The sequence below is a fragment of the Rhodococcus sp. NPDC059179 genome (assembly GCF_042754885.1).
In the GTDB taxonomy this organism is placed as follows: Bacteria; Actinomycetota; Actinomycetes; order Mycobacteriales; family Mycobacteriaceae; genus Rhodococcus_G.
In genome coordinates this window covers 137,635-248,605 of record NZ_JBHZBV010000001.1, presented here as the reverse complement: position 1 = coordinate 248,605, position 110,971 = coordinate 137,635, and the positions used below count along the sequence as shown (strand labels likewise).

The following is a 110,971-nucleotide window of genomic DNA, read 5'->3' as shown; positions in this document are numbered from 1 at the left end:
GGCTTCTCGTGGTCCCCGATCCCCACCGTCGGTGGCCTGACGGTGACCTCGACGTACTACAGCGCCATCCGTGTTCCGCAGGGTGACGTAATCGGCGAGGTCAACGGCGGCTGGCAGCTGATCGCCGCGCAGCTCAACCACGAGCGCATCGGTCTCGCCGCGATCGGTGGCCGCACCTACGGCCTGTGGCACCAGGTCCTGGCCTGGGCCAAGGAGAACGGCGCCATCGAGATCCCTTGGGTGCAGCAGGAATTCGCGCGCACTCACGCGAAGCTCGAGGCGATGCGCCTGTTGAACTGGAAGATGACGGCAGCCGTCGCGGCGGACACCCTGTCCGGCGCGGACGCAGGCGCCACCAAGGCGTACGGCACCGAGACGCACATCGACGTCTACCGCACGCTGCTCGCGATCCTCGGCGCTGCCGGACGCATCCGGCCCGAGTCGCCGGGTGCGCTGCTGGCCGGTCAGATCGAGCAGATCTCCCGTCAGGGCATGGTCAACACGTTCGGCGGTGGCGTCAACGAGGTCCTGCGCGACATGGTCGGCACCATGGGCCTTGGCCTGGTGCGGGAGAAGAGGGTCAAGTGAGCGACTTCCTCTCCACACTCAAGGAATTCGAGGGGCAGGTCCTGACCCCGACGATGTGGGGCCCGGACGCGGTCAACACCCCGATGATCCGGCACTGGGTCGAGACGATGGGCGACACCAGCCCCATCTACCTCGACGACGATGCCGCTCGGGCGACCGGACGCGACGGTGCCGTCGCGCCCGCGCTGATGGCGCAGGTGTGGACCATGCGCACGTTCAACGACAAGATGGCGAACAACGATCCGTCGCAGGTGTGGACCGATCTGATCGCCACGCTCGACGCCGAGGGCTTCACGTCCGTCGTCGCGACCGACTCGGACTTCGAGTTCTTCGTGGAACTGCGCCCCGGCGACCGGGTTTCGCTCACCGAGGTGATCGAATCGATCTCCGAGGAGAAGGCAACGGGCCTCGGTGTCGGGCACTTCGTCACGACCCTGAAGACGTACCGCCGCGGTGACGACGCGGTGGTCGCCACCCAGCGGTGGCGCACCCTCCGCTTCAAGCCGAAGGCCGCGGAAGAGCCCAAGGGCCTGCGTCCGCGTCCGGCGCTCAACGCCGACAACGCCTTCTGGTTCGAGGCAGCCAAGGAGCACCGACTGGTGATCCAGCGCTGCACGGCCTGCGGAACGCTGCGCCACCCCACGGGACCGATGTGCGGGGCGTGCCAGTCGCTCGACTGGGACACCGTCGACGCCTCGGGCCGTGGCACTGTTTACAGCTTTGTCGTCAACCACCACCCGCGGATCCCCGGATTCGAGTACCCGCTCGTCGTGGCGACGATCGAACTCGAAGAGGGCACCCGACTCATCGCGAACATGACCGGCGTGACGCCGGACGAGGTCGAGATCGACATGCCGGTGGTACTGGACTGGATCGACGCCGACCCGGATCTGACGCTGCCCGCGTTCCGGCCGGCCGCACGGGAGGACTCGTAATGGACTTCAAGTACAGCGAAGAGCAGGAAGCGATTCGCACCCTCGCCGGCGAGGTCTTCACCAGCAAGGCCGGCATCGACCGGGTCAAGCAGGTCGAGCTGAGCGCCGAGCGGATCGACCGCGACCTGTGGCGCGAGCTCGCGACCACCGGCCTGCTCGGCATCGCGCTGCCCGAGGACCTCGGCGGCGGCGGACTCGGCCTCGCCGAGCTGTACGTGCTCCTCGAGCAGCAGGGCCGCCACGTCGCGCCGGTGCCGATCTGGCAGTCCGCCCTCGCGGCCCTCGCGGTCGCCGAGTTCGGCACCGACGAGCAGGCCGCCGCGTTGGTCCCCGGCGTCGCCGAGGGCACCAGCTTCCTGACGATCGGGCTCGAGGAGTTCGGACCGTACGCCGCGGGCGACCCGCTGACCACGGCCACCGAGGCCGCCGGCCGGTGGACGCTGACCGGAGCCAAGGCCGTCGTCCCGATCACCCACGTCGCGGACCGCGCGATCGTCTCGGCGACCACGCCGACCGGTGCCGCACTGTTCGTCGTCGACCTGGCCGCCGCGGGCGTCTCGGTCGAGCAGACCCAGTCCACGAACTGGGAGATCTGCGGCAACGTCACGTTCGAGTCCGCTCCGGCCGAACTGCTCGGACCCGCCGACGGCAGCACCGCGCAGTGGCTGGTCGACCGCGTCGAGCTCGCACTCGCCGCGATCCAGTTGGGCGTCGGTTCCGCGGCGGTGGAGCAGACGGTCACCTACCTCAACGGCAGGCACCAGTTCGGGCGCCCGCTCGCGACGTTCCAGGCCGTCAACCATCAGCTGGCGGACTGCTACATCGACCTCCAGGCGATGAGCGTGACGCTGTGGCAGGCCGCGCAGAACCTCGGCGACGGTGTCGACCCGGGCACCTCCGTGCTCGTCGCGAAGTGGTGGGCCACCGACGGTGGCCAGCGCATCGTGCACCGCACCACCCACCTGCACGGCGGCATGGGTGTCGACACCGACTACCCGGTGCACCGGCACCTGTTGTGGGGCAAGCAGATCGGCGCCACCCTCGGTGGCTCCGCGTCCGATCTCGCACGCCTCGGTGCCCAGCTCGCCGCCGGTGTCGAGGTGGTCGGATGACCGCCGCCGCACCCGCCCTGACCGGCCGCGCCTACGACGACATCACGGTCGGCGAGGTGCTCCCGGAACTGGCGATCCCGTTGACCCGCACGCTGATCGTCTCCACCGCGATCGCGACCCGCGACTTCCAGGACGTCCACCACGACCCCGAGTTGGCGCGCGAGCGCGGCTCGAAGGACGTGTTCATGAACATCCTCACCAGCAACGGCCTGGCGGGGCGGTTCGTGACGGACTGGGCCGGCCCGCACGCCGCGCTGCGCCGGGTGAAGATCCGTCTCGGTGCCCCGAACTACCCCGGCGACACCATGACCATGACCGGCGAGGTCGTCTCCAAGGAGAACGGACTCGTCGAGCTGAAGGTGCAGGGCGCGAACAGCATGGGTAACCACCTCTCCGGCACCGTCACCGTTGCATTCGCAGAAGGGACCCGATGATGGCGATCAGCCCCCTGTCCGGCGCCGCCGCCATCGTCGGCATCGGCGCCACCGAGTTCTCGAAGAACTCCGGCCGCAGCGAGCTGCAGCTCGCCTGCGAGGCGGTCGTCGCCGCGCTCGCGGACGCAGGCATCGACCCGTCCGAGGTGGACGGCCTGTCCACCTTCACCGCCGAGACCAACAGCGAGATTCACGTGGCCCGCAACTGCGGCCTCGGCGAGCTGAAGTTCTTCTCCCGCATCGGCTACGGCGGCGGTGCGGCATGCGGGCCGGTGCAGCAGGCCGCGATGGCGGTCGCGACCGGTGTCGCCGACGTGGTGGTCTGCTACCGCGCGTTCAACGAACGCTCCGGGGTGCGCTACGGACTCGGTCAGCACGACCGGCCGATGGACAGCACCACCGATCGCGCCGCGTACGCGTGGATGACCCCACAGGGCCTGTCGACTCCCGCCCAGTGGGTCGCGATGTTCGCCCGGCGCTACATGCACCAGTACGGTGCGACGAGTGAGGACTTCGGACGCGTCGCGGTGGTCGCGCGCAAGCACGCCGCGAACAACCCGAAGGCCTGGTTCTACGAGCGTCCGATCACGCTCGAGGACCACCAGAGCTCGCGCTGGATCGCGGAGCCGCTGCACCTGCTGGACTGCTGCCAGGAGACCGACGGCGGGCAGGCCCTCGTCATCGTCTCCGCGGAGCGGGCAAAGACGCTGGCCCACAAGCCCGTCGTCATCAAGGGTGCCGCGCAGGGCAGCGCCAAGGACCAGCACATGATGACCAGCTACTACCGTCCCGACATCACCGGCATCCCGGAGATGGGGCTGGTCGGCCGGCAGCTGTACGGACAGTCCGGGTTGACCCCCGACGACATCCAGGCCGCCGTCCTCTACGACCACTTCACCCCGCTGGTGCTCCCGCAGCTCGAGGAACTCGGCTTCTGCAGGCAGGGCGAGGCCAAGGACTTCATCCGCGACGGCAATCTGGAGATCGGTGGCCGACTGCCCACCAACACCCACGGTGGCCAGGTCGGCGAGGCCTACCTGCACGGCGTCAACGGAGTCGCCGAGGCCGTCCGCGTGATCCGCGGAACCTCGACCAACCAGCCGGGCGAAGTGGAGAACATACTGGTGACCGCGGGCACTGCCGTGCCGACCAGCGGACTGATTCTGGGAGCTGCATGATGACCGACACCGTCGTGGAGAACGCGGGCCGCTGGCGCGGGGTGGATCTGGGTACGCGGACGGTGAGCTACACCGAGCGCGACGCGATCATCTACGCGCTCGCGGTCGGGGCCAAGGCCACCGAACTGGACCTGGTCTTCGAGGAGAAGCTGCGGGTGCTGCCGACGTTCGCGCTTACGCTGGCGCAGTGGGCGCCCGACGAGCTCGGCTCGCGGGGTGCCTTCGACACCAAGACCGCGCTGCACGGCTCCCAGGAACTGCGGGTGCTGGCGCCGCTGCCGCGCTCCGGAGAGGTGACCCTGACGGCCTCGGTCGGCGAGGTCTGGGACAAGGGCGGCGCTGCGGTCTTCGAGGTGCTCGTCGAGTGCGAGTACTTCGTGGCGACCTGGTCGCTCTTCGCGCCCGGCTACGGCGGATTCGGCGGCGAACGCGGCCCGTCGAAGCCCGCTGCGCCCGTCGGCGAGCCCGGGCTGACGGTCGACCTGGTGACGTCCGAGAACCAGACCGCGCTGTACCGCCTTCTCGGCGACATGCACCACATCCACATCGACCCCGAGGCGGCAGCCCGCATCGGCCAGCCCCGGCCGATCATGCACGGGCTGTGCACCCTCGCCGCGAGCACGCTGCCGATCGCGCGCGAGCTCGGCGTGCATCCCGCTGACCTGGTGGAACTGTCGGGTCGCTTTGCGGCGCCGGTGTTTCCGGGGCAGAGTCTGCCGGTCCGAGGTTGGCAGATCGACGGCGCCGTCGACTTCGCGGTGGGCGATGCAATCTCCGGCGCCCGCGTGAAGTTCGCGGGCTGAGCGCCGTGGCCATCGCGAACCCCGCCGATTTCACCGGCAAGTCGGTCCTGATCACGGGCGGTACCAAGGGGATCGGCCGCGTCACCGCGGAGACCTTCCTCGCCGCAGGCGCGCAGGTGACCGTCTGCGCGCGCAGCGAGCCGGAGACGCTGCCCGAGGCCGACGGTCGCCGGGCGGCGTTCCTGCCCGTGGACGTCCGCGACGCCGACGCGGTACGGCTCATGGTCGAGGCCGCGCACGCCGCGATGGGCGGGCTCGACGTGCTGATCAACAACGCGGGCGGCTCGCCCGACGCCGACGCCGCGGAGGTCTCGCCGCGGTTCGTGGAGAAGATCGTCGCGCTGAACCTGTTGGCGCCCTTCTACGTTGCGCAGGCAGCGAACCGGCTGATGCAGCAAGGCGCAGGCGGCTCGATCGTCAACATCGGGTCGGTCTCCGGACAGGACCCGCAGCCTGGCACCGCGGCCTACTCCGCGGCCAAGGGTGGACTGCTGGTGCTCACCAAGGCGCTAGCACTCGAATGGGCGCCGAAGGTGCGGGTCAACCACATCACCACGGGGCTGATCCGGACCGAGGCCGCGGCAGCGGTCTACGGCGCGGACGGCGGCGCCGCCGTCACCAAGACGCTGCCGATGGCGCGGATGGCGGTGCCCTCGGACATCGCGGGCGCCTGCCTGTTCCTGGCCGGGCCGCTGTCGTCGTATGTCAACGGTGCGGACATCGCGGTGCACGGTGGCGGCGAGTACCCGGCGCGCTATCTCGCCACCCACCCGGAAATCGGCTGAATCACTTCATGATCGGAGCATAGGTATGGGAACCCTGGACGGAAAGGTCGCGCTCGTCACCGGTGCGGGGCAGGGCATCGGACGAGGCATCTCGCTGGCCCTCGCCAAGGAAGGCGTCGCGATCGCGGTGGCCGGCCGTACTGAGTCCAAGCTGCACAAGACCGTCGCGGAGATCGAGGAGTTCGGCGGCCGCGCGATCCCGGTCCGCTGCGACGTCTCGGTCGCCGAGGACATCACCGGCGCCGTCGAGCGGACCGTCAGCGAGTTCGGCGGCATCGACATCATGGTGAACAACGCCAACGACTCCAAGCCGGGCAAGCTGCTCGACGTCGTCGACGCGGACTTCGAGCGGGCGTTCGCGTCGGGTCCGCTTGCGACCCTGCGGTTCATGCGGGCATGCCACCCGCACATGGTCGCCCGCGGCGGCGGCTCGGTGATCAACCTGGTGACCTCCGCTTCGGTGCGGTGGGACGCGAGCAACTACGGCGTCTACGGCTCCATCAAGGAGGGCACCCGGGTGCTCACCCGCGCCGCCGCCGCCGAGTGGGGCCGCGACGGCATCCGTGTGAACAACGTTGCCCCGCATGCGCTCACGCCGGCGCTGGAGTGGTGGATGGACAAGAACCCGGAGGAGGCCGCCGAGTTCGTCGCAGGAATCCCGCTCGGACGCGTCGGCGACCCGGAGGCCGACATCGGCCGCGCGGTGGTGTTCCTCTGTTCCGAGGACTCCCGTTACCTCACCGGCGCGACCATCCCGCTCGACGGCGGCCAGTCCCGCTGGGGATAGGCGGCTCCGCCACCTGTGCGTGGTTTTGGTAGCGAGCGCTACCAAAACCACGCACAGGTGCGTCAGCGCTTGATCAGCGGCAACCGTCGACGGATCTTGGCCACGCCGAGCATCTCGTCCACGTCGGTGAGCTTGACGCGAGGGCGACCGGACGCGGCGCCGGCCGCGCGCTCGGCGGCGTCGATCGCCTGCCAGCCGCGGTGGTCGATCCGGGCGGGCTGTCGCTGCGTGACCAGCTTCGTCAGGTCCTTGCGGCTGCCGACCGGTCGGCTGAGGCCGCCGGACTGGAAGTCCTCGATCAGTCGCCGCACGGTCTCCTTGGCGCAGGCCTTGTTGGTGCCGATGACGCCCGACGGCCCGCGCTTGATCCAACCGGTGACGTAGACGCCCCGGACGGGCGCGCCGTCGGCGGCCTCGAGCACCCGGCCGCCGTCATTGGGGATGGTGCCGCGGCGGTCGTCGAACGGGACGCCCGCGAGTGGACGCCCCCGGTAGCCGATCGAGCGCAGCACCAGGGAGGCCGACAGCGTCTCGGAGTCCGCGGTCGGCCTGGCGCTCAGCGAGCCGTCGGCCCCGGCGACGAGTTCGTTGTGCACGACGGTGACGGCCTCGACGTGGTCGGCGCCGAGTACTGCCGTGGGCGAGGTCAGGTAGCGGAAGACGATCCGCTTGCTACCGGGAGTGCCTGTGCGCTCGGCGAACTCGCGGGCGAGCTGAACCTTGAACGCGGTGGACGGTTCGTATTCGCCGCTCTCGAGCAGGCGGGCGCTTGCCTCGTCCAGTTCGAGCTCGGCCGGGTCGATCACCACCTCGACGCCGTTCAGGTCGCCGAGCGCGAGGAACTCCGGGGTGGAGTAGGCGGCCTGGGCGGGCCCGCGCCTGCCGAGCAGTACGACCTCGCGGATGTTGCTGTGGCGCAGCGCCTCCAGCGCGTGATCGGCGATGTCGGTCCTGGCGAGCTCGTCGATGTCCATCGTGAGGATGCGGGCCACGTCGATCGCGACGTTGCCGTTGCCGACGATGACCGCGCGCTCACCGGACAGGTCGAAGCTGCGGTCGGCGTAGTCCGGATGGCCGTTGTACCAGGCCACGAACTCGGTGGCCGCGTGGCTGCCGGGCAGGTCCTCGCCGGGGATGTCGAGTTTGCGATCGCTGGACGCGCCGACGGCGTAGATCACCGCGTGGTGGTTGGCCATCAGCTCGTCGTGGCTCAGGTGCTTGCCCACCTCGACGCCCAGGTGGAACTGGAAGCCGTCCTTGGCCGCGGTCCACTCGAAGGCGTCGGTGATGACCTTGGTGCCGGGATGGTCGGGCGCGACACCTGCGCGGATCAGACCCCAAGGGGTGGGCAGCTTCTCGAACATCTCGACCTCGACGTCCGAGTGCACCAGGAGCTGCTCGGCGGCGTACGAGGCGGCCGGACCCGCGCCGACGATGGCGACACGAAGGGTGCCGAGGTCGCGGCGCTTGGCTTCCACGGGCTCGAGCGTCCGCCAGCCCTCCTGCAGCGGGTACTTCTCGTAGTAGTTCGCGTTGATCTCCGCGTACCGGGCGTCCGCCTCGGACAGTTGGTCTTCCGGGAAGATCGCGGCGACGGGGCAGGCGTCGACACAAGCCCCGCAGTCGATGCAGGTGTCGGGCTCGATGTACAGCATCTCGGTGGTCGTGAACTGCGCTTCGTCCGGCGTCGGATGAATGCAGTTCACCGGACAGGTCGCGACGCAGGAGGCGTCGTTGCAGCACGCCTGGGTGATCACGTATGCCATGGGGAGTCGTTCCTCGGTGCGGGAGCTGGGAATGCGGGGCCGATCGGCCTACACGCGTCGGGTCAGAGCAGGTTGACCTTCTTGTAGAGGCGCTTGGACGGGCCGCCGACGAGGCCGGAGTTGTCGAGGAACTGCATCAGCTTGGCGCCGGAGGTGCGGACCTTGTCCTTGTAATGCGAGTTCGCCCTGGCCTCGGCGAGGGCGCGCTCGGCGTCGAGGCCCGCGTTCGCGTAGACGTCCTTGCTGATCATCGACTTCATCACGAAATAGACGACGATCGCGGTGCTGAGCCGCTCGATCTGCAGGCGGGCCCGGCTCGCGCCCTGAAGGCGGCGGCCGACCTCCTCGCGTGCGAAGCGGATGTGCCGGGCCTCCTCGAGGACGTGGATCTTGCTGACCGTGCGGGTGATCGGCTGCACGCGCTCGTCCTTCATGAAGTCGCGCTGCATCATGTCGAGGATCTCCTCGGCGGCCATCACGCTGGCGTAGGCGTTGGCGCCCTTGAAGAAGCCGCCCCAGATCCGGGCCAGCTTGTGGATGACCGGGTGCGGTCCGTAGCCGGGCATGCCGAAGCGCTCGCCTGCCCGGGCGAACATCACCGAGTGGCGGCATTCGTCCGCGACCTCGGTGAGGGCGAACTGGACGTGCCGCGAATGCTTGTCGCGGCCGTAGACGTCGCGCAGCAGCATCTGCATGAGCAGGATCTCGAACCACAGGCCGACGCTGGAGACGCTGGCGGCCTCGTGCTTGGTCAGCTCGACCTTCTGCTCGAGGGTCATCTCGTCCCACAGCGTGGTGCCGTAGAGCGTGCTCCACTCGGGGGTGAGCCCGTACTTGTCGGCGGGGATGGGCGCCTCCCAGTCGACCTCGATCATCGGGTCGTAGGACTTGCGCGCGGAGGACGCCAGCAACCGCCTTGCCGTTTCTTCGCGATCGGAGACCGCGGGGCGCTGCAGCGGGGTTGCGGTTGTCATCTGCGGGTCCTCCATTTATGTGACAACGAGTAACAGGTACCGCGACTGTACCGCCGCCGCAGGCGTGTGACAACTGTCACCGGCGGCCGTTCCGTAACAGCTGAAGTTTGGGTGCCCGAACATAGTGATATGGTTTCTCGAACTCTGGTGGGGTGAAGGTAGCGACGGGGAGACGGCTGTGTCAGTGGAGGATCTGAGCGTCGCTGCGCCGAAGCGTGCGCCCAGGGAAGCCGGCTCGGCCAAGGGGCGCCTGATCGGACTGGCCGGTCCCGCGTTCGTCGCCGCGATCGCGTACGTCGATCCGGGCAACGTCGCCTCGAACCTGACCGCGGGCGCCAAGTACGGCTATCTGCTGGTGTGGGTCCTGGTGCTGGCCAACGCGATGGCGGTGCTCGTTCAATACCTCTCCGCGAAGCTCGGCCTTGTGACCGGGCGCTCGCTGCCGGAGCTGCTCGGCGATCGTCTCCGGCCGGTCCAGCGCAGGGCGTTCTGGGTGCAGGCCGAACTCGCTGCGGTCGCGACCGACCTCGCCGAGGTGATCGGCGGCGCGATCGCGCTCAACCTGTTGTTCGGGGTACCGCTGCCGCTCGGCGGGCTGATCACCGGCGCCGTGTCGATGGCCATCCTCGCCACCCAGCGCCGCGGCCAGCGGACCTTCGAGTTCGTCGTGATCAGCATGCTCGCGATCATCACGCTCGGCTTCGTCAGCGGGTTGGCGTTCACCGACGTCTCGGGCGGCGAGGCGCTGGCCGGTCTGATGCCGCGCTTCGAGGGCACCGAGACGGTGCTGCTGGCGGCGAGCATGCTCGGCGCCACCGTGATGCCGCACGCCATCTATCTGCACTCGTCGCTCGCCAGGGACCGGCACGGCCGCGACATCGAGCCGGGCCTGCTGCCCCGGTTGCTCAAGGCCACCAAGGTCGACGTCGTCGGTGCGCTGATCGTCGCGGGCTCGGTGAACATCGCGATGCTGCTGCTGGCCGCGTCCGCGTTGCGCGGGATCGAGGGCACCGACACCATTGCCGGCGCGCACGCGGCCATCTCCAGCGCCCTCGGCCCGGCGGTGGCGGTGATCTTCGCGATCGGCCTGCTGGCCTCCGGCCTCGCTTCCACATCGGTGGGCTGCGCGGCGGGTGCCGAGATCATGTCGGGCCTGCTGCACTTCCGGATCCCGATGCTGCTGCGCCGGATCCTGGTGCTCATCCCGGCGTTGGTCGTGCTCGCGATGGGCGCCGATCCGACGACGTCGCTTGTGATCAGTCAGGTGGTGTTGAGCTTCTGTATCCCGTTCGCGTTGGTGCCGCTGGTGCGGATGACCTCAGAGCGAGGGCTGATGGGCGAGCACCTCAACCGGCGCGGCACCACCGTCGCGGCCTGGGTGGCGACGGCCGTGATCATCGCCCTGAACGTCGCGCTGCTGGTGCTCACCGTCGTTGGCGCCTGACCGGTCGGACGCTCACTCGGTCTCTGAGGTCACCAGATCGGTGTTGTCGGCGTTGCGCTCGACCGTCGCGGTGCGCGCCCGTCCTGGTGCCCAGATGCCGACGAGCACCGCGGACACCAGCATCACCCCGGCCAGCACGTAGGACGCGTCCGACATCCCGCCCATGAACGCGCCGCGGGCGAACTCGGCGAGCTGCTCTCCCTGTGGGCCACCTCCTATCCGGGCCACCTCGAGCGCCGCGGCCAGTGAACTGCCCACGTACTCCTTCGCGATCTCCGGCGCCGCGGCGACCGCGGGCGCGATGTTGTGGCTGTAGCTGGCCGCGAGCAGGCTGCCCGCGAGCGCGGTCCCGACGGCCGCGCCGATCTCGCGGGTCGTGTCGTTGACCGCTGATGCGACGCCCTGCTTGCCGTCCGGGGTGTTCTCGACGATGCCTGTGGTCGCGGGCGCGGTGCAGAGGCCGAGGCCGAGGCTGAAGATCAGCAATGCGACGACGGCCGGTCCGTATCCGCCGTCGGCCTCCAGCCTGCCGAGCAGAATCAGGCTGAACCCGGCAAGCGCGAGCCCGGAGGCGGTGAGCGCACGCATCCCGAGCCGGGGGATCAGCCAGGGGGTGAGCACGGAGACGGCGATCATCGGCACGGCCATCGGTGCCAGCGCGAGCGCGGACTGCAGCGCGGTGTAGTCGAGCACCAGCTGCATGTACTGGATGATCAGGAAGAACAGGCCGAAGGTCGCGACGAACTGCAGGGTCAGCGAGGCCGCGCCGGCGCCGAACCCGCGGACCCCGAACAGGCGCACGTCCAGCAGCGGATGTTCGCGGCGGAGCTCGACGGCGGCGAACGCCACCCCGGCCGCGATGCCGACGATCAGCGCGACGGCCACCACGGGATCGGTCCAGCCGCGGATCGGGCCCTCGAGCAGGCCCAACACGAACAGGCCGATCGACGCCATGGAAAGCAGCGCCCCGGGGATGTCGAAGGCAGGCGGGTCCTGGTCCCGGGATGACGGCAGGGTCCAGGCAAGGGCGAACAACGCGAGCCCGGCGACGACGAAGCCGACGAAGATCGATTGCCATTGCCATCGCTCGAGCAGCAATCCGGACACCAGGAGGCCGGCGATCCCGCCGACCGCGGCGACCCCGGCCCAGATGGCCACGCCCCGCGCTCGCTGCGCAGGCGGGAAGCTCACGGTCAGCAGCGACAGCGTTGCGGGCATCACCAGGGCGGCGCCGATGCCTGCGGCGGCGCGCGACCCGATCAGCCACAGCGGCGAGTCGAGGAAGATCGGGACCGCGGACGCCGCGGCAAACACCAGCAGCCCGATGGTCAGCACACCGCGGCGGCCGTACCGGTCGCCGAGCGCGCCGGCGGGCAGCAGCAGGGCCGCAAGGGTGAGGGTGTAGCCGTCCACGATCCACGTCAGCTGACTCTGGGTTGCCCCGGTGTCGAGGGCGAGTCCCGGCAGCGCAGAGTAGAGCGCCGCGGCCGCGGCCATGACCATCGCCACGGCCGAGCACACCACCGTGAGCGTCCATACTTCTCGGGCGGACATCTTGATTTTGGCGGACTCGGTCGGACCGTTCATCAGCGCCTCCGGGGAAGAAAACAAGACTGTCAGTATCGTTTGGAGACCGATAGTTCCACAACCCCAGCATTCCCACAGTCACTGGAGGTGGCATGGGCGACCAGCAGCCCGCCGCGGCGGCCGAAGCCGATTCTCGCGAGGACCCCCGCAAGGTCCGCTCCCGCGCACGCCTGCTCGACGCGGCGACCGCGCTGCTGGCCAAGGGCGGCACCGAGGCCGTCACCATCGATGCGGTGACCAGGGCGGCGAGGGTGGCCCGCGCGACGCTGTACCGGCACTTCGACAGCGGGACCGAACTGGTCGCGGCCGCGTTCGGGCGGCTGATTCCGCCGGCGGCGACGCTGCCGGAGGGCGGTGACCTGCGGGAACAGCTCGTCGCGGTGCTCACCGACCAGGCGAAGCTGATCGAGGCCGCGCCGATGCAGCTGACCGCGCTGTGCTGGCTCGGTATGGGGCCGGGCCTCGTCGAACGTGCCGCCGTGCCTGGGGCGGGCGGCGCCGATCGCCCCGAGTTGAGGTCGTTGCGCCGTCAGATCGCGGAGCAGTACCGAACGCCCTTCGACCGAATCTTCGCGAGTGAGGGGGCCAGGGCGCTGCTCGGTGACATGGACTACGAGCTGGCGCTGGCGCAGCTGCTCGGGCCGGTGGTGTTCACCAAGCTCGCGACGCTGCGGCCCCTCGGCCCGGAGGCCTGCGCGCGGATCGTCGACGACTTCCTGGCCGCCCGTACCGTGCGGGGTGAATCCTCACCCGGCTAAAGGCTGGGTACCGACGCCGCTACGGATCTATGATCGAGGGCACCCCACGGTTCGATCGTGAGGCCCAGCCGACAAGGCAGTCGATCATCAAAGGTGAGATGGGGCCGAGACATGACGACGACAGACGTCCGGAGGGGACAGACGATGTTGAAAAGACTCGCAATTCTATTCGCCATGGCGGCGGCCATGGTCTCCCTCGTCGGTGTCGGTCCCGCCGCGGCCGCAGGCCCAGCGGTGCTGGGTGGTGGCTCCGGGATCATCGTCGGCGGCGAGGCGATGTGCACGCTGACCACCATCGGGCATGACGGCGCCGGTCGCCTCGTCGGCATCACGGCAGGGCACTGCGGTGAACCGGGCGCGGCAATTGCGTCCTCGCACAACGAAGAAGCGGGCATCCTCGGCCACATGGTCAGCAAGAGCACCCAGTGGGATTACGCGGTCATCGAGTTCACCCCGGGCAAGGTCGTCCCGGTCAATCGGGTCGGCAACGTCACCATCACCGGCTTGGGCGCGCCTGCCAACTTCCCGGATATCGTGTGCAAGGAAGGCCTTCGGACCGGCAACACCTGCGGCATCACCTGGGGAGACCTGGTGCAGACCCACGAGACGTGGACCCAGATGTGCGTCATCGAGGGTGACTCCGGAAGCCCGGTCGTGCGTGGCACTACCCTGGTCGGCATGGTGAACGCTTACGTGGGATTCGCATGCATCGGACCGGAACTCGGCACAAATATCGACGTGATCATGGCTGACATCAACGCCGGCGGCGGCGTTGGCGCGGGCTTCCGCCCCATCTAGCCCCGGAATGCCACCACGCAAGCGAAGCGGCGACAGCCTCACCGCGCAGAATCTGACCGAGCTGACCGAGGCACTCGCCGCGGGTAAGCGCGCCACCGTCTACCTGATCGAACCCACACCGAGCCTGGGCCTTGCCGCCGGATGTTCCGCGCGGGTGCTCTCCGTGCAGGGCAGCACGCTGATGCTGCGACCGAAGGGCGTCAACGACGAGCTGCCGTTCGAGGCCGACGAGCTCCGGCTGACCAGGAACCCGACCACGGGGCAGGCAAAGGCCAAGGGTGCCAAGGCCGCTCCCGCGAAGGCCGCGGCTCCGGCGAAGGCCGCGGCTCCCGCCAAGGCCGCTCCCGCCAAGGCCGCTCCCGCGAAGGCCGCGGCTCCCGCGAAGGCCGCCGCTCCCGCAATCCCCCCGACCCGACCGAAGGCATCCGTGACCGCACCGAAGGCCCCCGCATCGATGACGCTCGCACCGAGGCCGGAGACGCCCCCAACGGACGGCCCGGCCACCGCGCCGCTGAAACGCGCGCGCAGGCCCAAGGATCCGGCCAGCGTGAGCGTCACCCTGCACGCCGAGGCGGGCAACGAGTGGACGGTCACGGTGACCCACGGCGAACGTCGCCCAGGTCGCGCGGCCCCGGTGTCCGCCGACGCCGTGGAACGCGCGGTGCGCGAGCTCGGTGATCCCGCCGCCGAACAGGCGGTCGCCTCCGTGCTCACCGCCGCCCGCGACGCCGCGGCCAAGCGGGTCGAGGAACTGAGCAGGCAACTCGCCGAGGCACAGAACACCCTTGCTTCGCTCGGCGCCGACGGCGTCTGACCCGAATCGGAGGAGCCCGATGTCCGTGCCGCAGAGCGTCTCCCAGCTGTTCTCGCTCGACTCGCTGCTCGACGAGGAGGAGCTGGCGATCCGCGACACCGTTCGCGGGTTCGCCGCGGAGCGGATCCGGCCGCATGTCGCGGAGTGGTTCGAGGCGGGCACGCTGCCCGCGCGCGAGCTCGCGGTCGAGCTCGGTCGAATGGGACTGCTCGGCATGCACCTCGAGGGGTACGGCTGCGCCGGGACGAGCGCGACGGCGTACGGGCTGGCCTGCCAGGAGCTCGAGGCGGTCGACTCGGGAATCCGGAGTCTGGTGTCGGTGCAGGGGTCGCTGGCGATGTTCGCCATCCACCGTTTCGGCTCGGAGGAGCAGAAGCAGCAGTGGCTGCCGCGGATGGCAACCGGAGAGGCCCTCGGCTGCTTCGGGTTGACCGAACCCGACTTCGGCTCCAACCCCGCGGGGATGCGCACCGCCGCCAGGCGCGATGGCGGCGATTGGGTGCTGCGCGGCACCAAGATGTGGATCACCAACGGCTCGGTCGCCGACGTCGCCGTGGTGTGGGCGCGCACCGACGACGGCATCCGCGGGTTCCTGGTCCCCACCGACAGCCCCGGCTTCTCGGCGCCCGCGATCAAACACAAGCTGTCCCTGCGGGCCTCGGTCACCTCGGAACTGGTGCTCGACGACGTGCGACTTCCCGCCTCGGCAATGCTGCCCGAGGCGAGCGGGCTGTCCGGGCCGCTGAGCTGCCTCGGCGAGGCTCGGTTCGGCATCGTGTTCGGTGCGCTCGGCGCCGCCCGCGACTGCCTGGAGGCCGCGATCGACTACGCGGGCAGCCGCGAGGTGTTCGACAAGCCGCTGGCCGCGTTCCAGCTGACCCAGGCGAAGCTGGCGGACATGGCGCTCGAGCTCGGTAAGGGGCAGCTCCTTGCGCTGCATCTGGGGCGGCTCAAGGACCGTTACGAGTTGCGCGCGGAGCAGGTGAGCCTCGGCAAGCTGAACAGCGTCCGTGAGGCGATCGCCATCGCCCGCGAATGCCGGACCATCCTCGGCGCCAACGGCATCACCCTCGAGTACCCGGTGCTGCGGCACGCCAACAACCTGGAGTCGGTGCTCACCTACGAGGGCACCTCCGAGATGCACCAACTGGTGATCGGACAGGCGCTCACCGGTTCGTCGGCGTTCCGGTAGTCGACTGGTCTTGTGCTCGCCATCGTCGGCGAGCAGGCTGTTTCAGGGGGCCGTGAGGTGAGCGGAGCCGGAAATGGACACAGAAACGACCGAGATCGCATCGGACATCTACCGATTCTCGACCTACGTCAGTGACGCCAATCTGGTGGTGAACCAGTACCTCATCGACGGCGAGGAACCCCTGCTGTTCCACATGGGCCAGCGGGCGCTGTTCCCCCTCGCCTCCGAGGCGGTGAGCCGGGTGATCCCGCTCGCCCGGCTGCGGTGGCTCACATTTGGACACGTCGAGGCCGATGAGTGCGGGTCGATGAACTCGTGGCTTGCCGCCGCACCCAACGCGGAAGTCGCCCACGGTGCGCTGAGTTGCTTCGTCCAGGTCGACGACCTGGCGGACCGGAAGCCCCGGCCGCTGCAGGACGGCGAGGTGATAGACGTGGGCGGCAGGCGGGTGCGGCACATCGACACCCCGCACGTGCCGCACGGGTGGGATGCCTGCCTGGTGTACGAGGAGACGACGTCGACGCTGCTGTGCGGCGACCTGTTCACGGCGTTCGGCCGGCCCCCCGCCGTCACCGAAAGCGAGATCGTCGGCCCCGCCATGGCGGGGGAGGAGATGGGCCGTGCGACGGCGCTGACTCCCGCCCTCGGGCCGACCATCCGGGGGCTGGCGGACCTCGCGCCCGCGACCCTCGGGCTCATGCACGGGCCCGCGTTCACCGGGGACTGCCCGGGGGCGCTCCGCGACCTGGCCGCGGCCTACGAGGAGCGATTCGAGGCCGAGGGGCAGCGGCTGCGCGGGCCGGGGTGATCAGGCGTCGCGTGCCCGCCGCAGTGCGTGCGCCTTGAGTCGGCTGAACCCGCGCACCCGCAGTGACCGCAGCGACCTGAGCCGGAGTTCGTGGTCGCCTTCCAGCGCGGACGCGAGCGCGCTGTCGACGAGCACCGCCCCCGGCCGCGCCGAACTGGTCAGGCGCGCAGCGATGTTCACCACGGAGCCGTAGACGTCGCCGAACCGCAGCAGGACCGGGCCCTGGGCCATGCCGACGCGGAGGGCGGGCAGGTCCACCGTGGCGAGGGCCGCATCCTGCAGCGCCAGCGCGATCTGGGCGGCGTCGGCCGGTTCCTCGACCGCGAACATCACCTCGTCGCCGAGGTTCTTGATCACCCAACCGCGGCCCTGGCTGATGACCGTCGTTGCGGTCGACTCGAAGTCCTCGAGCAGACGGGTCAGTTCGTCGATGTCGATGCGCCGGGTCAGGCTGGTGTAGCCGACCATGTCCGCGAACCCGATCACCAGGGTGCGGCTGTCGGAGCCCTTGCCTCCGCTGTCCAGGAAGCGCGCCGCGTTGGAGGCCAGGTGTCTGCGCCACACATACGACTGCAGGCTCTGCAGCGTGGGCAGCATCTGCTCGGCGACCAGGGTCGCCTGTGCGGCGACGGCGAGCACGTCGGCCTCGCCTGCGCCGCCGGTTCGCCGAACTCGTTCCAGGATATGGCTGTTGAGCAGGCCGAGCTGCCATTCCGCCAGCCGGGCGAAGGACTGTCCCAGCGCACGGGTCACCGGGACCTCGAGCTCGGCGTCGATGATCCCGGCGTCCACGAGCGAGGTGATGCTGCGGAGCGCCGCGACGTCGGCGTCGGTGAACATCGGAGCGTCCGGGTTCGTATCCATGGCGAAACCCATTGCCACCCAGAGACGTTGCGCACGCTCGAGGGGTACCCCGGAGACCTCGGCGACCTGGTCGCGGGTGTACTTCATCTCGCCGCCGAGCAGATTCCGCTCCACCTCGGCCTGGATCAGCGCGAACTCCGGCGCGGCCTGCTGCTCGGCTGCCGCGTCCTCATCCACACACGGCTCCGCGCGACGCCGAACCGACCAGCTTCGAGTACTTGGCGAGCACACCCCTGGTGTAGCGGGGCGGCAACGGCGCCCAGCCCTCCGCCCGCTTGGTCAGCTCGGTCTCCTCGAGCAGCACATCCAGTCGGCCCGACGCGACGTCGAGCCGGACCTGGTCGCCGTCCCGTACGTGTGCGATCGGGCCGCCGTCGACGGCCTCGGGTGCCACGTGTCCGACGCAGAGCCCGGTGGTGCCGCCGGAGAACCGCCCGTCGGTCAGCAGCAGCACGTCCTTGCCGAGCCCGGCGCCCTTGATCGCCGCGGTGATCGCGAGCATCTCGCGCATCCCGGGCCCACCCTTGGGGCCCTCGTAACGGATCACCACGGCGTCGCCCGCGGTGATGGTGCCGTCCTCAAGGGCGTCGAGAGCGGCGCGCTCCCGGTCGAAAACCCTTGCCGTGCCGGTGAACACGTCGGACTCGAAGCCTGCGGACTTGACCACGGCGCCACCGGGCGCGAGCGACCCGGACAGGATGGTGATGCCGCCGGTCGGGTGGATCGGCGTGCTCATCGCCCGGATCACCTTCCCGTCGGGGTCGGGCGGGGCGATGTCGGCGAGGTTCTCCGCCACGGTGCGACCGGTGACGGTGAGGCAGTCGCCGTGCAGCAGGCCCGCGTCCAGTAGCGCCTTCATCATCACCGGTACGCCGCCGATGCGGTCGATGTCCGTCATCACGTGCTTGCCAAAGGGTTTGACGTCGGCCAGGTGCGGGACGCGGGTACCGACACGGGCGAAGTCGTCCAGGGTCAGCTCGACGTTCGCCTCGTGTGCGATCGCGAGCAGGTGCAGCACCGCGTTGGTGGACCCGCCGAAGGCCATCACCACCGCGATCGCGTTCTCCAGCGACTCCTTCGTGATGATGTCCGAGGTGGTGATGCCGCGCCGGAGCAGTTCGACCACCGCCTCACCGCTGCGCCGGGCGTAGCCGTCGCGGCGCCGGTCGGTGGCGGGGGGTGCCGCGCTGCCGGGCAGCGACATGCCCATCGCCTCGGCCGCGCTGGCCATCGTGTTGGCCGTGTACATCCCGCCGCACGCGCCCTCTCCCGGGCAGATGGCCCGCTCGATGGCGTCCACGTCCTCGCGGCTCATCAGTCCGCGCGAGCACGCGCCGACGGCCTCGAACGCGTCGATGATCGTCACCTCGCGCTCGCTGCCGTCGGACAGCTTCGCGATCCCGGGCAGGATCGACCCGGCGTAGAGGAACACGCTGGCCAGGTCGAGCCGGGCCGCGGCCATCAGCATGCCCGGCAGCGACTTGTCGCAGCCGGCGAGCAGCACCGAGCCGTCGAGCCGTTCGGCCTGCATCACCGTCTCGACGCTGTCGGCGATGACCTCGCGGGAGACCAGCGAGAAGTGCATGCCCTCGTGCCCCATCGAGATGCCGTCGGAGACCGAGATGGTGCCGAACTCGAGGGGGTAGCCGCCGCCCGCGAACACGCCGTCCTTGCAGGCCTTCGCGAGCCGGTCGAGCGAGAGGTTGCACGGGGTGATCTCGTTCCACGAGGACGCCACCCCGATCTGGGACTTGCCCCAGTCGGCGTCGCCCATGCCGACCGCGCGGAGCATGCCGCGGGCGGCGGTCTTCTCGAGGCCGTCGGTGACGTCGCGGCTGCGGGGCTTGATGTCGGGGACGTTCGGGTCGTCGGACACGGGCATCATCATCCTCCGGTCGGGTCAGGTGTGGACGCGGAACGGGCATCGCGTCCCGTCACGGCCAGCAGGCGCACCTGCAGCGGGGCGTCGTCCGGTACGGAAACAGGGCTTGCGAATAGTCCGGTGGCGCTCAGCATCTCGCGCTGTGCGTCCGCCTCCTCCCAGACCGCGGCGACCAGGTCGGCGTCGAGGCTTTCCTCGAGCCCGGCGGCCCGGGCGAGGTCCCAACTGTGCACGGTCACGTCGAAGACCTGCTCGCGCAGGTACCGCTCGATCGGCACAGCGCCGTACGAGAGGTGCACCAGCGTCGCGGGCGGCGCGACCTCCCAGGCCGCGGACGCGAGCCCGGAATAGCGGTGCCACTCCGCGACGAGGTCGTCGCCGAGCGGGTGCACGTGCTTTTCGGCCTCGGCGACGGTGAGCCCACCGACCAGCGGTGGCACCCACTGCTGCTCGACGATCACGTGCCGCACCAATTGCGCGGTGTCCCAGTCGGTGTCGGGCGTGGGGGCGGACCAATCGGTGACCGCCTCGACCCTGGTTCCGAACTCACGGTGGGAGCGGCGTTGCAGCTCCAGCCAGCCCAGCGCCATGTCAGGCTCCCCGTCGTCTCACTGTCCGGCCGGTGGTTGGATCACGCTGAAGACGGCGCCCTGCGGGTCCGCGACCACCGACATCCGGCCGACCTCGGGCACGTCGAACGGCTCGGCCAGCACCCGGCCACCGGCGGCCTTGAGCCTCGCGACGGTCTCGTCGGCGTTGTCGGTGGCGAAGTACACCTGCCAGTGGGCGGGGATCTCCGGCATTCGGGGCGGGGCGCAGCCGCCGACCTGGTCGTCGCCGACCTGGAGCACCGTGTACTGCCCGCCCTCCATCTCCGTGGTGGTCCCGGTGAGACCGAGCACGGCCTCGTAGAACGGGAGCGCCTTTTCCGGTGCGGCGGTGATCAGCTCGTTCCAGATCAGCGTGCCCGCCTCGTTGACCAGGCCCGCCCCGATGTGGGTCCCGGCCTGCCACAGCCCGACCGCGGCGCCGGAGGGGTCGACGACGTACGCCATCCGGCCGGAGGGGTCGATGTCGAAGGGACCCACCAGCACCTGCCCGCCCGCAGGTGCCACCTTCGCGGCGGCCGCGTCGACGTCGTCGACCGCCAGGTAGGTGTTCCACACCGGCGGCAGGTCCTCGGGGACGTCCGGCGGCATCGCGGAGGCAGCGGCGACGTACTGGCCGCGCAGCTTCGCCATCGAATAGATGCCGCTGCCGTCCGGCGCGGGCATGTCCTCGAATTCCCAGCCGAAGAGCCCGGCGTAGAACGACTTCGCGGCCTCGGGATCGGTGGTGGACAGGTCGACCCAGTTCGGGGTCCCCTGCTTGTAGCTCGAACGGGTGGGCATTGCTGCTCCTCTCGGTCGGTGCGGGCGTGACGCCCCATCGACCACGGTTCCAGCACCCGCGACGTTTGGGAAGGGGAAACCCGACCCGATTCGGTCCGCCGTCAGATGGCCCGGCACGCCTCCCGCAGGTTCGCCACCACGGTCTGGTTCGTGTCGACGCCGCCGTTGACCAGGGCCACCGTCAGCCGGGCCACCGAGGACACCGCGGGATCGGCGTCGGCGGCGTAGCGCTCGAGCTGCGTGGTCAGGGCCGGTGCGAGCGCGGACCGCACGTCGGCCTGCAGCCCCTCCCAGCCCGCGTAGAGCTGGCAGGCCGCGGCGGCGGTGGCGATCCCGCTGTCCGCGTTCAGGAGGTCGCGGGCGGCGGCGGAGTCGTCCAACGCCTGCTGCGCGCTCGCCGACAGCTGCGACACCGCGCCCTCGACGTCCTGAGCGCTGCACGCGGACAACGTGATTGCGCAGGCGGACGCGCTCAGACCTGCGATCAGGATTCGACGCTTTCTGGACGCTCCGCGGGCTCCGCGTCGATGGGACCGAGACATCGGCACTCTCTCACTCTCTGCTGGCGGACGGACGGCCGGGGACGGCCGGTAGACATCCAAGCACGCGCACCCGGGAGGTCCTGACGGATTCCGCTCGCGAGGCATCGGGAATCCCTCAGGATTCGTGCGCCCGCTCCGGCTGCACGGCCGGGGCCGAAATGTCACAGTGCGGTTGGCAGGCCACCGACTCCTCGTCGACCACCGCTGGCACCGCCACCGGGATCATCGAGACGGCCAGGACCGCACCGAGCACCAGCAGGACCGCACAGATCAGCATCGCGACGTCGAATCCGTGGGAGAAGGCCGCCGGATCGGAGAAGTCCGAACCGACGATCCCGGCCAGCCCAGGCAGCGCCGCGACGGCGAGCAGCTGGCTGCTCCGCGCGATCGCGTTGTTCACCCCGGACGCGATACCGGCACGGTCGGTCGACACCGAGGTGAGCACCGCCGCCGTCAGGGGCGCCACCAGTGCCGACAGTCCGAGTCCGAACACCAGGACACCGGGCAGCACGTCGGTCAGGTAGGAGGCGCCCGGGCCGATCCGCAGCATCAGCAGCAGGCCTGCCGCGGCGAGCAGCGGCCCGGCCGTCATCGGCAGTCGTGGACCTCGGTGCTGCGCGAAGCGTCCGGCTCGCGACGAGAACACCAGCATCAGGACGGTGATGGGCAGGGTGGCGACGCCGGAGGCCAGCGGTGAGTACCCGGCCGCGAGCTGCAGCTGCAGCACCAGCAGGAAGAACACCCCGCCGAGCGCGGTGTACACGGCCAGGGTCACCAGGTTCGCGGCGACGAACACCCGCGAACGGAACAGCGCGGGCGGGACCAGCGGATTTGCGGAGCGCCGCTCGACGATGACGAACGCCGCGAACAGCAGCACCCCGACCGCCCCCGGCAGCCACCGCGTGCCGATCAGGCCGAGGGTCAGCGAGCCGAGGGCGAGGGCGGCGAGGGCGGCGCCGAGCACGTCGAGCCGGCCGTGGGCGTGCGGGTCGCGGCTCTCGGGGACGTGCCGGGCGGCCACCCACACCACCGCGGCCGCGAGCGGGAGGTTGATCAGGAACACCACCCGCCAGCTCGACACCTCGACGATCCAGCCGCCGAGCATCGGGCCGATCGCGGCGGCCACCCCGCCGAGGCCGGACCACAGCCCGATCGCCGCGCCCCGGTCGTCGGGGTCGATGGCGGCGGACAGCAGCGCCAGGCTGCCGGGGGTCAGCAGGGCGGCGCCGACGCCCTGCAGGATCCGGGCGAGCACCAACAGTTCGATGCTGGGGGCGAGCCCGCACAGCAGCGAGGCGACGGCGAACCAGACCGTCCCCCAGACGAAGACCTTGCGCCTGCCGAGGCGGTCACCGAGCGCGCCGGCCAGCAGGATCAGCGAGGCCAGGGTGAGGGTGTATCCGCTCAGCACCCACTGCAGCCCCGCGACGTCGGTGTCGAGGTCCTCGCGGATCCGAGGCAGCGCGATGTTGACGACGGTCGCGTCGAGCATGGCCAGCGACGAGCCGAGGACCGTCGCCAGCACCACCCAGCGTCCGGACGACGAACGCAGGCGGACCGTCGCACCGGGCGCGTCCATGCGCCAACCGTACCCACACGCAATCCGCACCCGGGTTGTACGCGTCGCGGGCGCAATCGCCGGCGCGACGGGCTAAGGCGGGGTGCGGATCCACGGGGGCTAGCAGATCTCGAACCCGCGTCGGATTCGCCGTGCGACGACGTCAGGGGTGCTGAGCTCGCGCCAGACCCACCGGACAACCATGAACCCCTCCGCGCGGAGCAGGTCCTCGCGCGCCTTCTCGGCGATCACCGCGTCGTCCGCATCTTGATCGGGTGCACGATCCTTCTTGTACTTGCCGAGTCCATCGAACTCGCCGACCAAGCCGCACTCCCAGAAGAAGTCGACCCGCCCAATGGTTCCGTCGGATCCCGACATCCACCGTTGCAGATCGGGTTTCGGCAACCGTAGGCGGTGCATGAGTACCCGGCTTCGGGACTCGCCGACACTCTCGCTACGCCCGTCCATGAAGGCGACCGCGCGTGCCGCAGCGTTGACGCCGGACCGATGGTGCGCCGACGCGACGGCAACGGCGAGCTCATCGGGTGTGACGAGCTTGTTGTGCAGGGCGCAATCGCCGACGACGACGGCCTGCTCGAACGGCACGGTGCGGGCCAGGTCGACGACCGTTCGCGCGGCGGATGTACAGCGCACGCCTGCGCGGACCGTCACCTCGTCGTCTCGGAACGGCGTCGCGTGCAGGTGTCGCCGTCGACCGCGTTTGCCGCCCTGTCTACGGTCGACGGTCTGGTGTACCCGGTCCAGCGGAATGGCCCACACGTCGATCCCGTGCAGGACCGCGGCGGATACGTGGCTCACCACCGCATCGGGATTCGATGCGGTGGCGGTGGCGATTGTCAGTGCCCTGTGTTGCCCGGCAGTGTCGAGTGCGGCGAAGTCGGCGGCGCGCAGGTACGAGCCCGGGCGGATCGGGACCAGATCGCCGGTGGTGCGGGCGCGCCGCAGTTCGCGATCGGTGTTCCCGTCGCCCAGCGCCTCGGCGCGGCGGATGGCGCCGTCTCGGAAGGAGTCCACGGGTCGACGCTGTCAGCAGGTGACCGTGGATACCAGACCCGGTCCGGCGCCCTGTGGATAGAACTCAATCCGCACCCCGGTTGCACGCGTCGCGGGCGCAATTGCGGGCGCGACGGGTGCAACCGGGGTGCGGATCGGCGGAGCTGCCTAGCTGTAGTCGTAGAAGCCGCGGCCGGACTTCTTGCCGAGGCGACCGGCCTCGACCATCCGGCGCAACAGGGCGGGCGGGGCGTAGTGCGGCTCGGCGAACTCGCCGTACAGCGACTCCGACGCGGCCAGCGCGATGTCGAGGCCGACGGTGTCGAGCAGCGTCAGCGGGCCCATCGGGTAGCCGCAGCCGCCCTTCATGGCCGCGTCGATGTCCTCGGCGGTGGCGTAGCCGGACTCGAGCATCCGGATCGCGGACGTGAGGTACGGGATCAGCAGCGCGTTGACGATGAAGCCCGAGCGGTCCCCTGCCTGCACGGTGGTCTTGCGCAGGGTGTTCTTGGCGTAGTCGGTGACGGCCTTGGCGGCCTCGGGGGAGGTCACCAGCGTCGAGATGATCTCGACCAGCGGCATCACCGGCACCGGGTTGAAGAAGTGCACGCCCACGACCTGCTCGGGACGCGACGTGGCGCCCGCGACCTTGATGACGGGGATCGAGGAGGTGTTGGTCGCCAGGATGCCGGACGGCTTCACGATCTTGTCGAGCTTGCCGAAGATCTCGTACTTGAGCGCCTCGATCTCCGGCGCGGCCTCGATGACCAGGTCGCGGTCGGCGAACTCCTCGATGTCGAGGGTCACGCGCACCCGCGCGATCGCGGCGTCCGCCTCTTCCTGGGTGATCTTGCCCTTGGCGACGCCACGGGTGATCGACTTCGCGATCCGGTCCTGCGCGGCGTCCGCGAACTCCTGCTTGGTCTCGAGCACCAGGACCGAGCTCCCGGACTTGGCGCACACCTCTGCGATGCCGGCACCCATCGTGCCGCCACCGATCACTCCGACTAGCTCCACTGTCATTTCTCCAAACCCGTCTAGGTCGTCTTGTCTCGGGGAGTCATTGTGCTACCCGTGGGTAACGGTGTCCTCGCCCGCCCGCAACTCGTTCTTGCGGATCTTCCCCGTCGGGGTCCGCGGCAGGTCCGTCGCGAAGGCGATCTCGCGCGGCACCTTGTAGCCGGCGAGCAGGCCGCGGGCGTGCGCGATCAGCTCCTCCGCGGTGACGGCGGCGCCGGGCCGCAGCAGCACGAAGGCCTTCGGGCGCTCGCCCCACTTGTCGTCCGGGACGCCGACCACCGCGACATCGGCGACCGCGGGATGCGAGGCGAGCGACTGCTCCACTTCGACGGTGGAGATGTTCTCGCCGCCGGAGATGATGATGTCCTTGGCCCGGTCCTTGAGCTGGATGTACCCGTCCGGGTGCATGACGCCGAGGTCGCCGGTGTGGAACCAGCCACCGTCGAACGCCTCCTCGGTGGCCTTCTCGTCCCGGTAGTAGCCGAGCATCACGTTGTTTCCGCGCAGCACGATCTCGCCCATCGTCTCGCCGTCGGCGGGGACGTCGCGCATCTGCGGATCGACGACGCGCGCCGTCTCGGCCTGCAGCATGCCCACGCCCTGCCGCGAGATCAGCACCGCGCGCTCGGCCGGGTCGAGCGCCGCCCACGACTCCTGTGGCTCGCAGATCGTGTACGGCCCGTACACCTCGGTGAGGCCGTAGACGTGCACGACGGTCGCGCCAAGCGACTCGAGCCGACCGATGATCGCCGGGGACGGGGGAGCGCCCGCCGTGGTGATCCGCAGCGGCGTGGTGAGCGGGTGCGCCTGCTCCGCGTCGGCGATCGTGGAGCAGACGGTGGGGGCGCCGCACAGGTTGGTGATGCCAAGGGTGTCGATGGCGTCCCAGATGGCGTCGGCGCGGACCGCCCGCAGGCACACGTGGGTACCACCGGCGGCGGTGACGGCCCAGGGCGTGCACCAGCCGTTGCAGTGGAACATCGGCAGCGTCCACAAGTACTTGGTGTCGCCGGTGAACCCGTTATGGAAGGTCTCGCCGAAGGAGTTCAGGTAGGCCCCGCGATGGGAATACATGACGCCCTTGGGTTTTCCGGTGGTTCCGGAGGTGTAGTTGATCGCGATGGTCTGCTGCTCGTCGTCGACGCCCCACACCAGCGGCTCCGCGTTCGCCGCGTCGACGCTGCGCAGGAAGTCCCCGTAGACGGCGGTCGCGACGCCGGTCACCGGGTCCGGGAGGACGATCGTCGAGTCGGGGATCTCGACGATCTCCCGCACCGACGGCACCCCGTCGCGGACGGTCGTGACCGAGCCGAGGAACTCCGAGTCGACGAACAGGATGCGGGTGCCGGAGTGGTCGAGGATGTACTCGAGCTCGGGTCCGGCCAGCCGCGAATTCAGCGCGATCAGCACGCCACCGGCCAGCGGCACCGCGAAGTGCGCCATCAACAGTTCGGGCGTGTTCGGCGAGAGGAAGGCGACCCGGTCGCCGGGTTCGATCCGCTCACGCAACACGTGCGCGAGCTGCTCGACCTCGGCCGCGAACCCCCGGTAGGTGTAGTGCCGGTGGCCGTGGATGATCGCGGTGCGGTCGGGGAAGACCGAGGCCGAGCGTTCCAGGAAGCGCAGGGGACTGAGCTCGGAGTGATTGGCGGTCGGGGTGGTGGGCATGCGGCTACCTCGTGTGACGGGGCTTACAGGTGGTTGCCACGACGTTAGGACCCACTCGGACGAGGTCGCTACCCTACGAAGTGGGTATGTGCTGATGAACGACATGATGAGACCGAGCGACGAGGACGCGCTGCGCGGCGAGCTGCGACTCCTGCGCGGTCGGACGCCGTTCACCGTCCTGTTCGCGGGCGCCGTCGAGAACGGCCGGATGCGGCTGTCCGGGTTCGCGGGCACGAGGAGCGCGATCCTGCGGGGCCTGGTCATCGACGCGCGCTGCGGGCTGGGCGGTCGCGCGATCGCCGAGCAGCGCCCCGAGTCGGCCCCCGACTACTTCAACTCCCGTCACATCACCCACGACTACGACGTCCATGTCGCCAGGGAGGGCATCGAGTCCCTGCTCGCGGTCCCGGTCGTGGTGCGGGGCGCCACCCGAGCGGCGATCTACGGGGGGCTGCGATCGCGGCAGCCGATCGGCGACGCGATGGCCGACGAGGTGATGCGGTCCGCGAACCGCCTGGCCAGGGAGATCGAGATCCGCGACGAGGTGGACCGCCGCGTCGCCATGATCGCCAACGCCGGAGCCGAACCCGGTTCGCCCCTGCACGGCGCGGCGGTGTCCGAGCGGATCACCGAGAGCTACCTCGCGCTGCGCAGTCTCGCCGGGGTGGTCGGCGACGAGGCCGTCGCCGACCAGCTGCGCGCGGTCGAGGACACGTTGCGGTCGTTGACCGCAGGCGGCGTCCCGGACCCGACGGTGACGCTGTCCCCGCGCGAGTTCGACGTGCTCTGCCACGTCGCGCTCGGCTGCCGCAACGCGGAGATCGCCGACCGGCTGACGCTCAGCGTGGAGACCGTGAAGACCTACATGCGCAACCTGACGGCCAAGCTCGGGGTGAGCAGCAGGAACGAGGCGGTGTTCGAGGCCAGGAAGCGGGGGCTGTTGCCCTGATGCCCTGCGGCCTCAGGCGCCGCGGGCCGCGCCCGCATGCAGGTTCTTCGCGGTCGGCGAGGTCGGCACCTGCTTGACGTCCGGGTAGGTGTGCAGGACCCGGTCGGCGGTGCCTGCGGTGGTCACGGTGAACCAGTAGTGCTCGTTCTTGTAGTGGTGCTGCCGGTGGTTGAGCCAGATCGCATGGTACATCCGGGATTTCGGGCGGTAGTCGCTGTGGATCAGGTAGTGCGTCCACTCGTAGGCGAGTCCGATCGCGCCGATCACGATGAGGAAGGTCAGCGCGAGTCCCGGCCGGGGGAAGGCGAGCAGCGCGCCCACGATCAGGGTCGGGATCAGCAGGACCAGCGTCTGCCAGGGGATGAAGATCAGCGGCACGTCCCGGGGGTCGGCGTGGTGCTCGCGGTGGCTGCGGGCCAGGTGCGAGTCGAGGGTCAACCCGGCGAAACGCTTTGGCCGCCAGTGCAGGATGCATACGTGGATGGCCCATTCGAGGAGCGGGAACGCGGCCAGCATGACAATCGGCAGCCAGGCGTCGCTCACCTGCCAGTCCCCGACGAGGAGGCGGCCGACCAGGGCCGCTGCCAGCATTGCGGAGATCATCCACGGGGACGGATGTCGAACGAACTCCGCGGCGCTGGTGCGCAGGGTCACCGACTGCCTGCGCGCCGACCGTGCGGACGTGCTCATGTCGCCGCCTCCAGGTTGTCGATGACTGTGCTGATCGCCGTGGTGCCCAGGTCCAGGAGCTCGACCGCCAGGCGCTGCGCGGCGTTCTCGTCTCGTGCGGCGATGGCTTCGGCGAGACGGGCGTACGCATCTGTTTGTCCCACTTCGGCTTTCATCACCTCGCCGAGGGCGGCCATCGTGGGCTCGTAGGCCTGCCGCAGGCTGTTGAAGATCAGCCGGAACGCGATGGAATCTGCGCCGTCGACGACGATCTCCCAGAAGGCCAGCGCGTGCCGTTGCAGGGCAACGGGATCGTCGTCCCCGCCGAGCGCGTGAACCGTCGCCCGCAACTGTGCGGTGAGTTCGGGCCCCGACCGGGTGGCCGCCAGCCGTGCCACCTGGGATCCGATCATCATCCGGGCCTCGAGGACGCTGCGAACCACGGCCCAGTCGGGCTGCCCGGCGCGGAGGAGAAGCCCCGGCAGCAGCTCGGGGCCGCCGTGGCGCCGGAAGTCCTTGACGGACGTCGAATCTCCCTGCCGCACCTCCACGAGGCCGGCGTGCGAGAGCTTCTGCAACGCCTCCCGGACGGCGGGCCGGGAGACCCCGAGCGCCTCGGCCAGGTGACGCTCGCTCGGTAGCGAGTCGCCCGCGGCGAGCTCGCCGCCGAGGACGCGGGCGGAGATCTGCTCGAACACTGCGCCTGATGCGGATTGCCGCACGATCGGGTCGAAGACCATGCATCGACGCTAGGCCCATAGTGGTCAGTGGTCAAGTGGTCAGACCAGTGCCGGGGTGGCGTCGTTGTCGCCGATGATTGACTATTCTCATACCGCAGCCGCAAACTAAGCGCGCGCTTAGCTTTGTCCAGAGGTACGTGGTGAGAAGGTCGGCCGCCGTGCCGAGAACTTCCGCACCAAAGGAGAAAATGATGGGGATACTCGACCGGTTCCGTCTGGACAACAAGGTCGTCGTCGTGACCGGGGCCTCGTCGGGGCTCGGGGTCGCCTTCGCGGTCGCCTGCGCGGAGGCGGGGGCCGATGTCGTGCTCGCGGCCCGTCGCGTCGAAAAGCTGGAGCGGACAGCCGAACTGGTGCGGAACGCGGGCCGGGAGGCACTGTGCGTGGCGACCGACGTCGCCGATCCGGACCAGGCTCAGCAGATGATTGATGCCGCGATGGAGCGTTTCGGTCGGGTGGACGTGCTGGTCAACAATGCCGGGATCGGCACGGCGCACCCCGCGACGCGGGAGACGCCGGAGCAGTTCCGTCAGGTGATCGATGTCAACCTCAACGGCGCCTACTGGGCGGCGCAGGCCTGCGGTCGCGTCATGCAGCCCGGCTCGGCGATCGTCAACATCTCCAGCATCCTCGGCCTGACCACCGCCGGTTTGCCGCAGGCCGCCTACGCCGCCAGCAAGGCCGGGCTGATCGGGCTGACCCGTGACCTGGCCCAGCAGTGGGGTACCCGCAAGGGCATTCGGGTGAACGCGATCGCGCCCGGCTTCTTCAAGTCGGAGATGACCGACTCCTACCAGGACGGGTACCTCGACAGCATGGCGCCGCGGTTGGTCCTCGGCCGGATCGGCGACCCGGAGGAGCTCGCGGCCACCCTGGTCTGGCTCGCCTCGGACGCGGCCGGCTACGTCACCGGCCAGACCATTCCGGTCGACGGCGGACTCACCATCACCTGATCGGCCTGCCGCACGAGACCGGGTCTGGCACAAACTCTTTGGCGCCGTCACAAAACCATTGGGCTCCGAATGGGTGTGTGACGGCGCGAGAAGGCGTGTGCTGCCGCGTGAAGCCATACGGGCTCAGGCGATTACGAGCCGAAGATGCTGCCCAGATCGCCGAGCGAGCCGGAGGAGGATCCGGCGGAGCCGGAGCCGGAGCCGGTGCCGGGCTCGACCGGCGTGGTGGTGACGGTGACGATGAGGGCCTCGGAGGTGGAGGCGATGAAGCCGTCAGCGCCGTTGTAGACGGCAGTGATGCTGTGTGCGCCCGCGGTGGAGAGGATCTGCGACAGCTTCGCGACGCCGTCGGTCAGCGGCACGGCGTTCCCGATGTTGGCGCCGTTGTCCTTGAACTGGACGGTGCCGGTGGCGCCTGCCGGGGCGACGGTCGCGGTCAGCTCGAACGCGGTGGTGGAGTTGGCGGTGGCCGGGCCGGTCAGCGTGGTGGTGGTCGCGACGGCGGCGGCGTCGAGCTCGAAGTCGAGGGCGAAGTCCGGGCTGACCGTCTGGCCCTGCGACTCGTTACCGGCATCGTCGGGCATGCCGACCACGAGCATCACCTTGGCGGTCTGGCCGGGGCCGACGTGGGTCGCCTTGAGCTCGGTGCCCGGCGCGGCCAGGTTATTGGTCAGGTCCACGATGTCGCCGGCGGCGTCGTTGATCTCGACCCGCACGTACGCCTGCATGTCCGGCGCGGACTTCGTCCAGTTGCCGAGGTACACCTGGAGGGTGCCGCCCTGGCTGGTCGAGTTCTTGGCGTAGAAGGTGGTCGTGAGCTCGCCGCCCGGGATCAGCTCGCCCTGGAAGTCGGGAATCTGGGACATGTCGCCCCAGGTCGAGTTGTCCGCGGAGTACTCAAGGGCGTTGGCATCGGCATGGGCCGCGGCCGGCATCATCACTGCGGCGAAGGCCGCCAGGAACAGAGCCGCGACTGCGCCGCCGATCGCAGTGGCAAGCCGCTTGAAGCCGCCCTGCGCGTTGATGAGTGAGGTCATGGCGGCAGCGTAAAACGAAAAAGTAGTCCAAGCGTCCAGTTTGCTGAAACTCGTGGCGGTGCCGGCGACGGTCAAAAACAAGCTACCGGAACCCTCGGTGTCCGCTGTTTGACTGGACTTTCGGCGTGTCCGTACCGACGCGCAGGGCAGGCGTGCGCCCGCGCCCTCGAGCCTTGCCCCGCGCGCCGGGGTGCGCCGGGCGCGGCATTCCCACATCGTGGGGCGGCCGCGCGCTTGGCGGGCAACTGACCAGGGGAGTAAGGTGTCGAGGTCCGACAGAGTCGAGGGAAGAGGAGGTGTGGCTTGCCGTGAAGAGCCAACCTCCGAGTACCTACCGAAATCGCCGTTAGTCGCGCGGGGCGCACCGCACCCGGGTCAGGCGATTTCTCCGATCACACCCGTGCCGCTCTCGTTCGCGGCGCGCGCCCGTGCATCCGACTCATGCGAAAGCCGCCCTCATGCGTGAAAAGCGAACCTTCCGTCCGCTGCTGCCCAGCCGATCCGCCAATCCCTCGAGCGACCTGATCGTCCCCGAGCACTCGATGGCCCCGCACCCGACGCCGCCCGCTCCACCGGTCGCGCCGGTGGAGGCCAGCGTGGTCAACAGCGCGGTCTACCGGGACGGCGCCCGGATCGAGACCCCGTCCAGCCTGGCCGAGGCGCTACGCAGCCTGCCGGACGAAACGTCGATGGCGTGGATCGGCATGTACCGCCCCGACGAGGAGCAGCTGCAGGCCGCCGCGAAGCAGTTCGGCCTGCACGAGCTCGCGGTCGAGGACGCCATCGTCGCGCACCAGCGGCCCAAGCTCGAGCGCTACGGCGACACCCTGTTCGTGGTGCTGCGCGCGGCCCGCTACCTGGACGAGACCGAGCGGGTCGACTTCGGCGAGCTGCACGTGTTCTGCGGGCCGACGTTCGTGATCACGGTGCGGCACAGCGAATCCCCGGACCTGTCCGCGGTGCGGACCCGCATGGAGAACGACCCGGAGCTGCTCAAGCTCGGCCCGGAGGCGGTGCTCTACGCGATCCTCGACGCGGTGGTCGACGGGTACGCGCCGGTCGTCGCCGGACTGCAGAACGACATCGACGAGATCGAGACCGAGGTCTTCAGCGGCGACCCGAAGGTGTCGCGGCGCATCTACGAACTCTCCCGCGAGGTCATCGAGTTCCAGCGCGCCACCAAGCCGCTGCTCGACATGCTGCGGGGGCTGTCCGCCGGCTTCGAGAAGTACAACACCGACGAGGAACTGCAGAAGTACCTGCGCGACGTCACCGACCACGCCACCACCGTGGTCGAGCGCGCGGACGGGTTCCGGCAGCTGCTGGGCAACATCCTCACCGTGAACGCGACCCTGGTGTCGCAGACCCAGAACGAGGAGATGTCGGCGCTCACCCAGGCCAGCTACGCGCAGAACGAGGAGATCAAGAAGGTCTCGTCCTGGGCCGCGATCCTGTTCGCGCCCACGCTGATCGGCACCGTCTACGGCATGAACTTCGACACCATGCCCGAGCTGCACTGGGTGGGCGGCTATCCGATGGCGCTGCTCATGATGGCCCTGACCTGTATCACCCTGTACACTATCTTCAAGCGGAAGGGCTGGCTGTAGGAACCGGCTACAAATCGTCCGTGCAGACCGCGAACCGGCGCTCGTCGTAGACGTATCCGCTTGGGGTGGAGCACTTCTCGACGTCGGTGACGTCGGTGATGATCTCCGCGACCCGGACGCCCTCGCGTGCGGGTGTCGCGCAGTCGATGTGCGTCGGCTGATCCCCCGCCAGTTCCATGCACCCGCCGACGACCCAGTCGATGTCGAGGCAGAGTGCGCCCTGCTCGTCGCCCATCAGGGTCTCGTAGTAGTAGGAGTCGGCGTCGCTCACGCACTGCGCATTCGTCGGCGCCTTCCCGATCACCTTGTAGTTCGCCGGCGGGCCGCCGCACGGGACCTTCACCACGGTCGCATCGTCGACCGTGCCGGTCAGCTCGACGCACTCGCCGATCTCGACGTCGATGTCGACGGTGCCCCCGGTGTCCGTCTCCGGCTCATCCGGCAACAGGGTGTCGGCCGCGACGCCGCTCTCGGGCAACGCCCGGCCGGTGATCTCGCTGCCGCAGGCGCCGAGCGCGAGGGTGGCGAGCGCCAGGCTGACGGCGGCGGTTCCGCGCCCAAGGCGGTTGAGCGTCATCTGGTAATTAGAGCACCCTGCGGCCGCGAGAACCGACCCGCCGAGTGCGGGGCCGCCATACGCTGGTCGGGGAGTTTCCGTCACCAGGAGTGAGGAAGACCGATGAGCGATCACGTCTACAGCGTCACCGAGGTCGTGGGTTCCTCGAGCAAGGGGATCGACGATGCCATCGCGAACGCGGTGGCCAGGGCGAATTCGACCGTGCGCAATCTCGAGTGGTTCGAGGTGGTGGGCACCAGAGGGCACATCGAGAACGGTGCCGTCGCGCACGTCCAGGTGACCCTGAAGCTGGGGTTCCGGCTCGACGTCGAGTAGCGGCCGTCGCGCGCCGACCGATGAGTTCGGGCTCCCCGCGCGGTCATAGTTACGGCAGTGCCGTTGACGGCGACGCCACGGCGGTGCCGTAACCATGACGCAGAGGGAGGCCGGCGGTGGGCTATGTGCGGCTGGGGGACCTGAACACCTGGTACGACGAGCACGGCGAGGGTGAGCCGCTGGTGCTGCTGCACCCGGGCGGCGTCGACGCGCGGGCCTTCGGGCCGAACATCGACGGGCTCGCCCGCCGGTTTCGGCTGTTCACCCCCGAGCGACGGGGCCACGGCCACACCGCCGACGTGCCCGGTCCGATCACCTATGAGCTGATGGCCATGGACACCATCGCGTTCCTGGAGTCGGTCCCGCGCGGGCCTGTGCGGCTGCTCGGCTACAGCGACGGCGCGACCGTGGCCCTGCTGGTCGCGCTGCGCAGGCCGGACCTGGTCCGGCGGCTCGTCTGCGTCGCGGGAGTCTTTCATCGGGACGGCTGGGCGCCGGGTGTCGTGGATGCGGACCAGGAGCCGCCCGCGTTCCTCGCGGAGCTGTACGCCGAGGTGTCACCGGACGGCGCGGGACACTACCCGGCAGTGACCCGGAAGCTGAACCGGATGCACCTCGAGGACCCCGCGCTGACCGAGCGGGACCTGCGCGGGGTCACCCGCCGGACGCTGGTGATGGTCGGCGACGACGACGAGGTGACCCTCGAACACGCGCTCGCGCTGTACCGCGGCCTGCCGGTCGCAGAGCTGGCGGTGGTTCCGGGCACCTCGCACGGGCTGCTGGTGGAGAAGCCCGATCTCTGCAACCGGATCATCCTGGACTTCCTGACCACCGAGCCGGTGCCGACGATGGCTCCGATCCGACGGGCGCGCGGAGAATGACCGCGGCGTCGCGGCAATCGTCGGCGGTCGGGGCGCGTTCCCTCGCGAATACCGGCCCGGTGCGCGAGTATGGGTGCGTGGATCTGCCACTGACCCCGCCCCTGCAGCCGATGCTGGCGAAGGCCGCCCCGACGGTCCCGCCGCAGCCCGACGGGGAGGAGCCGGTGTGGTCGTATGAGCCCAAGTGGGACGGATTCCGCGCCATCGTCTTTCGCGACGGTGACGACGTGGTGCTCAGCTCGCGCAGCGGAAAGGACCTGGGCCGCTACTTTCCCGAGATGATCGCGGCGGTCCGGGCCGAGCTGCCCGTCCGCTGTGTGCTCGACGGGGAACTGGTTGTGCCGCGCGAGGTCGACGGCCGCACCCGGCTGGACTGGGAGGCGCTGTCGGAGCGGATCCACCCGGCCGCCAGTCGAATAACCCTGCTGGCCGAGCAGACGCCGTCACAGCTGGTCGGATTCGACATGCTCGCGCTGGGCGACGAGGACCTGACGAAGCGGCCGTTCGTGGAGCGCCGCGAGATCCTGCTCGACTACGTCGGCGGCGGGCCGTCCTGCCACGTCACCACCGCCACCACCGACGCCACGCTCGCCCAGGAGTGGTTCCATGCCTTCGAGGGCGCCGGACTCGACGGCGTCGTCGCGAAGAAGCTTGCGGGGCATTATCTTCCGAACAAGCGCGAGATGATCAAGGTCAAGCACGCGCGGACCGCGGACTGCGTGGTGATCGGGTACCGGCCGCACAAGAGCCAGCCCGGCATCGGCTCGATGCTGCTGGGGCTCTACGACGGCGACGACATGCGCTTCATAGGTGGCGCTTCGGCATTCACCGCCGCCCGACGCGTCGAACTGCAGGAGATCCTCGATCCGCTCCGGCTGGGCGAGGACGTCGTGCACGACGGCGAGGCCAGCCGGTGGGCGGCGGGCAAGGACCGTCAATGGGTGCCGATCCGACCGGAACTGGTGGTGGAGGTGGCCTACGACCAGATGGAGGGCGACCGGCTGCGGCACGTTGCCCGGTTCCTGCGCTGGCGGCCCGACCGCGAGGCGCGCGAATGCACCTACGAGCAGCTGGAGGTCCCGGTGCGATACGACCTGTCCGACGTGTTGGCGGGGGAGGACTGATGGCAGCACCCGATGGAGCGGAGCGACCGACGAAAAAGCGCTCGCAGGCGCCGGCCGTGGAGCTCGACGTGGACGGCATCGCGGTCCGGCTCTCGAGCCCCGACAAGATCTACTTCCCGCAGCTCGGCGCCGACGGCGGCAGCAAGCGCGACCTCGTCGAGTACTACCGGACCATCGCACTTTTCGACGGCGGCAACTCCGGAATCATGACCGCGCTGCGGGACCGGCCCACCCACCTGCAGCGCTTCCCGGACGGCATCGAGGGTGAGGAGATCTACCAGAAGCGGCTGCCGGCCAAGCGCCCCGAGTACCTCGCCACCTGCACGGTGACCAACCCCAACGGCCGCACCGCCGATGCGCTGAAGGTGCGGCACGCCGCCGACATCGTCTGGTCCGCGCAGATGGGCAACGTCACCTTCCATCCGTGGCCGGTGCGGTGTGCCGACCCGGACCGGCCCGACGAGCTGCGCATCGACCTGGATCCGCAGCCGGGCACCGGATTTGCGGAGGCGAGGGCGGTCGCGGTGGACATCGTCGCGCCCCTGCTCGACGAGCTGGGTCTGGTCGGGTTCCCGAAAACCTCCGGCGGGCGCGGAATCCACGTCTACGTCCGGATCGAACCGCGCTGGGACTTCATCGAGGTGCGCCGCGCGGCCATTGCGGTGGCCAGGGAGATCGAGCGCCGCGACCCGGCGAGGGTGACCACCGCGTGGTGGAAAGAGGAACGCGGGCAGCGGATCTTCATCGACTTCAACCAGACGGCCAGGGACAAGACCGTCGCCTCGGCCTACTCGGTGCGCAAGACCCCGCGGGCGACGGTGTCGACCCCGGTCACCTGGGCGGAGCTGCCGGACGTCGAGCCGGACGACTTCACCATTGCCACCGTGCCCGAGCTGGTGAGCAGGCGCGGCGACCCGGCCGCCCGGATCGACGACGTCGCGCACTCGCTGGACGCAATACTCGAGATGGCGGAGCGGGACGAGGCGAACGGGTTGGGCGACATGCCGTATCCGCCGCAGTACCCGAAGATGCCGGGCGAGCCGAAGCGGGTGCAGCCGAGCAAGGACAGGGACCGGAAGTAGCGTTTTCACCGCGCCGCGCGTGGCCGCTGACAGTAGGCTCCGATTCAGCTGTTCGGGCACGCACGAGCATCGGAGGATGCAATGACCGAGAACCCCATCGTCGACAGCAATGAGGCCATGCTGCGGATCGGCAAGGACGTGTGGTGGTCGCTATTGCTGCGCGGCGTCGTCGCGATCGTGTTCGGCATCGTCGCCATCGCGTGGCCGGACGTGACCGTCAAGGCGTTGATCGTGGTGGTGGGCGTCTTCTGGATCGTCGATGGGCTCATCTCGGCGGTCCGGGCGGTCCAGGCCCGCAGGTTCGTGCAGAGTTGGGTGTGGTGGCTGGCCGCGGGCATCGTCTCGGTGGTGGCGGGCATCGTCCTGTTCGCCTGGCCGGGGCTCACAGCCCTGGCGTTCGCCTACCTGATGGGGTTCTGGGCGATCCTCGTCGGCATCCTCGAGGTGATCGGCGCGTTCCAGGTGATGGCGAACGGCGGGCAGTGGGCCGGGTCGATGGTCGCCGGTGTCGTGGCGTTGCTGTTCGGCCTGGCCTTGGTGATCTGGCCGGGCTCTGGCATCACCGGCCTGATGTGGCTCGTCGGCGGGTTTGCCATCGTGTTCGGAATCATGTTGTTGGCCGGGGCATTCCAGCTCCGCTCCGCCGCCAAGCGCGCGGGAGTGGTCTGACCGGCATGAGCAGTCGCGGCGGTCGCTCCCGTCCGCTCGCGGGCGGCGGGAGCGCGCCGACCGAGATGCACGTCGACGCCCGCTTTCTGCCGCTGGCCGATCGGTTCTTCGCGATGTACCGGCGGCCGCACAACGGTGGCGGCGCCCTGACCGCCTACGTGAACGGCGAACTGGTGCTCGACGTCTGGGCCGGGTGGGCGGATCGCGACCGGCGCTGGCGGCGGGACACCGTCGCCTTGTCCTTCTCGACCGGCAAGGGGGTGGCCAGCACGGTCCTGCACCGGTTGGCCGATCGCGGCGTCGTCGACTACGACGAGCCGGTGGCCACCTACTGGCCCGAGTTCGCGTCGGCGGGCAAGGAGCGGATCACGATCCGCGACGTGCTCACCCATCGCGGCGGCCTGCACCGGATTCGGGGGCTTGTCCCCGGCAAGACTGGGCTTCTCGACTACGACGCGGTGGTGGCCGCGCTCGCCGCGGCACGACCGGACCCGCGGCGGCTGAGTGGACCCGGGTACCACGCGGTCACGTTCGGGTGGATCGTCGCGGAGACGGTGGCGAGGGTGACCGGACGCAGCTTCACCGAGGTGGTGCGCGCCGAGATCGCGCAGCCGCTCGGCGTCGAGGAGTTCTGGTACCGGGTGCCTGCCGAGCAGCGGTACCGGATCGCGAAGCTGTTCCCGCACCTGAGCCCAGGCCCGGTGCCCTGGGGCGCGGCCTCCTCGGTGATGTCGCGGCTGCGACCGTTCAACGGCCTGGCGGAGGCGGGCATGCCGGAGGGCTTCGACGAGCTGGTGCGTGACCCGATCGTGCACGACGCGGTGATGCCCGGCTGGAACGGCGTGTTCACCTCGCGGGCGCTGGCGAAGATGTACGCGGCGATCGCGAACGACGGCGTCATCGACGGCAGCCGGTTCCTCTCGTCCGACACCATCGACCAGATGGGCGAGGTGCAGACCTACGGGCGGGACTACGTGCTCGGTGCCAGGGTGAACTGGCGGCTCGGATATCACCCGGTGTTCGTCGCGAACCGCTCCCAGCCCAGGGCCGCGTTCGGCCACTACGGCGTCGGAGGGTCGGGCGCGTACGCGGACCCGGAGACGGGCCTGGCGCTCGGTTTCGTGACCAATCGGATGGGCAACGCGGTGACGGCGCTCGGCGATCTGCGGCTCGCGCGTTTGGGGGCGAAGGCGCAGGACATCGTGCGTCACGGTGCGTGATCCGCCCCGCGCGAAGAAGAGACGAAGCCCACTTCCAGCGGATTTCGCCGCACGTCCGCCGGTACGATGGGTCGACGTGGCCGAACGGCCATGGTTGCCCCGTGTGTCCCCCCGGGGCGTGGCGGTTCAGGCGCACAACGCCTGCCGCGATGCACACGAAGAAATGCAGTCGAAAGATTGGACGAGTATGCGCAAGTTCGAGACCGGAACCACCAGCGGCCGGCGGTGGTCGAGTCGGGTCGCGATGGCCCTGATCGGCGTCGCCGCCGCGGGCACGGCGCTGGCCGTTCCCGGGCAGGCCGTGCCGCTGTTCCCCGGCGGTCCCGACATCGCGCTGCCGACGCTCCCCGGCCAACCTGCCCCGGCGCCCCTGGTGCCGTTGCCCCCGGCCGAGCCGCAGGTCGGGCCCGCCAACTTCTCCGCGCCCAGCCTCAACCCGTCCGAGGGTGAGGTGGTCGGCGTCGCGCAGCCGATCATCATCCGGTTCGACGAGGCAGTCGACGACCGCGCGACCGCGGAGCGGGCCATCAAGATCACCACCAGCACGGAGGTGGACGGCGCCTTCTACTGGATCAACAACAGCCAGGTGCGGTGGAAGCCGACCGAGTTCTGGCCTGCGGGCACCGAGGTGGTCGTCGAGGCGGGCGGGGCGCGTTCCGCGTTCCAGATCGGCGACGCGCTGGTGGCCACCGCCGACGACAGCACCAAGCTGATCACGATCACCCGCAACGGTGAGGTGGTCAAGACGATGCCGACCTCGATGGGCAAGACCGACCACGAGACCCCGAACGGCACCTACATCGTCGGCGAGCAGCTCCGCGACATGTACATGGACTCCTCCACCTACGGCGTTCCCATCGATTCGCCGGAGGGCTACCGCACCTACGTCGAGTACGCGACCCGGATCTCCAACAGCGGCATCTTCGTGCACGCCGCGCCGTGGTCGGTCAGCGAGCAGGGGAACACCAACGTCAGCCACGGCTGCCTGAACGTGAGCACCGAGGACGGTAAGTGGTTCTTCGAGAATGCGAAGAAGGGCGACCCGGTGATCGTGACGAACACCAGCGGCGGGACGCTCAGCGGCGCCGACGGACTCGGCGACTGGAACCGATAGGCGGCTTCGCCACCCGTGCGCGGTGGACGGGTCCCTGGACCCGTTAACCGCGCACGGGCGCGCAGCGCCTAGCTGGTGATGCGGGCGACCGTGGTGTCGATGGCCTCGATCGCCTCGGTGCGCGAGTAACCCTCGCTGTTGAAGCTCTCCCATCCGGTGAGCAGGCACCACCAGAGCATCCGGCGGATCCAGCGGACCTTGAGCGCAGCGGTGAAGGTGCCGTCGGCCTGGCCGCGCTCGATCAGGGCGAGCAGTGGCGCGTCGACCGCGCCCAGGCCCTCCCAGAACGCCGCGTTCGAGAGGGCCTGCGGATCGCCGAACATCAGCGACAGCAGGGGCCCGAGGTCGAAGCACTCATGGCTCATCCGGCGCAGCGCCGCGTCCGCGGGGCCCTCGTCGGGCCGGGCCCGCTCCAGCGCCGAGCCGAGCTTGTCGAGGGCGTCCTCGCCGAGTGCCTGGATCAGGTCGACGCGCTCGGGGTAGTAACGGTGCAGGGTGCTGCGGCCGACCTCCGCCTCGGCAGCGATCTCGCTGAGCGAGGCGCCCGCGTTCTTGCCGAGCACGTCGACGGCCGCGTCCAGGATGGCGCGGCGGGTACGCGCCTTGGTGCCCGATTCGGGGACGGTCTCGGTGGACATACGCCCACGGTAGCAGTCGATCGTTCCGAAATAGAACGTTCATTGACAAAAATGGGACGGTGATGTTCCACTGATGGACATGAGTGATTCCCCGGCACGTGTGAGCTGGCCGAACGTGCGGCTGCTGTGGTCCTTCATCCGCCCGCACCGGTGGGTGCTGGTGCGCGGGATCGTCTTCGGTCTCGTCGTCACGGCCGCGGCGCTGGCCACCCCGCTGGTGATCAAGGACATCCTCGACTCGCTCGACTCCGGCCGCTCGATGGTGTGGCCGGTGTCCGTGCTCGTCGGGCTCCTCGTGATCGGCGGGGTCATCGGGTTCTTCCAGTTCCGGCTGCTCGGTTCCCTCGCGGCTCAGGTCGTTTTCGACGCCCGCGAGTCGATGGTGCGTCGATACTTCCGGGCCACGGTCGGGAGCCTGACGAAGCGTCCGTCCGGGGAGTTGGTCACCCGGGTCACCTCGGACACCGTCCTGCTCCGGGAGGCCGCCTCGTCGAGCCTGGTCGAACTGTCGAACAGCTTTGTCGCCATCGTCGGGACCCTGGTGCTGATGGCCGTGATCGACCCCCTGCTCTTCGGAGCCACCGTGCTCGCGCTGGTCCTGGTCGGGTCGGCATCCGGTGCCCTGCTGCCGCTCATCGGGAAGGCGAACCGGAAGGCGCAGGAGTCGGTCGGCCGCCTCGGCGGGGTGCTCGAGGGCGCGCTCCGGGCGATCCGCACGGTCAAGTCGAGCGGGGCTGAGACGCGCGAGGCGGATCGGATCATCGTCGACGCGCGCGACTCGCAGGAACACACGGTGCGTGCCGTCCGCATCGCCGCCTTCGTCTGGACGATCACCGGGGGCGGAATGCAGCTCGCCATCGTCGCGATCCTCGCCATCGGCGCGTGGCGGGTGAACACCGACGCGCTGGCGGTGTCCGCACTGATCGCCTTCCTGCTCTACGCCTTCCAGCTGATGCAGCCCGTCTCGTTGCTGTCGCAGAACCTGACCGCCATCCAGGCCGGCATCGCCGCGGCCGCCCGCATCCGGGAGGTGCAGGGCATGGAGATCGAGCATCGCGACGAGGTCGAGGTCCGCGCGCTGCTGCCCGCGCCGGACGTGCCGGTGCTCGAACTCGTCGACGTCACCGCGCGCTACGCCCCGGGAACGGATCCGTCCCTGCGCGGGGTCAGCGCCCGGATCCCCGCGCGCGGTCACACCGCGATCGTCGGGCCGTCGGGGGCGGGCAAGACCACCGTATTCTCGTTGCTGCTGCGGTTCCTGCACCCCGAGACCGGACAGGTACTGCTCGACGGCGTCCCGTACTCGGAGCTCTCCTTCGAGCAGGTCCGGTCCCGGTTGGCCTACGTGGAGCAGGAGACGCCGATCGTGCCCGGCACGGTCCGCTCGAACCTGCTGTTCACCCATCAGGAGGCGACAGAGGAGGAGGTGTGGGCTGCGCTGCGCGCGGTGCACCTCGACGAGGCCATCGGCGCGCTCGAGGACGGACTCGACAGCGAACTCACCGGGTCGACCATCTCAGGTGGTCAACGGCAGCGAATCGCGTTGGCCCGGGCCATCGTTCAGCGACCGGATGTGTTGTTGCTCGATGAGGCCACGGCCCAGGTCGACGGCCGGACCGAGGCCGCCATCCACGACGTGATCCGGGAGCTGTCGCAGACCGGTGCGGTGGTGACCATCGCGCACCGGCTGTCGACGGTCATCGATGCCGACACCATCCTGGTGATGGAGCACGGGCAGGTCAGGGCGCGCGGCACCCACCTCGAGCTGATGGAATCGGACGAGCTCTACCGGGAACTGGTCACCGCGCTGCGGATCGGAGTCGACCTCCGGGTCGCCGGTTAGGCGCTTCGCGCCCGTGAGTCCTTCTGGCCCCTGTGTGGACCGGAAGGACTCACGGGCGGCAGAGCCGCTGACGGTAGGCTCGGGCGATGGCCGTCGCTGCCTTCGACCCGCCCGAGCCCGCAGCCGAACGCCGGCGACGCGGCAAGCACCTGCGTGCCCGGATCCCGCGCCGGTCGCACGGTTCGTGGACGCCGTCCTCACACCGGCCCGATCCGGTGTCGATCCTGGACCGGCAGAACGCGGCCCGGGTGCCCGAGCTGGTTCCACTGAGATTTGAGCGAATGCTGGTCTCGCCGTTCACCTTCCTGCGGGGCTCGGCGGCCATCATGGCGTGGGACCTGGCGCACTGCGCGCGAACGGACCTGACGGTGATGGCGAATGGGGACGCCCACCTCGCGAACTTCGGGTTGTTCGCGGGGCCGGACCGGCGGCTGGTCTTCGACCTCAACGATTTCGACGAGGTGCACCGCGGTCCGTTCGAATGGGATGTGAAGCGGCTCGCGACCTCGATCCTGGTGGCCTCCACCGCGAACGGCCACAGCGCGTCGGCCGCGCGCGCCGCGGCGCGGATCGCCGCCGCCGCGTACCGGGAGACGATCCAACTCGCGGCGCAGATGCCCGCACTCGATGTCTGGTACGCCCGGATCGAGGGGGACGCGGTGCTGGCGGGGCTGCGCGATCGGATCACCGCGCGCCAGCTCGGGGAGGCCGAGGCAGTGATGGCCAAGGCGGAGCGGCGAACCCAGCTCGGCTCGCTCAAGCGGTTCGCCCGGTACGAGAACGGCAGGTTCCTGATCAAGGAGGAGCCGCCCCTGATCACCCGGCTTCCGTACGAGCGGCAGGCAGAGGTGACGGACCTGCTGCGGGGCTCCTTCGAGCGTTACCTCAGCACACTGGCGGCGGATCGGCGGGAACTGGTGGCCCGGTACCGCTTCCAGGACATCGCCAGCAAGGTCGTCGGGGTCGGGTCGGTCGGCATGCTCGGCTTCATGGCGCTGTTCGTCGGCGAGAGCGCGCAGGACCCGTTGTTCCTGCAGATCAAGGAGGCGCAACCGTCGGTGCTCGCACCGTATGTCACCGGTTCGACGCCCCGGGACCAGGGCAGGCGGGTGGTCGAGGGGCAGCGGCTGATCCAGAGCGCGAGCGATCCGTTCCTCGGCTGGTTCAGCGGCCCTGGCCCGCTCGGCCGCGACTTCTACGTCCGGCAGTTGCGGGACAAGAAGGGGTCCTTCGACATCGCCTCGATGGCGAAGCCGTCCGGGCTGCAGGCCTACGCGCGGTTGTGCGCGATCGCGCTGGGCCGAGCCCACGCCCGCACCGGTGATCCGGCCGCGATCGCCGGATACCTCGGCGGCGGAACTGTTTTCGACGAGGCCATCGCGGACTTCGCAGTGGCCTACGGCGAGCAGAACCGGCTGGACTACGAGAAGGTGCGGCGCTGCCGCAGTGGTGCGGTCACGGAGTCCTGAGGCTCCGTGACCGCACCACTGCGCCGCAGAGCGTCACCAGATGCGGACGCGGCGCTCGGGCTCGAGATAGAGCGCGTCGCCGGGGGTGACGTCGAACGCGTCGTGGAAGCTGTCCAGGTTGCGCACCACCCCGTTGCAGCGGAACTCCGGCGGCGAGTGCGGGTCGACCGCGAGCCGGCGGATGGCCTCCTCGTTGCGGGCCTTGGTCCGCCACACCTGTGCCCACCCGAAGAAGACGCGCTGCAGGCCCGTCAGCCCGTCCAGTTCCGGTGCCGTCTGACCGTCGAGGGCAATCTTGTACGCCTCCAGGGCAATTGACAGCCCACCCAGGTCGCCGATGTTCTCGCCGATGGTGAACTCCCCGTTGACCGTGTGGCCGGGCAGCGCCTTGGGCTCGAACTCGTTGTACTGCTCGATCAAGGCGGTGGTGCGCTTGCCGAACTCGGTGCGGTCGTCGTCGGTCCACCAGTCGACCATGTTGCCGTCGCCGTCGTACTTGGCTCCCTGGTCGTCGAAGCCGTGCCCGATCTCGTGCCCGATGACCGCGCCGATGCCGCCATAGTTCGCGGCGTCGTCCGCGTTGGCGTCGAAGAACGGCGGCTGCAGAATCGCTGCGGGGAAGACGATCTCGTTCATGCCCGGGTTGTAGTAGGCGTTGACGGTCTGCGGGGTCATGAACCATTCGTCGCGGTCCACCGGCCCGCCGAGCTTGGCGAGGTCGCGGTCGTGGTCGGCGGCATACCCGCGTCGGTAGTTGCCGACGAGGTCGTCCGCGGCGATGACCAGGCCGGTGTAGTCCCGCCACTTGTCCGGGTAGCCGATCTTGGGGGTGAACTTCTCCAGCTTGGCCAGCGCGGCCTGCCGGGTCTCGGTGCCCATCCACTCCAGCTCGGAGATGTTGCGGCGGTACGCCTCCTGCAGGTTCGCGACCAACTCCTGCATTCGCGCCTTGGCCTCCGGAGGGAAGTGCCGCTGCACGTACAGCTTGCCGACGGACTCGCCGAGCAGGTCCTGGACCAGCGACACCCCGCGCTTCCATCGCTCCCGGTTCTCCTCGGTACCCGACAGGGTCTTGCCGTAGAACGCGAAGTCCTCCGCGACCGGTGCCTCGCTGAGATACGGTGCGCGCGAGTGGATCACTTTCCACGCCGCCCACTCCTGCCAGTCGGAGAGCGGCCGCTGCGTCCACAATGCGGTCAGCGTGGTGACGAAGGTCGGCTGGCGCACGACCAGTTCGGCAAAGGTGTCCGCGGACCCGCCGAGACCGGACACCCAGGCGTCCCAGTCGAATCCGGGGTTCTGTGCGGCCAGGTCGGGCAGCGTCACCAGGTTGTAGCTCAGTTCGGCGTCCCGCCGTTTCACCACGTCCCAGTGACCGGCGGCGACGGCCGTCTCCAGGTCGAGGATGCGGCGCGCGGCGCCTGCCGGGTCGGGTCGACCGGCCAGCGTGAGCATGGCCTCGACGTGCGCGAGGTAGGCGTCGCGGGTCTGTGCGTAGGAGTCCTCGCGGTAGTAGGACTCGTCGGGCAGCCCGATCCCCGACTGGGTCAGGTGCACCAGGTAGCGCGACGAGTTCTTGGCGTCGGTGTCGACGTAGTTGCCGATCGCCCCGGAGACGCCGGTGCGCTGCAGCTCGCCGAGCAGGCGCGCCAGCGCGGACAGGTCGGTCACCGCGTCGATCGCGGCGAGCTCGGCCGCGATCGGCTCGAGCCCCGCCCGCTCGGCGGCGTCGGCATCCATGAACGAGCTGTACAGGTCGCCGATGCGCTGCGAGTCGGTGCCCTCCGCGTCGCGGGCGTCCGCCGCCTCGGTGATGATCGCCCGCACGTCGACCTCGGCCTGGTCGTACAGCGTTCGGAAGGCGCCGTCCACCGCACGGTCGGCGGGGATGACGTAGTCGTCCAGCCACTTGCCGTTGACGTGGACGAACAGGTCGTCCTGCGCGCGGATGCCCTGGTCGAGGTGGGTGAGGTCGATTCCGGAGTCGGGCGTTGTCATGCCTCTATTTCTACCGGCCCCGCGCGGACCGTGCGCGTGTTGTACCCCAGTTGGGGTGCAACACGCGCACAGGCGGCGCAGCCGCGTCAGACTCCGATGTTGATGGCGCCCAGGTAGCCGTCGCCGGTCTTGACGGCGGTGACCATGCCGGACGCGTCGAAGATGCCGTCGGTGGCGTTATTGGCGTTGTTCTCGCGGCCGGTGTGCTCGCTGTACGGGGCGGACGCGTACACCTCGTCGATGAGCGCCTCGTCGAAGTACAGCTGCGAGGTGAGCACGGTGACCTTGTTCATGTGCACCTTCAGGTGGATGTGCGTGGTGCGGCCCTGGTACCAGCCGGGGAAGATCGTGGTGAACGTCGCGATGCCATTTGCGTCGGTGGTCTGCGCGCCGCGCAGGTAGGTGCCGTCGTCGGTGGTGGCGGATTCGCCGTCCCCCCGGCTGTACGAGCCGTCGGAGTACTCCATCGACCCGCCGGCGCCGCCGGTCGGGGGCTCCCCGCCGGGTCCACCCGGACCGCCGCCGGGGCCGCCTTGTCCGCCCGGGCCGCCGGGACCGCCCTCGGGGGGTCCGCCATTCGCGGCCCGCGAACCCGATTCGAAGCCGGAGTACACGCCGCCCGCGTCGCAGTGCCAGATCTCCACCACGGCGTTGGCGACCCCGCCCGTCGCGCCGTCGGGGGTGCACTTCTGCATGTCCTGCACCCGGATCGCCAGCTCGAGGGTGGTGCCGGGCCGGTCCTCGCGGAGGTCGTTGCGGATCGAGTCGACGTCGAACCAGTACGGGCCCTGGGTCTCCTCGGTGGTCATGATGCACTGCGGCGCCCTGGCCAAAAGGGCCAGCACGTCGCCGTCGGCCACGGCGGCTGCCGACGTGGTGGTGGCGGCGGTCGCCGTGCTCGTCGCGGTCCCGCCGGAGCCGTTGCCTGTGCAGGCCGCGATCAGGCCGCTGAGCCCGACCGTCCCGCCCAGGGCAAGCGCCCGCCGTCGGCTGACGCGGGCGCGGCTGCGCTCGATGTCCTCGTTCACACTGGCTCTCCGCTCGATGTCGATGGTCTTTCGTGACCATCATTGACTGTGTGGCTGTGAGAACCCTGGCAGCGGGCCGGCCGTCAACTGTCCGTACTTCGGGGCCCGGACGGCTGTCATAGGCTCGGGTGATGCTGGAGAAGCGTGAAATCCGGTTTCTTCACCTTGGCGATCGCCGAGTGGCGTACGAGATGCGTGGGACCGGTCCACCACTTGTCGCTCCGGCGTGGTGGGTGAGCCACCTCGAACTCGACTGGCAGAGCGAAGGCTTTCGGCGGTTCTGGGAAGGCGTCGCGGAAGGTTACACGCTGATCCGCTACGACCGGCTCGGGGTCGGCATGTCGGACCGCACGGTGCGAGAGTCGGATATGACCCTCGACGGGGAAGTGGCGACGCTGCGTGCGCTCCTCGACGAGCTCGAGCTCGAGCGCGTGTCGCTCCTGGGCGGCTCGTGTGGGAGCTGCACCGCAATCGCCTTTGCCGCAGCGTTTCCGGAGCGCGTGGAGCGCGTGGTGCTGTACGGGTCGTACCCCGATGGCGCGGCGATTACGGCTCCGGGTGTGGCGGACGCGATTCTCGCCGCGGTGCGCGCGCATTGGGGACTCGGCTCGGGTCTGCTCAGCGGCATCTTCCTCGGTGGTGCCGACTCCGCGGAGCACGAGCGCTTCGCTCGGTTCCAGCGCGAGGCGGCGACCGCCGAGACCGCTGCGGCGTTGTTGGAGCTCGTCTATCGCCATGACGTACGCGCGAGCCTTCCCCTCGTCCGCTCGCCTGCGCTGGTCGTGCATCGTCGCGACGACCGCGCCGTGCCGTATCGGCTAGGGCGTGAGGTGGCCGCTGCGATTCCGGGCGCGACGCTTATCCCGCTGCAGGGAAGCGCTCATTTCCCGTGGCACGGCGATGTCGATTCCGTTGTCCACGCGTGCCGTGAAGCCCTTGCACCGGGGCAGTCGTCGCCACACGCATCAAGCGAGCCGGAGCGGGCCCTGCTGTCCAGTCGTGAGCGTGAAGTCCTGGCCTGCGTCGCGCGGGGTCTGAGCGATCACGAGATCGCAGAGCAGCTGGTGTTGAGCCCGCATACCGTTCACCGCCATGTCGCGAACATTCGCCGCAAACTGGGTCGCACCTCGCGGACGGCCGCCGTCGCGGAAGCCGCGCGTCTCGGACTCTTGTGAGATAGCCGGAAGCGGCCATCTGCATGAGATGGCCGCTTCGAGCGATGCGCGCACGATGCGGCCGCTCGTAGCGTTCTCGGCATGACAAACATCGCCAACACCGAAGTTCAGGCGAGCCCACCATCTGGGGCGTGGCTGCGGATTTTCGCCCTGTTGTACGACCCGTTTCTCTGGCTGGGTGAGATCGCGGGCATGCGCAGCCGCCGAAGCCTGCTCCTGGGCAACGCCCGCGGGCGAGTCGTCGAGATCGGTGCGGGGACAGGGCTGAACGTCGCGCACTATCCCGACGAGATCACCGAGCTCGTGCTCACCGAGCCCGAAGCGGCGATGCGGAAAAGCCTCACGCGTCGCCTGGAGCGGCATGGGCGGGTCGCGCGGATCGTCGACGCGCCTGCCGAGCGACTACCGCTGCCCGATGCGTCAGTGGACACCGTCGTCTCGACGCTCGTCCTGTGCACGGTCGCCGACCCAGAACGCACCCTGAGTGAGATCGCACGGGTGCTCCGCCCCGGTGGGCAGTTGCTGTTCGTCGAACACGTGCGCTCGGACTCGCGGTTCCTCGCGGCGTGCCAGGACAACCTGCTCCAACCGTGGCGCCGCTTCGCGGGCGGCTGCCGCTGCAATCGCCCGACCGTGGAGCTGATGCGCGCCTGCGGATTCGCGATCGCCGCCGACGAAGCCGTGTGGCGGGGGATGCCGGCGATCGTCCGTCCGCTCATCGTCGGGCGGGCGACTCGGTGAGCGGGAGTCGTCGGCACCGCCGGATCCACCCGGAGATGTGACGGTGTCAGCGAGTCATGAGCGTCGATCCCGCGACGGGGCCGTCGGTGTGGGCGCGGGGTCCGGTCAGCGGGGCGGGGCCACCGTCGGCTGATCGAATGTCACCGAGAACTTGTCCTCGATGTTGCTGCGGAACTCGTCCTCGCACCGTTGCTGGGCCGCCGTGTTGCTGCCGGCGTCGACGAGGCACTCCGCGAAGTCCTTGCCGCCGACCTTGTTGAACAGTCCGACCCCGACCACGATCAGCACGATCGAGATGATCAGCCCGGCGAGCCCGAGCAGAATGCCTGCCAGCGACATCCCGCCGTTGGTGGCCTGCTGCTTCTTGTACAGCGATCGGCCGACGATGCCCACGATGATCGCGACGACGCCGAGCAGGATGCCGCCGATGATGGTCCAGACGCTGAGCACCGAGAAGATGCCGAGGACGAGCGCGGCGATGCCCGCGCCGTTGCGGGGCGCCTGCGGCGGCGCGGCGTAGGACGGGTACTGCTGGCCCGGGTACTGCTGGCCCGGGTACTGCGGTTGCCCGTACTGCTGCTGCCCGTACTGGGGTGGACCGCCATACGGAGACTGGGGGTTGGGCGGCTGCCACTCCGGGGGAGTGGGCCCGTCCGGCGGGGTGGGCGGTGTCGTCATCGTCTACTCCTCGGATCGAAGCCGTGGATACTGACCAACGCGTGTCCGCAGACTAGCCCTATCCGTGTGCGCCGCACCCGGGATCGACACACCAGCACCGGGATCCCGGTCAGAGCAGCTGGACACTGGCCGACGTGCGGGCCAGCAGCGCTCCTGTCGCGTCGACCGTCCGGGTGTCGACCAGGGCGAGCCGACGTCCGGCCCGCACGACGTCCGCCTCGACCCTGATCGGTCCGCCGTCCAGTGCGGGCGACCGGACGAAGTCGATCTTCAGGTCCAGTGCGCGATAGTCCTGGCCCGGGTCGGTCAGGGACTGCGCCGCCAGGCCCGTCAGCAGGTCGGCGGCGGAAATCAGGATGCCGCCCTGGATCGAGCCCACGTAGTTGGCCATCCAGTCGCGGGGCGCGAACTCGCCGACCACGCGACCGCGCTCGGCCGCCCGCAACTCGACACCGAGCAGGCCGGCGAGCGGGCCGCGGGCCACCGTGCCGGACGCGAGCGCGCCGACCACGTCGAGCCCGGACCGTTCCACGATCTCCGCCGAGGCGGAGACGGGTTCGGGGTCCGGGACCGGCAGCGGCTCGCCGCTGAACACCGACTCGGCGTGGGTGGCCCCGCGGGTCACGACGACCGAGCGGGAGGCCAGCACCGCGAACGTCCGACCGTCCGGGCCGCTGACGTCGCCGTCGGACAGACCGATGCCCGACTCGAGGTCCAGGTGCGCGACCTGCCCGTGGGCCCGCACCAGGCCGTGTTCGGGCAGCGGCGCGGCGAGGGTGGCCGTGATCTGGGACAGCACCGTCTGCGTCCCCGCCGGCACCGAGCGTCCCGCAGCGCCGCCCGGCACCGCGTCGACCAGGACGCCGATCGAGCCGAGGATGGTGCGGCCGCGGTGGTCGTGGAACCGCGGGCCGAGTTCCTGGGAGTAGTCGGTGTGGCCGGGCTCGGACTCGCCGCGGCGCGCGCCCATCAGGGTCATCAGTCGGTCGGTACGGGGCGTGGCGGTGGCGGTCATGTCCCCTTCTCTATCACCAGTGCCAGGGGTGTCCGGCCGGTGGGTGATCGGTGCAGGCGGCGGGTGCCGGGTCCCGGAGCGTGAGCTAGGACCGGCCCAGCTGCGCACTCGAACCGGATCGGGCGAGCAGCGCACCGTCGGCGCCGACCAGTCGGGTCTCTATCAGCGCGATCCGGCGACCGGCCCGCACCACCTCGGCCTCGACCCGGATCGGCGGGCCGTCGACGGCGGGGGAGCGGACGAAGTCGATCTTCAGGTCCAGCAGTCGGTACGACTGCCCGACGGCGGTCAGCGTCTGGGCGGCGAGCCCGGTGGTCAGCGCCGCGGCGGCGAAGAGCATGCCGCCCTGCACCGAGCCGACCTGATTGCTCATCCACGGTGCCGGGGTGAACCGGGCGGAAAGGGTTGTGTCAACGGCGGATTCGAGGTTCAGTCCGATCAGCCCGGCGAGCGGGCCGCGCGCGAGGGTTCCGGCGGCGATCCCGTTCACGACGGTGCGCCCGTCGAGCCCGGCCAGGGACTCCGGGTCCGCCGGCTCCGGGTCCGGTACCGACAGGGTGGCGGCGGGTCCGAGGTGGACCTCGTCCTGGGCGGCGCGGGTGACGACGACGCTGCGGGCCAGCAGGCTCACCGCGGTGGTGCCGTCCTCGGTGGCGACCCGCCCGGTGGACAGCCCGGTACCCGCGTCGAGGTCGAGGTGTTCGGTGCGGGCCCGCGCGGTGATCGCCGCCGCCTCGGGGAGTGGCGCGGCGACGACGGCGGTCAGCTGCGAGACGACGGTCCGGTTGCCCGGGGGAACCGAGGCGAAGAACGCGCCCGCGACCGCGGAGTCGGCGAGCACGCCGACCGAGGCGAGGCAGGACCGTCCGCGGTGGTCGTGAAACCGTGGGCCGGTCTCGCCTTCGAGGTCGGTGCCGGCCGGGGACATGGCGAGCACGCGCACGCCCATCATCGTGTTCAGCGGGTCGACACCGAGCGGCCGCGTTGCGGAGGTGGTCATGGGTGTAATCGGTAGCAGTCGCGGGGCCGGAGGGGTAGCCCCACTACCGGCTGCCGGGACCGCGGTCAGCCGCCGAGCCGGGTGTGCATCTCCCAGACCAGTACCTCGGCCGGTGCGTCGGCGGATAGTCGCTGACCTCCGGACGCGGTGAGGCGGACCGCGTCGCCCTCGGACAGGATGCCGGCCCCCTCCAGCGACACCTCGCCCTGCGCGACGAACAGGTGCAGGTAGGGGGCATCGGGGAGCTGCACGTCGACCCCCGGCTGCAGACGCGCCACGTGCAGCGCCGCGCCCGAGTTCGCGATGGTGATGGCCGACTGGTTCCGGTGCGCGGGCATCCCGGAGGCGACGGGCACCAGCCCGCCGCGCATCAGCTCGTCGTCGATCTCGAGCTGCTCGTATCCGGGGCTGATGCCGGGCTCGTCGGGCAGCACCCACATCTGGATGAACCGAACCGGCTCGGTGTGCTCGTCGTGCTCGGACCCGGCCAGGCGCCAGGAGTCGTTCTTCTCCGAGTGCAGGATGCCGGTGCCCGCGCTCATCCGCTGGGCCAGGCCCGGGTAGATGACGCCGGAGTGCCCGATGGAGTCCTGATGCACCAGCGACCCGCGCAGCACCCAGGTGACGATCTCCATGTCCCGGTGCGGATGGGTGTCGAAGCCCTGACCCGGCAGCACGATGTCGTCGTTGTTCACCATCAGCACCCCGTGATGCGTGTTGTCCGGGTCGTAGTGCTGCCCGAAGGAGAAGGAGTGCTTCGAATCGAGCCAGGAGATCCGGGTTTTCATCCGATCGCCTGCGCGGTGGATGTCGACGTGCGGGGTCGTCGGTGCCGTCATGGATCCTCCTTCGTGGTGCTTGACGTTCAACAGTACGTAGCTCCCCGCGTGACGCCCGCGGCGTGACCGCTCTGATGCGGGACCGTTGCCAACCGCAGGCTCGGCCGCACACGGGCAACCGGCCGCCGGACGGTCCGTCGCCCGCCCGTCGGCCATCCGAAAATGGTTGCCGGCGAATCGGATTCGCCCTGGTGAGGCGATGCAACTGGCGGGTGGGGAGGTGTCCGGGTCTCGGGCGATCGCAGTCCCGGGTGTTGACACCGCACGGTGGTGCGCCCACGCTCAGAAAGGTCCCGGACCCGTGTCCACCCGCGAGGGGGTATCGACATGTCGGCAAGCAGGTCGGAGCGGGTGCCGGAGGACACCCCGGACTCGGTCAGGGCGCGTGTTGCCGAGGGTCCACGAGAGCCGGAACCCGACCCGACCCTGCGGACGGTGGTCCGACCGAGACACAAGGGCGCCCCGCCACACCGGTTGGTGACGATCGGCGACTCGCTGACGCACGGGATGCAGAGCGGGGCGGTGTTCAACACCGACCTCTCCTACCCCGCGATCATCGCGTACGAACTCGGATGGCTCGACCGGTTCCGCTTTCCACGCTACGGCGGTCCAGGCGGCCTGCCGCTCAACCTCGAGCTGTTGCTCCGACGGATCGAGAAGGATTTCGGCCCGGACCCGAAGGTGTGGGACACGCCGCTGGCGTTGTTCGCGGCCAGGTCCTTTATGGACGAGGTCGAGGACTACTGGGAGCGCGGTCCGGGCCGGACGGTGCCCGCGCTGTCGACCTACGTCCACGACCTGGCCGTCTACGGGTGGGACCTGCGGGACGCGCTGAGCAAGACCGCCGCCACCTGCGCGGACGCGATCGCGGCCCCGAACGACAACCTGATCGACCAGCAGGTGCAGAACGGCAGTGAGCGGGCGGCGCTGCGGGTCTACCCGGGGTGGTCGCACGCGCAGCGGCAGATGACCTTGTTTCAGGCGGCGGCCGCGCTGGGCGAGGACCACGACGATTCGACCGAGTGCGGCATCGAGACGCTCGTGGTGTTCCTCGGTGCCAACAACGCGCTCCGATCGGTCACCGACCTCCGCGTCGTGTGGAGCGGGAATGGCTACCGGGACCTGAAGGCGAAGAACGCGTACACGGTGTGGACGCCGGAGCACTTCGCGGCGGAGTTCGCGGAGGTGGTCGCCGCCGTCAAGGCGGTCAAGGCGCGTCACGTCATCTGGTGCACCGTTCCGCACGTCACCATCGCCCCGATCGCCCGCGGCATCGGCGACAAGGTCGAGCCGGGCTCGCGCTACTTCCCCTACTACGTCCGTCCGTGGGTGTCGGAATCCGAGTTCAGTCCCGAGGAGGACGCGCACATCACCGGGGGTCAGGCGCGCGTCGTCGATGCCGCGATCGACCTGTACAACGACACCATCGCGCGGACGGTCCTGCGGGCGCGGAAGGGAACGGACGGCCGGAAGCGGGACTGGTACCTGCTCGACACCGCCTGCCTGCTCGACCGGCTCGCCTCGCGCCGGTACATCGCCGACCGGCACATGCGGCTGGACCCGGAGCTGCGGCCGACCTGGTGGTCGGAGTACCGGCTGCCGGGGCCGCTGCTGGCGCTCGACCCGGTTCCGAACTCGCGGTTCCTGACCGGCGACGGCAAGGGCGGGCGGGCCACCGGCGGGCTGTTCTCCCTGGACGGGGTCCATCCGACGACCATCGGCTACGGGATCATCGCGCAGGAGATCATCGACGTGATGCGGCTCGCGGGCGTCGAGTTCCGGCACGTCACCGGCGCGGTCCGGGCGGACCCGGTCGCCGTGGACTTCGCCCGGCTGATCCTGCGCGACACCCTGGTCCGGCACCCGCCGCAGAACATCACCTCCACCCTGGAGATCCTCGGATGGCTGGACCGGACGATGGACTGGGTCAAGCGGACGCTGAGTGTGAAGGTGTAACGCAGGGTCGTCAGGCGTGAGCGGATGTCATTACAGCCCGGCGTGCAGGCCCGCGTGCCGGTTCCGCAACCCGATGGCCGCGTCGCCACGGTGCCGCGGCAGGCCGGACGCCACGACCACCACCAGTGCCCCCGTGTCGAGTTCGTCGGCGATCGGCAGTTCCTGGTAGCTCGGCTCGATGCCGAACTCGTCCGGCGGAACCCACATCTGCACCCAGGTGACGATCTCCGCGTCCCGGTGCTGGTAGCCGTCGAATCCCTCGCCTCCTAAACGGTCTCGGGTTGCATTGGCTAGCTCAGGGTCTCGTGGGCGGCGGGGATCGAGCCGAGCCGGCCTGCCTGGAAATCCTCGAACGCCTGGATGACCTCAGCCTTGGTGTTCATGACGAACGGTCCGGCCATCGCGACGGGCTCGCGGATCGGCTTGCCCCCGAGGATGAAGACCTCGAGGGACTCGGTCCGGGAATCCTGGGTGTCCGACGCGGAGATCGTGACGGTGTCTCCGCGGTGAAATCCCCCGTCGCTTCGCTCGCCCCGTCCGAAGACGGTGGTCTGCCCCATCCGCACCGGCCTGCGCTCGGCGCCGACCGTGCCCTCGCCCGCGAGGACGTACGCGAGCGCGTTGAACTCGGGGTTCCACGGCAGGGTCAGGGAAGCCCCCGGCGCGATGGTGGCGTGCACCAGGCTGATCGGGGTGTAGGTGGAGCCGGGGCCCTGGTGGCCGTCGACCTCGCCCGCGATGACGCGGACCAGGGCGCCGCCGTCGGGGGAGGACAGCAGCGCGACCTTGTTCCCGGTGATGTCCTGGTAGCGCGGCGCAGCCATCTTGTTGTCGCGGGGCAGGTTCACCCACAGTTGCACGCCGTGGAACAGGCCGCCGCTGACCACCAGGTGCTCGGGCGGGGTCTCGATGTGCAGGATGCCGCCGCCTGCGGTCATCCACTGGGTGTCGCCGCCGCCGATGGTGCCGCCGCCACCGTTGGAATCCTGGTGCTCCATGATCCCGTCGATCATGTAGGTGACGGTCTCGAAGCCGCGGTGCGGGTGCCACGGGGTGCCCTTGGGCTCACCGGGCGCGTAGTCGACCTCGCCCATCTGGTCCATGTGGATGAACGGGTCGAGGTACTTCATGTCGACGCCCGCGAACGCGCGGCGCACCGGGAAGCCCTCGCCCTCGTAGCCCACCGGCGCGGTGGTTACGGCCAGGACCGGCCGGGATGCGGCATCGGGTGCGGTCTCGGCGATGCGGGGCAGGGCGAGGATGTTGTCGACGGTCACGGCGGGCATGGGACGCTCCCTCGGGTCAACTAATTGATTGTTCAACTAGTTCTGCTGTTCTCAACGCCGGAGTTCGCGAGGTATTCCCGCGTGCCGCCGAACGGGCGGTTATCGGGGCATTCGCCGAGTGCGCCGCCCGGAAACCGCCCGTTCGCGGGTGACGGTCGGGGTGAACGGGAGATAGTGGAGACCGTGGCCACCAAACGAACATCCACCCTGGCAATGAGCGGTGCGGCACTGGCGGCGGTGGGTCTGCTCGCCGCGGGCTGCGGCGACGGCACCGACGCGGCTCCCGACTCGTCCGCCCCGCCGGGGATCAGCACCCAGGGCACCGGGAAGGTCAGCGGGACGCCCGACACCCTGACGGTCATGCTCGGCGTGCAGACGCAGGCGCGGGACGCGGCCGGCGCCCTGGCGGAGAACGCGGAGAAGGCGAACGCCCTCATCGACACCCTCAAGGGAAAGGGGGTGCGGGCGGAGGACATCCAGACCAGCGGACTGTCCGTGCAGCCGACGTACGACCCGAACTCGTCGACGATCACCGGTTATCAGGTGACGAACCAGGTGACGGCGACGGTGCACGACGTGGGCGCGGCGGGCGGGCTGATCGACGCCGCCGCGGCCGCAGCGGGCGATGCGGTGCGGGTCCAGCAGACCTCCTTCTCCATCGCCGACGACAGCGACCTGCGCGAGCAGGCGAGGGCCGACGCGGTGCGGCAGGCTCAGGCGCAGGCGAGCCAGATCGCCGAGGCCGCCGGGGTCGAGCTCGGCAAGGTGCGCTCGATCACCGAGGTGCCCGCCGCCGGGCCGACCCCGTACCCGTACCCGGGCGCGGCGCTGGACCGCGCCCCCACGCCGATCGAGCCGGGCGGCCAGGAGCTGACCGTGACGGTCGCGGTGGTCTACGACATCGACTGATCACTCGAAGGCTGCTTCCTCACAGTCTTCTCACACTCGCGCCACCCTGATGCCAGAGATCGCCAGTACGGTCCGGCACATGGTTGCCGCACATGCGAGTTCGAGACGCGGGCCGTGGGTGATCGCCGCGGTCGCGGCGCTCCTCGCCGCCGTCGTCGGGGTCTACTTTCTGGTCGCCACGGAGGGCGCATCGACCAGGACCGTCGCGATCGTCAACGAGGACGCGGGCGCGGTGGTCGACGGCAAGCCGATGAACGCGGGGGAGCAGGTCGTCGCGGCGCTGCAGGAATCGAGTGACTTCGCCTGGGAGACGGTGTCGGCCGATGAGGGGTCGGCCGACGCATACCTGGCCTCCGTGACGATCCCGGCGGGCTTCTCCGACGCGGTGAACTCGCTCTCCACCAACGCGCCCCGGCAGGCGGAACTGGCGGTGCACTACAACGGCGACGGCTCGGCCGCGGACGCGGAGACGATGGCCGCGCTGATGACGACCGTCTCGGATCAGACCGGGGCGCAGGGGATCAAGGACGTGCTGGCCGGGATCGCCTCGGCGCGGGCGCAATTGCAGCAGACGCTGCTGCCGTCCCAGCTGCTGACGGCGGCGACGAACGCCGCGGACGCCCAGGCCCAGCAGCTGCTCGGCCAGGCCGATCAGGTGCTGCCGCTACTCGCGACGGCGAACGACGGCGCGAACCAGCTCGTCGACGTCGCCGGGCAGGTGTCGGCGATGGTGGACGGCGCGGCCGGCCCGGTGACCGAGGTGTCCGGGCGGTTGACCGAGCTCGGCGTCACCCTCGGCGACGTCACCCGCTCCACCGAGCAGCTGCAGGGCGGTCTCGACGCCGCGGCCGCGGCCCTGCGTGCCATCGGGCTCCAGGCCGACACGGTGCGGATGCTCGAGCAGACCCGAGCCGATCTCGCGCTGGTGTCCGGTCAGCTCACCTCGATCACCGGGTTGCTCGGCACCGACGCCGGCCCCGACACCGACCTGGGCGGCGCGCTGCGCGGCGGGCTCGGCCAGCTACAGGACGTGTCCGCGCAGCTCACCGACGCCGGCAACCAGCTCCAGGCCGGGATCGGGCCGATCGCCGAGCAGGCGCCCGCGCTGCTCGGCACCACCAAGGACCAGATCCTCACCGGCGTCAGCCAGCTCAAGTCCGTGTCCACGCAGCTCGGGGAGCAGCTGACCAAGGGGGTCAACACGATTCCCGCCCGCAACGCCGCCCAGCAGGATCGGATCTCGTCCGTGCTCAGCGCGCCGGTGGCGGTGATCCAGAGCGGCGGCACCGACGCCGGGTCGGAGGTGCTGACCGCGCGAAACCTCGCGATCGTGTTCGCGGCGACCACCGCGGCGCTCGCCGCCGCGCTGGTGTGGACGGTGCGGCGGCGGGCTTGAGCGTGCAGCACCGGATCCTGGAAACTTCGCATCCCATACTGGTACCGTTTTGGTATGAGCAAGCAGATCGCGGTTCGTCTGCCCGACGAAATCATGGAGTTCGTCGATGCCGAGGTGAACGAGCACCGGGCACCCAGCCGAGCCTCCGTGGTGATCCGTGCGCTCGAGCGTGAGCGTCGGCGCCAGGTCGCGGCCCGGGATGCGGCGATCCTCGCCCACGCGGGTGCCGACCCGGATCTGGATTCGCTCGCCGACTACGCCGCGAACCTGATGATGGATCTCGACTGATGCGACCGATCGCCATGGCCAAGCTCGACAAGGCCCGGCCCGTGCTGATCCTCACCCGCGAACTGGTCCGTCCGCACCTGACTCGGGTCACGGTGGCGCCCATCAACAGCACTATCCGTGGTCTGTCCAGCGAGGTTGCGGTTGGGCCGGGGAACGGGCTTGAACACGAGTCAGTCGTCAGCTGCGACAACATCGTCACCATCCCCGTCGGTGCGCTGGGCCGGCACCTCGGCTATCTGCTGCCCTCGCAGGAGCAAGCGCTGTCGGAGGCGATCCGGGCGGCCTTCGACCTCGACTGATCAGCCGGGAATGTCCGGGTTCAGAACCCGTCGAGTGCGACCCGGCACAGTTCGGCGGGGCGGTCCGGGTCGTCCGGGTCGGTGATCAGCCAGCCGCCGCGCAGGTCGTCGTCCACGGCCAGGCCCTCCACCTTGCGCCGGCTGGGCCTGCCGTCGGACTCCAGCAGACGGGTCCAACGGACGGCGAGCGGACCGTTCGCGCCCTCGATCAGGCCGACCGCCGCGCCCGCGACCGGGCCGTCGGCGATGGCGTCGTCCGTCTGCTCGGCCGCTGCGAGGAACACCGCGCGATCATGGCCGAGGATCGCGGCGTCGGTGATCCCCAAGCCGACGCCGTCCAGCGTTCCCAGGTCAAACCGGTTGAACCCGAGCACCTCCGGACGATCGCCGTCGAGGACGCCCACCGGCAGGTCCACGCTCGCGCTCGGTGCGGAGCCGGCGCCGCGATGGAACAGCCGTAGCCGCGAGCCGTCCACCCCTGCCCCCTCGATGTTGGGCCGATCGCCGAGATCCAGTGCCCGCCGCACGCTTTCGTAGATCTCCGGCATCTCACGCAGGGTCACGGCGGCGCCATCGGGGTCGATCCGCGCGAGCGTGCACCGGTTCTCCAGTGACCCGGAGCCCAGGAGGTGGACGCTGCCGTCCGGGGCGCGCAGGGCCGCCTCGAAGTCGGGTTTGTCCTTCTTGGCCAGCGCCGCACCGTCGCCCTTGAGCGGCAGCGGGGTGACGCCGAGACCGGGCAGGTCGATCCAGGCGGCGCAGAAGGCATCGTCCTGGACCGCAAGCAGCCGGGCGCCGACGCGCACCAGCGCCGAGCCCGCACGCACGCCGGGCAGGGGATTCACCGCGACGAGGCGGGCACTGAGTTCCGATCGCACCGTCAACACACTAGGGGAGCGCTGTTCAGTTCTGCCGGTCCCAGCGGGCGGGGTCGGCTTCGAGCGCGGAACGGTCCCAGTTCCCCAGCGCGGCGGCGGCGTCGTAGGTGCTCTGCAGGAACTCCATCAGCGTCGCGTCCGGGTCGGCGGCGGTGCGCACGGCCTCGTAGGGCAGCACGAACTCGCCGAGTTCGGCGCTGTAGTGCGCCTGCGCCGGGCCGATCGGGTGGTCGGCGAAGCCGTCCGGCGCCGGGTACGCGTAGGAGTAGAAGCCGCCCTCCTCGCCGCCGCCCGGCCAGAACCCGCAGCTGCTCAGCTCGCGTGAATAGCCCTCGACCATCACCCAGTCCGCACAGTTCGGGGCTCCACCGGGGTGGGTGGGGGCGCCGCGCCCGGAGAATCGGGTGCAGGCGAGATCCATGGCGCCCCAGAAGAAGTGCACGGGCGAGCACTTGCCGATGAAGTGCGACCGGAACCGGGTCAGCACCCGGTCCGCCTGCACCAGCTGACGCCAGAAGAGGTTCGCAGCCGTGGCGTCGTACGAGGCGTGGACCTCGTCCTCGGCGAACGGGATCGCCGTGGCGACCTCGTTGGGACTGGCCTGAATCCGCACCTCGACGCCCAGCTCCCCGAGCGCCGCCACCGTCTGGGCGTAGAACTCGGCCACCGACTTCGGCTCGAGGGAGATCCGCCGCGCGCCGCCGTCGCTGGTCCGCATGCGCAGCTCGTGGTCGCAGAAGTCGAACTCGATCTCGAGGATCCCGGAACCGCACGGGATCGCCGAGGTGGTCAGCCCGCGGGCGGTGACGTACAGCGTCACCTGCCACCAGTGGTTGAGCAGCGGCGCGTGCACCAGCCGGATCTTTCCGATGATCTGCGTCCACATGTGCAGGGTGTCGCGGGTGGCGGTCCAGTCGTCGAGGCGCAGCGCGGGCCACGCGTCGGTCGCCGTCGTCTCGGTCATCGTGTCTCCCTCCGTGAATGCTCCCCGGAATCGTCGATGCGTACCCGAGTCTGCCACCTACACTCGGATCCGTGGCCCACACCGAGTCCTCGTTCACCGGCAAGTACGGCACCCGGATCGACTACGACGTCTGGACGCCGGACGGGGAGCCGACCGCGGTGCTGGTGCTCGCGCACGGCTTCGGCGAGCACGCCCGCCGCTACGACCACGTCGTGGCGCGGCTGCTCGGGTTGGGCCTGGTGGTGTACGCGCCCGACCACCGCGGTCACGGCCGCTCGGGCGGCAAGCGCGTCGAGCTCAAGGACTGGTCGGACTTCACCGACGACCTGCGACGGCTGTTCGGGATCGCGACCGCAGAGCATCCGGGGCTCGACAAGTACCTGCTCGGGCACAGCATGGGCGGGGCCATGTCGCTGTCCTACGCGCTCGACCACCCCGGCGACCTGGCCGGGCTGATCCTGTCCGCCCCCGCCGTGGACGTGACGATCGGGGTGCCGCGGGTGGTGGTCGAGGTGGGAAAGGTTCTCGGCAGGTTCGCGCCGCGGGTGCCCGTCGAGTCGCTGGACGCCGCGTTGGTCTCCCGCGACCCGGCCGTGGTCGCCGCCTACAACGCCGACCCGCTGGTGCACCACGGCAAGGTCCCCGCAGGCATCGCCCGCGGGATGATCGTCAACGCCGAGTCGCTGCCCGACAGGCTGCCGACGCTCCGGGTTCCTCTGCTGCTGCTGCACGGCAGCGAGGACGGGCTGGCGAACGTGAACGGCAGCCGGATGATCGCCGACATCGCCGGCTCGGAGGACCTGACGTACACGGAGTACGAGGGCCTGTACCACGAGGTTTTCAACGAGCCCGAGCGTGACCAGGTGCTCGACGACGTGGTCGAGTGGCTGGAGCCGCGCCTGCGGTCCTGAGCGGACCCGAAGTTCGTGGCGGCGCCCGTCTCGGGGGTCGCAGCTCCCGTCTCCGCAGCACTTCGACGTCTCCGGTTCGGCCTCCACCGCCGTCGCCGTCCCGGGGGACCGGTACTCGCTGACCGCGCTCGGCCCCAACGGGTTCCGGCGTGAATTCGAGGGCAGTCTGGCCGGGGCCGCCGCGGCACTGGCGGTCCGCACCGGCGTCGACGCAGGCGGCCACCAGCGGCGCCGGATGCGTAGTTCGGGAATCGGGACGCGCGCCTGCTGGTCCTAGTCTGGTGGGGTGGAAGCGGTGAGTGCGGTGGAGCGACAGTACGGCGGGAGACCGGTGACGGCCCGCAGGGCAGAACGGCGAACTCAGTTCATCGCTGCGGCGCTCGCCGTGTTCACCGAAAAGGGCTACGCGCGAAGCTCGGTCGCCGATGTCTGCGCCGCCGCGGGGCTTGCGCGGAGCCAGTTCTACGCCGAGTTCGCCAGCCGCGAGGATCTCCTTCTCGCGCTTTACGACCAGATCCAGGCCGATGCCAGGGAGGCGATGGTCGCGGCGCTCGCCGAGGTGGCCTCGCCGGAGCTGCGCGATCTCGTCGCGGCCGCGATGGCGGCCTTCGTCGAATCGATCGGCGCGGACCCCCGGCGAGCGCAGATCTCGTACGTCGACATCGTCGGCGTCAGCCCCCGCGTCGAGCAGCATCGACTCGACCAGCGGGTGGTCTGGGCCGGGTTCTTCGAGTCGACACTGAGGGGTGTCGTCGGCGAGGGTTTCGAACCGCCGGGCGGGTACCAGTTGGCCGCGACGGCCTTCATCGGCGCGCTCACCGCGCTGGTGCACCAGTGGAGCACCACCGATCCGCGGCCCCCCGTCGCCGGTCTCGTCGAGGTGATGACGACATTGCTGAGTGCGCTGGCGCGCGACGCCTCCGAGACCTAGGTCATTTCACTCCGGCCATTGTCATTTGGCACACAGCGCTCTACAGTCGTGCGAGCAAAGTTAGACACATGTATCTAACTTCACGTGGTTCGCTTGCGAGACCCGGGCCGGGGCGCGGACCACGATCATGGACACCGGCACGGGGAGGGCGCCGTCATGGCAGGGGACAGGATGTTCGGGCGGGGGCTGCGCCGGGTGTGCGTGGTGGCCACGGTGGCGGCGTTGGGGCTGGTCGCGTTCTCCGCTCCAGCGCTCGGTGCGCCGGCAAGTGAAGGTGTCCCTGGGGTATCGCCACAGGTCGCCGTGCAACCGCCCCTGCCCTTTCCGGTACCGCCGAAGATCCCCGAGTTCGACGCGGAGTTCTACAGCCCGCCCGCCGAGGTGGTGGCGTCGAAGGCGCCTGGCGAGATCATCGCCGCCCGCCAGGTCCATCTGGCGAACCTCAGTGTGATTCCGCTGAATGTCGATGCCTGGCAGGTCTCGTACCGGTCGAACAATGGTCGGGACGAGGCGATCCCCGCGGTGGCCACGGTCATCAAGCCCCGCGGCGGAACCAAGGACGGGGCGCCGCGCCCGCTGCTGTCGTTTCAGATGGCCGAGGACTCGCTCGGGCGCTACTGCGCTCCGTCGTACGTGATGCAACAAGCGTCGGTGCCGTGGCTGCTGACCGGTGCCGTCACCTCGGGCGCGCAGTTCCTGGAGGTGCAGGCCGCGCTGGCGCAGGGCTGGGCCGTCGTCGTTCCCGACCATCAGGGACCGAACTCGTCCTTCGCCGCCGGTCCCGTGGCGGGGCGGATCACCCTCGACGGTATCCGGGCCGCGGAGAACTTTGCGCCGATGCAGCTGAACGGCCCGTCGACGAAGGTGGGGATGGTCGGCTACTCGGGCGGGTCGATCCCGACCGGACACGCGGCCGAGCTCCGCCAGTCCTATGCACCCGAACTCGACATCGTGGGCGCCGCGGAGGGTGGCGTCGCCGCGGACCTCGGCGCGCTGGTCGAGAACGCGAACAATGCGCTCGGCGCCGGCATCGTCGCCTCGGGCGTGATCGGTGTCAGTCGCGAGGACCCCGAGCTGGCGGCGTTCGTCGATGAGCGCATCAACCCGGTCGGCCGCGCGCTCTTCGCGGCGAAGGACAACCTCTGCGTGGCGTGGAACTCGTCGCTGGCGCCGTTCCTCAATCTGAAGGGATTCTTCGACGGCGGCGATCCGTTGCAGAATCCGGTCGCGAAGAAGGCCCTCGCGCGGACGGCGATGGGGACGTCGGTGCCCGACATGCCCATGTACATCTATCAGTCGAACCCGGACTGGCTCGTTCCGGTCGGCCCGGTGAACAAGCTGGTCGAGACCTACTGCCAGGACCCGTCGGCGAGCGTGACCTACACACGCGACCATTTCAGCGAGCACCTGAGCCTTGAGGTGGCCGCCGTCCCGAGCGTCATCCTGTGGCTGCGGGACCGGTTCGCCGGTGTGCCTGCCCAGCAGGGGTGCAGCACCACCGACGTCGGATCGATCGCGCTTGACCAGAAGACGTGGCCGGTGTGGGTGCAGGTCGTGGGCGAGGCGGTCGCCGGTCTGTTCGGAAAGCCGATCGGGGCCTGAGGAGTTCGGCCCGCTAGTAGGGTGGCGAACTGCCGATAGCGGCGACGATCCACGGCAGCGGCGTGCTGCCCGTTGCCTGCGAGGAGGAATGAGCATGGGGCAGCCTACGCACCGGACCGTCGCGGTCAACGGGATCGAGATGCAATTCGCTGATCAGGGCGAGGGCGATCCGGTGGTGCTCTGCCACGGCTTCCCGGGGCTCTGGTTCAGCTGGCGCCACCAGATCGAGGCGCTCTCCGCCGCCGGCTACCGCGTCATCGCCCCGGACATGCGCGGCTACGGACGGACCAGCGCGCCGGCGGTTGCGTCCGCCTACGACCGGCCGCACACCGTCGGCGACATGGTCGGCCTGCTCGACGCACTGGGCATCGAGCGGGCGGTGTTCGCCGGCCACGACTTTGGTGCGCACCTGACCTGGGACCTGCCGGCCTGGGCGCCGGACCGGGTATCCGCGCTGATGCAGCTGAGCGTCCCGCGGGCGCCGCGACTGCCGGTGCAGCCCAGCGTCGGGTTCAAGTACCTGGCGTCCAAGCACTTTGCGCACGTGCACTACTTCCAGGAGCCGGGCGTCGCGGACCGGGAGCTCGGGGACAACGCCCGGGCGTTCCTGGCCAAGATCTTCCACGCGCTCAGCGGAGCGAACCGCTACCTCGACTGCTGGGAGTTCCCGTCCGAGGGCAACGGCTATCTGGACGTGCTTCCCGAGCCGCCCGCGCTGCCCTGGTCCTGGCTCGACGAGAACGAATTCGACTACTACGTACAGGAATTCGAGCGGACCGGGTTCACGGGCGGCCTGAACTGGTACCGCGCGGAGGACGCCGTCTGGGCGCAGAACGAGTCGCTGCACGAGCGGCCGGTGGAGGTGCCGGTGACCTTCATTGCCGGGGCCAAGGATCCGGTGCTCGAGATGATGGGCAGCGATCCGTTCGCGACCATGAGCAGGCTGGTGCCCGGCCTGGTCTCCACCCACGTGATCCCGGACGCCGGGCACTTCGTGCAGATGGAAAAGCCCGCCGAGGTGAACTCGGCGATGCTCGAGTTCCTGGGCGGGTTATCCGACTGAACCGGTCCCCCGACCTCCCCAATGTCACACCGGTTCGCATGACGCGAACGAGTGTGACATTGGGGAGGTGCGGGTCGGGAGGTGCGGGTGCGGGCTACTTGATCGCGTCCAGCGAGGACAGGGTGAGGGAGCAGGCCTGCGCGACCTCCGCGCCCTTCTTGTCGAAGTGGTTCGCGAAGAAGGCGGTGTGGTCCTCGGTCTCGTGGAAGTGGTGCGGGGTGAGCACGGCGGAGAAGACCGGGACGTCGGTGTCGAGTTGGACCCGCATCAGCCCGTCGATCACTGCGGACGCGACGAACTCGTGCCGGTAGATGCCGCCGTCGACGACCAGTCCGGCGGCCACGATGGCCCGGAACCGGCCGGTGCGGGCGAGCCGCAGGGCGTGCAGCGGGATCTCGAAGGCCCCGGGGGTCTCGAAGAACTCGATCTCGCCGGACGTGTGGCCCAGCGTCCGCCATTGCGTGACGAAGGCGTCTCGTGCTCGGTCGACGATGGGTCGGTGCCACGTGGACTGAACGAAGGCGATGCTCATTCCATGATGCTAGTTCGGCCCACCCAGGCGTGGCTATCCGGACACGCGTTCAGTTTCGATCGTAGGCGGTGTGGGATGAAATTGCTTGTCACGCAAGGGAATTACCGTGACCGGCGCGGTTCGCGTTCTCTCCGTACAGTGTGGACATGGACAAGCCCGAGGTAGCGCTGGACAACTGCGACGAGGTGTACGACTTTTACCTGCGGCACCAGCAGAATCGGCTGGCCGCCAGGGCCGCCTACGGGCTGCTCGCACTGAAGTTCCGGCCCCGGGTGACCTATGCGGATGGGGCGAAGGAGCAGGTCCGGGCCCTGGTGCGGTCGGACTCCCGGCTGGTTCTGGCGGTCAACCACCTGAGCCAGAGCGATCCGTATACGGTGGCCGCCGCCGCGTGGGCCAGCGCGCTGCGCCCGGCGATCGGCCGGACCCGGGTGTTGGCGAAGGACGAGCTGTTCCTCGAGCCGAAGCGCCGCGAGCGGGTGGACCTGATGGGCGGCATCCCGGTGTTCCGGGGCAAGAACCACGGCATGCGCGCGGTCAACGCGGCCGGTCAGCGGATGATGGACGTGTGCGCCGAGCGGATGCGGCGCGGCGACGACCTGGCCATCTTCCCGGAAGGCACCTGCAACGAGGAAGACCCCACCCGGCTGCAGAGGGTCGGCAGCGGGATCGGCCACATCATGAGCCGGGCGGTGAAGCTCGGGGTCCGGCCGGTCCTGGTCTACATGGGCATCAGCTATGGGCCGGTGTCCGGGAAGGTGACGCGGGCGAGCGTCTACCTCGACACCCCGGTCGCCGACGTCCCGGAGAAGCCGGCAGACATTGCGCGCCTGGTGGCCGACGGGCTGCAGGGTGCGGTGGACGGCGCTGTCGCACGTTACTGAGCCTCGCGCTAGTGAGCGCTGCGTCACGGAGCCGACCCCTGTGATACCCCCTTGGGTATGATCGGCGCATTCGACGAGGAGAGGAACCTCATGCAGGAAGTGGATCTGGCAGCGCTCGACGCCGCCCTGGCCGCCGGCGCGCCGGTGATCGACGTGCGCGAAGCCGACGAGTACGCCCGCGGGCACGTGCCGGGGGTCCGGCTGATCCCGCTCGGTGAGCTCGTCGCCCGCATCGACGAGGTGCCCGCAGCGCCGACCGTCTTCGTGATCTGCGCGATGGGCGGCCGCAGCGCGCAGGGCGCCTCGCTGCTCGGGGCGGCGGGCATCAACGCGGTGAACGTCGCGGGCGGCACGGACGCCTGGATCAGCTCCGGCCGGTCGGTCGCCTCGGGCGCGTAGCCCGACGGACGCCTACCGCGCCGCCCATAGGCGGCGGTAGGCGTCCTCCTCCGCCTCCCGGGCGGCCCGGCGCCGGGGGTTGTCCAGGTCGACGGGCAGGCCGTTCTTCTGCAGTCGCCGCGCCCGGTTTTGGTGCATGTAGACCACCGAATAAAACAGGGCCAGCAGGACGCCGAGCAGCACCATGGACGCCCGCAGCCACAGCGGCCCCGGGAACAGCATGAAGATCGCGAAAAGCGGGATGAACGGCACCATCGCCCGCACCAGGTGCCGGACGACGTAGTGGTCGCCGGTGATGTCGTTGCGGACCCAGTCGTTCATCGACGCCGGCAGCTTGGCGCCGCACGCGTAGGCGATCCATTGCAGCGGGTTCGGTCGGGTGGCGGTCATTTAGTCCAGTGCTCCTGCCGTGAGTGCGGCCCGGTTGATCCGGGTGAGAACGTCGTGCAGCTCCTCGAGCTCGGGCAGCCCGACGCCGAGGCGGGCCATCACCGCGGCCGGGATCAGCTCGGCCTGGGATCGCAGCGCCCGCCCTGGCTCGGTCAGCTCGACGACCAGCTGCCGCTCGTCCTCGCTGCTGCGGGTCCTGGTGATCAGGCCCGACGCCTCGAGCCGCTTGAGCAGCGGCGAGAGGGTCGGCGAGTCGAGCTGCAGGGCGCTGCCGATGGCCTTCACCGACATCGGCGCCTCGCCCCAGAGCGCCAGCATCACCAGGTACTGCGGATGCGTCAGGCCCATCGGCTCGAGCAGCGGCCGGTACACAGAGAGCACCGCGCGGTTGGCGACGGCCAGCGCGAAGCAGACCTGGCGGTCGAGGGCGAGCGGGTCGACATCCTGTGACTGTTCGACGGCGGACATGCAGTAGATCGTACCCGAATAGATCGTGCACTAACTAGTTGGTCGAGCGTGCGATGTCCTGTTCACACGAGCATCCTCCTCGAACGGGCCGCCTCGTGATCACGACGCGCATCGGTGTGTGACGCTTCACGAACACGGCAATCGCCGAGAACAGCAATGCGCCCGACGCCGACGCCCCCTAGCTACCATCGGGCCGTGGTCATTCAAAGGTTGGAGACCCTCGGACTCGTTGTTGGACCGGCGATTTTCGCTCTGTCGCCGCTGTTCTGGGTCGACGGTCACTACGGTGTCACCGGCGGAATCCTCATCGCCGTGGCGACAGTGCCATGGGTGTACGGACTGATCGGCCAGTACCTCCGTCTCCGCCCGCATCTGCCGGTCGTATCGGGACTGTGGATGCTGCTCGTGTTGATCGGAATGTTCGGCACCGTCGCATTCGGACTGCAGGGCTTCTTCGAGAGTGTGTTCGGCGTGAACGACTCGTCGTCCCTCGCAGCGTTCGACAGTTATCCGTTGGCAGGGACGATCATGTTCTTGATCGCCGGTCCGACATTTCCCTTCGCCTTGCTCATTCTCGGCGCGATGCTGTGGCGGACGAGGCTGACGCCCGAGTGGTGCGCCGCGCTCGTGTGTGCCGCGGCAGTCGCGTTTCCCGTGGCCCGCGTCACCCGGTCGACGCCGATCGCGTTCGTCGCCGACCTGGTCATGCTGGCCGCCTTCTGCGGCGTCGCCTGGTACTCGTGGCCCAGAAGATCGACAGACGGCTGATCAAACCCGTCGAGGTGGTCGTTGCGCGAGGTGTGCGCCGAGCGTGCATCTACCGTCCCGTCCTCTCGCGCGATGCCCCGATAGGTGCACTCTCGGCGGGAGTCAGCCGCCGCGCGGGACCTCGAACCCCCACGGCAGCTCCAGCCGATGCCGGGCCAGCAACTCCGCGTCCGCGAGCAGTTCGAGGACCGGGCCGTCCGCGACCAGCCTGCCGTCGTCGATGATCACCGCGCGGGCGCACAGCTGCGCGGCGTAGGGCAGGTCGTGGGTGACCAGCATCAGGGTGGTGTCCAGGCCGAGCAGCACCTCGGCCAGCTCCCGCCGGGCCACCGGGTCGAGGTTCGCGGACGGCTCGTCGAGCACCAGCACGTCGGGCCTGCACGCCAGCACCGTGGCCAGCGCGACCCGCCGACGTTGCCCGCCGGACAGGTGCGACGGAGACCGCTCGGCGTGCTCGCGCATGCCGACCGCGGCCAGCGCCTCAGACACCCGCCCGCGCAGCTCGTCGCCGGTGACGCCGAAGTTCGCCGGACCGAACGCGACGTCCTGCGCGACGGTCGGCATGAACAGCTGGTCGTCCGGATCCTGGAAGACGATGCCGACCCGGCGCCGGGCCTCGCGCAGGGTGCGCCGCTCGACCGGGGTGCCGCCGATCTCGACGACGCCCTCGGTGGGGGAGAGCACCCCGTTCAGCTGCAGCATCAGCGTGGTCTTGCCCGCGCCGTTGGGGCCGAGCAGCGCGACCCGCTCGCCGACGCCGACCTCCAGGTCGACCCCGCGCAGCGCGACGCGGCCGTCGGGGTAGGCGTAGCCGAGGCCGGTGACGCGCACCGCGGCGGTCACCGCTGTGTCAAAGCTCATCCCGCCATCACCGCAGCCAGGCAGACGGCGACCGCGCCGAGAGCGGGGGCGAGGCCGACCAGCCAGCCGCGCGCGGTGGCGGCGGGTGTGCCGAGGTCCGGCATTGCGCCGGTGAAACCACGCGACGCCATCGCCAGGTGCACCCGCTCGCCGCGCTCGTAGGTGCGCAGGAACAGCCCGCCCACCCCGCGCGCGGTGGCGCCGAGCTGACGCAGGGTGCGCGGGTCGTCGCCGCGGGAGATTCGGGCGATCCGCATCCGGTTCGCTTCCGCGGCAAGCAGATCCACGTAGCGCAACATCAGCACGACCACGGTGGTGACGAGAGCGGGCACCCGCAGCCGGGTCAGGCCCAGCGGCAGGTCGGCGGCCGGGGTGGTGGCCGCGAGGGTCAGCGACGTTAGCACGCCGAGCGTGCCCTTTATGAGGATGCCCCACGCCGCGTACAGGCCCGCGACGGAGAGGGAGAGTCCGGCCCAGTGCACGCGCTCACCGCCCTCGCTGAACGGGAGCAGCACCGCGAGGACCACGAACGGAACCTCGATCAGCATCCGCGGCGCGATCCAGCGCAACGGGATCCGGGCGACCTGCCACACCGCAAGCAGGACAACGGCATACAGGCCGAAGGCCCACATCTGCTCGCGGGGGGTCGCGACCACCGCGAACACCCCGACCGTCGCAGCGACGATCTTCACCTCGACGGGTAACCGGTGCACCGGGGAGTCGCCCGCGCGGTACAGCGGGTGGGCGTGGCCTGCGCCCATCGTCAGGTCTTGCGGGTGTGGTTCGAACGCGCGATCAGCCAGAACAGGCCACCCGCGACCGCGAACGTCGCTGCCGCGCCGATGATTCCGGCGATCCCGGACAGGCTGTCGTTGCCGGCGAGGGCGTAGTCCGCGAGCGGGCCGCCGGCGAGGTGGTGCTCGCCGGCGCTCTGTGCGATGCAGTTGCCGGTCAGTTCCTCGCCCGCCTCCGTCGAGGTGATCGTGCAGCCGCGCAGGGTCGTCGAGTCCAGCCCGTCGGGGCTCGAGCTGGCGAGATAGCTGACCACACCCGCGATGAACAGGGCGACGACGGCGAAACCGGCGAGGAACCAGGACCTTCGGGATGTCATGCCGGCATCTCCGCGAGCCGTCGGGGTGCGGTGCGCAGCAGGTACACCAGGTCGGGCCGAGCCCTCGCGACGGCCACGACGGTGAGCGCGGTGATCAACCCCTCGCCGACGCCGATCAGGGTGTGGGTGCCGAGCATGTACCAGGCGACCGTGTCGAGTGAGGTGTGGCCGACGCCGCCGAGCGCGTATTCGAGCAGGAATCCGGACGCGGCAGCCAGTGTGTTCGCCAGCGCGGCAACGAAAGCCAGCGCGGCAAGGCCTGCATCGCCGAACCTGCGTCGCAGGGGTCGCAGCGCGACGGCCACCGCGTAGCCGACCCCGACGCCGATCAGGGCCATGTTGGTGATGTTGGTGCCGAGCGCCGTGAGGCCACCGTCCGCGAAGAGCAGCGCCTGCACGACGAGCACGATGGCCACGCACAGCGCGCCGGTGTAGGGGCCGACCAGGATCGCGGCGAGGGCACCGCCGAGCAGGTGGCCGCTGGCGCCGGGCAGGATCGGGAAGTTCACCATCTGCACCGCGAAGATGAACGCGGCCACCAGTCCCGCCATCGGTGCGGTCCGCTCGTCCAATTCGGCGCGGGCCTTCCATCCGGCCAGTGCGACGCCCGCCACCGCGACGACGCCGAACAGCAACGAGATCGGCGCGTCTACCAGGCCGTCGCTCATGTGCATGGCGAGGAACGCGTCGTTGGGGCTGTTCACCCGGGCAGCATATCGGCTCGCCTCAACACTTGCTCAGTTGTTCAAATGAAGCGAGGGCGCGTCAGGTCAGGTCGCTGAGGCGGGTCGAGGGACCGATGGTGACCCCGATCTTCTTCAGGTTGCCGTCGAGCACCTGCCAGATCGAGACGCTGAGAAAGTCCGCCAGCTGCTCGACGGTCAGTGCCGACTGCGGGTTGCTCAGCCAGCGGTTGACGCTCACGTCGACGAGGCCGATCAGGCCGAACGCCAGCGATTCCGCGAGGTCGGAGTCCTTGCCGAGGGATCGGAGCACCGACTCGAGTAGCCCGGTCAGCTGCACCGCGATGGCCGTCTTCGTCCCCGTGACCACCCGCGACCCGGTGGTGCGGTGGCTCGGCGAGCCGGTGCCGAGGAACTGGTGCAGCCGCGGCGCTTCGACGATCCAGCGCAGGTAATTGTCGACGGCGCTGGTGATCGCCTCCTCGATCGTGCCCGCAGGCGTGAGGCCAGGCGTGACGTGCTCCATCAGGCGTTCGAGGATTCGGGCGCGCAGCTGTTCGTCGAGGTCGCCGCGGTCCTTGAAGATTCGGTACACGACCGACCGGGGCACGCCTGCCCGCTCGGCGATCTGCTGCACCCCCACGTCGGAGCCGCCCTCGTTGATGGCGTCCATGGCGGCCTCGAGGATCCGGTCCCTGCGCTCCGCCTTGTGGTCGTCCCACCGGGTGGCGCGCCCGTCGGTCGGGGCGCGTCGCGCGGTTTCGGCTGGCATCGGGGTCATGTTACCGACCTTGTCATTGACGGGACACTCTGTCTCACTTACTTTAGTGGGACAGCGTGTCGCAGACAGATTTGTCTCTCATTCAGGAGTGGAAATGGGCAACAGGGTTTTCGTCGTCGGGGTCGGCATGACGAAGTTCGAGAAGCCGGGGGCCCGCGAGTGGGACTACCCGGACATGGCGCGCGAGGCCGGGACCAAGGCGCTCGAGGACGCGGGCATCGACTACCGCCAGGTCGAGCAGGCCTACGTCGGCTACGTCTACGGCGAGTCCACCTCCGGCCAGCGCGCCGTCTACGAGCTGGGCCTGACCGGCATTCCCATCATCAACGTCAACAACAACTGCTCGACCGGCTCGACGGCGCTGTACCTGGCGACCCAGGCAGTCAAGAGCGGCCAGGCGGACTGCACCCTCGCGCTCGGCTTCGAGAAGATGCAGGCCGGCTCGCTCGGCACCACCTACGACGACCGCGAGCAGCCGATGATGCGGCACCTGCTCGCGCTCGCCGAGCTGCAGGAGTTCGCGATGCCGCCCGCGCCGTACATGTTCGGTGCGGCCGGCAAGGAGCACATGGAGCGGTACGGCACCACCGAGGAGCAGTTCGCCAAGATCGGCGTCAAGAACCACAAGCACTCGGTCAACAACCCGTACGCCCAGTTCCAGGACGAGTACACGCTCGAGGAGATCCTCGCCTCCAAGCGGATCTACGGCCCGCTCACCAAGCTGCAGTGCTCGCCCACCTCGGACGGCTCCGGCGCGGTGATCGTGGCCAGCGAGGCCTTCGTCGACAAGCACGGCCTCGCAGGCCAGGCCGTCGAGATCGTCGGCCAGGCGATGGTCACCGACATGGAGTCGACCTTCGCCGACAAGAGCGCGATCAGCCTGGTCGGCGCCGACATGACCCGCGTCGCCACCCGGAAGGTCTACGAGCAGGCAGGCATCAGCGCCACCGACATCGACGTCATCGAGCTGCACGACTGCTTCTCCGCCAACGAGCTGCTCACCTACGAGGCGCTCGGCCTGTGCCCCGAGGGCGACGGCGGCAAGCTGGTCGACGCCGGTGCCACCACCTACGGCGGCCAGTGGGTCGTCAACCCGTCCGGCGGCCTGATCTCCAAGGGGCACCCGCTCGGCGCCACCGGCCTGGCCCAGTGCAGCGAGCTGACCTGGCAGCTGCGCGGCACCGCCGACAAGCGCCAGGTGGCGTCCGCCGCCACCAAGTCCGGGGTCGCGCTGCAGCACAACATCGGCCTCGGCGGCGCGGTCGTCGTGACCGCGTACAAGCCGGCCGACCGCTGACCCAGTTCCGAAATCCCCCTCAGGAATAGCAAACCTACTCACCCGCAAGGAGTTTCATCATGGCTTCCGTTTCCGTCTCCGCCAGCCTGCCCGCCGCCCCCGAGAAGACCTGGGAGGCCCTCTCCGACCTGTCCCGCTGGGAGGAGTGGCTGACCATCCACCAGGGCTGGAAGAGCGAGCTGCCCACCGAGGTCAAGCTGGGTGCCAACTTCACCGAGGTCGTCTCGGTGATGGGCATGGCCAACAAGATCGAGTGGACCGTCACCGAGGTCGACGCGCCGAACCTCGTCAGGATCGCCGGCACCGGCATGGCGGGCGTCACCGTCGAGTTCACCCTCAAGGTCGAACCGGAGGGCGCGGGATCCAAGGCGATCATCGACGCCAGCTTCAAGGGCACCATGATCGTCGGCCCCATCGGCAAGGCCGTCGCCAAGAACGCCGCCGCGGACCTCGAGGCCTCCCTCGCGAAGTTCGCCGAACTGGTCGGCTAAGCGGCATGACTACCCCCACAGTCGAATTCGACACCTCGGGGCTGGGCGAGTGGACCGACGAGGAGCGCTTCGAGGTCACGGCCGAGCGGATCGCCGAGTACGCGGCGGCCACCAACGACCCGATCGAGCGGCACCTGCGCGGCGAGATCGCCCCGCCGGTGTTCGCGGTGGTGCCCGCGTTCTTCTCGATGGCCCCCGCGGCGCTGTCGGTGGCCCCGGTGGAGCTGCTGATGAAGCTGGTGCACGGCGAGCAGGACTTCCACTTCCACCGCCCGATCTACCCCGGCGACACCCTGGTGGTGCGGGCCAAGCCGATCGGGTTCGAGGGCATGGAAAACGGCTCGACCGTGGTCGTGTACGTCGAGACCCGCACGGACAAGGGCGAACTCGTCAACGAGCAGTGGATGACGGCGTTCTTCCGGAAGGTCGACGCGGGTTCCGGCCTCGGCGACAAGGCGCCCGGCCACCGGTTCGACGAGGCGCTGCGTTCTGCCGCTCCCGCAGCCAAGGTCCTCCAGCACATCGACAAGGACCAGACGTTCCGGTACTCGCCTGCCTCCGGTGACCCGATGCCGATCCACCTGGACGACGAGATCGCCCGGATGTCCGGACTGCCCGGGATCATCAACCACGGCCTGTGCACGATGGCGTTCACCTCGTGGGGCGCGCTGACCGAGCTGGCAGGCGGAAAAACCGAGCGGCTCAAGCGGCTCGCGGTCCGGTTCGCCAAGCCGGTGCTGCCCGAGCAGGACATCGCGACCCGGTTCTGGGCTGTGAGTCCTTCTGGCCCCGTGTCGGACTACAAGGACTCACGGGCGTATGCCTTCGAGACCACTGTCGGCGACGAACTGGTGATCAAGGACGGCCTGGCCGTCATCTCCGACAACTGAGTCGGCACAGAAACTTTCGATGACTGAGGAGAAGATGTAATGGGAACCCTGGACGGACGGGTGGCGATCGTCACCGGTGCGGGACGCGGCATCGGCCGTGAGCACGCGCTGCTCTTCGCGCGCGAGGGCGCGAGCGTCGTGGTCAACGACCTCGGCGGTGCCAACGACGGCTCCGGCTCCGATGCCGGTCCCGCGCAGCAGGTCGTCGACGAGATCGTCGCGGCAGGCGGCAAGGCCGTCGCGAACACCGACAACATCGCCACCTGGGACGGCGCCAAGGCGCTCGTCGAGCAGGCCGTGAGCGAATTCGGCGGCCTCGACGTGCTGGTGAACAACGCGGGCATCCTGCGTGACGCGTTCATCGCGGGCATGGAGGAGAGTCAGTGGGACGCGGTGATCGCCGTGCACCTCAAGGGCCACGCCGCCACCCTGCACCACGCCGCGGCGTACTGGAAGGCGCAGACCAAGGCCGGCGAAACGGTCAACGCTTCGGTCATCAACACCTCGTCCGCGTCCGGCACGTTCATGCCGAACGCCGGTCAGGGCAACTACGGTGCGGCCAAGGCCGGCATCGCCGCGCTGACGCTGGTCGCCGCGGACGAGCTCGAGCGCTACGGCGTGCGGGTCAACGCGATCGCCCCGATCGCCCGCACCCGGCTGACCCTCGCGACCCCCGGCATGGGCGCCCTGTTCGCCGCCGAGGTCCCCGAGGGCGAGTTCGACGCGTTCGCCCCGGCAAACATCTCGCCGCTGGTGGCGCGCCTGGCGTCGGCCGAGTGCAAGCTCACCGGCAAGGTGTACGCGGTCCAGGGCGGCGGCATCACCGAGCTCGCCGGCTGGCACGACGTGAACACCATCGAGTCCGAGGGGCCTTGGACCATCGACGACCTCGCGAACCGACTGGGCTGAGGGCGGGAACGTCATGGCACGCAACAGTTATGAGCTCGGACTCGGGCTGAGTGAGGAGCATGCGGCGCTGGCCGACTCGGTGAGCGCGTTCGCCGAGCGGACCATCACCACCGAGCAGGTCCGCGCCGCGGTCGAGGCGAAGTCCGAGGCCAAGTTCCCGGAGTTCTGGCAGGCCCTGGTCGGTCAGGACCTGCTGGGGCTCGCGGTTCCGGAGGAGAAGGGTGGCCACGGCGCCGGCCTGCTCACCCTGGCGGTGGCGCTGGAGGCGTTGGGCCGAACCATTTCTCCGGGCCCGTTCGTGCCGACCGCGCTCGCCGCCGCGGTACTCGCGGCCGCGGATTCGAAGATCGGCATCGAGGTGCTGCCCGGCCTGATCGACGGGTCCCGGACCGCGGCGGTCGCGCTGGGTACCGCGTTTCACGTGGAACCCGATTCGGACGGCTACCGGCTGAGTGGCGGAACCGATGCGGTGCTCGGCGGCGAGCACGCCGACGTGCTGCTGTTGCCCGCCCTCGTGGGCGACGAGATTCGCTGGCTGGTAGTCGATTCGGCGGACGTGACGGTGACCGGCCAGGACAGCATCGACGTGCTCCGCGGGTCGGCACGGGTCGAGGCGGACGGTGTGCTGGTGGCGGCCGAGCGGGTGCTCGACGGGCTGAGCGGGCAGCGGGTGCGGGCCATCGCCGCGGTGGTGCTCGGCGCGGAGGCCGTCGGCATCATGTCGTGGTGCGTGTCGACGGCGTCCGAGTACGCCAAGACGCGGGTGCAGTTCGGCCGGCCGATCGGCCAGTTCCAGGGCGTCAAGCACAAGTGCGCGCACATGGGCATCGCCCTGGAGAAGGCCCGCGCCGTGGTGTGGGATGCGGCGTCGGCGCTCGACAAGGGTGACGACACCGCGGACTTCGCGGCGGACGTGGCCGCGGTGATCGTGGCCGACTCGGCGGTGCAGGTGGCGCAGGACTGCATCCAGGTGCACGGCGGCATCGGGTTCACCTGGGAGCACGACGCGCACCTGTATTACCGTCGCGCGCTGGCACTTCGGGGCGTGCTCGGCACCCGCGAGGAGCGGGCGAATCGGGTGGCGGAGCAGGCGCTGGCCGGGGTCACCCGGGCCTCCGTGCTGGAGCTGCCGGAGGAGGCCGAGACCATCCGGGCCGCGGTGCGGGCGGAGCTGGCCCCGATCGCGGAGATCGACGACGAGGACGATCAGCTGATCGCGCTCGGCGACGGCGGGTGGGTGCAGCCGCATCTGCGGGGGCCGTACGGCCGCGGTGCCGGTCCGCTGGAGCAGATCGTCATCTCGCAGGAGATCAAGGCCTCCGGGATCGCGATGCCGCAGCTGCTGATGGGCGGCTGGGCGGTCTCCGCGGTCGTCGGGCACGGGTCCGAACAGCAGAAGCAGGACCTGGTGGTCCCGACCCTGCGCGGCGACCTGGTGTGGTGCCAGCTGTTTTCCGAGCCGGGCGCCGGCTCGGACCTGGCCGCGCTGAGCACCAAGGCGGAGAAGGTCGACGGTGGGTGGAAGATCACCGGCCAGAAGATCTGGACCACGGTGGCGCAGTTCGCGGACTGGGCGATGCTCATCGCCCGGACCGACCCGAGCAAGCCGAAGCACGAGGGCATCACGTACTTCGTGCTGGACATGTCGACCCCGGGCGTGACCGTGCGGCCGCTGCGCGAGATGACCGGCTCGGCGCTGTTCAACGAGGTGTTCCTGGACGACGTGTTCATCCCGGACGCGAACGTGATCGGCGAGGTCAACGACGGCTGGCACGTCGCCCGCACCACCCTCGCCGGTGAGCGGGTTGCGCTGAGCCAGAAGATGGAGGCCTACGCCAGCGACTCCGACCTGATGGCGTTCGTCGGCGGTCGGGAGCTTGGCCCGGTCGGCAAGTACCGCTTCGGCGAGCTGATCGCCGAGAGCCAGGCCATCGACCTGATCGGGTCGCGGGTGGTGCTCAAGCAGCTCTCGGGCGCGGACGTGAGCACCACCTCGTCCGTCGGCAAGCTGCTGGGCATGGGTCTGGGGCAGGCGATCTCGGAGTTCGTGGTCGCCGAGCTGGGTGCGGCGGGCACGGTCGCGGTGCCTGGCGAGCCGAGCGACAAGGCGATGGAACAGCTCATCGCCGGCCGTGCCACCACCATCTACGGCGGCACCACCGAGGTGCAGCTGAACGTGATCGGTGAGCGGATGCTGGGGCTGCCCCGGGACTGAGGCGGCTGCGCCGCAGTGGTGCGGATACGGAGTGGGGGGACTCCGTGTCCGCACCCCCGGCGCTGTGCGCATGGGGCGATACTGGAGTTGGACTCCTGGAGGACACATGGTGGATGCGGGTGCACAGTACGACGCGGTGATCGTCGGCGCCGGATTCGGCGGGATGGGTGCCGCGATCCAGCTCAAACGGATGGGTCTGACGAAGCTGCTGATCCTCGAGCGGGAAGGCGCGCTCGGTGGCACCTGGCACGTCAACCGCTACCCGGGTCTGGCCGTCGACATCCCGTCCGTCAGCTACTCGTACTCGTTCGAACCGAACCCGTACTGGTCGCGGCTGTTCGCGCCGGGGGCCGAGCTCGAGAGGTATGCCGGCCACGTCGCGGACAAGTACGACCTGCGCAGGCACATGCGCTTCGGTGCGGCGGTCGAGGGCGCCCGCTGGGACGAAGACGCGCAGCGCTGGGTCGTGTCGGTGCGCGACGGCGGCGAGGTGACCGCCAGGTACCTGCTGACCGCGACCGGCTTCCTGTCGCAGCCGCACCTGCCGGACATCCCGGGCATCGAATCGTTCGCGGGAAAGGTCGTGCACACCACGGCGTGGGATGACTCCTACGACCTGGCGGGCAGGCGAGCGGCCATCATCGGGACCGGGGCGACGGCCGTGCAGCTGATCCCGGAGGTGGCCCGCCGGGTTGCCGAGCTGACGGTGTATCAGCGCACCCCGATCTACGTGGTGCCGAAGGTCGATGTGCCCATCCCCGGACCGGTGCAGAAGCTGTTCGCGCGGATTCCGCTGGCGCAGAGGGCTGCCCGTGCGGTCAGTGCGTCCGCGCTCGAGCTGCTGATGGTGAGCGCGGTGCTGCACTTCAGGCAGGCGAAGATCCTGAACAAGGCGGCGGCCGCGGCCTCGCGTGCGCACCTGCGGGCCCAGGTCGGGGATGCGGAGCTGCGCCGCAAGCTGACCCCGGACTACGACTTCGGCTGTAAGCGGCCGACCTTTTCCAACAGCTACTACCGCACGTTCACCAGGCCGCACGTGCACCTGGAGACCGGCACCATCGAGCGGATCGAGCCGAACGCGATCGTCACCGTCGACGGGACGCGGGCCGAGATCGACACGCTGATCCTGGCCACCGGCTTCAACCTGTGGGACGTGAACTTCCCGGCGATCGAGGTTCTCGGCCGGGAGGGGCGCAACCTGGGGAAGTGGTGGCGGGACAATCGGTTCCAGGCGTACGAGGGCGTTGCGGTGCCGCATTTCCCGAACTTCCTCACGCTCGCGAGCCCGTACTCGTACAGCGGTCTGTCGTACTTCACCACCATCGAGTCACAGATGGCGCACATGGCCCGGCTGTTCGGTGAGCTCGAGCGGCGGGGCGCGGACGTCTTCGAGGTGACCGAGCAGGCGAACGCCGAATTCCTCGATCGGATGACCGCGAAGCTCGGCGATTCCGTGTTCTACCGAGGGAGCTGCTCGACCTCGCGCAGCTACTATTTCAACCAGCACGGCGAGGCGGCGATCCTACGGCCGACCTCGACCGTCAACGCATTCCGGGAGGCGACGAGCTTCCCGCTGGACGACTATACGATGAGGTCGTACGCGGCGGGGGAGTGACGGCGAGCCGGGCGCGGGCAACGGCAACTCAGGAGGCGAAGGATGAGTGACGACCTGCCGATCCGGCTGCCTCGGGTGCTGCGGGACGGGGACGACGCCGCGGCCATCGACGTGTTGCGGGAGTACTTCACCCGCCCGGTGATCAAGACGGGCCACCTACGGACCGGCGCGCGGTGGGACTCGTGGGACCCCAGCGGCAGGCGCGCGGCCGATGTCGACACCTTCACGTCCGACGACCTCGTGGCGATCACCCTGCTGTCGGTGCAGGTTCCGGCGCAGGGAGCCTTCATCCTGCTCGGGGACCGGAGCGCCGAGCTCAATCGCCTGCTCGCCGAGGTCGGTCCGGACCGGGACCTCGTCGACGAGTCCGAAGCCATGACGCCGGATTCGCCTGTGTGGCGGCTGGAGACGGCGCTGCGAGAGGTTCACGGGATCGGCCGCACCATCGCGTCGAAACTCATTGCGCGTAAACGTCCGCGGCTCAACCCGATCTACGACGACGTAGTCGGGAGGCAGCTCGGGACGAGGGAGGCGCACCTGGAGCCGGTGCGATATGCGCTCCGCCACCGCGACGGCGAGCTGCATCACCGATTGGACGATCTACGGCAGCGTGCGGGACTGGGAGAATCGGTACCCGCGCTGCGAGTCCTGGACGTATTGGCCTGGATGCAGGGCAAGGGGTACTGACCTCGGCGACTTCCGATGTGATCGATGACGAATCGAGACGCAGGGCCCGCGATATGAATCCCGGCTGATCGTCACTCTTCACCAAAGTTGGTCACTCTATATAGTGGTTCTCCCTCAATGTCTATAGTGACGGCGTCAATGTATATACTGATGCGGTCACTGTATGGAGTGAGAGGTGATCGTGTGGACACGGAGGAGCTGGCCGCGGTTGTCGAGACCCTCCGGCGGGCCGGGACGGATACGGCGAAAGTCGAGGTCAAGTCGGCAGCCGACAAGGTCGGCAAGAGTCTCTGGCCGACGATCAGCGCCTTCAGTAACACCGATGGCGGGTTGATCATCCTCGGGCTGGACGAGAAGGCGGGATTCGCGCCGGTACCGGGGTTCAATGCATCGAGGGTGCTCGAGCAGGTGAAGGAGGCGGCGCGCCCACGCGGAACCCGGGACGTTCCCGGCCCGCTGATGCCGACGCCCGCCCTGAACGTCGACCAACTCGAGTTCGAGGGTGCGATGGTGGTCGTTGCCGAGGTCGACGAGTTGCCCGCGGACGAAAAGCCGTGCTTTGTCACTGAGCAGGGCAAGGATCGGGGCAGCTACCTGCGGCTCGGGGACGGTGATCATCGGATGGATACGTACTCGGTGTTTCAGCTGTCGAATCTGACGGTACCCAGCTCGGCTGACAAGAATCCCGTGGAACAGGCGCGCGTTGCGGATCTGGACCCGCAGATGGTCTCGAGGACAATCGCTCGACTCCGTGCCACCAGGCCCCGGGCGCTGGCCGGCACGACCACAGACAATGAGGTCCTTGAGCGCATCGGAGTGGTCGATCGTGCCACAGGGGCGCCAACACTTGCTGGGCTGCTCACTCTGGGGAGCTTTCCGCAGCAGTTCTTTCCACAGCTCATGGTCGGGTTCGTGTCCTATCCCGGCCGTGAGAAGTCGGTGGTGGTCGGTGATGAACGCATGTGGGACCGAGCCGTCCTCGAGGGGCCGATTCCCGACATGATCGACGATGCGGTCAGGGCGATCCTCCGAAACCTGCGTGTTCGAAGGGTCTCTCGCGGTGCCGGCGCCGAAGATGTCCCCGAGATCCCGGTCGACGCGATTCGCGAGGCCATCGTCAACGCGGTGACACATCGTGACTACAGTGCGCACGCACTCGGCGATCAGGTACGCGTCGAGCTGTTTCCCGATCGACTCGAGATCCACAGCCCCGGCGGTCTGTGGGGTGGCAGGGGGGTCGAGCACATCTTTGAGGGGGGCTCACAATCGCGAAATCAGGTACTCGCGCGGTTGCTCACGGATGTGCCATTCCGCGATCGTGACGAATCTGTCTGTGAGAACGCGGGATCCGGAATCCCGAGGATGCTGGGCGAGATGACGCGCAATGGCTTGCCCGCCCCTCGATTCACCAGCACCGCATCGCAGTTCGTCGTCACCCTCGACAGGTTCGGCCTGCTCAACCCGGAGACACGTGCGTGGCTCGACTCGTTGGGCGGTGGTGAGCGCAGTCGCGAGCAGGAATGCGCGCTTGCGTTGATGCACCATCTGGACACCGTCACGGTGTCGGAACTTCGTCGGCAGCTGGCAATCGACACGACGGTCGCGCAAGAAGCACTCGAAGGACTTGTGGCGGACGGACTGGTCCTGGAAATGGCCGGCCGATACTCGATTGCCGTTCGGCCATCGGTCCATGCAGCGAGGAAAGGGAACGAGGCCAAGATCGTCGAGGAACTGTCAACGGGACGGACCATGTCCGCTCGAGAGTTGGCGGATGCGATCGGCACCTCGGCAAACGCGCTACGGCCACTGCTCCGAAACCTCGTGGACGCCGGGGTTATCGAGGCGACGGCGCCGGCGACGAGTCGCAACCGTGCGTATCGGACGCCTCCGTCCCGATGAATCAACCTCGACGTAGCACTGGTCGCCAGGCGCGAACCGATACGGAGGGATCAACGACTCGGCGGGTGCGGTCGGCACGTAACCACTGAGTAAACGTTTGTTCATTTGCTACCCATACGGTCCGCCGCATGCAACGAAGAACTCTCTCCCCGCTCGTGATGACCCCCCTCCTGCTGGCGCTCGGCGCCTGCTCGACCGCCGAACCCGCCACGGGATCAGACGATCTCGCCGTCACCCACCTCGACACGATGCAGGTCGCCGACGGACTCACCCCGCTCGGGCCACCGCTCGGCGGGATCTCGGGGATCGACTACGACGACGCCACCGACACCTATGTGGCGGTCAGTGACGACCGGTCGGAGAAGGGGCCCGCGCGCTTCTATGCCCTGACGCTCGACCTCGGGCCGGACGGCGCTTTCGTCGCCGATGCGCCGAACTTCACCGAGCTGACCACCCTCCTGGCGGCCGACGGCCAGCCCTACCCGAAGAAGGGCGTCGACCCGGAGTCGATCCGCCGGGTTCCCGGCAGCACCGACATCGTGTACACCAGCGAGGGCGACGCCTCGAAGCTGCTCGCGCCGTTCGTTCGCCGCGCGTCGGCCGATGGCGGCCTGGTCCGTGACTACCCGGTGCCGTCGCACTACATCCCGGTGGCCGGACCGGACGGAACCCAGACGTCCGGCATCCGCAACAACCTGGCGTTCGAGGGTCTGACCTTCTCCGCCGACGGCTCGCGGCTCGTCGCGCTCACGGAAAGCTCATTGCTGCAGGACGGTTCGATCGCCACCCCCGAGACCGGTACCGACTCACGGGTTCTGATGTTCGACAACGGGAGCGGCGACATCGTCGACGAGTTCGTCTACCGGGTCGACCCGATCAGCGGCCACTACCCGGACGGTGTCAGCTCCACCGGTGGGACGCTGAAGGCGGACCGCGGTGCGACCGAGATCCTGGCGATCGGCGACGACGAGTACCTGGTGATCGAGCGCGGCTCGGTGCCAGGCAAGGGCAACGACGTGCAGATCTTCTGGACGACGACCGCCGGAGCCACGGCCGTCACCGGCAGAGAGAAGCTCGATGGCACCGAGACGCCGATGCCGAAGCGGAAGCTGTTCGATTTCGCCGATACCGGCGCCAACCCCGACAACGTCGAGTCCATCACCTGGGGGCCGACACTAGCGGACGGCACCCGGACCCTGATGCTTGCCGCCGACGACAACTTCAACCCGGAAGGCGGGCAGCACACCATGTTTCATGTCCTCGCGGTGAGGTAGGTGCCGGCGGCGGGAGGGGACTAACCGACGTACTGTGCCCGCCACGCCAGCACCCCCGTACCCACGGACACCGCGACGAGCAGGATCACCCACACGAAACGCGGCAGGTGGCTCAGCGACCGCAGCTGGTCGAGGTCGGAACGGCCCGAGCGGGTGCGGGCCGCCTCGACGATGGTATGCAGGTTGCCGAACAGCAGCAGCCAGATCCCGGTGTACGCGAAATGTAGTTGCAGCGTGGGGGATCCGTAGTACGCGACGACCCCGACCGCCGATCCGCAGACCAGCAGCACCAGCAGCCCGAAGATGTTGCGGATGAACGGCACCATCGCGACGATCAGCGCGACCGCGCCCCACAACAGCACCGGGAGCTGCCCGGACGCGATCAGGACCGCGCCCGCCAGCCCGAGCAGCGAGGGCGCCAGGAATCCGGCCGCCGCGGTCAGCACCATGCCGGGGCCGCGGGGCTTGCCGCGCGAGAGCGTCAGGCCCGAGGTGTCCGAGTGCAGCCGGATCCCGGTGAGCCTGCGCCCGGTCGCGACCGCGGCGATCGCGTGACCGGCCTCGTGCACGAGGGTCACCGCGTGCCGGGTCAACGACCACAGCGGACCGATCAGGACCAGCGCGGCGGCGACGACGATGGGTAGGTAGGCCGACCACTGCGCCCAGTACGAGTTCACCTCAGTCCTGGATCCGCCGCCACGGCCGCGCCTGCTCCAGCTCGAATGCGAGCTCGAGCAGGGTGCGCTCGTCGCCGTGATCGGCCGAGAAATGCGATGCCAGCGGCAGCCCCGCGGCGGTCTCGTGCAGCGGCAATGAGATGGCGGGACCGCCCGACGCGTTGTTCAGCGGGGTGAAGCCTGTGTAGTCGACCAGCTTGGCGAACAGCTCCTCGAAACTCTGTGTGGGCGAGAGGAACCCGAGCTTCGGGGTGGTCTGTGCGAGGGTCGGCGACAGCACCACGTCGTACTGCTGGAACATCTGGGCGTACTGCTGGTGGGTGCGTCGCAGCCGGTACAGCATCCGCGGCGTCTTTGCGATGTTCTTGCGGTACATGGCGGCCAGTCCGCGGGTGAGGTTGTCGGTCTTGGTTCGGTCGAAGTCCGGTCCGAACATCTTCTTGCCGCCGCCCTGGATCGCGAACGCCAGGAATCCCCAGTAGATCCCGAAGTCCTCCGCGAACGACGGACCGACCGGTGGGGCTGCCTCTTCGACGCGGTGCCCGAGCCCGGCCAGCAGCTCGGCCGTCGCATGCACGGAGGCCCGGGTCTCGTCGTCGGTCGCCCCGCCGGTGATCGAGTCGACGATCACGCCGATCCGCAGCCGGGTACGGCCCGGGCCCTCGACGAGCCGGATCGGCGGGAGTTTCGGGTTCCGGTAGTAGCTTTCGGCCGCCGCGTAGTAGCGGGCGGTGTCCCGTACCGATCGCGTCACCACCCCCTGCGCGACGATCCGGATCGGCATCGCGACGTCCGCCGGATCCGCGACCGTGCGCCCGCGCGTCGGCTTGAGTCCGACGAGACCGCACGCGGCCGCCGGGATCCGGATCGAGCCGCCGCCGTCGTTGGCCTGGCCGATCGGGAGCACCCCGGCCGCGACCAGCGCCGCGGAACCGCCGGAGGAGGCGCCGGACGAGTACGCCGGATTCCACGGGTTGTGTACCGGCTCGGCGGACGGATACTCGTTCGAGGCGTTCAACCCGAACTCGGGCAGCCGGCTCTTGCCGAGCGACACCACGCCGGTGGACAGGAACTGCCTGGCCACGGAGCTGTCCGCGCTCGCGGGCCTGGCCACGAAGGCTGCGCTGCCCTGGTTGGTCGGCAGGCCCTTGACGTCGACGTTGTCCTTGACGATCGCCGGGACCCCCGAGAAGACGCCTGCGCGCGGGCGCTCGGCCCGCTCCAGGGCCCGGTCGAAGTCCGGGCAGGCGATGGCGTTCAGGGAATCGCGCACCGACTCGGCCCGCTCGATCGACGCCCGCACCGCCTCGCGGGCGGACACCTGACCGGAGGCGATGAGCTCGGCGATGCCGGTGGCGTCGAGGTCGCCGAGGGCGTCGTCGCGAAAGGCGTGGATGCGTGCGTCGTCGGTCATCGGAGTCCTCGAAATCGTCGGGCGCGGGCGGGCCTCGAGGTTAACGCGGATCCACCTCCCGCAGCCCGTCCTCGGTCAGTTCGATCCACCGCGTCGCCGCGATCTCCCGGAGGAAGGGCAGGTCGTGGCTGGCGACCACGAGTGCGCCTCGGAACTCGGCCAGGGCCGAGGTGAGGTGCGCGAGGCTCGGCAGGTCCAGGTTGTTGGTCGGTTCGTCGAGCATCAGCAGTCGCGGCGCGGGCTCGGCCAGCAGGATCATCGCCAGCGCCGCACGGAGCTGTTCGCCGCCCGACAGCGCCGACGCGGCGACATCGGAGTCCGTGCCGCGGAACAGGAACCGGGCCAGCCGGGCCCGGATCTGTTCCGGCGTCGCGTGCGGGGCGGCATCGGCGACGTTCTGCGCCACCGTCCGGGTGCCGTCGAAGACGTCGAGCCGCTGCGGCAGCGACCGCCACGGCACCCGCGGGCCTGCCTCGGCGATCGCGCGCAGCAGGGTGGTCTTGCCGATCCCGTTGCGCCCCACCAGTGCGATGCGTTCCGGACCCGTCACCGTCAGGGAGACCGTCGGACCGCAGGCCAGCGTGACGTCCTCGAGCTCGATCACCCGCTGGCCGGCGTGGACGGCGGTGTCCGGCAGGTCGATCCGGATCTCGCGGTCGTCGCGGATCAGCTCCTCGGCGTCGGTGAGCGTCTGTCGGGCCTCCTCCAGCTTGTCAACGTGGTTGCCGCGCAGCTTGCCCGCCGACACCTGCGCCTGGCGCTTGCGTTCGTGGGAAATGATCCTCGGCACCCGCTTGTTCGCCTCCATCTTCTTGCCGAAGCGCAGCCGACGATCCAGCTTCGTCTGCCCCTCCACCAGTTCACGGCCCTGCTTGCGCACGTCGCTGCGCGCGTCGCGGACCGCCGCGCGGGCCGCCTCCTGCTCGGCGTCGACGGCCGCGCGGTAGGCGCTGAAGTTGCCGCCGAACATCCGCAGCTCCCCGCGGCGCAGCTCGGCGATGGAATCCATTCGCTCGAGCATCTCGCGGTCGTGGCTGACCACGAGCGCGGTGCCGGGGAATTGGTCGACCGCGGCGTAGAGCCGGGCCTTCGCGGCCAGGTCCAGGTTGTTGGTCGGCTCGTCGAGCAGCAGTACCTGCGGATCACCGAGCAGCGCGGCGGTGAGGCCGAGCAGCATCGTCTCCCCGCCCGACAGCGTGCCGACCGTGCGGCCGAGCTCGTCGGCCGACGGGGCGATGTGGGCGAGCCCGAGCCGATCGAGGGTGGCGACGGCCCGCTCCTCGATGTCCCAGTGTCCGGCGGCGACGGCGAAGTCCTCCTCGGTCCCGGTGCCGGATTCGATGCGGTGCAGGGCAATTCGCTGATCCTCGATGCCGAGGATGGCGTCGACCCGGCGGTCCGGGTCCAGGGCGAGGTCCTGGCGCAGGTACGCCAGGCTGCCGTGCACGGTGACCGAGCCGCGGTCGGGGGTCAGCCCACCGGCGATCAGCCGCAGCAGGGTGGACTTGCCGGTGCCGTTCAGCCCGACGAGTCCGGTTGCACCGGTGCCGAATACGGCACCGAGGCCGTCGAACACGGGTTCGCCGTCGGGCCAGCTGAAGGCGAGGTCGGATATGGCGAGATAGGGCTGGGCCATGGGTGCTCCTAGAGGTGGGTGCGGGGCGCCAGACGTGCACGAGCACGCGACGCGATGCGTTCACTACCTCTGAATGAGCAAGGGCCCTTCTCCGATCGTCGACGACAAGACGGCCACCACGATAAGACGACCCCGGTCGCTTCGGCAAGGGATTTATGAGCAGCGCCTCAGATGTTCGGTCCCTCGGATCGCAGGTCGTCCACCTTGCGCATGGCCTCGCGCAGCTCGGCGAGCCACTGTTCGCTGTGCTCGCCCGCGAGCTTGACCGCCCAGGTCAGGGCGTCCGCCCGGGAGCGGGCCACGCCCGCGTCGACGAGGGTGTCGAGCACCCGCCGTTCGGGCTGGCGCAGCCGGGTCATCACGGGCACCGCCAGGTGGGTGAACAGCACGTGCTGCTCGCCGAGGGTGACGCCCCACGCCACCTTGCGCCCGTAGCGGGCCTCGGCCTCGTCGGCGATCCGCATCCGGTCGGCCCTGGTGGTCTCCCGGAACCGGGAGATCCGGCCGTCGGCGGCGGCCGTGGACGTTTCCTCGGACGCGGGCAGCTCGCCGGTCACCACGATCTCCTCGCGGTCCACCGTCACGGTGGCCGGGCCGGTGAACCAGCCCTCGGGCAGCCGCCCGGTGAACCACTCGCTCGCGTCGCCTGCGTCGGGGATGTCGGCCTGCTGCCAGCCGCCCGGCCGTCCGAATCTGCGTCCGCCGTGTCCCGTGTATCCCATCGAACTCACCTCGAAGGTTGCGATGATTACTTAATTACAGTCATACGCTCATTTCGGTGAGGGCGCTACGGGTCGCCCCGGTTGTCAGTTTCAGAAGTCGACTGCACCAGCTGTCAGCAGCGGGATGCACCGGCCCGGATGGCCTGCCGCGGGCCGGTCTTCGATGATCGCCAGGGTCTGTTCCAGGAGCCGGTCGGCACGGTCTTCGACGGTGTCGAGCAGGTCACCGATATCGGAGAGTGCGGTGTGGGCGGCGTGGCGGGCGGCGATGCCTCGGTCGAAGTACTCGCCCAGCGGCGCCGGCGTGCACTCGAGGTGCTCGGTGCGCTCGGGGCCGGTCGTGGTCACCGCTCCTGCCCGTCGGGCGGGAACGGTGTGGGTGGGCGCGCGTGCTGGGTTGTCGGTCGGTGAAGGCGAGGATCTCGGCCCACCGCCGGTAGACAGCGTCAGGTGAGAGGCGCGGGTCAGGGTGTGGGTCCAACAGCACCGGATGCGGGCCGGCGACGACCAGGGTGTCGGCCTCGACGCTCACCTCGCTGCGCCGCAGTCGGCTGATCTGCTCGAAGCCGAGACCGGACGTCGCCAGGACCAGCAGCAGTCCGTCGCGGCGGCCGAATATTCCCTGCGGCCAGCCCGTCGTGGGGATTTCCGGGAGGCGTTGGCGCGCCTGTTGTTTCGCTCGCGCCAGACGCGCCCCCCGGTTCGTGTCGAGTGCGCTCCGGATGGTTTCGGCTCGGCCAGGGGCGGGCAGACCGCTGCGTTCGTGCATGTGGTTGACCGCGCTGACCCGCCGCCGGTGGGTGGCCGGCGCGGCGGGGTGTTCGGCGAGGAACCCCGCGAGGGTGGCCGGGTCGGCGGGCAGCGCGGCGAGATTCGCCGCAGCGGCCAGTCGGCGAACAACGTCCAGTCGTGCCGGTAACGCCGGCCACTCCGTGTGGCGTCGCGGCCGGGAACAACCGTTGTAGGGCTGGGCGTCTCAGAGTCCGATGGTGGTGACGGCGTTGCCGATCAACGGGGCGTGCTCGCGGGCGTAGACCTCGAGCATCCCGACGGTGGTGTGCCGGTCTGGCGCATGATCGCGTGGGCGTCGGCGCCGTTGCGGAAGGCCTGGGTGACGAACCCGGCCCGCAGCGAGTGCCCTCCGAGCCGGGCGACCAGGTCCTCGTCGTAGCCGGCCTGCTCGGCGAGGCGGCGCATCGCCTTGTGCACTGCCGCCCCGGACAGGGCCGCGTCGGAGAGGTTGCCGTTCCCCCTGATCGACCGGAACAGCGGCGCCTCCGAGTGGGTGCGCGGGTGCGGGCCGCGGCACACATGTCCGTCGAAGGGCGGGGCGGTGCGCAGCAGCCGAATCATTGCCGGGCGGCCACCGGTGTCGGCGGCGGCGACGACCTGTGCCCACCGCAGGTAGGCGCACGGCGGGCAGCTGAGGTGGCTGACGGTGAATGGCAGGGCCCGGACGGTGCCGGTTCCCTCCTGGTCGGTCTTCGAGCGGCGCAGCGCGATGTGCAGCCCGTCGAGCCGGTGCACGCGCACGTCCCCGCAGGCCAGTCCGACGAGTTCGCTGCGCCGGAAGGCGCCGGCGAGGGTGACGATGTCCTCGACCAGCAGCGGGGCCCGCGGCGCGGCGGGGCGGTGCCCGGCGGCGGCGTAGTCGCGGCGGATTCCGGACAGGGTGGCCCGGACGATCTCGTCGCCGGTGGGGACCGGGTGGCGGGCGGTGCGGTGGTGGTGCGCGATCGCGGCGACCCAGCGGGCCAGGGTGGCCGGGGCGTAGGCCCGCCGGCCGTCGGGGGTGAGAGTGTCGGCGGCGTCGACGAGATAGGCCGCGACGGTGACCGGGTGGGCCGGCAGCGCGGAGTGTCCGTGGGCGGCGTTCCAGCGCTCGAAGCGGCGCCACGCCGAGGCGTAGGTGCGGTAGGTGCCCGCGGCGCGGGCGGAGGTCATCGACGCGGCGATCCGGTCCGCCACGCCTGCCGCGACATCCGGCGGCGGAGCGACACCGGCCGCGACCTGCGGCAGACCGGCGCGGCTCGCGGTGTCGTGGTCGATGGGCATGGCCGCAGACGCTACAACCGCCCACCGACACCCCCGTTTCGGGCGAAACGCGGTGAGGTGGGGTTTCGGTGGCGCCGGTGCGGAAATCTGTTTTTCCGTCACCGACCCCGCGCAAACCCAGAGTGACACGCGAGCCCGTCCCCACGGCCGGAGATCCGACGTCGGAAGAAGTTCGATCGATCCATCCGGGGCAGCAATCCCCGCAGAGCGCCTGCACCTGCGGCGTGCAGGAAGGGCGAGGCGGTCACCGAACGGGGCAGGTGGCAATCTCGAAACTCAGGGCAGTATGCGCAGTTCACGGGGGATTCAGTGCCGGCTCCCAGCACCGAGGGATCAACTGCCAGAAGCACTCCGACGACAACTGGCTTTCTGCGGCCGAGAGGGAAGGTCAATCGTCCGCCGACGAAGGGCGGCAACTTGCGTTCCGCGGGTAACGCGCGGCGCGCATATGGCGCGCGACATACCCAGCATCCACTATGTTCGGAGCGGGGTGAGGATTCCGGCGGGTTCGCCGTTCCGGTCTGGGGGAGGAACCGCAATGTCGTCTGATCGCTCGTCGACGGTTGACTCGAACGAGAATCGCTCGCAGATCAACAATTCGATTGAACGCCCCCGCGTCAGCAGCGGACGATCCTCGATGACGATGCAAACAAGCACAGGCGGTCCGTTGCATGACGGGATCCGTGCAGTCGGTCTCGCGGTCGCCGGGGTCGTGTTCGGGACCACGCTTGTCGTTGCGGAAGTCATCGAAAGGCTTCGACCTCACCGCCCGAGATGAGCCGAAGGCTCTGTCAATCGCCCTAACCTCTCTCCCGCCTTCTGCCCGGTGTGCCGTCTACCTGGACTCGTAGTCGAAGAAGGCCAGGTACTCCCGAAGCTGACCCGAAGTGCAAAGTAGCGCCCGTTCAGCTTAGGCGTGATCGGGGCAGAGCAGCTTCGGATTCGTTCGCCACCCGGCAATGGTGAGCCACCGCCGGACGGGCTCGGGCAGTTCGTCGTTGCTGCCGATGCCGTCGGCGAATTCTCCTGCGAGGATGGGGCCGTCTCCGCAGACGGCGCAGGCGATGTCGATGTCCACGGCCGGATCTCCGGGTTGACAACTGCGGCAGTGGTTTCGAGCGACGACCTCGCCGGGGCCACCCTTGCGGGCGCGGGCCATGCCCTTCTTGCCCCGCACCCGACGCAGATCCCGGGGCAGTTCCCGCTCAACCCGCCTGTCGGCGCGTTATGCCAGGGACGACTCCGGTGGTTTGAGTCTTGCATTGCGCACCCACTCAATCGAGGACAGCGCATCGCCTGGGCGACTCGATAAGTCCAATGACTAATTCAGACCCGGATGTCTGAGTCAGCTACCCGAGTTCGGACTGCAGGGCTTCGCTCAGTTGGTGGTCGGCATTGATCAACTCCAGGACCACGGCGACGCCGTCATCTGACAGACGCAGTAGGCCGACGGTGTCGCCGTTCTGCTCCTTGATCTCAAGCGTCCGACCGAATCGCTGGACTTCAGCAGGGTTTACGAGGTAGATGTTGGCGGCATTCGCGGCCGCATCCCAGTCGCCCCACAGCCGAAGGCGGCGTGTCACCAAAGGTTGTATTCGCGCGCGTTGGTAGTTTGCGCGGATCCACCCGGAGAGAGTTCGGCGACGCCGATGTACCAACCGTTTCCTGTGTAACCACCCGCGGGAGGGCGGGGGTGATACCACGTTTGACCGGTAGCCGGCACGCTCTGTGGATACGACAACCCACCCAGGAGAGTGCAACCCTGCCCGCCCCACAGGAATTCGCTACCTGACGGCTTGCTCGGGCACCGCCACATTCGCTGAGTCACAGTTGCCAAAGTTCCGGCTGGATCGCAGGTCACCCGGGCCTTGAAGATGATCCCCCCACCCCCGGATGAGGGGTGCGGATCATCGACGCTGACGAACTGACAACGCGGTGCAGCGGTGGCGGTTCCAGTGCCGATTGCGATGGCACCGACCGGAGCGAGGAGGATTGCCGCTGCAACTGCGACGAAACGGCGAGAATTCATTGTCACTCTCCTGAACTGGGCGATTCGGAATTCAACCTCTCCGCCTCGGCAATCGCATCCCAGAAAATGAACTCGACAGCTGCATCGGCGTAGGCATTCCACGGCGAAAAATCGGCACCCTCGGCCGCAGAACGGAGCTGTGAATCACGCTCAATCGCGTGGCGCAGACCTTCGTGGTCTATCCGGCCCAAGGCCCATCGAAGCGTACGAGTATCTGGTACCCAACTTCCGGCGTCATTTGAGGTCATGATCATCCTGTCGCGTTTGACTGCACGGACGAATCAAGAGCAAGTGAACCAGAACCAGACCAATCGGTCCAGGATTTCGTCTGAATCGGACGAATGGACAGCTGCCAACGCCCTTCTTGTTCGAGGAACGACATGGACGGGGGCCGAGGGCCTGCAATAGTCTGTCGGATTGATCCGACTTGTCGTTGATTCCCTAGCGGCGGCGCTGTTCACGCTGAGTGGGTGCTCAATGGAAAACGCAAATCACGAACTGTCGGAGTCGTCCCAGGCGTACCTGCAATGGGAGGTCGCCCGTGGCGTCTTCTATACGGGCCTCGTCGACTGCCTGACGAAGAAGGGCTACAACGTCAAGCTTTTCCCCGACAAGGCCGGATTCGACTACTACGGCATCAGCCCTGACCAGGAGAGTCGTGATCGGTTCCAGTCGGACTGGGATGGATGTGCCGAGTCCCTCGGTGGCCGGACAAGTTACGCCTGATGGAATGCTTACGCGAGCAGGGTTTCGCTGTAGACGACCCGCCGCCGCTCGATCAGTGGGTTGACGACTATCTCGAATCGCTGCGCACTCATGATTCCCGGAAGCTGTGGCTCCCTGACACCCGGTCCCACTTTGACAGCTTCGAACAGAAGAGGGCCGCGTTCGAGAAGTGTGAGGGCCCAACATAGGTTTTCGGCTCTCCGTCTGCCCGACACGGAAGTGCAGCGCCGGAGCGTCATCAACGAGAACGCATCAATCGCTGGGGTCTTGAAGCGCATGGCACCCCGGTACCAAAAGGTTCCGGGGGCGCCCTGGTTCCTAGTAGGTGCTGGGCGGCCTTCTATTTCGGAGTTGGTAGTAGCCGACGATGACCCAGGTCAATGCCGCGAGCACCAGCACCACGCCCCAAAAGGCATCGCCGTGATTGAAGCGCAGGACTGCCCCGAGGAGACATCCGACGATAAGGATTCCTCCGGCGACTGCCCTGCTGGAGGCTGGCACGCCGGAGCCCTTTCGATGGACACTCATGATTTCCTTTCGGTGGGAACGGTGGCGTGCCGTGCGGGCCGCAGCCACTGCGACAGTGGCTAACTAGGCTTCTGGGATGAGCCCGGAGCCCACGTTCCCGGACTTGCGCAGTGCATCAAGCACATCGCTGATCGAAAATGTGTACGCCGGATTTCGGGAATCGACGGGTTGATCCCCGCACGGGGAATCACGCGAGGGAGCACGCCCCGGCTCGCCGTGGGTACCCGCATTCATTCCGACGAGTCGACCGTCGGCGAAGACCGGTGCACCTGAATCGCCAGGCATTGAGCACGTCCTGTTGAGGGTGATCGGCGTCTGTTCGAGGAGCCCCAGGACGGTGCCGCAATCCAACTTCCCGGCCCGGCTCCTCTTGCAGACCTCCTCTCCGGCTGAGGGATCGGGGCCAGTGTCAAGCCGAGAGTTGGGTTTCGGAGCCGCGAGAGATGAATCGAATTCGATGACGGCGAAGTCGAGACCCGGATTTTCACTGACCACCTTTCCGACGACCTCGGAGGTGGTGGGGTGCTCCGCCAGCTGAATGTCGTCGCCAACGTCTCCGCAGTGCCCGGAGGTCAATCCGACGAGGCGGCGATTGTCGTCGTGTCCGATTGTGGTGAGCGTGCAGGTCTGGAATTGTCCGACCACTATCGTGTCACCTCCGGATAGCGGCACTGCGGCATCGGGGGTCGATGCCGCAGTGCCGCTCGAGCATGAGGTGGTGAGCTGGAGGGTGACTGCCAAGGCCACCCAGAACATTGTGACTCTCTGTCGTGGGGAACTCACGGCTATGTTTGGAGTCTCTCTTTGAGCTCCTGCAGTTCGTCGGCGAGCTGAGCTTTGGTGTCGGCATTGAATCGCCACACCTGCATTGACAGCGCGGCTCCGACCTGGAGTTCAGTGAACCCGAAGTGCCGGGCAACCGCTTCAGATGCTTGCTCTTTCGACGCAGCCGCGCTGATCAAGTCGACCAATTCTCTTGGCCTGTCGGCGACGGTGGCCATCGCCGACAGGATCGAGATTTGGTCAGCGGTCCGTGCTCGTTCGTCGGCAGCTTTCCTTGAAGCGTCGTCAGATGAAGCTGGCGTATCGACTGCCATCAGACCACCAATTCTGGGATTCGTACCATATGGATTTGGGAAGGTGCAGTTGTGCCGGCGAGTTTCCTTCGCCCGGCACCAGGACAAGGTTGATTCGCCAGTAGAAGTTGGCGTTTGGTGTGAAGCTGGTGCTGACACCGTCGAGGATGTTGTACGAGGTGGTGTTGATTGCGGTGCCGCACTCCTTGTAGAAGCCCGCCTGGTAGTCCGGGAGCGCCGGGACGTCGCGGTATACCTCGCAACTGTGGTTCTGGATCGTGAACTTCTTGCCGTTCTCGGATGAGATTCGGCCCCAGAACAATGCCTCGCCGCGGGTGTAGAGCGAACCGTTGTACTCGACCTTGATTTCGTCAAGCACCGTGCAGGATTCGAAGCAGACCTGAAGAGTTTGGATGGTGGTGAGCGTCCAGGCCCGTGGGTTGACGATGGCGCCGTGGTTGCCGCCGTTTGGGTGCAGCGCGTTGTTGATCGCGAGTTCTAGTTGGGCTGTTAGTCCGGGATCGCGGGTCTGGCGATACCTGTTGACGTAAGCCCATGCCTCGGTGACGTAGCCACCGGCGACAGCGGAGGTCACCATAGCGATCTCAGGCTGCTCACCTTGACCGACGTAGCCAGTGAAACAGTCTCCAGCCCTGGACTGTTCGGCTGAACACTGAGTCTCTGGCGATCCCGTCGACCCGGTTGATCCGGAGCTAGAGCCGGTTGAACCGAAGTCGGGCGACTGGGCACCGCTGGCTGCGGGAGCAAATAGGGCTGCGGCAATGATGGATGTACTCAACGCGAGCAGTGACAGTGAACGCCTTCTTCGACGCACGAATAGACCCTCCCCCTGTGATCGCTGCAGGTCGACGATTGCCGACTGGCGATGTGTTCGACCTAACCTCAGAGAACCCTTACCGTCAACGCAGTGAGGAGCGTGTTGGCCAATTCCACCCACCAGTACGCCGTGTGATGCGTGAAATCGCCGAACAGGAAATGCCTCAACATGATTCAAGGTTCAAATGAATTGTTCCTGTAGGTATCTGCGGTGGCAGGCAGCCGAGCCATTCCTGGGATAAGGTTTGTTTGCCCCATCCCCCCCGACTGGGGCAGGTGGCCCCGCCTCACTTTTCGGATTCAGGCGGGGCCGCCCACAGGATCATGCGGCCGGATGTAGTTGAGGCCGAATGGCGTTACTCATGGATCTTCGAAAGCTGATTCTCTGTTCGAGAGAGGCGATGCTCGATGCCTTCGCGACGGCGATCCGCGAGAGAGGCGCAGTGAAGGTATCGCTGCGGGAACTCGCCACGCTGATGGGCGTTGGACCGACCGCGGTCTATAGCTACTTCCCTGACAAGGCCGCACTGCTCCTGGCATGGTCGCAACGTGAGATCGATCGCTTCGTCGCTGCGCTGCCGCAGTTGGCCGGCCAGTCCGACCAGGCTTGTCGACGTCAGCTTTGGCCAGGCTGCTGCTGAGGGAGTTGGTGAGGGAAGGCGGCCCCAGGGATCGTCGGATTACCAGACGAACGGGAGGGTTCAGATGTCGCCAAAGGCTTCCGCGTAGCGGATGACGCCGCTGGGCAGGGGTTCGGTGTCCAGGCTCAGCACCATTAGCGCGTCGTCAGGGACGGACATCTTCATGGTGACGCCGTGGGTGCTGGCGCGGGTGAACCCGAAACGCGGGTAGTACTCCGGATGCCCGAGGACGGTGACGAAACGTTCACCCCTGGCCTTGGCGGCCTCGAACGCCGCGCGGATCGCGGCCGATCCGACACCGGTTTTCTGGTACTGAGGCAGGACCGCGCACGGTCCCAGACACAGTGCCGGGGTATCACCGATGTGCGCTCGGGTCAGCAGTACATAGCCTACGAGTGCGCCGGTGTCGTCGAGAGTGACGAGCGACAGTCCGTCGATCCAGGCGGGGTCCTGGCGCAGCGCGTCGACGAGGTCGGCCTCTTCGGAGGTGTCGAACGCGGCGAGGTTGATCTCGCGGATCGCGGCGATATCGGCGCTGGTCTCGGCGCGAGTGGTCCAGTCGTTACGAGTACTAATGATTGTTGTCTTCCTGTGGTGAACGATGTTGTGATACAAGACATCCAGTGCCCTCGTCCAGTCCCGGGCGGTGGCACCGCGCGGGGCCGCGGGGTTGCCCGCGGGCGCGAGCGGGCACGCCGGGGTCAGAGCTGGCGGTCGCGGAATCGGTAAGTCGCGCGCAGATCCCGTGTGATCGCCTTGACGGTCTTGCTGCGTTTGCCGCTCTGGCGGGCGTCACCGCGGGTGGCCGCCCACTGGCTTTCCCGCATCAGTTTGCGGTACCGATCGAGCCGCCCCAGGTCCAACTCGCCGGTCACGACCGCGTCCTGCACCGCGCACCCGGGCTCGCTGCGGTGTTCGCAGTCATTGAAGGCGCAGTCGCGGGCATAGGCCTCTATCTCGGCGAACACCTGCCCGACCCCGTCGGCAACATCCTGAACGCCGATGCCCCGCAGGCCCGGAGTATCGATGAGCACCCCACCAGCGGGCAACGCCAACAATTCGCGATGCACGGTGGTGTGGCGGCCCTTTCCATCGACGGCGCGAATCTCGTTGGTGCCCATGTGTTCTCGTCCCAGCAACGCATTGGCCAGACTCGACTTACCGGCTCCGGACGGACCCAGCAGCACCGCGGTCCCGGTCACGGTTGCGGCAAGCCGCTCGAGGCCCACACCAGTAGCGGCGCTGGTAGTGAGGATGTCAACGCCGGGAGCCAGCGCGGCCACCATCGCCTCGTCTGTACCGGGGTGCTCAGCCAGATCGGCCTTGGTCAACACGATGACCGGCCCGGCGCCGCTGTCGAAAGCCAGCGCCAGCAACCGCTCGATGCGGCCCGCGTTGACCGGTGCCGCCAGCGAGACCGCGATGACGACGGTGTCGACGTTGGCCGCGAGCACTTGTTGATGGGAGGTGCGGTCCGAGGACGCACGAGTGATCGCGGTACGGCGAGGCAGCAAAGCCACCACCAGTGGTTGCGGTCCCGGGCGTAGCGCGGTCCAGTCGCCGGTGCACACCATGTGTTCACGGTCCGCGTCGCTGAGCGCACTGCTGTCGGCGCGCACCGGCCCCGAGGCGGTGAGGGTGTCGCATCGGCCGCGGTCGACCCGCACGATACGGGCCGGGATCAGCCCGGCGGCGGCATGTTCAGCGAACATCGCCGCGAACGTCTCGTCCCAGCCGAGCGCGGACAGCTCTCGCGAAGACGATGAAGAAGTCGAAGAAAGGTGAGGTGAATGCATGATGAGACCCTTTAATGAAGGAGCCCCGTTTCGAACACAGAACCACCAGCCGCAACACCACGAGCGCAGCTCGCGGTGACTACCGCCAACGGGTATCGGGTCTAGACCGGGGCCCGGGATGTGAGGATGGTCCGGGCGCTGCGCACCGCAGCGGTCTTCACCGCAAACATCAACTCACCTCCCATTCTCTCGCATTCCAGGTCAAACACGGACTACCCAAACTAGCACGCGGCCAACGATCCCCGCTGACAGATTGTGATCAGCATGCTCAAGACCGCCTCGCTGGTGCTGGCGGTGCCGTACACCTTCATACCAATCGACGGGATCGCTCACACCGAATCCGGGGAACTCGAGGACGTAGCAGTGGAGGGGTGTGGGGCGGAAAAGCGGGTCTGGATCCACTGGCGCCAGATGGGCGGAGGAAGGGCGGGGCAGGATTGTTCAACGCCGCGCAAGAAACTGACACGCCCCGACGACAGAGGCCCCGCATCGGTATCGATGCGGGGCCTCGCCAGTTCGGGTTTCTATCTGCGCGACAGTCCCGGCTGGGTCTGGATCTGCCCCGGACCGCCGTTGTAACCGCCTGCCTTCGCCGGCATGTGCCACTCGCCGTCCTCGCCGCACACCATGCCGTGGCTGCGGTCGCCGGGCTTCTTGTTGATCACCGTTTCGTTGCCCTGGTCGTCGGTGTTCACGATCGGGCACGGTCCCGTCGGACCGTTCGGACCGATGGGGGTGTTGGGCTCGGCATTGGCGACGGACGCCGCCCCGAAAGCGCTCAGGATCGGAAGAGCGGCGATGGCAACAGCGGCAAAGGTTCGGCGGGCGTTGAACATTCAGTATCTCCAGGGGTTGAAGGTTGGGGAGGTGCTTCGGTGACAGGGACAACTCTGCCGACCCCGGCCCCCGTTGAGAACCGACCCAAGGGTGCTCCGCAGCCACCCCGGGAATGGAGTCCTGCCACCCCGGGGCGGCGAAGCCGCCTAACCTCGGTCCCATGCGGATGAAGCTGAGTGTGGCGGGGATCGCGGTGTCGGCGCTGGTGCTGGGCGGCTGCACCATCGGGCAGTCGGAGACGGAGACGGAGGTCGCGGCCCAGCAGTTCGCCGACGCGCTCACCCAGCGGAACGCGCAGGCGGCGGCGGACCTCACCAGCGACCCGGTGGCCGCCGCGGCAGCGATCACCCAGATGTTCGACGGCCTCGCCGCCAGGGACGCGACCTTCGCCGTCGCGGGCACCGACAGCGACACGGGCACCTTCACCCTCGACGCGGACTGGACCCTCGGTGCCGAACCCACAGTCGAGCCCACCGCGACGTCCACCGCAGGTATGACGACCGCTCCCGCGACCACCGAGCGGGCGTCGGCGCGGACCTGGAGCTACAGCACGACCGGCGGCGGCCAGACCGTCGCCGACGGCGGCAAGATCCCCTGGGACCCGCAGCTGCTGGCGCCCGGGCTGACCGCGGACACGACGCTTCGCTACACCACCCTCGCCGGTGGGTCCCCGCAGGTGCTCGACGCCACCGCCCGCCCGCTGTTGACCGAACAGACCGTCACGTTGGTCAACCTCGATCCGGCGACGGTCGCCGACCCGGCCGGCACAGCAGGCGCGGTCGCGCTGCTGGTCGGCCCGGTGGCCCCGACGGTCACCGCTGCCTCCCTGCAGGCCGACCTGGCTGGCTCCCAGGGCAAGACCGTCACCGCGATCACGCTGCGGGACACGGACTTCCAGCCGATTGCCGACCGGCTCGCCGCGATCCCCGGTGTGCAGCTGGTCAAGCAGGCCCGGCTGCTCACCACGGACAAGGCGATGTCCTCGCCGACCCTCGACGGTCTCCGCGAGCTGTGGCAGCAGGGCCAGGACGCCTCGGCGGGGTGGGCGGTGCAACTGGTGCGCGCCAACGGATCCGCGGAGCGGCTGGCAGGCGAGGACGGCATCGCTCAGCCGGACATCGCCACCACCCTCGACCCGGCGATCCAGGGCGCGGCCCAGGCTGCCATCGCCGAGCTCCCGCAGCAGGCCGCGATCGTCGCGCTGCGGCCGTCTACAGGGGCTGTGCTCGCCGTCGCGCAGAACCCGGCCGCGACCGCGCAGGGCCCGATCGCGCTCACCGGCCTGTACCCGCCGGGGTCGACGTTCAAGACGGTCACCACTTCCGCTGCGCTCCAGTCGGGTTCGGTCACCCCGGACACCGTGCTGCCGTGCCCGGGCAGCGCGAACATCGAGGGTCGCATCATCCCCAACGACGACAACTTCGACCTCGGCTCGGTGCCGCTGCACACTGCGTTCGCCCGCTCCTGCAACACCACGATGGGCAGGCTCGCGGTCGCGATGCCGCCGACCGCCCTGCCCGACGCCGCTCTGCAGTTCGGGCTCGGGGTGGACTACGTGACTCCCGGGCTGACCACGGTCACCGGCAGCGTGCCGCCAGCGGACACCCCGGCACAGCGCGTCGAATCCGCGATCGGACAGGGTCAGGTGACCGCGACGCCCTTCGGGATGGCGCTGGTCGCGGCGTCGATCGCCAAGGGCTCCGCGCCCGCACCGATGCTGGTCGCGGGGATGCCGGGCGTTGCGGACACGACGCAGGCCCCGGCGCCCGCACTGGTCACCGAGCAGCTGAGGACGATGATGCGCGAGACCGTCACGGCTGGCACCGCCACCCAGCTCGCCGACATCGCCGACCTGCGCGGCAAGACCGGCACCGCGGAGGTCGGCGACGCCGCCGCGCACGGCTGGTTCGTCGGCATCGATGGTGATGTTGCGTTCGCGGTGTTCGTCGCGGGGGCGGACAGCTCGGCCCCTGCGGTGGACGCGGCAGGCCGGTTCCTGCGACCGATCCAGGCCCAGATCCCGCGGTGACCCGCGGGAAGTTGGCCGGGCTGACCCGTCGCCCGATATCCGAGACCGCATGACACCGAGTGCCGTATCTTCACCAGATCATTCATGTGTTGGGGGTTGGGGAAGATGCGCACATTGACAGGCCTCAGCTGGGCTGTTGCGGCGGCCACCGCGGCGGCTTTGCTCGCAACCACCGCGCCCGCGAGCGCAGGGTCCGCAGAGGCAGCCCTGCTCGGCGCCTCCGGGTCCGCAAGCACCGGGTCGGCAAGCACCGGGTCGGCAAGCACCGGGTCGGGGAGCACAGAGTCCACGACGCCCCACGAGCTGCCGTCCATGGTCGCCGCAGGTAGCGGCTACGCCGCCGAGTTACAGGCGGCGGTCGACTATTGGACCGTCGACCGGCTCGCCATTGCCGGTCTCAGCGACGACAACGGCGGGCCGATCGACGGCCAGGGCAGCGACGTCATCGTCGAGCCGACCGCCGGCGGCGACGCCCTCAGCGCCACCGTCACCGGCTCAGGCCAGATCCGCAAGACCGTCGGGAAGATGTTCCTCGTGCACACCGTGCCGGGAACCACCAAGTACAAGTTGGCCAACTGCTCGGCAAACGTCGTCGACAGCGACAACCAGAGCGTCGTGCTCACCGCCGCCCACTGCTTCCGGATGAACTCCTCCAACTGGGACTTCGGCCTCGGGTTGGAGAACTGGCAGGCCGACCGGGCGATCTTCATCCCGGGCTTCGACGGTGCCGCTCTGGCCCGCCACATCCCTGGTAGCGACGGTGGGACCACGCTGCCCGGCGCCGACATCGCGCCCTACGGCGTGTGGGGGGTGACCCGTCAGTGGATCACCAACGAATGGGCTGCCGACGCCAGTCAGTTCGGTGAAGGCCCCGGGCACGACATGGCCGCCGTCCTGGTCGACAGCCCCACCGAAAGCCGGCCGATCCAGCAGGTCGCCGGCGGCCAGCAGGTCGGCTTCAACCTGCCCCAGGGCAAGGTGCTGACCGGCTTCGGCTACCCCGCCGACAACATCAAGAGCTGGTACGCACCGCCGATCGTCAACGGCGTCCCGACCCGCACGGGAGCGGCCAACAGGCACGGGGTGCCGTCCGCACTTCAGCGCTCCTACGACGGCCGCACCCTCAAGGTGAACTCCGGCCAGTCGATCGCCATCACCGGCAAGCACCTCGACATAGCGCCCTCCGCGTTCAGCCCCGGGTCCAGCGGCGGTCCCTGGTTCGAGCAGTACGACCCGGCCACCGGTACCGGAATCCAGGTCGGCGTCACCTCCCACTTCGTCAACGCCGATGGTGGCCTCCCGGTCATGGAGACCGTCCTCGCCAATATGAACAGCGCCCGTCCCTACATGTCTGCCACCCACTTCGTGGATCAGGAGAAGGCCGTCTACGACGTCGCCCGGGCTCAGGTGGCACCGAACTGACACGTTGACGGGCCTCGGGTGCGGAGGAGACGCGTACCCAAGGCCCGTTTTCAGAGGCTGAACGTGGTCGCGCCCTCCTCGCTGACGATCGGCGCCCAAACGCCGGTGCCCCGCACGCGATCTACCCGTCGAGACGGCACTGACCGGCACGGCAGGCCGATCCCGACCACCTTGCCCAAAGGGAGTCGCGGCCGAATCCCTGCCGTGCGTTGGTGTTTGGCAGCGGTGTCAGTCCGCAGCCGTATCCAGGGACTGACTATGGTCGGGGCTCAGAGGCACCAGACGAGCGCGGCGGACCCGAGTGGGATGCTGAAGCACAGGGCAACCGAGCCCATGGCAGGCGTGGCGCCCGCGGTCTCGGCGGCGGAGACGGCGGGGGCCGCGAAGACGCCGACGGTCAGGGCTATGGCGGTCGCAGCGAGGGTTTTGGTGATCCTGGTGGACATGGTGCTCACACCTTTGATTGGGACGAACCTGCGGTCGAGCCACCCCTCATGGCTCCCAACCATCGTCCGCCCGGGGCGACGCAGCGCACAAGGGCCGGTCGGCGGGCGGTCAGTGCACCCCGCGCATCATCCGGCTGATCCACGGCGAGAGCAGAATCATCAGGATGCCTACGCCGATCGATGCCGCGCCGACCCAGGTGAAGTACGGCGCCTCGTCGTTTTCGTCGTAGAACTGTGCCAGCGTGCCGGCCAATGCGGAACCGAGCGCAACCGACAGGAAGAACAGCGCCACCATCTGGGTGTGGAATGCCTTGGGTGCCAGCTTCGTCGACAGCGACAGGCCGACGGGGGAGAGGAACAGTTCGGCGAACGTGAACAGCAGCAGGATGAACATCAGGCCGAGCAGCGGGGTGCTGTTCGGCCCGCCGCCCGCGAACGGCAGGAACGCGAGGAAGGCCAGGCCCATGATGATGGTGCCCGCCGCGAACTTCAGCGGCGAGGACGGTTGGCGGGGACCGAGCTTCGTCCATACCGCCGCGAACACGCCGGCGAAGATGATGATGAAAACCGGGTTGATCGACTGCACCCAGGAGGCCGGGAAGTCCCAGCCGAACAGGTTGCGGTCCAATCTTCTGTCGGCGTAGATCGCGACGACGGTGAACTGCTGCTGGAACAGCGACCAGAAGGCGGCACTGGCCAGGAACATCGGGATGAACGCGAAGACGCGACTGCGCTCGGTGCTGGTGATCTTCTTGCTGCTCAGGATCACCCAGAAGTAGACGACCGACGCCGCGACAGTCACGCCGACCACCACGTCGGACAGGTTGTCGAGGGTGATGAGCCCGACGAGGAACAGGCCTGCGACCACGAGCAACGCGACGGCGGCGACCGCCGCGTACCGCAGCCGCTGCGCGTGCGGCATCGGGTTCAGGGGCCGCTCGCCGATCCCGGCGAGCCGTTTGCGGCCGAGCGTGTACTGGATCAGGCCTAGCGCCATGCCGATCGCGGCGAGCGCGAAACCGACGTGGAATCCCCACGTCTCCTGCGCCCACCCCGTCAGCAGCGGACCGACCAATCCGCCGAGGTTGATGCCCATGTAGAAGATGGAGAACCCGGCGTCGCGGCGGTCGTCGTTCTCCGCGTACAGGTCTCCGACCAGGGAAGTGGCGTTGGCCTTGAGGCCGCCGCTGCCGATCGCGATCGCGATCAGTCCGACTCCGACGCCGGCCAGGCCCGGAATCACGGCCAGCGCGATGTGACCGAGCATGACCAGGACCGCGCTGTAGAAGAGGGTGCGCTCGGATCCGAGGATCCGGTCGGCCACCCAGCCGCCGAGGATCGTCGACAGGTAGACGGTGCCGCCGTACGCACCGACGATGCTGGTCGCGGCGGCCTGGGAGATGCCGAGCCCGCCGTCGGCCACCGAGTAGTACAGGTAGTAGAGGAGGATGCCCTGCATCCCGTAGAACGAGAACCGCTCCCACATCTCGACGCCGAACAGGTTCGCGAGCGCGAACGGCTGGCCGAAGAAACCACGGTCGGCCTTGGGATCACGGGGCGGCGACGTGAGTTCGCTCATCGGCAAACTGTCTCACGCGCGCCGGGTCGACGCCCGGAATCAGGGGCCCGAGTCGTCAGGCGGCGGCGGAGCGTTTCCGGACGGCGGCGTAGATCGCGCGCCATCCGAGCAGGAATGCAGCCAGCACGCAGGTGGCGACGACGATGAAGCTGAAGGCGGTGCCCTGACCGCCGATCGCCCGCAGAACCATGCCCACCACCACTGTGCACAGCCAGATGATCACGCCGGCCGGGAACACCGAGGCAGGCGCCGACTTGTTGCGGTAGAGCGCCTGATTCGCCAGCCAGCCGGCGGCGAGCCCGCCGAGGAACGGCCACGCGGTGCTGGCCAGGCCGACGAGCGCGTTGGCCTCGTCGTGGGTGCGGCGGCCGATCGCGCAGAACACGATGACCAGTACGACGTCGACGGCCAGGACGGGCAGGAACTTCTTCACGGGACCAGGGTAGGCCGGAGGGCTAGACGAAAGCGCACCCACCGCGACCCCAGGGGGTTGGGTCGCGATGGGTGCGCCGATCGTGGGGGAGTCGGTCAGGCCTGCAGGCCCGCCTCGATCTCCAGGGTGATGGTGATCTTGTCGCCGACCACGGCGCCGCCGCCCTCGAGCGGCATGTCGATGCTGATGCCGAAGTCCTTCCGGTTGATCACGGTGCTGGCCTCGAAGCCGGCGACCGGGCCGTGGCCCATGCCGGGGTTGACGCCGTTGAACTCGAGCTTGAGCTCGACGGGGCGGGTCACGCCGTGCAGCGTGAAGTCGCCGTCGACGACGAAGTCCTCGCCCTTGCCGCGCACACCGGTGGACTTGAAGGTGGCGGTCGGGAACTGCTCGGCATCGAAGAAATCGGCCGTCTTGAGGTGGCCGTCGCGCTGCTCGTTGTCGGTGGTGATGGACGCGACCTGGATCTCGGCGTCGACGGAGGGGGTGCCGTCCTCGGCCACCGTGATGGCGCCGGAGAAGTCCTGGAAGCGGCCGCGAACCTTGCTGACCATCAGGTGCCGGACCGAGAAGCCCACGGTGGAGTGGCTGGCGTCGATGGCCCAGGTGCCGGCGGTCAGGGTGGGCAGGGCGATGGCGGTGGTCATGTGAACTCCTCGGAGATAGTTAAACATTCAAGCAGGTACCTCGTTCAACGCGCCACCCCCGCGGATATTTCCCGAGCCCGATGTGAGGTGGGACACACGAGGGGACCGCCGGCCGAGGATCGGCCGGCGGTCCAGGTGGAATCGCCCGATGTGCGCCAGGGATCAGTCGGGCGTCGCCGCGGCCAGCACCGCACGAAGGGCCGACGCGGTGACCGACGATTCGATGCCCATACCCCACTGCGTCTTGCCGCCCACCCGGCACTGGGCGAAGGTGATGGCCTGGCCACCCGCGCCCTCGGCGACCGACTGCAGGGACATCGCGAGCACCTCCACCTGGCAGCCGTGCTCGGCGAGGATCAGGGTCAACGCCTCGACCGGCCCGCTCGCCGAGGCCTCACCGTCGACCTGGGTCTCGCCGAGCGTTGCTCGGACCGACAGGCGATCGCCGTCCCCGAGATGTTCGACCGACCACTTGTCGAGGACGCCGTGGTGGGCGTACTCGGACGTCAGCAGCTTCCACAACTCCTCCGCGGTCACCTCGCCGCCGCCGTCGTCGGTGGCGTGCTGCACCCGTCGCGCGAAGTCGATCTGCAGCGCGCGCGGCATGTCCAGTCCGTAGCCCGTCTGCAGCAGATACGCGACGCCGCCCTTGCCGGACTGGCTGTTCACCCGGATGATCGCCTCATAGTCGCGGCCGATGTCCGCGGGATCGATCGGCAGGTACGGCATCTCCCACGCCGCCTGCATGGGTTCCACTCCTGCCGACTTCGCCTCCGCGTTGTGTTTGGTGAACCCCTTCTTGATCGCGTCCTGATGGGATCCCGAGAACGCCGTGAACACCAGGTCGCCGCCGTACGGGTGCCGTGGGTGTACGTCGATCCTGTTGCAGTGCTCCACCGTTCGCCGCACCGCGTCGAGGTCGGAGAAGTCGATCATCGGGTCGATGCCCTGCGAGTGCAGGTTCAGTCCGAGCGTCACGAGGTCCACATTCCCGGTCCGCTCACCGTTGCCGAACAGGCAGCCCTCCACGCGCTGCGCGCCCGCGAGCATCGCCAACTCGGACGACGCGACGCCGGTGCCCCGGTCGTTGTGCGTGTGGATCGACAGGATCACCGAGTCGCGCCGGTCGAGATGTCGGTGCATGTATTCGATCTGATCGGCGAAGACGTTCGGTGTCGCCGTCTCGACGGTGGTCGGGAAATTGTGGGAGACCGGCCGGTCCGGGCTGGCGTCCCACAGTTCGGTGAGGCCGTTGCAGATCTCGAGGACGAAGTCCGGCTCGGTCAGGTTGAACACCTCGGCGGCGAACTGGTACCGCATGCCGGGAATGGTGTCGCCGACGCGGGCCACGTCCTCCGCGGATTTCAGGATGTGGCGGAGCAACTCGTCCCGGTCCTGGCCCAGCACCATCGATCGCCACAACGGCGCGGTGGGGACATAGGTGTGGATCACCACGTTGGCGAGGCCGCGCACCGACTCGAAGGTCCGGTCGATCAGCTCCGGCCGGGCGGCGGTGAATGCCACGACGGTGACGTCGTCCGGCACCAGGTCGAAGGTCACCAGGTCCCGGGTGAAGTCGAAGTCGGCCTGGCTGGCGGCCGGGTAACCGCACTCGATTTCCTTGTAACCCATCCGGACCAGCTGTTCGAACATCAGCCGCTTGCGGGCGGTGTCCATCGGTTCGGGGAGAGCCTGGTTGCCGTCGCGCAGGTCGACGGGCGCCCACAGCGGAGCGGCGGTGAGGCGGTTGGACGGCCATTGGCGTCCGGGTCCGCCGTCGTCGGGTGGCGTGGGCACCCGGTCGAAATGGGACCGGTAGCGGTGCGACGGCATCCCGGACGGAACTTGGCGATTCCACTTCATGTCGGCTCCTGGGGTGTGAGGAGGCGGTCGACGTACGCGAATCCCGCGGTGGAGAAGGTCCGATCGGATCTAGTCGCGGCTCACGGCGTGTCTCCCGTACATGGCATGAGAGTTAGGCTATGTGAGATCGACCACGGCGGAGGCGGCAATTGCCCGATTCGGGCAAGGGGCACCCCCGCTGCATCAGTGCGCTCGATCGAAGCCCTATCAGCCCTTTTTCCGGTGTGCGGGGTCGATTTTGTGGAGGTCGATGACCGGGCCCTCGACGACAGGGGGCTCGTGCAGCGCCTTCTGCTCGCGTCGTTCGAGCTCGACGTCGAACTCCAGATCCTCGTGCTGATGCCTACGGAACAGGAAGAGGAAGACGATCCAGCCGGCGATCGCCACCAGGATGAAACTCACGCCGCGATACACGAAGGCGGCCGCGACGGCCTGCGAGGCGCTGATGCTGGCGGCGGTGGTGAGGGTGGCGATCAGGGTCGCGTCGACGAACACCAGGCCACCCGGTGCGAGCGGGATGGTGGCCACGGCCTTGCCCGCCGCGAACGCGATCAGCAGACCGGACAGCGCGGGGTCGGCGCCGATCGCGTAGCAGGCCGCGGCGAGGCAGGCGAGGTCCCCGACGCGATGCACCGCGGACCAGCCGAGGGCGATCGCGCCGTCCCGCTTGCCCAGCTGGACCGAATCCAGCTGCTCGAGCATCTCCCGCACCGCGGCCATTCCGGTGTCGGCCGGCTTGCGGCGCATCGCGTTGACCCGGACGAGTACCCAGCGGACGACCGCCTCGATCGAGTTCGGGTGCGCCGTGACGTAGCGGACGGCGAAGATCAGGGCGATCAGGCCCGCGACCGAGAAGGTGAGGGTGAAGGGGCTGACCGAGCCGCCGACCAGCAGCGCACCGCAGACGCCGATCAGGGCCAGCCCGACGCCGGCGATCACCCCGGAGATCGCCAGCTGCCAGGACGCGACCACGGGGCTGGCCCCCCAGCGCCGCGTCTCCCGGTAGGTGAAGGCGGTCGAGAAGACCTGCCCAGCGGGCAACGTGACGGCCATCGCGGTGGAGGCGTAGACCACCGAGACCGACTTGCCCTGGCCGACGGACACCCCGCCTGCCCGGAGCAGCTGTTTCTGGACGCGTCCGTAGCCGCTGAGCGACACGGCCTGCGCCACGATGCAGGCGGCCAGCCAGCCCCAGTGGATCTCGGAGAGCGCGGTCCACGATTCGTGCAGCCGCGGCCACAGGTACACGCCCTCGCCGACGAGCAGGGCGACGAGCAGCACCCCGGCGACCCATTTGACCCACCAGAACCGCCCGCGTGGACGGTCGGGTGTGGCCCCCTCCGGCCTGTGGGGGACGACCTCGCTCCGGTCGGGCTGCGGCGTTACCACCTGCCCAGCGTAACCATGCGCGTCGCGCACCTAGGGATACTGGACGGGCCAGGCGAGGTGGGTGACCCGGTTGCGGCCCCGCAGCTGGACCTGATCGCCGAGCTCCCATTCGGCCTGTTCCTCGTCGTCGGCGAAGTACAGGGCGCTGGTCGAGGCGAGCACCCGGCTCGGCCGCAGCTTGGCCAGCTCGGTCAGCCGGGACGCCTCGTTCACCGGGTCGCCGATCACGGTGTATTCGAAACGCTCAGCGGCGCCGATGTTCCCGGCCACCGCGAGACCGGCCGAGACGCCGATTCCGATGTCGAGTCCGGTGATGTCGTTGAGCGCGAAACGCAGCTCCCTGGCCGCGGCCAGCGCCGCGGACGGCGCGTCCGGCCGGTCCAGCGGCGCACCGAAGATGGCCAGCGCGGCGTCGCCCATGAACTTGTTGACGAATCCGTGGTGCTGGTCGACCACGTCGACGACGACGCGGAAGAACTCGTTGAGCAGGCTGACCACCTCGCCGGGCGGCTGTTCGGCCGCCGCGCCCGTCGAGCCGACCATGTCCACGAACAGCACGGCCACGAAGCGGGTCTCGCCGCCCAGTTCCGTTCCGAACTGCAGGGCCCGACGCGCCACGTCCTCGCCGACGTGCTGGCCGAACAGTTCGCGCAGCAGCCTGCGCTCGTCCGCGTCCTTCATCATCCGGTTGAACCCGACCTGCAGGCGACCGATTTCGCTGCCGTCGAACACCTCGACCTGGACGTCGGTGGCGCCACGCTGCACCCGTTCGATGGCCCGGCGGAGCTGCCGGATCGGGTCGGAGATCTGGCTGGCGGTGAGCATCGAGAGCGTGAACGCGGTGGTGATCGTCATTCCGCAGAGCAGCAGGATCGCGATGGCCAGCGAGTTCGTGGAGAACTGCAGGTCCGTGCTCAGCTGGGTCGCGCAGAGCAGGATGATGCCGATCACCGGCATCAGGGTGCCCAGGCCCCAGGTCATCGCCATCCGTGGTCCGACGCCGGGCGCGAGGAGGCGGTCGAACTGCCCCTCGCTCAGCGCCTGCGCCGCCACCGGCCGCAGGATCCGCTCGCCGAGCATGTAGGTGAACCCGAAGGTCGTGGTCGCCGCCATGCACACGGTCACCACGACCGCGACCGCGAGCTCGGGCATGTCGGAGACGGTGAGGAAAACGAACAGGATGCCGCCGACGATCCACAGGACCAGGTGCACGATCGCCTGGCGGAGCGGGGCGTGCAGCGCGGCCATCTGCTCGCTGCGGGTCGGCGGCCCGCCGCGCAGCTGCCAGCGGATCACCGACCGGAGCATCATCGCCGCCGCACCGAGGCTGACGATCCCGGCGAGGAACAGGTAGATGCCGAAGACGACGGCGTTGCGCACCCGGTCGTCGAGGATGGCGTCCGATTCGGAGATCGGCAGGCCGTACCGGATGAAGGCCAGCACGAGGATCGCGCCGAAGAAGTTGGCCAGGATCATCGAACCCATGTAGAGCGGCCAGCGGCTACGCATGGTCAGCGCGACCGCTCGATAGGAGGATGCCAGCACGGGACCAACTTAGTCGTGTATCGCCGTTGTCGAGCGCACGATGGGGTCGCGGCGTGATCCAGGCCTCACGGGCTCGGCCGCGCCGATCTCCGCCTCCCGCGAAACGCCCGGTCGGCCGATAGGCTCGCCGAGGTGAGCGCGAACGAGCCGCGATCGGCTCTCCCGCAGGTCGGCGACGCCCGGGCAGTGCATCCGCTGGTCCGGGTCGGTGCCGAATGGACGTGGCGACTGCTCGTCCTGTTCGCCGGACTGGTCACCCTCGGCTACCTGATCAGCAGGCTGGACACGGTGCTCATCCCCGTCGGACTGGCGCTGTTGGCCGCCGCGTTGCTCTCGCCGCTGGTGGACTGGATGCAGCGCAAGGGGGTGCCGCGGTCGGCGGCCGTGGTGGTGGTGCTCGTCGTCGCGATCGGCGCGGTCGCCGGGATCATGACCTTCGTCGTCGAGCAGTTCATCGCGGGCCTGCCGGAGCTGACGGCACAGTTCACCCACTCCATCAATCAGATGCAGGAGTGGATGACCGCCGGTCCGTTCCACTTCTCCGAGGACCAGATTCGGCAGGCCGGCGACTCGGTGGTCAAGTCGATTCAGGACAACAAGGAGGCGCTGACCAGCGGCGCGCTCACCACCGGCAAGGTGATCGGGGAGCTGTTCACCGGCGCCGCGCTGACGCTGTTCACCGTCATCTTCTTCCTGTACGGCGGCAACCAGATCTGGGAGTTCGTCACCCGGGTGATCCCCGCGGCATCGCGGGAGCGGGTCCGGCTGGCGGGCAGCCAGGGTTTCGGCTCCCTCGTCGGGTACGTCCGGGCCACCGTCGCGGTCGCGGCGGCCGACGCGGTCGGCATCGGGGTCGGGCTGGCGATCCTCGGGGTGCCGCTGGCGCTGCCGCTGGCCTCGCTTGTCTTCGTCGGCGCGTTCATCCCGATCGTCGGTGCCTTCCTGACCGGGTTCGTCGCAGTGCTCGTCGCGCTGGTCACAAAGGGACTGATCACCGCCCTGATCACCCTCGGCATCATCATCGGGATCATGCAGCTCGAGGGCCACGTGCTGCAGCCGCTGCTGCTCGGGCGCGCGGTCCGGCTGCACCCGCTGGCGGTGGTGTTGGCGATCACCACCGGCATCGTGCTCGCCGGGATCGTCGGCGGCCTGCTCGCGGTGCCGATCGTGGCGGTGCTCAACACCGCGGTCCGGTCGCTGCTGGCCTCCGACCCGGAGGAGGTGCCGGACGAGGTCGAGGTCGCGGACCCGAGGGTGCCGCTGTTTCCGGCGACGCCCGACGAGGCGCCGTGAGTGCTGGTGGCCCGCGGGTGGACCGGAAAGACGCACGGGCCACCGAGCCGCTGTGGCGGGCCGCTCAGGTGTTCCGGTTGGCCACCCTGGTGTACGCGGTCAGCTATCAGGTCGCGTCGGTGGCGAACTACACGCGGCCGACGCTGAGCTGGGCCGTCGTGGCGTTGATGGCGGTCTGGACCGGACTCGCCGCGCTCGGGCTGTCCCGGAACGCGGCGGCGCGGCCGTACCTGGTGGCCATCGATCAGGTGGTGGTCGTCGCGCTGATGGCCTCCACCCGGCTGGTGTCCGATCAGGACTGGTACTCCACCCATCAGACGCTGCCGACCACGCTCTGGGCCACGAACGCGGTGATCTCCGCGGCGATCCTGGGCGGTCCGCTGCTCGGGGTGGCCTCAGGCGCGACGATCTCGGTGGTCAGCGCGGTGGTCCGGGGCCAGGTCGATCTCGACCTGTGGCGGGACGCCACCGCGCCCGTACTGATCTCGGTGGGGCTCGCGCTGGGGCTGGCCGCGAACACCGCGCGGCGCTCGCACGCGCAACTCGAGCGGGCCGCGCACCTGACAGCCGCCGCGGAGGAACGGGAGCGGCTCGGCCGCGAGGTGCACGACGGGGTGCTTCAGGTGCTCGCGTACGTCCGCCGCCGTGGCA

General features: G+C 69.1%; 114 protein-coding genes and 1 pseudogene (2 of these 115 running past the window's edge). 57 read left to right on the top strand and 58 right to left on the bottom strand.

Annotated features, from left to right (window positions below; translation table 11 throughout):
• The 8 genes in view from ACFXMV_RS01145 to ACFXMV_RS01110 are tightly spaced (at most 25 nt apart) and all read left to right on the top strand, a layout consistent with a single transcriptional unit that may run on beyond the window.
• Positions 1–588, top strand: partial view of an acyl-CoA dehydrogenase family protein gene (locus ACFXMV_RS01145; protein WP_378502692.1) — the 3' portion only. The gene continues 579 nt to the left of window position 1, outside the view; the window shows 588 of its 1,167 coding nt (coding positions 580–1,167); the start codon falls outside the window, past its left edge; it ends in the stop codon at positions 586–588.
• Positions 585–1,523 (top strand): bifunctional MaoC family dehydratase N-terminal/OB-fold nucleic acid binding domain-containing protein, encoded by a 939-nt coding sequence (locus tag ACFXMV_RS01140; RefSeq protein ID WP_378499921.1) that lies wholly within the window; start codon positions 585–587, stop codon positions 1,521–1,523. Before ACFXMV_RS01145 ends, ACFXMV_RS01140 begins: the two co-directional genes overlap by 4 nt.
• Positions 1,523–2,635, top strand: coding sequence for an acyl-CoA dehydrogenase family protein (locus ACFXMV_RS01135; RefSeq protein WP_378499922.1), 1,113 nt, complete (start codon positions 1,523–1,525; stop codon positions 2,633–2,635). Before ACFXMV_RS01140 ends, ACFXMV_RS01135 begins: the two co-directional genes overlap by 1 nt.
• Positions 2,632–3,069: a MaoC family dehydratase gene (locus tag ACFXMV_RS01130; RefSeq protein ID WP_378499923.1), complete on the top strand. Its 438-nt coding sequence runs from the start codon at positions 2,632–2,634 to the stop codon at positions 3,067–3,069. The genes ACFXMV_RS01135 and ACFXMV_RS01130 overlap by 4 nt, the downstream gene beginning before the upstream one ends.
• Positions 3,069–4,247 (top strand): lipid-transfer protein, encoded by a 1,179-nt coding sequence (locus ACFXMV_RS01125; protein WP_378499924.1) that lies wholly within the window; start codon positions 3,069–3,071, stop codon positions 4,245–4,247. Before ACFXMV_RS01130 ends, ACFXMV_RS01125 begins: the two co-directional genes overlap by 1 nt.
• Positions 4,247–5,050 (top strand): MaoC/PaaZ C-terminal domain-containing protein, encoded by an 804-nt coding sequence (locus ACFXMV_RS01120; protein ID WP_378502693.1) that lies wholly within the window; start codon positions 4,247–4,249, stop codon positions 5,048–5,050. Before ACFXMV_RS01125 ends, ACFXMV_RS01120 begins: the two co-directional genes overlap by 1 nt.
• Positions 5,051–5,055: 5 nt before the next feature.
• On the top strand, positions 5,056–5,835 hold the full coding sequence (locus ACFXMV_RS01115; RefSeq protein ID WP_378499926.1) for an SDR family oxidoreductase: 780 nt from the start codon (positions 5,056–5,058) through the stop codon (positions 5,833–5,835).
• A gap of 25 nt (positions 5,836–5,860) precedes the next feature.
• Entirely contained in the window at positions 5,861–6,622 is a 762-nt protein-coding gene (locus ACFXMV_RS01110; RefSeq protein ID WP_378499927.1) for an SDR family NAD(P)-dependent oxidoreductase, read from the top strand.
• A gap of 62 nt (positions 6,623–6,684) precedes the next feature.
• Here ACFXMV_RS01110 and ACFXMV_RS01105 read toward each other — a convergent pair whose 3' ends face one another.
• Both ACFXMV_RS01105 and ACFXMV_RS01100 read right to left on the bottom strand, forming a co-directional pair.
• Positions 6,685–8,388, bottom strand: coding sequence for an FAD-dependent oxidoreductase (locus tag ACFXMV_RS01105; RefSeq protein WP_378502349.1), 1,704 nt, complete (start codon positions 8,386–8,388; stop codon positions 6,685–6,687).
• Between the two features lie 62 nt (positions 8,389–8,450).
• Positions 8,451–9,362 (bottom strand): diiron oxygenase, encoded by a 912-nt coding sequence (locus tag ACFXMV_RS01100; protein ID WP_378498920.1) that lies wholly within the window; start codon positions 9,360–9,362, stop codon positions 8,451–8,453.
• A gap of 184 nt (positions 9,363–9,546) precedes the next feature.
• Here ACFXMV_RS01100 and ACFXMV_RS01095 point away from each other — a divergent pair, with 184 nt between their 5' ends.
• Positions 9,547–10,806: an Nramp family divalent metal transporter gene (locus tag ACFXMV_RS01095; RefSeq protein ID WP_378498935.1), complete on the top strand. Its 1,260-nt coding sequence runs from the start codon at positions 9,547–9,549 to the stop codon at positions 10,804–10,806.
• A gap of 12 nt (positions 10,807–10,818) precedes the next feature.
• On the opposite strand, the gene ACFXMV_RS01090 is transcribed toward ACFXMV_RS01095, so the two are convergent.
• Entirely contained in the window at positions 10,819–12,393 is a 1,575-nt protein-coding gene (locus ACFXMV_RS01090) for an MFS transporter (RefSeq protein ID WP_378498921.1), read from the bottom strand.
• A 92-nt stretch (positions 12,394–12,485) separates the two neighbouring features.
• Between ACFXMV_RS01090 and ACFXMV_RS01085 the strand changes: the two genes are divergently transcribed.
• From ACFXMV_RS01085 to ACFXMV_RS01065, 5 genes are all read left to right on the top strand, one after another.
• The gene (locus ACFXMV_RS01085) at positions 12,486–13,151 is read left to right on the top strand and encodes a TetR/AcrR family transcriptional regulator (RefSeq protein WP_378498922.1); all 666 of its coding nucleotides are present in this window, start codon (positions 12,486–12,488) and stop codon (positions 13,149–13,151) included.
• Between the two features lie 144 nt (positions 13,152–13,295).
• Complete coding sequence (locus ACFXMV_RS01080) at positions 13,296–13,949, top strand: serine protease (protein WP_378498923.1); 654 nt, start codon at positions 13,296–13,298, stop codon at positions 13,947–13,949.
• 7 nt (positions 13,950–13,956) lie between these two features.
• Positions 13,957–14,763, top strand: a complete 807-nt coding sequence (locus ACFXMV_RS01075; RefSeq protein ID WP_378498924.1) for a translation initiation factor — start codon at positions 13,957–13,959, stop codon at positions 14,761–14,763.
• A gap of 19 nt (positions 14,764–14,782) precedes the next feature.
• Positions 14,783–15,955 (top strand): acyl-CoA dehydrogenase family protein, encoded by a 1,173-nt coding sequence (locus ACFXMV_RS01070; protein WP_378498925.1) that lies wholly within the window; start codon positions 14,783–14,785, stop codon positions 15,953–15,955.
• A gap of 73 nt (positions 15,956–16,028) precedes the next feature.
• A complete protein-coding gene (locus ACFXMV_RS01065; RefSeq protein ID WP_378498926.1) occupies positions 16,029–16,763 on the top strand; it encodes an MBL fold metallo-hydrolase in 735 nt (244 codons plus the stop codon).
• Here ACFXMV_RS01065 and ACFXMV_RS01060 read toward each other — a convergent pair whose 3' ends face one another.
• The 9 genes from ACFXMV_RS01060 to ACFXMV_RS01020 form a co-directional block, all read right to left on the bottom strand.
• Positions 16,764–17,804, bottom strand: coding sequence for an adenylate/guanylate cyclase domain-containing protein (locus tag ACFXMV_RS01060; RefSeq protein WP_378498927.1), 1,041 nt, complete (start codon positions 17,802–17,804; stop codon positions 16,764–16,766).
• Entirely contained in the window at positions 17,797–19,509 is a 1,713-nt protein-coding gene (gene ilvD, locus ACFXMV_RS01055; RefSeq protein ID WP_378613119.1) for a dihydroxy-acid dehydratase, read from the bottom strand. Before ilvD ends, ACFXMV_RS01060 begins: the two co-directional genes overlap by 8 nt.
• Positions 19,510–19,511: 2 nt before the next feature.
• On the bottom strand, positions 19,512–20,099 hold the full coding sequence (locus ACFXMV_RS01050; protein ID WP_378498929.1) for a TIGR03086 family metal-binding protein: 588 nt from the start codon (positions 20,097–20,099) through the stop codon (positions 19,512–19,514).
• 18 nt (positions 20,100–20,117) lie between these two features.
• A complete protein-coding gene (locus tag ACFXMV_RS01045; protein ID WP_378498930.1) occupies positions 20,118–20,900 on the bottom strand; it encodes a VOC family protein in 783 nt (260 codons plus the stop codon).
• A 101-nt stretch (positions 20,901–21,001) separates the two neighbouring features.
• Positions 21,002–21,349 (bottom strand): hypothetical protein, encoded by a 348-nt coding sequence (locus ACFXMV_RS01040; protein WP_378498931.1) that lies wholly within the window; start codon positions 21,347–21,349, stop codon positions 21,002–21,004.
• A gap of 208 nt (positions 21,350–21,557) precedes the next feature.
• Complete coding sequence (locus tag ACFXMV_RS01035; protein ID WP_378498932.1) at positions 21,558–23,021, bottom strand: MFS transporter; 1,464 nt, start codon at positions 23,019–23,021, stop codon at positions 21,558–21,560.
• A 99-nt stretch (positions 23,022–23,120) separates the two neighbouring features.
• The gene (locus ACFXMV_RS01030; RefSeq protein ID WP_378498933.1) at positions 23,121–24,035 is read right to left on the bottom strand and encodes a hypothetical protein; all 915 of its coding nucleotides are present in this window, start codon (positions 24,033–24,035) and stop codon (positions 23,121–23,123) included.
• 147 nt (positions 24,036–24,182) lie between these two features.
• Positions 24,183–25,031: a 3-hydroxybutyryl-CoA dehydrogenase gene (locus ACFXMV_RS01025; RefSeq protein WP_378498934.1), complete on the bottom strand. Its 849-nt coding sequence runs from the start codon at positions 25,029–25,031 to the stop codon at positions 24,183–24,185.
• Positions 25,032–25,082: 51 nt separating this feature from the next.
• The gene (locus ACFXMV_RS01020) at positions 25,083–26,702 is read right to left on the bottom strand and encodes an AMP-binding protein (protein WP_378502694.1); all 1,620 of its coding nucleotides are present in this window, start codon (positions 26,700–26,702) and stop codon (positions 25,083–25,085) included.
• A 94-nt stretch (positions 26,703–26,796) separates the two neighbouring features.
• On the opposite strand from ACFXMV_RS01020, the gene ACFXMV_RS01015 reads away from it, so the two are divergent.
• The gene (locus tag ACFXMV_RS01015) at positions 26,797–27,651 is read left to right on the top strand and encodes a response regulator transcription factor (RefSeq protein WP_378502695.1); all 855 of its coding nucleotides are present in this window, start codon (positions 26,797–26,799) and stop codon (positions 27,649–27,651) included.
• A 12-nt stretch (positions 27,652–27,663) separates the two neighbouring features.
• Here ACFXMV_RS01015 and ACFXMV_RS01010 read toward each other — a convergent pair whose 3' ends face one another.
• Positions 27,664–28,341, bottom strand: coding sequence for a sterol desaturase family protein (locus ACFXMV_RS01010; RefSeq protein ID WP_378500894.1), 678 nt, complete (start codon positions 28,339–28,341; stop codon positions 27,664–27,666).
• A complete protein-coding gene (locus tag ACFXMV_RS01005) occupies positions 28,338–29,060 on the bottom strand; it encodes a FadR/GntR family transcriptional regulator (RefSeq protein ID WP_378502696.1) in 723 nt (240 codons plus the stop codon). The genes ACFXMV_RS01010 and ACFXMV_RS01005 overlap by 4 nt, the downstream gene beginning before the upstream one ends.
• Before the next feature lie 191 nt (positions 29,061–29,251).
• Here ACFXMV_RS01005 and ACFXMV_RS01000 point away from each other — a divergent pair, with 191 nt between their 5' ends.
• A complete protein-coding gene (locus tag ACFXMV_RS01000) occupies positions 29,252–30,013 on the top strand; it encodes an SDR family NAD(P)-dependent oxidoreductase (protein ID WP_378500896.1) in 762 nt (253 codons plus the stop codon).
• A 131-nt stretch (positions 30,014–30,144) separates the two neighbouring features.
• Here ACFXMV_RS01000 and ACFXMV_RS00995 read toward each other — a convergent pair whose 3' ends face one another.
• Complete coding sequence (locus ACFXMV_RS00995; protein WP_378500897.1) at positions 30,145–31,050, bottom strand: Ig-like domain-containing protein; 906 nt, start codon at positions 31,048–31,050, stop codon at positions 30,145–30,147.
• A 542-nt stretch (positions 31,051–31,592) separates the two neighbouring features.
• Here ACFXMV_RS00995 and corA point away from each other — a divergent pair.
• Positions 31,593–32,657 carry a magnesium/cobalt transporter CorA gene (corA, locus tag ACFXMV_RS00990; RefSeq protein WP_378500302.1) on the top strand — a complete coding sequence of 355 codons (1,065 nt, stop codon included), beginning with the start codon at positions 31,593–31,595 and terminating at the stop codon, positions 32,655–32,657.
• A gap of 7 nt (positions 32,658–32,664) precedes the next feature.
• On the opposite strand, the gene ACFXMV_RS00985 is transcribed toward corA, so the two are convergent.
• On the bottom strand, positions 32,665–33,234 hold the full coding sequence (locus ACFXMV_RS00985; protein ID WP_378500301.1) for a hypothetical protein: 570 nt from the start codon (positions 33,232–33,234) through the stop codon (positions 32,665–32,667).
• A 102-nt stretch (positions 33,235–33,336) separates the two neighbouring features.
• Here ACFXMV_RS00985 and ACFXMV_RS00980 point away from each other — a divergent pair, with 102 nt between their 5' ends.
• From ACFXMV_RS00980 to ACFXMV_RS00950, 7 genes are all read left to right on the top strand, one after another.
• Positions 33,337–33,549, top strand: a complete 213-nt coding sequence (locus ACFXMV_RS00980) for a dodecin (RefSeq protein ID WP_378500300.1) — start codon at positions 33,337–33,339, stop codon at positions 33,547–33,549.
• 116 nt (positions 33,550–33,665) lie between these two features.
• On the top strand, positions 33,666–34,430 hold the full coding sequence (locus tag ACFXMV_RS00975) for an alpha/beta fold hydrolase (protein WP_378500299.1): 765 nt from the start codon (positions 33,666–33,668) through the stop codon (positions 34,428–34,430).
• Positions 34,431–34,507: 77 nt separating this feature from the next.
• A complete protein-coding gene (locus ACFXMV_RS00970; RefSeq protein ID WP_378500298.1) occupies positions 34,508–35,554 on the top strand; it encodes an ATP-dependent DNA ligase in 1,047 nt (348 codons plus the stop codon).
• Complete coding sequence (locus ACFXMV_RS00965) at positions 35,554–36,636, top strand: DNA polymerase domain-containing protein (RefSeq protein ID WP_378500297.1); 1,083 nt, start codon at positions 35,554–35,556, stop codon at positions 36,634–36,636. The genes ACFXMV_RS00970 and ACFXMV_RS00965 overlap by 1 nt, the downstream gene beginning before the upstream one ends.
• An 81-nt stretch (positions 36,637–36,717) precedes the next feature.
• Positions 36,718–37,305, top strand: coding sequence for an HdeD family acid-resistance protein (locus tag ACFXMV_RS00960; protein WP_378500296.1), 588 nt, complete (start codon positions 36,718–36,720; stop codon positions 37,303–37,305).
• Positions 37,306–37,310: 5 nt separating this feature from the next.
• Positions 37,311–38,525: a serine hydrolase domain-containing protein gene (locus ACFXMV_RS00955; RefSeq protein WP_378500295.1), complete on the top strand. Its 1,215-nt coding sequence runs from the start codon at positions 37,311–37,313 to the stop codon at positions 38,523–38,525.
• A 187-nt stretch (positions 38,526–38,712) separates the two neighbouring features.
• On the top strand, positions 38,713–39,639 hold the full coding sequence (locus ACFXMV_RS00950) for an Ig-like domain-containing protein (RefSeq protein ID WP_378500294.1): 927 nt from the start codon (positions 38,713–38,715) through the stop codon (positions 39,637–39,639).
• A gap of 68 nt (positions 39,640–39,707) precedes the next feature.
• Here the strand turns inward: ACFXMV_RS00950 and ACFXMV_RS00945 are convergent, their stop codons facing one another.
• Positions 39,708–40,277: a TetR/AcrR family transcriptional regulator gene (locus tag ACFXMV_RS00945; protein WP_378501169.1), complete on the bottom strand. Its 570-nt coding sequence runs from the start codon at positions 40,275–40,277 to the stop codon at positions 39,708–39,710.
• A 79-nt stretch (positions 40,278–40,356) separates the two neighbouring features.
• Between ACFXMV_RS00945 and ACFXMV_RS00940 the strand changes: the two genes are divergently transcribed.
• Entirely contained in the window at positions 40,357–42,120 is a 1,764-nt protein-coding gene (locus ACFXMV_RS00940; protein ID WP_378501170.1) for an ABC transporter ATP-binding protein, read from the top strand.
• Positions 42,121–42,206: 86 nt separating this feature from the next.
• A complete protein-coding gene (locus ACFXMV_RS00935; protein ID WP_378502697.1) occupies positions 42,207–43,589 on the top strand; it encodes a DUF2252 domain-containing protein in 1,383 nt (460 codons plus the stop codon).
• A 33-nt stretch (positions 43,590–43,622) separates the two neighbouring features.
• Here ACFXMV_RS00935 and ACFXMV_RS00930 read toward each other — a convergent pair whose 3' ends face one another.
• Together ACFXMV_RS00930 and ACFXMV_RS00925 are read right to left on the bottom strand one after the other, a co-directional pair.
• Positions 43,623–45,587 carry a M13 family metallopeptidase gene (locus tag ACFXMV_RS00930; protein ID WP_378502698.1) on the bottom strand — a complete coding sequence of 655 codons (1,965 nt, stop codon included), beginning with the start codon at positions 45,585–45,587 and terminating at the stop codon, positions 43,623–43,625.
• Between the two features lie 86 nt (positions 45,588–45,673).
• A complete protein-coding gene (locus ACFXMV_RS00925; RefSeq protein WP_378499043.1) occupies positions 45,674–46,615 on the bottom strand; it encodes an intradiol ring-cleavage dioxygenase in 942 nt (313 codons plus the stop codon).
• A gap of 131 nt (positions 46,616–46,746) precedes the next feature.
• On the opposite strand from ACFXMV_RS00925, the gene ACFXMV_RS00920 reads away from it, so the two are divergent.
• Together ACFXMV_RS00920 and ACFXMV_RS00915 are read left to right on the top strand one after the other, a co-directional pair.
• Positions 46,747–47,790, top strand: coding sequence for an alpha/beta fold hydrolase (locus ACFXMV_RS00920; RefSeq protein ID WP_378499042.1), 1,044 nt, complete (start codon positions 46,747–46,749; stop codon positions 47,788–47,790).
• Positions 47,791–47,871: 81 nt separating this feature from the next.
• Positions 47,872–48,531: a class I SAM-dependent methyltransferase gene (locus ACFXMV_RS00915; RefSeq protein WP_378499041.1), complete on the top strand. Its 660-nt coding sequence runs from the start codon at positions 47,872–47,874 to the stop codon at positions 48,529–48,531.
• Between the two features lie 105 nt (positions 48,532–48,636).
• On the opposite strand, the gene ACFXMV_RS00910 is transcribed toward ACFXMV_RS00915, so the two are convergent.
• From ACFXMV_RS00910 to ACFXMV_RS00895, 4 genes are all read right to left on the bottom strand, one after another.
• Positions 48,637–49,209, bottom strand: coding sequence for a DUF4190 domain-containing protein (locus tag ACFXMV_RS00910; protein WP_378499040.1), 573 nt, complete (start codon positions 49,207–49,209; stop codon positions 48,637–48,639).
• A gap of 109 nt (positions 49,210–49,318) precedes the next feature.
• Positions 49,319–50,224 carry a hotdog fold thioesterase gene (locus tag ACFXMV_RS00905; RefSeq protein WP_378499039.1) on the bottom strand — a complete coding sequence of 302 codons (906 nt, stop codon included), beginning with the start codon at positions 50,222–50,224 and terminating at the stop codon, positions 49,319–49,321.
• An 85-nt stretch (positions 50,225–50,309) separates the two neighbouring features.
• Complete coding sequence (locus tag ACFXMV_RS00900) at positions 50,310–51,224, bottom strand: PaaI family thioesterase (protein ID WP_378499038.1); 915 nt, start codon at positions 51,222–51,224, stop codon at positions 50,310–50,312.
• Positions 51,225–51,289: 65 nt separating this feature from the next.
• A complete protein-coding gene (locus tag ACFXMV_RS00895) occupies positions 51,290–52,063 on the bottom strand; it encodes a pirin family protein (RefSeq protein ID WP_378499037.1) in 774 nt (257 codons plus the stop codon).
• A 327-nt stretch (positions 52,064–52,390) separates the two neighbouring features.
• Here ACFXMV_RS00895 and ACFXMV_RS00890 point away from each other — a divergent pair, with 327 nt between their 5' ends.
• The gene (locus tag ACFXMV_RS00890) at positions 52,391–54,019 is read left to right on the top strand and encodes a hypothetical protein (protein WP_378499036.1); all 1,629 of its coding nucleotides are present in this window, start codon (positions 52,391–52,393) and stop codon (positions 54,017–54,019) included.
• A gap of 30 nt (positions 54,020–54,049) precedes the next feature.
• Here ACFXMV_RS00890 and ACFXMV_RS00885 read toward each other — a convergent pair whose 3' ends face one another.
• Both ACFXMV_RS00885 and ACFXMV_RS00880 read right to left on the bottom strand, forming a co-directional pair.
• Entirely contained in the window at positions 54,050–54,232 is a 183-nt protein-coding gene (locus tag ACFXMV_RS00885) for a hypothetical protein (protein ID WP_378499035.1), read from the bottom strand.
• Positions 54,233–54,309: 77 nt separating this feature from the next.
• Positions 54,310–55,305, bottom strand: coding sequence for a pirin family protein (locus ACFXMV_RS00880; protein WP_378499034.1), 996 nt, complete (start codon positions 55,303–55,305; stop codon positions 54,310–54,312).
• A gap of 183 nt (positions 55,306–55,488) precedes the next feature.
• Between ACFXMV_RS00880 and ACFXMV_RS00875 the strand changes: the two genes are divergently transcribed.
• From ACFXMV_RS00875 to ACFXMV_RS00860, 4 genes are all read left to right on the top strand, one after another.
• Positions 55,489–56,214 carry an SIMPL domain-containing protein gene (locus tag ACFXMV_RS00875; RefSeq protein WP_378499033.1) on the top strand — a complete coding sequence of 242 codons (726 nt, stop codon included), beginning with the start codon at positions 55,489–55,491 and terminating at the stop codon, positions 56,212–56,214.
• Positions 56,215–56,293: 79 nt separating this feature from the next.
• Complete coding sequence (locus tag ACFXMV_RS00870) at positions 56,294–57,610, top strand: YhgE/Pip domain-containing protein (protein ID WP_378499032.1); 1,317 nt, start codon at positions 56,294–56,296, stop codon at positions 57,608–57,610.
• A gap of 54 nt (positions 57,611–57,664) precedes the next feature.
• A complete protein-coding gene (locus ACFXMV_RS00865) occupies positions 57,665–57,898 on the top strand; it encodes a YlcI/YnfO family protein (protein WP_378499031.1) in 234 nt (77 codons plus the stop codon).
• Complete coding sequence (locus ACFXMV_RS00860; RefSeq protein WP_378499030.1) at positions 57,898–58,197, top strand: type II toxin-antitoxin system PemK/MazF family toxin; 300 nt, start codon at positions 57,898–57,900, stop codon at positions 58,195–58,197. Before ACFXMV_RS00865 ends, ACFXMV_RS00860 begins: the two co-directional genes overlap by 1 nt.
• Before the next feature lie 20 nt (positions 58,198–58,217).
• On the opposite strand, the gene ACFXMV_RS00855 is transcribed toward ACFXMV_RS00860, so the two are convergent.
• Together ACFXMV_RS00855 and ACFXMV_RS00850 are read right to left on the bottom strand one after the other, a co-directional pair.
• Complete coding sequence (locus tag ACFXMV_RS00855) at positions 58,218–59,075, bottom strand: DUF6929 family protein (RefSeq protein WP_378499029.1); 858 nt, start codon at positions 59,073–59,075, stop codon at positions 58,218–58,220.
• Positions 59,076–59,100: 25 nt separating this feature from the next.
• Positions 59,101–60,039 (bottom strand): DUF5996 family protein, encoded by a 939-nt coding sequence (locus tag ACFXMV_RS00850; RefSeq protein ID WP_378499028.1) that lies wholly within the window; start codon positions 60,037–60,039, stop codon positions 59,101–59,103.
• Between the two features lie 71 nt (positions 60,040–60,110).
• Here ACFXMV_RS00850 and ACFXMV_RS00845 point away from each other — a divergent pair, with 71 nt between their 5' ends.
• From ACFXMV_RS00845 to ACFXMV_RS00825, 5 genes are all read left to right on the top strand, one after another.
• The gene (locus ACFXMV_RS00845; protein ID WP_378502699.1) at positions 60,111–60,950 is read left to right on the top strand and encodes an alpha/beta hydrolase; all 840 of its coding nucleotides are present in this window, start codon (positions 60,111–60,113) and stop codon (positions 60,948–60,950) included.
• Positions 60,895–61,227: a hypothetical protein gene (locus ACFXMV_RS00840; RefSeq protein ID WP_378613116.1), complete on the top strand. Its 333-nt coding sequence runs from the start codon at positions 60,895–60,897 to the stop codon at positions 61,225–61,227. Before ACFXMV_RS00845 ends, ACFXMV_RS00840 begins: the two co-directional genes overlap by 56 nt.
• 9 nt (positions 61,228–61,236) lie before the next feature.
• On the top strand, positions 61,237–61,881 hold the full coding sequence (locus ACFXMV_RS00835) for a TetR/AcrR family transcriptional regulator (RefSeq protein ID WP_378501714.1): 645 nt from the start codon (positions 61,237–61,239) through the stop codon (positions 61,879–61,881).
• Between the two features lie 171 nt (positions 61,882–62,052).
• Positions 62,053–63,483, top strand: a complete 1,431-nt coding sequence (locus tag ACFXMV_RS00830; protein ID WP_378501716.1) for a lipase family protein — start codon at positions 62,053–62,055, stop codon at positions 63,481–63,483.
• 88 nt (positions 63,484–63,571) lie between these two features.
• Positions 63,572–64,546: an alpha/beta fold hydrolase gene (locus ACFXMV_RS00825; protein ID WP_378502700.1), complete on the top strand. Its 975-nt coding sequence runs from the start codon at positions 63,572–63,574 to the stop codon at positions 64,544–64,546.
• A 94-nt stretch (positions 64,547–64,640) separates the two neighbouring features.
• Here ACFXMV_RS00825 and ACFXMV_RS00820 read toward each other — a convergent pair whose 3' ends face one another.
• Positions 64,641–65,078, bottom strand: a complete 438-nt coding sequence (locus ACFXMV_RS00820) for a 6,7-dimethyl-8-ribityllumazine synthase (RefSeq protein WP_378502701.1) — start codon at positions 65,076–65,078, stop codon at positions 64,641–64,643.
• A 146-nt stretch (positions 65,079–65,224) separates the two neighbouring features.
• Between ACFXMV_RS00820 and ACFXMV_RS00815 the strand changes: the two genes are divergently transcribed.
• Entirely contained in the window at positions 65,225–65,962 is a 738-nt protein-coding gene (locus ACFXMV_RS00815; RefSeq protein WP_378502258.1) for a lysophospholipid acyltransferase family protein, read from the top strand.
• 90 nt (positions 65,963–66,052) lie between these two features.
• Entirely contained in the window at positions 66,053–66,361 is a 309-nt protein-coding gene (locus ACFXMV_RS00810) for a rhodanese-like domain-containing protein (RefSeq protein WP_378502260.1), read from the top strand.
• A gap of 12 nt (positions 66,362–66,373) precedes the next feature.
• On the opposite strand, the gene ACFXMV_RS00805 is transcribed toward ACFXMV_RS00810, so the two are convergent.
• Together ACFXMV_RS00805 and ACFXMV_RS00800 are read right to left on the bottom strand one after the other, a co-directional pair.
• Positions 66,374–66,751, bottom strand: coding sequence for a DUF5313 family protein (locus ACFXMV_RS00805; protein WP_378502702.1), 378 nt, complete (start codon positions 66,749–66,751; stop codon positions 66,374–66,376).
• Entirely contained in the window at positions 66,752–67,219 is a 468-nt protein-coding gene (locus tag ACFXMV_RS00800) for a MarR family winged helix-turn-helix transcriptional regulator (RefSeq protein ID WP_378499131.1), read from the bottom strand. It lies immediately after the preceding gene.
• Positions 67,220–67,414: 195 nt separating this feature from the next.
• Between ACFXMV_RS00800 and ACFXMV_RS00795 the strand changes: the two genes are divergently transcribed.
• Positions 67,415–67,987: a hypothetical protein gene (locus tag ACFXMV_RS00795; protein WP_378499130.1), complete on the top strand. Its 573-nt coding sequence runs from the start codon at positions 67,415–67,417 to the stop codon at positions 67,985–67,987.
• A 102-nt stretch (positions 67,988–68,089) separates the two neighbouring features.
• On the opposite strand, the gene ACFXMV_RS00790 is transcribed toward ACFXMV_RS00795, so the two are convergent.
• The 5 genes from ACFXMV_RS00790 to ACFXMV_RS00770 all read right to left on the bottom strand — a co-directional run bounded on the left by ACFXMV_RS00790 (position 68,090) and on the right by ACFXMV_RS00770 (position 71,423).
• The gene (locus tag ACFXMV_RS00790; RefSeq protein WP_378499129.1) at positions 68,090–68,848 is read right to left on the bottom strand and encodes an energy-coupling factor ABC transporter ATP-binding protein; all 759 of its coding nucleotides are present in this window, start codon (positions 68,846–68,848) and stop codon (positions 68,090–68,092) included.
• A complete protein-coding gene (gene cbiQ / locus ACFXMV_RS00785) occupies positions 68,845–69,609 on the bottom strand; it encodes a cobalt ECF transporter T component CbiQ (protein ID WP_378499128.1) in 765 nt (254 codons plus the stop codon). The genes ACFXMV_RS00790 and cbiQ overlap by 4 nt, the downstream gene beginning before the upstream one ends.
• Before the next feature lie 2 nt (positions 69,610–69,611).
• Entirely contained in the window at positions 69,612–69,959 is a 348-nt protein-coding gene (locus ACFXMV_RS00780) for a PDGLE domain-containing protein (RefSeq protein WP_378499127.1), read from the bottom strand.
• Positions 69,956–70,633, bottom strand: coding sequence for an energy-coupling factor ABC transporter permease (locus ACFXMV_RS00775; protein ID WP_378499132.1), 678 nt, complete (start codon positions 70,631–70,633; stop codon positions 69,956–69,958). Before ACFXMV_RS00775 ends, ACFXMV_RS00780 begins: the two co-directional genes overlap by 4 nt.
• A gap of 91 nt (positions 70,634–70,724) precedes the next feature.
• Complete coding sequence (locus tag ACFXMV_RS00770; protein ID WP_378499126.1) at positions 70,725–71,423, bottom strand: TetR/AcrR family transcriptional regulator; 699 nt, start codon at positions 71,421–71,423, stop codon at positions 70,725–70,727.
• 94 nt (positions 71,424–71,517) lie between these two features.
• Here ACFXMV_RS00770 and ACFXMV_RS00765 point away from each other — a divergent pair, with 94 nt between their 5' ends.
• The 9 genes from ACFXMV_RS00765 (at position 71,518) to ACFXMV_RS00725 (ending at position 82,700) form a co-directional block, all read left to right on the top strand.
• Positions 71,518–72,720: a lipid-transfer protein gene (locus ACFXMV_RS00765; protein ID WP_378499125.1), complete on the top strand. Its 1,203-nt coding sequence runs from the start codon at positions 71,518–71,520 to the stop codon at positions 72,718–72,720.
• Between the two features lie 59 nt (positions 72,721–72,779).
• Entirely contained in the window at positions 72,780–73,211 is a 432-nt protein-coding gene (locus tag ACFXMV_RS00760) for an SRPBCC family protein (RefSeq protein ID WP_378499124.1), read from the top strand.
• A 5-nt stretch (positions 73,212–73,216) separates the two neighbouring features.
• Entirely contained in the window at positions 73,217–74,101 is an 885-nt protein-coding gene (locus tag ACFXMV_RS00755; protein WP_378499123.1) for a MaoC/PaaZ C-terminal domain-containing protein, read from the top strand.
• A 39-nt stretch (positions 74,102–74,140) separates the two neighbouring features.
• On the top strand, positions 74,141–75,010 hold the full coding sequence (locus ACFXMV_RS00750) for an SDR family oxidoreductase (protein WP_378499122.1): 870 nt from the start codon (positions 74,141–74,143) through the stop codon (positions 75,008–75,010).
• Positions 75,011–75,023: 13 nt separating this feature from the next.
• Positions 75,024–77,225: an acyl-CoA dehydrogenase gene (locus ACFXMV_RS00745; protein WP_378502703.1), complete on the top strand. Its 2,202-nt coding sequence runs from the start codon at positions 75,024–75,026 to the stop codon at positions 77,223–77,225.
• Between the two features lie 106 nt (positions 77,226–77,331).
• Positions 77,332–78,840, top strand: a complete 1,509-nt coding sequence (locus ACFXMV_RS00740; protein ID WP_378499120.1) for a flavin-containing monooxygenase — start codon at positions 77,332–77,334, stop codon at positions 78,838–78,840.
• Positions 78,841–78,882: 42 nt separating this feature from the next.
• Positions 78,883–79,527, top strand: coding sequence for a DUF6308 family protein (locus ACFXMV_RS00735; protein ID WP_378499119.1), 645 nt, complete (start codon positions 78,883–78,885; stop codon positions 79,525–79,527).
• A 183-nt stretch (positions 79,528–79,710) separates the two neighbouring features.
• On the top strand, positions 79,711–81,426 hold the full coding sequence (locus tag ACFXMV_RS00730) for an ATP-binding protein (RefSeq protein WP_378502704.1): 1,716 nt from the start codon (positions 79,711–79,713) through the stop codon (positions 81,424–81,426).
• Between the two features lie 128 nt (positions 81,427–81,554).
• Positions 81,555–82,700, top strand: coding sequence for an esterase-like activity of phytase family protein (locus ACFXMV_RS00725; RefSeq protein ID WP_378502163.1), 1,146 nt, complete (start codon positions 81,555–81,557; stop codon positions 82,698–82,700).
• A 20-nt stretch (positions 82,701–82,720) separates the two neighbouring features.
• Here the strand turns inward: ACFXMV_RS00725 and ACFXMV_RS00720 are convergent, their stop codons facing one another.
• The 5 genes from ACFXMV_RS00720 to ACFXMV_RS00700 form a co-directional block, all read right to left on the bottom strand.
• The gene (locus tag ACFXMV_RS00720; RefSeq protein WP_378502705.1) at positions 82,721–83,377 is read right to left on the bottom strand and encodes a M50 family metallopeptidase; all 657 of its coding nucleotides are present in this window, start codon (positions 83,375–83,377) and stop codon (positions 82,721–82,723) included.
• 1 nt (position 83,378) lies between these two features.
• A complete protein-coding gene (locus ACFXMV_RS00715) occupies positions 83,379–84,791 on the bottom strand; it encodes an amidase (RefSeq protein ID WP_378500564.1) in 1,413 nt (470 codons plus the stop codon).
• Between the two features lie 40 nt (positions 84,792–84,831).
• Complete coding sequence (locus tag ACFXMV_RS00710; RefSeq protein WP_378502706.1) at positions 84,832–86,427, bottom strand: ABC-F family ATP-binding cassette domain-containing protein; 1,596 nt, start codon at positions 86,425–86,427, stop codon at positions 84,832–84,834.
• 167 nt (positions 86,428–86,594) lie between these two features.
• Complete coding sequence (locus ACFXMV_RS00705; protein WP_378500566.1) at positions 86,595–87,149, bottom strand: hypothetical protein; 555 nt, start codon at positions 87,147–87,149, stop codon at positions 86,595–86,597.
• Positions 87,150–87,239: 90 nt separating this feature from the next.
• Positions 87,240–87,497, bottom strand: coding sequence for a hypothetical protein (locus ACFXMV_RS00700; RefSeq protein ID WP_378500567.1), 258 nt, complete (start codon positions 87,495–87,497; stop codon positions 87,240–87,242).
• A gap of 142 nt (positions 87,498–87,639) precedes the next feature.
• On the opposite strand from ACFXMV_RS00700, the gene ACFXMV_RS00695 reads away from it, so the two are divergent.
• The gene (locus tag ACFXMV_RS00695) at positions 87,640–88,068 is read left to right on the top strand and encodes a hypothetical protein (protein WP_378502707.1); all 429 of its coding nucleotides are present in this window, start codon (positions 87,640–87,642) and stop codon (positions 88,066–88,068) included.
• A 57-nt stretch (positions 88,069–88,125) separates the two neighbouring features.
• On the opposite strand, the pseudogene ACFXMV_RS00690 reads toward ACFXMV_RS00695, so the two are convergent.
• The 4 genes and pseudogenes from ACFXMV_RS00690 to ACFXMV_RS00675 form a co-directional block, all read right to left on the bottom strand.
• Positions 88,126–89,204 (bottom strand): annotated as a pseudogene (locus tag ACFXMV_RS00690) (tyrosine-type recombinase/integrase).
• Between the two features lie 910 nt (positions 89,205–90,114).
• On the bottom strand, positions 90,115–90,381 hold the full coding sequence (locus ACFXMV_RS00685; protein ID WP_378500569.1) for a hypothetical protein: 267 nt from the start codon (positions 90,379–90,381) through the stop codon (positions 90,115–90,117).
• Between the two features lie 172 nt (positions 90,382–90,553).
• Positions 90,554–90,787: a hypothetical protein gene (locus ACFXMV_RS00680; protein WP_378502708.1), complete on the bottom strand. Its 234-nt coding sequence runs from the start codon at positions 90,785–90,787 to the stop codon at positions 90,554–90,556.
• Positions 90,788–91,235: 448 nt separating this feature from the next.
• Complete coding sequence (locus ACFXMV_RS00675; RefSeq protein ID WP_378502709.1) at positions 91,236–91,481, bottom strand: hypothetical protein; 246 nt, start codon at positions 91,479–91,481, stop codon at positions 91,236–91,238.
• A gap of 229 nt (positions 91,482–91,710) precedes the next feature.
• On the opposite strand from ACFXMV_RS00675, the gene ACFXMV_RS00670 reads away from it, so the two are divergent.
• Entirely contained in the window at positions 91,711–91,959 is a 249-nt protein-coding gene (locus ACFXMV_RS00670) for a hypothetical protein (protein WP_378502322.1), read from the top strand.
• A 318-nt stretch (positions 91,960–92,277) separates the two neighbouring features.
• Here ACFXMV_RS00670 and ACFXMV_RS00665 read toward each other — a convergent pair whose 3' ends face one another.
• From ACFXMV_RS00665 to ACFXMV_RS00650, 4 genes are all read right to left on the bottom strand, one after another.
• Positions 92,278–92,487: a hypothetical protein gene (locus ACFXMV_RS00665; RefSeq protein WP_378502323.1), complete on the bottom strand. Its 210-nt coding sequence runs from the start codon at positions 92,485–92,487 to the stop codon at positions 92,278–92,280.
• Between the two features lie 63 nt (positions 92,488–92,550).
• Positions 92,551–93,234 carry a serine protease gene (locus ACFXMV_RS00660; protein WP_378502710.1) on the bottom strand — a complete coding sequence of 228 codons (684 nt, stop codon included), beginning with the start codon at positions 93,232–93,234 and terminating at the stop codon, positions 92,551–92,553.
• Positions 93,235–93,272: 38 nt separating this feature from the next.
• Complete coding sequence (locus tag ACFXMV_RS00655) at positions 93,273–93,584, bottom strand: hypothetical protein (RefSeq protein ID WP_378502711.1); 312 nt, start codon at positions 93,582–93,584, stop codon at positions 93,273–93,275.
• A complete protein-coding gene (locus ACFXMV_RS00650; protein ID WP_378501388.1) occupies positions 93,556–94,158 on the bottom strand; it encodes a hypothetical protein in 603 nt (200 codons plus the stop codon). The genes ACFXMV_RS00655 and ACFXMV_RS00650 overlap by 29 nt, the downstream gene beginning before the upstream one ends.
• 604 nt (positions 94,159–94,762) lie before the next feature.
• On the opposite strand from ACFXMV_RS00650, the gene ACFXMV_RS00645 reads away from it, so the two are divergent.
• Positions 94,763–95,041 carry a TetR/AcrR family transcriptional regulator gene (locus ACFXMV_RS00645; protein WP_378501387.1) on the top strand — a complete coding sequence of 93 codons (279 nt, stop codon included), beginning with the start codon at positions 94,763–94,765 and terminating at the stop codon, positions 95,039–95,041.
• 60 nt (positions 95,042–95,101) lie between these two features.
• On the opposite strand, the gene ACFXMV_RS00640 is transcribed toward ACFXMV_RS00645, so the two are convergent.
• From ACFXMV_RS00640 to ACFXMV_RS00630, 3 genes are all read right to left on the bottom strand, one after another.
• Positions 95,102–95,656, bottom strand: coding sequence for a GNAT family N-acetyltransferase (locus ACFXMV_RS00640; protein ID WP_378501386.1), 555 nt, complete (start codon positions 95,654–95,656; stop codon positions 95,102–95,104).
• A gap of 86 nt (positions 95,657–95,742) precedes the next feature.
• Entirely contained in the window at positions 95,743–96,837 is a 1,095-nt protein-coding gene (rsgA, locus tag ACFXMV_RS00635) for a ribosome small subunit-dependent GTPase A (RefSeq protein WP_378501385.1), read from the bottom strand.
• Positions 96,838–97,361: 524 nt separating this feature from the next.
• A complete protein-coding gene (locus ACFXMV_RS00630; protein ID WP_378501384.1) occupies positions 97,362–97,673 on the bottom strand; it encodes a hypothetical protein in 312 nt (103 codons plus the stop codon).
• A 167-nt stretch (positions 97,674–97,840) separates the two neighbouring features.
• On the opposite strand from ACFXMV_RS00630, the gene ACFXMV_RS00625 reads away from it, so the two are divergent.
• Together ACFXMV_RS00625 and ACFXMV_RS00620 are read left to right on the top strand one after the other, a co-directional pair.
• Positions 97,841–99,703, top strand: a complete 1,863-nt coding sequence (locus ACFXMV_RS00625; RefSeq protein WP_378502751.1) for a penicillin-binding transpeptidase domain-containing protein — start codon at positions 97,841–97,843, stop codon at positions 99,701–99,703.
• Between the two features lie 105 nt (positions 99,704–99,808).
• Positions 99,809–101,125, top strand: coding sequence for a trypsin-like serine peptidase (locus tag ACFXMV_RS00620; RefSeq protein ID WP_378501826.1), 1,317 nt, complete (start codon positions 99,809–99,811; stop codon positions 101,123–101,125).
• A gap of 269 nt (positions 101,126–101,394) precedes the next feature.
• Here ACFXMV_RS00620 and ACFXMV_RS00615 read toward each other — a convergent pair whose 3' ends face one another.
• The 7 genes from ACFXMV_RS00615 to ACFXMV_RS00585 all read right to left on the bottom strand — a co-directional run bounded on the left by ACFXMV_RS00615 (position 101,395) and on the right by ACFXMV_RS00585 (position 108,967).
• On the bottom strand, positions 101,395–101,571 hold the full coding sequence (locus ACFXMV_RS00615; RefSeq protein ID WP_378501825.1) for a hypothetical protein: 177 nt from the start codon (positions 101,569–101,571) through the stop codon (positions 101,395–101,397).
• Positions 101,572–101,680: 109 nt separating this feature from the next.
• Positions 101,681–103,150: a peptide MFS transporter gene (locus tag ACFXMV_RS00610; RefSeq protein WP_378502713.1), complete on the bottom strand. Its 1,470-nt coding sequence runs from the start codon at positions 103,148–103,150 to the stop codon at positions 101,681–101,683.
• Positions 103,151–103,205: 55 nt separating this feature from the next.
• Complete coding sequence (locus tag ACFXMV_RS00605; RefSeq protein WP_378502319.1) at positions 103,206–103,583, bottom strand: DUF3054 domain-containing protein; 378 nt, start codon at positions 103,581–103,583, stop codon at positions 103,206–103,208.
• 95 nt (positions 103,584–103,678) lie between these two features.
• Complete coding sequence (locus ACFXMV_RS00600; protein WP_378502714.1) at positions 103,679–104,230, bottom strand: YceI family protein; 552 nt, start codon at positions 104,228–104,230, stop codon at positions 103,679–103,681.
• Between the two features lie 162 nt (positions 104,231–104,392).
• On the bottom strand, positions 104,393–106,093 hold the full coding sequence (locus ACFXMV_RS00595; protein ID WP_378501784.1) for a 2-isopropylmalate synthase: 1,701 nt from the start codon (positions 106,091–106,093) through the stop codon (positions 104,393–104,395).
• Positions 106,094–106,300: 207 nt separating this feature from the next.
• Complete coding sequence (locus tag ACFXMV_RS00590) at positions 106,301–107,482, bottom strand: YbhN family protein (RefSeq protein WP_378501783.1); 1,182 nt, start codon at positions 107,480–107,482, stop codon at positions 106,301–106,303.
• 30 nt (positions 107,483–107,512) lie between these two features.
• Complete coding sequence (locus ACFXMV_RS00585; RefSeq protein ID WP_378502752.1) at positions 107,513–108,967, bottom strand: adenylate/guanylate cyclase domain-containing protein; 1,455 nt, start codon at positions 108,965–108,967, stop codon at positions 107,513–107,515.
• Positions 108,968–109,159: 192 nt separating this feature from the next.
• Here ACFXMV_RS00585 and ACFXMV_RS00580 point away from each other — a divergent pair, with 192 nt between their 5' ends.
• Together ACFXMV_RS00580 and macS are read left to right on the top strand one after the other, a co-directional pair.
• Positions 109,160–110,320, top strand: a complete 1,161-nt coding sequence (locus ACFXMV_RS00580) for an AI-2E family transporter (protein ID WP_378500039.1) — start codon at positions 109,160–109,162, stop codon at positions 110,318–110,320.
• Positions 110,317–110,971 carry the 5' portion of a MacS family sensor histidine kinase gene (gene macS, locus ACFXMV_RS00575; protein WP_378500038.1) on the top strand. It continues 509 nt past the right edge of the window, so 655 of the gene's 1,164 nt are visible here — the first part of the coding sequence; its start codon is at positions 110,317–110,319; its stop codon lies off the right edge, out of view. The genes ACFXMV_RS00580 and macS overlap by 4 nt, the downstream gene beginning before the upstream one ends.

Coding starts and splice junctions, on each gene's coding strand:
- ACFXMV_RS00810 (WP_378502260.1), top strand. CDS start 66,053: ATGCAGGAAGTGGATCTGGCAGCGCTCGACGCCGCCCTGGCCGCCGGC.
- ACFXMV_RS00920 (WP_378499042.1), top strand. CDS start 46,747: ATGCTGGAGAAGCGTGAAATCCGGTTTCTTCACCTTGGCGATCGCCGA.
- ACFXMV_RS00725 (WP_378502163.1), top strand. CDS start 81,555: ATGCAACGAAGAACTCTCTCCCCGCTCGTGATGACCCCCCTCCTGCTG.
- ACFXMV_RS01065 (WP_378498926.1), top strand. CDS start 16,029: ATGGACACAGAAACGACCGAGATCGCATCGGACATCTACCGATTCTCG.
- ACFXMV_RS01085 (WP_378498922.1), top strand. CDS start 12,486: ATGGGCGACCAGCAGCCCGCCGCGGCGGCCGAAGCCGATTCTCGCGAG.
- ACFXMV_RS00940 (WP_378501170.1), top strand. CDS start 40,357: ATGAGTGATTCCCCGGCACGTGTGAGCTGGCCGAACGTGCGGCTGCTG.
- ACFXMV_RS00850 (WP_378499028.1), bottom strand. CDS start 60,039: ATGACCGAGACGACGGCGACCGACGCGTGGCCCGCGCTGCGCCTCGAC.
- ACFXMV_RS00900 (WP_378499038.1), bottom strand. CDS start 51,224: ATGACCACCTCCGCAACGCGGCCGCTCGGTGTCGACCCGCTGAACACG.
- ACFXMV_RS01000 (WP_378500896.1), top strand. CDS start 29,252: ATGGGGATACTCGACCGGTTCCGTCTGGACAACAAGGTCGTCGTCGTG.
- ACFXMV_RS01080 (WP_378498923.1), top strand. CDS start 13,296: ATGTTGAAAAGACTCGCAATTCTATTCGCCATGGCGGCGGCCATGGTC.
- ACFXMV_RS01100 (WP_378498920.1), bottom strand. CDS start 9,362: ATGACAACCGCAACCCCGCTGCAGCGCCCCGCGGTCTCCGATCGCGAA.
- ACFXMV_RS00870 (WP_378499032.1), top strand. CDS start 56,294: ATGGTTGCCGCACATGCGAGTTCGAGACGCGGGCCGTGGGTGATCGCC.
- ACFXMV_RS00935 (WP_378502697.1), top strand. CDS start 42,207: ATGGCCGTCGCTGCCTTCGACCCGCCCGAGCCCGCAGCCGAACGCCGG.
- ACFXMV_RS00615 (WP_378501825.1), bottom strand. CDS start 101,571: ATGTCCACCAGGATCACCAAAACCCTCGCTGCGACCGCCATAGCCCTG.
- ACFXMV_RS00760 (WP_378499124.1), top strand. CDS start 72,780: ATGGCTTCCGTTTCCGTCTCCGCCAGCCTGCCCGCCGCCCCCGAGAAG.
- ACFXMV_RS00625 (WP_378502751.1), top strand. CDS start 97,841: ATGAAGCTGAGTGTGGCGGGGATCGCGGTGTCGGCGCTGGTGCTGGGC.
- ACFXMV_RS01020 (WP_378502694.1), bottom strand. CDS start 26,702: ATGCCCACCACCCCGACCGCCAATCACTCCGAGCTCAGTCCCCTGCGC.
- ACFXMV_RS01005 (WP_378502696.1), bottom strand. CDS start 29,060: ATGGTCTTCGACCCGATCGTGCGGCAATCCGCATCAGGCGCAGTGTTC.
- ACFXMV_RS00710 (WP_378502706.1), bottom strand. CDS start 86,427: ATGGCCCAGCCCTATCTCGCCATATCCGACCTCGCCTTCAGCTGGCCC.
- ACFXMV_RS01050 (WP_378498929.1), bottom strand. CDS start 20,099: ATGGCGCTGGGCTGGCTGGAGCTGCAACGCCGCTCCCACCGTGAGTTC.
- ACFXMV_RS00960 (WP_378500296.1), top strand. CDS start 36,718: ATGACCGAGAACCCCATCGTCGACAGCAATGAGGCCATGCTGCGGATC.
- ACFXMV_RS01045 (WP_378498930.1), bottom strand. CDS start 20,900: ATGCCCACCCGTTCGAGCTACAAGCAGGGGACCCCGAACTGGGTCGAC.
- ACFXMV_RS00620 (WP_378501826.1), top strand. CDS start 99,809: ATGCGCACATTGACAGGCCTCAGCTGGGCTGTTGCGGCGGCCACCGCG.
- ACFXMV_RS00750 (WP_378499122.1), top strand. CDS start 74,141: ATGGGAACCCTGGACGGACGGGTGGCGATCGTCACCGGTGCGGGACGC.
- ACFXMV_RS01035 (WP_378498932.1), bottom strand. CDS start 23,021: ATGGACGCGCCCGGTGCGACGGTCCGCCTGCGTTCGTCGTCCGGACGC.
- ACFXMV_RS00860 (WP_378499030.1), top strand. CDS start 57,898: ATGCGACCGATCGCCATGGCCAAGCTCGACAAGGCCCGGCCCGTGCTG.
- ACFXMV_RS00915 (WP_378499041.1), top strand. CDS start 47,872: ATGACAAACATCGCCAACACCGAAGTTCAGGCGAGCCCACCATCTGGG.
- ACFXMV_RS00600 (WP_378502714.1), bottom strand. CDS start 104,230: ATGACCACCGCCATCGCCCTGCCCACCCTGACCGCCGGCACCTGGGCC.
- ACFXMV_RS01130 (WP_378499923.1), top strand. CDS start 2,632: ATGACCGCCGCCGCACCCGCCCTGACCGGCCGCGCCTACGACGACATC.
- ACFXMV_RS00765 (WP_378499125.1), top strand. CDS start 71,518: ATGGGCAACAGGGTTTTCGTCGTCGGGGTCGGCATGACGAAGTTCGAG.
- ACFXMV_RS01010 (WP_378500894.1), bottom strand. CDS start 28,341: ATGAGCACGTCCGCACGGTCGGCGCGCAGGCAGTCGGTGACCCTGCGC.
- ACFXMV_RS00820 (WP_378502701.1), bottom strand. CDS start 65,078: ATGAGCATCGCCTTCGTTCAGTCCACGTGGCACCGACCCATCGTCGAC.
- ACFXMV_RS00655 (WP_378502711.1), bottom strand. CDS start 93,584: ATGGCAGTCGATACGCCAGCTTCATCTGACGACGCTTCAAGGAAAGCT.
- ACFXMV_RS00880 (WP_378499034.1), bottom strand. CDS start 55,305: ATGCCCGCCGTGACCGTCGACAACATCCTCGCCCTGCCCCGCATCGCC.
- corA (WP_378500302.1), top strand. CDS start 31,593: ATGGCCCCGCACCCGACGCCGCCCGCTCCACCGGTCGCGCCGGTGGAG.
- ACFXMV_RS00805 (WP_378502702.1), bottom strand. CDS start 66,751: ATGACCGCCACCCGACCGAACCCGCTGCAATGGATCGCCTACGCGTGC.
- ACFXMV_RS00995 (WP_378500897.1), bottom strand. CDS start 31,050: ATGACCTCACTCATCAACGCGCAGGGCGGCTTCAAGCGGCTTGCCACT.
- ACFXMV_RS00965 (WP_378500297.1), top strand. CDS start 35,554: ATGGCAGCACCCGATGGAGCGGAGCGACCGACGAAAAAGCGCTCGCAG.
- ACFXMV_RS00715 (WP_378500564.1), bottom strand. CDS start 84,791: ATGACCGACGACGCACGCATCCACGCCTTTCGCGACGACGCCCTCGGC.
- ACFXMV_RS00930 (WP_378502698.1), bottom strand. CDS start 45,587: ATGACAACGCCCGACTCCGGAATCGACCTCACCCACCTCGACCAGGGC.
- ACFXMV_RS00665 (WP_378502323.1), bottom strand. CDS start 92,487: ATGAGTGTCCATCGAAAGGGCTCCGGCGTGCCAGCCTCCAGCAGGGCA.
- cbiQ (WP_378499128.1), bottom strand. CDS start 69,609: ATGGGCGCAGGCCACGCCCACCCGCTGTACCGCGCGGGCGACTCCCCG.
- ACFXMV_RS01125 (WP_378499924.1), top strand. CDS start 3,069: ATGGCGATCAGCCCCCTGTCCGGCGCCGCCGCCATCGTCGGCATCGGC.
- ACFXMV_RS00895 (WP_378499037.1), bottom strand. CDS start 52,063: ATGACGGCACCGACGACCCCGCACGTCGACATCCACCGCGCAGGCGAT.
- ACFXMV_RS00945 (WP_378501169.1), bottom strand. CDS start 40,277: ATGTCCACCGAGACCGTCCCCGAATCGGGCACCAAGGCGCGTACCCGC.
- ACFXMV_RS00830 (WP_378501716.1), top strand. CDS start 62,053: ATGTTCGGGCGGGGGCTGCGCCGGGTGTGCGTGGTGGCCACGGTGGCG.
- ACFXMV_RS00585 (WP_378502752.1), bottom strand. CDS start 108,967: ATGGGTTCGATGATCCTGGCCAACTTCTTCGGCGCGATCCTCGTGCTG.
- ACFXMV_RS00950 (WP_378500294.1), top strand. CDS start 38,713: ATGCGCAAGTTCGAGACCGGAACCACCAGCGGCCGGCGGTGGTCGAGT.
- ACFXMV_RS00980 (WP_378500300.1), top strand. CDS start 33,337: ATGAGCGATCACGTCTACAGCGTCACCGAGGTCGTGGGTTCCTCGAGC.
- ACFXMV_RS00910 (WP_378499040.1), bottom strand. CDS start 49,209: ATGACGACACCGCCCACCCCGCCGGACGGGCCCACTCCCCCGGAGTGG.
- ACFXMV_RS00595 (WP_378501784.1), bottom strand. CDS start 106,093: ATGAAGTGGAATCGCCAAGTTCCGTCCGGGATGCCGTCGCACCGCTAC.
- ACFXMV_RS01110 (WP_378499927.1), top strand. CDS start 5,861: ATGGGAACCCTGGACGGAAAGGTCGCGCTCGTCACCGGTGCGGGGCAG.
- ACFXMV_RS00815 (WP_378502258.1), top strand. CDS start 65,225: ATGGACAAGCCCGAGGTAGCGCTGGACAACTGCGACGAGGTGTACGAC.
- ACFXMV_RS00865 (WP_378499031.1), top strand. CDS start 57,665: ATGAGCAAGCAGATCGCGGTTCGTCTGCCCGACGAAATCATGGAGTTC.
- ACFXMV_RS01015 (WP_378502695.1), top strand. CDS start 26,797: ATGAACGACATGATGAGACCGAGCGACGAGGACGCGCTGCGCGGCGAG.
- ACFXMV_RS00735 (WP_378499119.1), top strand. CDS start 78,883: ATGAGTGACGACCTGCCGATCCGGCTGCCTCGGGTGCTGCGGGACGGG.
- ACFXMV_RS00890 (WP_378499036.1), top strand. CDS start 52,391: ATGTCGGCAAGCAGGTCGGAGCGGGTGCCGGAGGACACCCCGGACTCG.
- ACFXMV_RS01070 (WP_378498925.1), top strand. CDS start 14,783: ATGTCCGTGCCGCAGAGCGTCTCCCAGCTGTTCTCGCTCGACTCGCTG.
- ACFXMV_RS01135 (WP_378499922.1), top strand. CDS start 1,523: ATGGACTTCAAGTACAGCGAAGAGCAGGAAGCGATTCGCACCCTCGCC.
- ACFXMV_RS01105 (WP_378502349.1), bottom strand. CDS start 8,388: ATGGCATACGTGATCACCCAGGCGTGCTGCAACGACGCCTCCTGCGTC.
- ACFXMV_RS00670 (WP_378502322.1), top strand. CDS start 91,711: ATGGAAAACGCAAATCACGAACTGTCGGAGTCGTCCCAGGCGTACCTG.
- ACFXMV_RS00985 (WP_378500301.1), bottom strand. CDS start 33,234: ATGACGCTCAACCGCCTTGGGCGCGGAACCGCCGCCGTCAGCCTGGCG.
- ACFXMV_RS00745 (WP_378502703.1), top strand. CDS start 75,024: ATGGCACGCAACAGTTATGAGCTCGGACTCGGGCTGAGTGAGGAGCAT.
- ACFXMV_RS00775 (WP_378499132.1), bottom strand. CDS start 70,633: ATGCACATGAGCGACGGCCTGGTAGACGCGCCGATCTCGTTGCTGTTC.
- ACFXMV_RS00770 (WP_378499126.1), bottom strand. CDS start 71,423: ATGACCCCGATGCCAGCCGAAACCGCGCGACGCGCCCCGACCGACGGG.
- ACFXMV_RS00630 (WP_378501384.1), bottom strand. CDS start 97,673: ATGTTCAACGCCCGCCGAACCTTTGCCGCTGTTGCCATCGCCGCTCTT.
- ACFXMV_RS00755 (WP_378499123.1), top strand. CDS start 73,217: ATGACTACCCCCACAGTCGAATTCGACACCTCGGGGCTGGGCGAGTGG.
- ACFXMV_RS01075 (WP_378498924.1), top strand. CDS start 13,957: ATGCCACCACGCAAGCGAAGCGGCGACAGCCTCACCGCGCAGAATCTG.
- ACFXMV_RS00825 (WP_378502700.1), top strand. CDS start 63,572: ATGAGCATGGGGCAGCCTACGCACCGGACCGTCGCGGTCAACGGGATC.
- ACFXMV_RS00800 (WP_378499131.1), bottom strand. CDS start 67,219: ATGTCCGCCGTCGAACAGTCACAGGATGTCGACCCGCTCGCCCTCGAC.
- ACFXMV_RS00675 (WP_378502709.1), bottom strand. CDS start 91,481: ATGACCTCAAATGACGCCGGAAGTTGGGTACCAGATACTCGTACGCTT.
- ACFXMV_RS00905 (WP_378499039.1), bottom strand. CDS start 50,224: ATGACCGCCACCGCCACGCCCCGTACCGACCGACTGATGACCCTGATG.
- ACFXMV_RS00740 (WP_378499120.1), top strand. CDS start 77,332: ATGGTGGATGCGGGTGCACAGTACGACGCGGTGATCGTCGGCGCCGGA.
- ACFXMV_RS00705 (WP_378500566.1), bottom strand. CDS start 87,149: ATGGGATACACGGGACACGGCGGACGCAGATTCGGACGGCCGGGCGGC.
- ACFXMV_RS00955 (WP_378500295.1), top strand. CDS start 37,311: ATGAGCAGTCGCGGCGGTCGCTCCCGTCCGCTCGCGGGCGGCGGGAGC.
- ACFXMV_RS01120 (WP_378502693.1), top strand. CDS start 4,247: ATGACCGACACCGTCGTGGAGAACGCGGGCCGCTGGCGCGGGGTGGAT.
- ACFXMV_RS00780 (WP_378499127.1), bottom strand. CDS start 69,959: ATGACATCCCGAAGGTCCTGGTTCCTCGCCGGTTTCGCCGTCGTCGCC.
- ACFXMV_RS01090 (WP_378498921.1), bottom strand. CDS start 12,393: ATGAACGGTCCGACCGAGTCCGCCAAAATCAAGATGTCCGCCCGAGAA.
- ACFXMV_RS00790 (WP_378499129.1), bottom strand. CDS start 68,848: ATGAGCTTTGACACAGCGGTGACCGCCGCGGTGCGCGTCACCGGCCTC.
- rsgA (WP_378501385.1), bottom strand. CDS start 96,837: ATGCATTCACCTCACCTTTCTTCGACTTCTTCATCGTCTTCGCGAGAG.
- ACFXMV_RS00695 (WP_378502707.1), top strand. CDS start 87,640: ATGCGGGCCGGCGACGACCAGGGTGTCGGCCTCGACGCTCACCTCGCT.
- ilvD (WP_378613119.1), bottom strand. CDS start 19,509: ATGCCCGTGTCCGACGACCCGAACGTCCCCGACATCAAGCCCCGCAGC.
- ACFXMV_RS00610 (WP_378502713.1), bottom strand. CDS start 103,150: ATGAGCGAACTCACGTCGCCGCCCCGTGATCCCAAGGCCGACCGTGGT.
- ACFXMV_RS00645 (WP_378501387.1), top strand. CDS start 94,763: ATGGATCTTCGAAAGCTGATTCTCTGTTCGAGAGAGGCGATGCTCGAT.